Raw genomic sequence first — 114,705 nt, forward strand, 5'->3', positions numbered from 1 at the left:
GCTGTGACCGCGGGTGTGGCGTTGCGGTTGGCGGCGGTGGCGGGGACGGCGTTGATGGTGTTCATGTGGATCGCGGAGTGGCCGCCGGCGAAGCATCTGTCGGACGGTGCGGCGAGTATGTCGACGAATCCGTTCGCCGACTACCACGTGATCTACGCGGTGGCTCTGATCGCTGTCGCGGTGGCGGGTGCGGGTGTCACCTGGGGTCTGGGCAGGGTCTGGGCGCGGCTCCCCGTGGTCCGCGACCACACCTGGCTGCGATGACCGTACGGGCAGCCACGGGCAGCCACGGGCAGCCACGGGCAGCCACGGGCACCGGGGCGCCGCCGCACATCTGCGGCGGCGCCCCGCTGTGGTGGGACCGTCGGAGCGGGGCGCTGTCGGCCGTGCGGGGGCTGTCAACCGTGCGGGACGACGGTGACCGGCGCCTTGGCGTGGTGCAGGACCGCATGGGTCACGGGGCCGATCCGCGGACCCCGTGACGAGCGTCGGCCGCGACCTACGACGACCAGCTCCGCGTCGCGGGACGCGTCCACGAGAGGGGAGCCCGCCCTTCCGAGCACGGCCTGCGGACGCACGCGCACACCGGGGAACTTCTCCCGCCACGGCATGAGGATCTCGGCCAGCAGGCTCTGTTTTTCGATGGCGAGTTCGGCGGTCCTGCCGGGCCCGACGGCCGCGCCCCGCAGGTAGTGCGGTGGCAGGCTCCAACCGTGTACGACCCGAAGGTTCGCGGCCCGGCGCGCGGCGGCGGTGAAGGCGTACTCGATCACAGGGTCCGCCGGTACGCGCAGGTCGAGGCCGAGGACGACATCGCGCCCCGCCGGCCCGGCCGGTACGAGCACCACCGGCCGCTCGGCGCGGGCCAGTACACCGAAGGCCACGGACCCGATGAGCAACCCGCCGAGTCCGCCCAGCCCCGGGGAGCCGAGAACCAGGGGATCCGCGTCGCGTGCCGCCTCCAGCAGAGCCGCGACCGGCCTCTCGTCCACTTGGTCGACGGTGATCCGCAGACCCGGGTGGCGTCGCGTCAGGTCCTCCCGGGCCTCGCGGGGCATGCGCACCGCCCACTCGTGGCGGTGCCACAGCGCGGAGTCGGGCGGCGGTTCGTGGACCCCGGACAACGGTGAGTAGAGGTAGGGCTGCCAGGGCCAGGCGTGTACGAGCCGCAGGGGCAGCTCGCGGAGCAGCGCCTCGTGGGCCGCCCACTTTGCGGCGGCCAGGCTCTGGGGTGTGCCGTCGAGGCCGACGGTGACGGTACGGGGCATGGCGTACCTCCTGGGAGTGCCAGCTGGAACTTCACGGGCGGTCCCTGCCCGAGCGAGAGGCCGTACGGCTGGGGAAACGGGCGATCCGCACCCGCCGGGCCGGCACGGGCGACCCGGCACGTCGGTCATGACGATCCGCCGCTGCCGCTGCCGCTGCCGCTGCCGCTGCCGCTGCCGCTGCCGCTGCCGCCGGGGCCGTACAGGTCGAGCAGTCGGGTACGGGCCGCGTGCAGCCGGTGGGCGAGCACCCGGCCGACCCAGACCGCGATCTCGCGGCCGAACTCCGGGTCCCGCGCGCACAGTTCGCGAACCGCCACCGCGTCGAACTCCCAGGCTCGCACCGGGTGCGTGGCCTCGGCGCCCAAGTGCCACACGTACGGAGGGAAGTGCCAGGACCAGCCGACCAGTTCGCCGTGTCCGAGCGACTCGATGACGGCCGCCCGGCGACCGGGCACGTGCAGATCGAGAGCGACGACGCCGGTCCGCACGATCCAGAACCGGTCGGCCCGCCCGCCCTCCTCGAAGAGACGGGTGCCCGTCCCGAAGGACGCCTCACGGGCGATCTCGATGAGCCGCTCGCGGTGTTCGGCGGGCAGAGCGGCGGTCATCGTCGGGGCAGAGTTCACGGTGGTGTCTCCCCTCGTTGCTGTCCAGGACGGCGGTCGAGAGACTGCCTGGCACAGGTGCCCTCCGGAAGCCGAGGGCCGTTGTCGCCAGCGTGGGCGTGCGACAGGCGGTGTCGCCACAGGCCGCCCGGACCCCCGTCGGGGTCGTTCGGCCCCATCGCCCCGGCCCGTCAGCCCGCTGTCGGAGCACCCGGCGGAGACGGCGGCGGAGGCGCAGGAACAGCTGGGGGAACTGCCCGGAGATCATCGTCTCGCGTACCTACGCGCGCAGACGTGGCAGACGGTCCTGACATGCGGGCTTCACGAGGAGCGCGGGTCAGTCGCCGTCGGGGTGGGTGGTGGAGGAATAGGCGTCGTGCCAGGCCGCTTTGGCCCCGGAGTCGCCGATCCGGTGGACCTGCACACCGGCGCCCACGCCGACGACGAGGGACAGCACCGCTCACGGTGCCGCCGCTGGATGCCCCTGTCCCGGAACCGAGGTGGGACGCACGGCGGTAGAACCATCACACCGCCGCCGACACCATGAAGAGAGCGACGACCCAGGGCAGCAGCCCGTCGCCGAGTTCGGCGTGCCTGCGCACCAGAGGGCCGCTGCCGACGTGCCGCTCCAGCAGTTCTCCGGCTTCCGTCGTCAGCGGCACGCTGATCGGCGTCATCGACATCATCAGGCTGAGGGACGGAAAGTACAGTGACGCCCCTACCCGCTGGTGGTGCCTTCCTGCGGGAAGTCGGTCGAGCGGGCGAGGTCTTCCCAGGTGTTCAGGTCATGGTCGACGGCGTCGCGTCCTGCGCGGATCAGGCGCAGGGCGTCGGAGCCGAGGACGAGGTGGGCGGGCGGGTTCGGTGTGCCGAGGATGTGCAGGACGGCGGCGGCTGCCCTGGCCGGGTCGCCGAGCTGCCGGCCGCTGGCTTGCTGACGGGCGGCGCGGATGGGCTCGAACAGGGTGTCGTAGTCGGGGATGGTGCGCGGTGCGCGGATCATGGAGCGTCCCGCCCAGTCCGTGCGGAAGGAGCCGGGTTCGACGGCGGTGACGTGGATGTTGAAGGGGGCGACTTCCTTGCCGACGGCTTCGAGGATGCCTTCGAGGGCGTACTTGCTGCCGCAATAGGCGGAGACGCCGGGGAAGCCGGCCAGGCCGCCCATGGAGGTGACAGCCAGGATGTGCCCGCGGCGGCGTGCGCGCATGTGGGGCAGGACGGCCTGGACGACGGCGGCGGCGCCGAAGACGTTGACGTCGAACTGGGCTCGCAGGTCGGCCAGGGGCGTTTCCTCGAAGGTGCCTTCCAGGCCGTAGCCGGCGTTCGCGATCAGCACGTCGATCGGGCCCACGGATCGCTCCACCTCGCCCACCACCGCGAGGACCGCCGCGTCGTCGGTGACGTCGAGGAGGCGGGCGTAGGCGCGCTCGGGGTGCAGGGCGGTGAAGCCGGTCGCGTCGGTGTCCTTGCGGACGGTGCCGACAACAGTGTGGCCGGCGTTCAGGGCGGCGGTGGCGAAGGCGCGGCCCAGGCCGCTGCTGACGCCGGTGATCAGGAAGGTTCTGGCCGTGTCGGTCATGCCTGGTTCTCCTTGTACAGCACGAGATGCTCATGGAAGAGCACGCCGTCGCGGATGTCGCCGGTGGCGGTGAAGCCGGTGTCGTCGACGTAGTCGAGGTGATGGCCGGTGACCGTGTAGCGGCCGGTGTACGCGCTGCGGCGGGTGCCGCGGGCCTCGTCGTAACGGCCGTCCGCGCGCAGCTCCTGGCGGATGTGCCCGTCCGCGGTCACCCACATCCCGACCACGTCCACGTCACCCGTCCTTCGCCCAGGGACTGCCTTCGACGGGCTCGGTTGGTTCGTCACCATGCGTTCCTTCTTGTTCGTGGGTGTTGATGACCAGCCTGGGCGAGCCGGGGAAAGAGAGCCAGGACGAGTCGTGCCTGGGTAGGGCGCACCCAGGCACGCGAGGCGGGGGCGGCCTAGCCTGAAGGGGTGACCAGCAACGACCTCGGAGATTTCCTGCGCGCCCATCGCGCCCGCCTGCCCCCGACGACGTCGGGCTCGCCTCCTACGGCGCCCGGCGGGTGGCGGGGCTGCGGCGCGAGGAGGTGGCCGTCCTGGCGGGCATGAACAGTGACTACTACGCCCGCCTGGAGCAGGGACGTGAGCGCAGCCCTTCCCCGCAGATCCTCGAAGCCATCAGCAGCGCGCTGCTGATGGACGACGCGGCCAGGGAGCACATGTTCCGCCTGGCGGGCACCGCGCCGGAGGGTGAACGGCCGCAGCCGAGGGAGGCGGTGAGTACCGCGCTGCGGCAGCTGCTGGACGGATACGCGAACGCCGCGGCGTTCGTCCTGAACCCGGCCAACGACTTCCTGGCCTCCAACGCACTGGCCGACGCCTTGTTCTCACCGTTCAGGACCAGGGACAACATGGCCCGCATGACCTTCCTCGACCCCGCCGCCCGGACCTTCTTCACCCAGTGGGAGCGGGCAGCGCAGGCGGTCGTCGCCGGACTGCGCCACGCCACGGGTCTCGACCCGCACTACGCGCGCCTGCACGACCTCGTCGAATCCCTGACCGAGGAGAGCGAGGAGTTCGCCGCCCTGTGGTCCTCCCACACCGTCCACGGGAAGTCCCGCGACGGCAAGGAACTTCTCCACCCCGATGTCGGACACCTCGATCTCACCTACCAGACCTTCGACGTCCGCGGCGCGCCGGGCCAGCAGCTGGTGATCTACCACGCCGCGCCGGAAAGCCCCAGCGCCCAGGCGCTCGCGCTGCTCGGCAGTCTCCACGCCACTCATCACCTGGGGAGCGCCCCGGAGCAGTAGTCCCGGGGATCGTGCCGAAGCCCTCCCCGGTCAGGGCGCCGGCCAGTAGCGGGCCCAGGCCGGCACCGATGAACATGCTGCACGCGTAGAGGGCGACGGCCGCGCCGCACGCATGCGGCGCGGTGGCGTTGACGGTCTCGCCGACGGCGGGCGCCGCGGCCGCGACGGCGACCGCGGCCGGGCCCAGCGCGAGTACCAGCCGCCGAGGTGCGGCGAGCCGTGACAGGACGGGCGCGAGCAGCGGGACGGCGATGTCGGCGCTCTGGCGGGGGCGCACTCTGGCCGGGGGTAAGGGTGGCGCCGGCGTGCGGTGCGGTGAAGTCGGCGGCGGCGGGCAGGACAAGGGTGCCCGCGCAGTTGATGACGATCATGTTGTCGTCGCCGGCCGCGGTCAGCAGACCGGGGCCGATGCCCACGATCACGGTGCCGCCGGTCAGCAGCAGCGGCCGGCCCTGCGGGTGTTGAGGACGTACTCGCGGGAGGCATGGACCTCGGTGCGCAGGGCGGGCAGGTCGACGTCGAGGACCTGGCCGTTCCACTTGCGGGGTTGGCCGTTGATGAGGACGGCGCTGATGTTGCGGGCGTCGGAGCCGAGCACGATGGTGCCGACGGCGTCGTTGAGCGGCATGTTGTTGAGGTCCTCGGCCTGGATGACCAGCAGGTCGGTTTTCTTGCCCGGGGTGAGCGAGCCGGTGACGTCGGCCAGGCCGTTGGTGCGGGCGCCCTGGAGGGTGGCGAAGTCCAGGACGTCGTGGGTGGTGATCCGGTCCGGCTGCTGGTCGGTGCCGTGGACGGCGTTGACCGCGCGCATCCGCTGGATGGCGTGCAGGGCCCGCATCTGCGTGAACATGTCGCTGACCAGCGCCACCTCCACGTCGATGCTCAACCCGGGCCGCACCCCGACCGAGAGGGCCTCGTCGATGGCGGGGATCGCGGTCTCCAGCCCGATCTGGGCGTCCGAGGTCGGGGCCAGGGCGATGGTCGTGCCGCTCTGGCCGATCGCCCTCCACGCGGCCCGGGTCAGGCCGGTGGCGTGGACGAGGGTGAGGTCGGGGCCGAGGAGTCCGTCCTTCGCCCAGTTCAGGATGGCCGTGGAGGAGGAGGCGCCGAAGACGGCATCGACGCTCACCCCGATGCCCAGCTCCTTCGCCGTGCGGGCGAGTTCGGGTCCGTAGGCGAGGGCGGGTCCGGCGATCTCGTCGGTGGACAGAGCGGCCAGGCGCAGGGTCAGCAGTTGGTCGTCGCCGGTGAAGTAGGTGTCCTTGAGGCGGGCCAGGTCACCGGGCCACTGCTTGTCCCAGTTCCCGAAGTGCGGCCCCATGGAGGCGTGCACCCCGCGGATGCCGGTGTCGATGAGAGCCTGGACGGCGGCGTCGGAGTGCTCGGGGGTGCGGGAGTTGTGGGAGAAGTCGAGCATGGTCGTGATGCCGCTGTCGATCGCCGTCAGCGCGGCCAGCTCGGTGCCGACGTACATGTCGTGGGGCCGGTAGACGGTGGCGTAGCCGGCGAGGGTCGACATCACGTAGGCGCCGAGGTCGTCGACGTCCGGCATGATCCGGCGCAGCTGGGTCTCCCAGGCGTGCCGGTGCGTGTCGACGAAGCCCGGAGCGAGGATCGTGCCGGTCGCGTCGACGACCACCGCACCGTCCCGGCTCAGGTCAGGGCCGATCGCGGTGATGGTGTCGCCCTCGATGAGCAGATCGGCGTTGTGCACGACACCGAGACCGGTGTCCATGGTGACGATGGTCGCCCCGGTGAACAGGATGCGCCGCTTCGGGTCGGCGGACCGGCGCTGAAGCTGTTCGAGCACGGCAGGGCTGGTGGTGTCGGAGGAGATCAAGGGGAGGTCCTGTTCATCAGGCCGGAGCGGAGGGTCCGTGCCGGGCGGGTGATGACATCAGCCTCGGCCCATCCGGCAGCGGCAACCAGGCCGCCGTCTGCCCAGGTACGGCGCACCCGGGCTCACATCGCCCTGCGGCACCACGACGCGCAGGAACCGATCGCTGCCGTCGCACGACACCTCGGCGGCCTCGTCGAGGGCACGGCGGATTCTGGTGGTGGGCCGGTCGCGGATGTCGAAGGAGAAGACGGTGCCCATGACGTGTTCGGTGTGGCGCAGCCCGGCCGCGGCGTCAGGCACGGGCCTGGTCCAGGGCGCTCTGGAGGGACTCGCGGTAGCCCTGGCTGGTGTAGCTGGCTCCGGAGACGGCGTCGATCCGGGCGCTCTGGGCGCCGATCGCCTCCTGGGTGAGCCGGGGCAGGGCGTAGGAGGCGATCTGCCGGTCGCGCCCGTTCCGGTCAGGGGCGCGCAGGACTTCGACGCGGGTGATCCTTCCTCGCGAGAGGGTGGCCGCCACCTGCACGGTTCCGTACCGGGTGTCGACGGGATCCCCGGTGAACGTGCCCGTCCCGGTGAGTGGTCCCGATGAGGTGCCGGCGGGAGCGTGCGAGGAGGTGGACGGCACGGGTCCTTCGGCGGGGGAGGGGAGTTGATGGGGCTTGAGAGCGAGCAGGGTGACGACGAGGGCACTGATCCCGGTGGTGGCGAGGACGGCTCGGCGCATGACGGTTCCCCTTCGGATTCAGAACGTGAACGACTCGTGGTGGATGCGCCGCGCCGGGACCCCGGCATCCCGCAGGGCCCGGACAGCGGCCTGCGCCATGCCGGGAGGGCCGCAGAGATAGACGTCGTGCGCGGCCAGATCCGGCACCAGAGCGCTCAGACCCCGGGCGGTGAGAGGTGAGGAGTACCCCGCGGGTTCGTCGACGAGGTAGTGCACGGTGGCCCGTCGGCGGGCGGCTATCGCGTCGATCTCACCGCGCAGCGCGAGGTCGGCGGCGCGGCGGGCGCGATGAACGAGGGTCACCTCGCCCGGCAGGGTCTCGAAGAGGGTACGCAGGGGGGTGATGCCGACGCCGCCGGCCAGCAGCAGCACCTTGGGGGCGGTGCGGCGTTTCGCGGTGAAGGCGCCGTAGGGGCCCTCGGCCCATACACGGGTACCGGGCGCCAGTCCGGCCAGCGCCGCGCTGTGTCCGCCCGCGGCCTTGACCGTGATGCGCAGGTGGTCGGGGCACGCGGGAGCGGAGAGGGAGTAGGGGTTCGCGGTCCACCACAGACCGCAGGCCAGGAACCGCCAACGCAGGAACTGCCCGGGCTCGCCCCCCAGTTCGTCGAGGTGCCTGCCGGTGAGGTGGACGGAGACCACACCCGGTGCCTCGGGCCGGACTGCCGCCACGCGCAGGCGGTGACGCAGCCCGCGTCGCAGGGGGACGACGAACCGGTACCGGGCGACCAGTACCGCGACACCGAGGTACAGGGCGTACCAGGCCACCTGGGCGAGGCGGTTGCCGACGAAGTCGGCTCCGTCGGACAGCTGATGGCCGAAACTGAGGAACACGGCCAGGTAGGTGGCGAAGTGGAGGTAGTGCCAGGTCTCGTAACTCATCCTGCGGCGGGCCGCGCGGGCCGAGAGGACCCCCGTCACCAGGAACAGCAGGAATCCGGCCGTTCCTTTGAGGAGATCGGGGTAGTTCAGGACGAGGGTGGAGGTCTGGCTCACCACGTCGGTGTGGGAGGTCAGCGAATAGCCCCAGATGATCAGCAGGGTGTGGGCGAGGGCGAGGGACACCGTGCAGCGGCCTCCCAGGGCGTGCCAGCGGGCGAGCCGGTCGCTGCCGATGGTGTGGTCGAGGAGCGGCATACGGGCCATCAGCGCGAGGAGGACCGCGCAGGCGTAACCGGCCAGGAGCCCGGTGATGCGGCCCGCGCCGGTCAGACAGTCCGCCGGGCCGACCACCGCGGTCGTGTCGTGCCACCACAGGGCCAGCACTCCGGCGGCTCCCGTCCAGATCAGCAGCGGAGCGAGGAGCGGCACGGCACTGCGGCGCGGGTGCCGGTGCCGCGCGCCAGGACTCGCGTACGTGGTCGTGGTGAACGCGGACGTGGACGTGGTGGACGTGGTGGGCATGGGGCTCCTCCGGGCGGGACCCGTTCCGGTGACGGGGGCCAGCCTCACAGCGCAAGTTCTGTGTACCTTCTGAAGAAGCCCCGTCCGCCGCTCCCGGCGCCGATTCGGACGGAACTCAGACGGAACTCAGAGGGACCGCTCGCGCTGTGACGGGCCGCGGCGGGGGATGCTGAGGAATCATGGAAGAGCAGCGCGCCGCCTCGACTCCGCACCGCCTCGACGGGGAACCCGTGCGGGTCCTCGTCGTGGACGACGAGCCCGACGTCATCGACGTCCTGGCCGCGGTCATGACCGGCGAGGGCTGGCAGGTGCGCACCGCGGCGGACGGTGCGACCGCGCTCGCGACGGCCCGTGACTTCCACCCGGACGCGGTGGTCCTGGACTGGATGCTGCCCGATCTGAATGGCCTGCAGGTCCTGCGCGCGCTCAGACGCGAGGCACCCACCGTGTGCGTGTTGTTCCTGACCGCTCGTGACGCGGTCGAGGACCGCATCACCGGGATCACCGCGGGCGGCGACGACTACGTCACCAAGCCCTACAGCATCGAGGAAGTACTGGCCAGGCTGCGCGGGCTGCTCCGGAGAGCGGGCATGACCGCCGAATCGGGCACGAACCGGCTCACCGTCGGAGACCTCACCATGGACGAGGAAGCCCGAGAGGTGCGACGGGGCGGAGCCGTCGTCGAGCTGTCCCGGACCGAATTCGAGCTCCTGCGCTTCTTGATGCGCAACCCACGTCGGGTACTGGCCAAGGGCCAGATCCTCGAACGTGTGTGGGCCTACGACTTCGGCGGACGCGCCCACATCGTCGAGCTCTACATCAGCTACCTGCGCAAGAAGATCGACGCCGGACGCACCCCGATGATCCACACGGTGCGCGGCGTCGGCTACGTCCTCAAGCCGGGATCCCGATGAGGCGCCCGCCCCCACGCACCCTGCGCGGACAGCTCACCGCCGGACTCCTGGTGCTGCTGGGTCTCGCCTGCCTCGCCGTCGGCGTCACCACGGCCCTGGCCCTGCGCGGTTTTCTGATGGGACGCCTGGACGAACAGCTCACGGCGTCCGGCGGTCGGTTCGCGGCCAGTCTGGAACACGAGGCGGAACCCGATGCCGACAACGGCCCCGACACCCGCGGCCAGGCCGAGAACACCTTCGGGGCCCGTCTCCTCGACGGCAAGGTCACTCAGGCGGCCGTCGTCGACGACGCCACCGACCGTGCTCTCCGGCTCACCGCCGAAGACCGCCGCACCCTGGCGAGCGTCCCCGTGGACGACGGCAGGGGGCACAGCGTCCGCCTCTCCGCCTCCGAGGGCAGGTACCGGGTCACGGCTGTGCGGGGCGACGACCAGGACGTCCTGGTCACCGGCCTGCCCCTGCACACGGTCGAGGAGACCGTGCACCGCCTCGAAGCCGTCGAGGCGGCGCTGTTCGGCGCCGCGCTCGTGGGCACGGGCCTCGCCGCGGCCCTGTGGGTACGCATCTCCCTGCGGCCCCTCCAGAAGGTCACCGCCCGCGCGGCGGAGGTCGCGGGACTGCCGCTCGCCGGCGGGGAGATCACCATGCCGGGGCCCCTCCCCGACGCCGACCCGCGCACCGAGGTCGGCCAGGTCGGCGGCGCCCTCAACCACATGCTCGGCCACGTCGAGGACGCGCTCGTACGCCGCCAGGCCGTCGAGGAACGCCTGCGGCACTTCGCCGCGGACGCCAGCCACGAACTGCGCACCCCCGTCGCCAACATCCGCGGTCACGCCGAACTCGCCCTGCGCCACCGCGGCCCCGTACCCGCCGAGGTACGCCATGCTCTGGAGCGCATCGGCAGTGAATCGCGGCGCATGACCCGTCTCGTCCACGACCTGCTCCTGCTCGCCCGGCTGGACGCGGGGCGTCCTCTCGCGCACGACCCGGTCGACCTGACCCTGCTGATCCTGAACGCGACGGACGACGCGCGTGCCGCGGGCCCCGGTCACCACTGGTTCCTGGACCTCCCCGAGGAGCCTGTCACGGTCACCGGTGACGCCCACCGCGTCGAACAGGCCATCGGCAACGTCCTCGCCAACGCGCGTACCCACACCCCGCCCGGCACCGAGGTGACCGTCACACCCGTCACCGACCGCACCGGCGTCCGCGTCGAGGTGAGCGACAACGGTCCGGGCATCCCCGAGGAGGTCCAGCCCGAGGTCTTCGGCCGTTTCGTCCGGGTCGACCACGCCCGCTCCCGGAGCACGGGAAGCACCGGTCTGGGACTCGCCATCGTCCGGGCCGTCATCACCGCGCACGGCGGAACCGCCGACGTCATCAGCGAGCCGGGGCACACCACTTTCCGTCTCCGGCTCCCCGACTGACGTCGACCGGTCCCGGTGACCGGCACTCCGGCGTGTCCGGACAACGCCTCTCCTCTCCGTCTCCCCGTGTCACGTCCTGCCGTCCCGACCCGTTCGAGGGGTAGCCCGTGTAGGGGCCGTAGGGGTCTTGGCGGTCGCGGGGGCCGCGGGGGTCGTGGCGAGTGCCCCGGGCCGGGTGGCTTCGGGGCCGGTCCTTGCCCGCTGTCTGCCGGAGGCGAGCGCCAGGCTCGCGGCCGACAGCAGCGGGACCACGCAGATCAGGGCGAAGCCGCGGTCGCCGAGGGCGTGGTAGACGGGCAGCCAGACCGGCGCCGCGGCCGCGCCGCCGAAGAACTGGGCGGACAGGGCCAGGGACGCCGCGCCACCTCGGTTGTCGGGGACGCTGGTGACGGCCAGGGTGTTGGTCACGGAGCGCAGACCGGTGACGGCGGCACCGACCAGGACGAGGCCGGCGATCACCACGGCGATATGGGTGCCCAGGGACGCGCACAGCAGCCCCACGGCCATGGCCACGTTGCTCGCGCAGCCGGTGCGCAGCGGTCCCTGGACGCGAAGGAGATGCCCGACCCACGGCGCGGCGGCCATCCCTGCCACCCCGAACGCGGAAGTGGCCAGCCCGATCGCGACGGGCCCGAGACCGAAGCGGTCGTTCAGGCGCAGGACGGCCAGCACGGTGAGGCCGACCGCCGCGAGATAGGCGAGGAAGGAGACCGCGCAGGCGAGCGCGAGCCGGCGGTCCGCCAGGGAGCGCCAGGACGCGTGCGCGGTGGTCGCCCGCCGGGTGGCCGAACGGGACGGCGGGAAACACACCAGCAGCAGACCGCACACACCCGGCACCAGGAAGGCCAGTCGCCAGTCCACGGCCGCGCCGACACCGCTGAACAGCGGACTCATCCCCTGCCCCGCGGCCTGCGCGGCGGCGAACCAGCTCAACGCCTTGGCCAGCCGCTCGCCGCCGACCAGATCGGAGATCGCCGCCACCAGCAGCGGCGTGATGAAGGCGTTGGTGGCGCCCTGGAAGGCGCGGGCCGTCAGGAAGAGTTCCATGGTCGGTGCCAGCGCGCAGAGCGCGGTCGCCACGACGAACGCCGCGAGCGCGGTACGCAGCACCCGGCGCCGTCCCCAGCGTTCGGCGAGGGTTCCGCTGACGAGCATGCAGGCGGCGAAGGGCAGCATGTAGACCGTGACGGCCGTGGCCGCGGTGGACGGGGTGCTGTGCAGACCGGCGGCGACCTCGTGCACCATCGGCGTCACCATCGTGCTGCCGTAAGGACCGAGGAACCCGCCGACGTACAGGGGCCACACCCGGTGCCCCGGCGGACCTTCGGGGCGGTGGTCGCGCACAGCGGGTCTCCCGGGTTCGTGGAACGCCTCAGCGATGGAAGGATGCGGACTGCCCGTGGGGCGTACGGCGATATCGGCGCCGTACGCCCCACGGAGCATGGTGATGCGTGCCGGAACGGTCAGGCCGCGAACGGTCAGGCCGGCAGCAGGTTGTCGACGAGGGAGTTGTACGTCGAACCGTCCTCCTTGATCAGGTTCCAGCCGCGCATCCAGTCGAAGGTGCGCTGGAACTGGTCCTGCGGGTACGGCGCGGGGTCGACGAACCGCAGCCGCCAGCGGGCGAAGTCCTCGGGCTTGAGCGTGGGGTCTATCTCCGCGGGCACCTCGCCGATGAGGTGGTGGAGGTAGGGGTAGGGGTCCTCCTGGAGCTTGCGGACTGCCTTGACGACCGCGCGGTTGAGGGCGTCGTAGGTGTCCGCGTCGATCTCCGGCGAGGCGATCTCGGAACCGACGTAGAAGGCCTCGGTGAGCAGCTGGTACCCCTGCTTCTGCGCGACCGTGATCCACGGTTCCATCAGCGCGGCGGCCGGCACGACACCGTCCCGCAGCGCCTCGAAGCGCTGCTGCGGGCCGCCGACGTGCACCACCTTGATCTCCTCGCGGGGCAGGAAGCCCTCCAGGGCCTGCAACGCGAGATAGTGCGAGCCGTGGTGGAAGTTGACCGCGACCGGCTGTCCCGCCAGGTCCTGCGGGTGGACGGCCGGTGAGCCGGGCGCCACCAGGATGGCCTGGCTGCCGACCGCGGCGCGCTTGCCCACGACCCGCCCGCCGACCTCGGTGTCGTGGGAGCGCCGGATCTGGCCCCACTCGCACGCCCGGTACAAGGAGGCGTCGCCGCTCTCGAAGTTGGAGCGGACGCTGCCGAAGGAGCTGACCAGCTCGTGGTCGTCGAGGTAGGAGACGTTGGCCTCGTACCCCTTGGGCACGAAGTCGACGTCCAGTCCCTCTTCCTCGTAGTAGCCCTCGTCCTTGGCGACGAGCTGGGGCAGGGAGAAGACCAGGGAGAGTGTCTCCATGGTGATTTTCTTCCGGGTTGCCATCTCAGTGCGTTCCTTTCGGTGGGGCTTTCGCCGGGTGTGCCGGTCCGGCGGGTGCCGGAGCGCGCGGTGTGCTCCGCGCGGGTACGGGGTGGGTACGGGGTGGGGGTACAGGGGTACGGGGTGTGCGGGCGGGTCAGCCCAGAGCGGCGAGGATGTCGTTGTGGCGGTCGAAGATCCGCGGGTCCTCCGGGGTACGGGGCCGGGGCAGATCGAGTGTGAACTCGGCGCGCACCCGGGCGGGCCGGCCGTCGAGGACGATCACGCGGTCGGCGAGGAAGGCCGCCTCCAGGGGGTTGTGGGTGACCAGCAACCCCGTGCGCGGGCGCGCCGTCCACAGCTCCTGGAGCAGCAACCGCAGGCGCCGGGCCGTCAGTTGGTCCAGGGCGCTGAACGGCTCGTCCAGCAGCACCAGTTCGGGCTGGACCGCGAAGGCGCGGGCGATGGCGATGCGCTGGCGCTGGCCGCCGGAGAGCACCGAGGGGTAGCGGTCGGCGTACTCGGCGAGGCCCACGTCGGCGAGTGCCCGCGAGGCGCCGGCCGGGTCGAGGCCCGCGCTGGTCAGGGCGAGTTCGACGTTGCGACGCACCGACACCCAGTCGAGCAGGCGTGGCTGCTGGAAGACCACGCCGAGCCGGTGCCGGGCGTCGTCCGCACGGTCGGGCGCTCGGGACGCCCGAGGCGTCGGCGAGGGTGCGGGGAGTATGTCGTCGCTGAGCCTGATCGTTCCCGAGTCGGGGCGTTCCAGACCCGCCACGAGATGCAGCAGGGTGGTCTTGCCGGTGCCGGAGGCTCCGACGACGGCGACGAGTTCACCGTGGTGCACGGTGAGGCTGAAGTCGTCGAAGACGGTCTCGCGCGCGCCGGTCCGCGCGCTGGTGAACTCCTTGCTCACACCGTCGAGCACGACGTACGGCCGCTGCCGGACGCTCTCGCCCGCCGCGGAGCCGTGGTCGGGGCCGGGACCGGGGCCGTGTCCGGAGTCGGTGCCCGTGCCCGTGCCCGTGTGCGTGTGCGTGTGGTTCATACGGTGGCCGCCTTCCGCCAGCGTCCGAGGTGTCGTTCCAGCCCTTGCAGGACGCCGTACTCCAGGACCGCCATGACGACGGCGAACAGCAGGGTCCAGCTGAGGACTCCGGCCACGTTCTGGGCGGCGAACTGGTTGTTGAGTTCGTAGCCGACCCCGCTGGACATGCCGAACATCTCCACCAGCACGATCACCTTCCAGGACAGCGAAAGACCGAGACGGGCGCCGGAGAGCAGCGCGGGCAGCAGCGAAGGCAGCCACAGGTAGCGCAGCTTGGTGGCGAAGGAGAAGCGGTAGATGTACGCCATCTCGCGCAGCTCGGAGTCCATGGCGCGCGTGCCCTGGTAGATGCTGAGGGTCAGCGCCGGCGCGGCGGACAGGGCCACGGCCACCACCGGGTTGACCAGGGACACCCCGAACCAGATGACACACAGCAGCGCCCACACCAGACCGGGCACGGTCAGGCCGATCAGCACGGCCGGTTCGAAGAAGCGCCGTACGAACGGGACCTGGCCCATGGCGATGCCGACGACGACCGCCGTCACGAAGGCCAGCGCGAATCCCAGGGCCACGCGCAGCAGGGTGGCCCCGAGGGAGTCGTAGAACATCGGCTGGGTGACGGTGTCCGTCAACGAGGACCAGATGGCCGGCACGGTCGGCATCAGAATGCTGTCACTGCGGACGGCCACGATCTGCCAGCCGCCGACGAGGACGGCGAAGAAGGCGGCGACCGGCAGCACACTGCGGGCGACGGCCCGGCCGCGGGCGGCCGGTTTCGTGCGGCGGGCGAGGGAGAGGCCGGGGGAGCGGTCGGGGCCGGCCGGAGCGGCGGGAGCGGACGGTGTGTCCGGCGGGCGCGGGGCGGCGGTCGGTTCGGTGTCGGCCGGCGCCGTGGTGTGTCGGGTCATGGCTTCCTACCCCAGATCCCGGTAGACGGTCTTGTCGGGCACGGCCTTGATCAACCCGACTCCGGCGGCGACCTTGAGCTGGTCGCGCATGCTGGTGAACGACGCGTGGCCCCACTCGGTGGGATAGATGCCCGCCAGCCGCTCGGGCAGCAGGGCGATGGCCTTCTTCTCCGACGCGGGAATGCCGTAGGACTCGTGCAGTTCGGCCAGTACCTGCGGCCGGTCGTGGATGTACTGGTGCGACCTGAGCCGCAGGTCGGCCAGGGCGGCCGCGGTCCGCCGGTTCTTCTCCACCCAACTGCGCTTGGCACCCTGCCCGTTGAGGAACAGGTCGGCGTCGCTGCCGGTGCCCTGCTGCCACAGCTGCGTGACCGTGGCGAGCTGACGCGCGCCCTTGGCGACGAGCCGGGTGGCGTTGGGCTCGATGGTGACGATGGCGTCCACGTCACCGCGCTCGAAGAGGGAGAGCCCCGCGAGCACCGCACCGGGATGGACCTTGTACTCCTCCTCGAAGTCGATGTCGCCGACCGCGCAGGAGAGTTGGGTGGAGCGGTAGGCGTCGCTGTTCTTCGGCGGGGTGGCGACCTTCTTCCCGCGCAGGTCCTTGATGCTGCGGTACGGGCTGTTCTCCGGCACCAGCCACCGCACGTGGTTGGAGAGGCTGGTGGAGAAGATGAGGACGTCGGCACCGGCGGCGAGCGAGACGGCGGCCCCGATCGGTCCCATGCTGGCCATGTCGAGAGCCCCGGACAGCAGCTTGTTCTGTACGTCGCCCGGTCCCGAACCCGCGACATAGGTGAGCTTCAAGTCCCCGACCAGCTTGTGCTGTTCGCTGATCGGCCGGATGACCGCGCCCGCCGTGCCCGCCTGGGTGTCCTCGACCCGTGCCGACTTCCCGCCGCTCGCGCCGTCGTCCCCGGACTCCCCGCACGCCGCGAGCAGCGGAGCGAGTCCGGCCGCGGCCAGCAGCCCGCCGCCCGAGCGCAGCAGGGCCCGGCGGCCGAGCGCGCCCCCGACAGGGGGAGTGGCCCGGGAGTCTGACCGGAGGAAGGGATGACTGTTCATCACGCGGTCTCCTGGGCGGTAGTGCGAGGCGATGCGGTGGTCACGGAGAACTCCTTGGCGCGGGGCGCGGCGAGGGAAGGAAGAGGAAGGAGAAAGAGAGGGAGGGAAGGGGAGAGCAGGCAGAGCGAGGGTGGGGCAGGCCAGGGCGGAGCAGGAGAGGGGGCGGGAAGCCGGCGGGGGTGCCGCCCGGCACAGGGCGCGGCGGGGCGGCGGCACGAGGTGCTGGTCGACGTGGTTCGGGCGAGGGGGACACGGCCTGCACAGCCGACTCCAACCGCCTCTCCCCGAAGCCCGTACGTCCGTCGGCCGTGACGTGATCGTCCGGTACGGGCGCGGGTACGGCTGAGACTGTGGCTGCGTCCGGTGGAGTGGAGGGCGCGTCCGCTCAGCGCAGGGCGGAACCGCCGTGCACCGCGTCGGTACACAGGCCGCCGGCGATGACACCGAGGTCGAGGTGGTAGCGGCGGGTGAGGAGCACCGGATGCCGCAGTTCGAGGATCATGAGGAGGTCCCCGATGTCTGCCGCAGGGCGAGCAGCGTGTCGTAGCCGCTGCGCCCGTCGGTCAGCTGCCAGGAGGCCATCCACGCGTAGCTCTCGGTGAAGCGCTCGCGGGTGTAGGGGGTGGTGTGCGTGAAGCGGTGGTACTGCGACTGCAGCCGCTCCGGCGCGAGGCGGCCGGCGACCTCGCTCACGATGTGGTCGGCCCAGGCCCCACGGTCGGCGTTGATGATGTCGACGGCCGCGTCGATCACCGATATGTAGAGGGCGAGGCGCTCGGCGGGCAGATGCGGCGCCACCACCTGCGCACCACGGTAGAAGTACGAGCCCAGCACATGCGCCCCGGACTCCAGAGCCAGGCTCAGATAGGGCTCCATGAGCATGACGCCCGGTATCTCACCGGCGGCGGCCGCCGCCAGCCGGGCGGACGGCGGGCCCATGTGTTCCAGGACGATCCGCTCGCGCGGGACGGTGCCTTCGAGGAGGTGGAGAGCCGTGTAGTGCGAGCCGGTGTACTCGTTGACACCCACCGGTATGCCGCTCAGGTCGTGCGGCTCGTTCAACGCGGGATCGAAGCTGACGAGGGCCTGTGCGACGACGGCCGGCCGCAGATAGCCGATGTAGCCACCGCGCTTGTTGCGCTCCAGCCGGTCGATGCCGCCCCACTCGCAGAGGTTGAACAGATCGGCGCGTTCGGACTCGAAGAGGGCCTCTTTGCGGCGGGCGATCGGATCGCGGGACTCGCGCTCCTGTGCCGGGGTGTTCTGCGCGAGGCGTACGTCGAGGCCGGCTCGGGCGAAGAGACCGTGCTCTATGGCGACGATCTCGGGGAGGTCGAAGACGGGGTGGTTGCGGGATATGACGATCTCGTCGGCGCGTGCCTTCGCTGTCATGACAACCCCCCTTCTTCTCTGCCGCCTTGCCGTCCGCACGGTGTGGCTGGTGTCCGTGGGCCGCGGCCGACTTTAGGCCAGCACCACGGACCCGTCAATGAGGTCTTCCCGTCATACGCGAACGACTTCCACTTCGTGGGAAAGGCCATCTGCCCGGAGATCTGGGCATGTTGGGGCAGTCCGTCGAGGGGATGCGGCTGTGGGACGCAACATGATTGACACACTCGGGCCGTCACAGGACACGCGCCGGCCCTCAAGCGGGGAGCGGGGCGCTGGTGGCAGGCCCTGTCGGAGAGGTCGGAGAGGTCGGAGAGGTCGGAGAGGTCAGAGAGGTCGGAGAGGTCAGAGCTGTCCCAGCGACAGGGCGACCGGCAGACCGCGCAGGCTCTCCGCCGCGGCCACCACGCGTGCCCCCAGTGCGGGCAGGCGGTCGTCGGTCATACGTCCTGCCGGGCCCTGGATGTCCACGGCGAGCTGGATGTACGGCGACCCGCTGTCCACAGGCGCCGCCAGTCCCCGCAGACCACTGCCTTCGACGCCGTCGACCACGGCGTAGCCCCGGAACTGGGCCGCCAGCAGCTGCACGCGCCGCGCCCACTCCGCGGAGGTCTCGGTTTCCGTGGAATCCCGTGCGGAATCCCGCTGTTCGGCCTCCGCGGGGTCGTGTCCCCCGGTTCCGCCGGTGGACCGCTCAAGGGGGGCCGGCGTCGTGGCCCCGCCTCGCGACAGCACCCCGCCCAGCCGTGACGCGGTGTCGAAGGCCAGCAGGGCGACCCCCATCGCTGTCTCCGTCAACGGCACGGACGCCCCGGGCTCGCCCAGGTACCGCAGTGGCTGTTCGGACTGGACGGAGACCAGTACCAGCACCCTGTCACCGCGCCGCATACCGATGCTCGCGGTCTCCCCGGTCGCGTCGGCCAACTCCTTGAGGACCGCCGTCACCTCCGGCAGTCCGCTGGCCGTGAGCGACCTGCGCCCGAGCCGCAACAGCACCGGTCCGGGCAGGAACCGGTCGCCCTCCTGGGAACGGCACAGCAACCCCTCCGCGCTGAGCGTGCCGAGCAGCCGGTGCACCGTGCTCACGTTCAATCCGGTGATCTTGGAGAGCTCGGTCAGGGTGGCGCCGCCCGGGGGGCTGTCCACGACGGCCCCCAGCAGCGCGGCGGCCCGTGCCACCGACTGCACACCGGAGGTACGCGTCGCGGGGTTCCCGGTGCCGACGGAGGAGACAGTCACGTCGGGGACGGTACACCAGCACCGTCAGGGCCTCCGAGGGGTTTCCCCGAAGGCCGTGGGGACGGCGCGCGGCCCATCCGCACACGGTGGAACAGGCCGGGGCCCGTACGTCTGGCTGGATCCGCACCTCACCAACGTCCGGTATTTCGTGTGTGGTTCGAAGTTTCGGTGCCGAAACTAGGGCCGCGCCCGGAGCCCGTCAATACCTTCGCCGTGAAGCCGCGCCTGAATCTGTCACTCCGCAATCGCGCGCCTCCGGTGCGTTACGCAAACGTGACGTCCTCCTGCTGTCGGCCCCCTTGACCGGCATGAATTGTTAGCGCTCACAATGACCTCCGCAATCACGGGCCGACTTTCGGGGAGGCCCCGGGTGACGGTCCACGCACGGCTCAGGAGTCTTCCGGTTCACGACCGCCAAGGAGGTGCGGCATGGCACAATCCCAGCTTCGGCCGCCCACCATGGCCGATGTCGCGCGACTGGCAGGCGTGTCCCACCAGACCGTCTCCCGTGTGCTGGGGGATCACCCCAACGTGCGGGACGAGACCCGGGCCAGGGTGCTGCACGCGATCGAGGAGATGGGCTACCGCCGAAACTTCTCCGCACGGGCCCTGGTCACCCGGCGCACCCGGACCCTGGGTGTCGTGGCCTCGGACACCACCCTCTACGGTCCGGCCAGCACCCTCTTCGCACTGGAGGAGGCGGCGCGTGCCGAGGGCTATCTCGTCTCCACGGTCAGTCTGCGCAAGCTGACGGTGGAGAAGCTGTCCGAGGCGCTGGACCACCTCAGTGAGGGCGGGGTGGAGGGAGTCGTCGCCATCGCCCCGCAGCGGTCGGCGGTCGAGGCCCTCGCCGAACTCCGCCATCCGTTCCCGGTGGTGACCGTGGGCAGCGGCCCCTCCGTGGGGATCCCCGGCGTCACCGTGGACCAACGCCTGGGCGCGTGCCTGGCCACCGGTCATCTGCTGGCCGCAGGCCATCGCAGGGTCTGGCACCTCGCCGGGCCCGAGGACTGGCAGGAGGCCGCCGACCGCGCCGCGGGCTGGCGGATCACCCTCGAAACGGCGGGTCTGGAACCGCCGTCGACGCTGCGCGGGGACTGGAGTCCGCTGTCGGGCTACCGGGCCGGCCAGGAACTGGCCGGCTGGGTGGGCCGGGGGCTGACCGCGGTCTTCGTCGCCAACGACCAGATGGCGCTGGGGGTGTTACGGGCCCTGCGGGAGGCGGGGGTGCGAACTCCCCAGGACGTGGCGGTGGTCGGCTTCGACGACATCCCGGAGTCGGAGTTCTTCGCACCGCCGCTCACCACCGTCCGGCAGGACTTCGCGGCGGTCGGCAAGCGGAGCATCGCCCTGCTCCTCGACCTGATCGAGGGCAGGGAGCCGTCCGGGGCGCTCAGCATCGCCATCGAACCCCAACTCGTCGTCCGCGCCAGCACGTTCCCGTACACCTCGGATCAGGGTGCCCCGCCCGTCTGACCTCTCACCGTCACCGACCATCACCGACGCCCCCCCCGACGACCGTTTCCCACCCGCCCCGGTATGTCCGATATCTCGAACAATGATCGACAGGCTGGACGTACGCGGCCTGTCCCGGCGAGCAGCACGTGCACCAGCAGGCCCTACCGGGCCCGCTCTTCAAAGGAGAAGAACATGCTCAACAGAAGGAACTTCCTCACCGCGGCGGTCGGCGTGGCGGCCGCGGGCGGCCTGGCGGCCTGTGCCAAGGAGGACGAGGGTTCCTCCGGCTCCGACTCGGGCAGCGGCAGCGGCGGCGGTGGCAAGAAGATCACCCTCGGCTTCGCGCAGGTCGGGTCGGAGAGCGGCTGGCGCACGGCGAACACCAAGTCGGTCAAGGAAGCGGCCAAGGACGCCGGTTACACCCTCAAGTTCTCCGACGCCCAGCAGAAGCAGGAGAACCAGATCTCGGCGATCCGCAGCTACATCGCGCAGAAGGTGGACGTCATAGCCTTCTCGCCGGTGGTCGTCACCGGCTGGGACGCGGTGCTCAAGGAGGCCAAGACCGCGAAGATCCCGGTCATCCTCACCGACCGCTCCATCGAGACCGCCGACGACTCCCTGTACGTCTCCTTCATCGGCTCCGACTTCATCGACGAGGGCCGGCGCGCGGCCAGGATGCTGGAGAAGATCCTCGCGAAGGCCGGCCACAAGGGCGCGGTGAAGATCGCACAGCTGGAGGGCACCACCGGTGCCGCCCCCGCGATCGAGCGCGCCAAGGGCTTCAAGGAGATCATGGACGCCGAGCACAAGGACGACTGGAAGATCGTCGTCAGCCAGACCGGTGACTTCACCAGGGCCGGCGGCAAGCAGGTCATGGCGGCCTTCCTGCAGTCCAACCCGGACGTCAACGTGCTCTACGCGCACAACGACGACATGGCCCTCGGCGCCATCCAGTCCATCGAGGCGGCCGGCAAGAAGCCCGGCAAGGACATTCTGATCCTCTCGGTCGACGGCGTGAAGGACGGCTTCGTCGCGATGTCCGAGGGCAAGATCAACGGCATCGTCGAGTGCAACCCGCTGCTCGGCCCCCAGCTGATGGACCTCGTGAAGAAGGTCGACGACGGCGAGACGGTCGAGCGCCGGATCAAGACCAAGGAGGGCGACTTCCTCCAGGACCAGGCCAAGGACGCCCTCCCGACCCGCAAGTACTGACCCGCCGGCCGCCACCCGCACCGGCTGACCGACCGCACCCACCCCCAGGGAGCCTCCGTCCGGCCGAACACCTCGGTTCAAGGGGGCTCCCCGGGGGCTCGAACGCACTTCCGGTCTCCGGGCCCGTACGAACACCAGGGCCTGACCGAACATCCAGTCAAGAGGAGCGCTGCCATGGCAGAGCCGCTGCCCGTCCTGGAGATGACGGGCATAGTCAAAGAGTTTCCGGGGGTACGGGCTCTGTCGGGTGTCGACTTCCGGCTCTTCCCCGGCGAGATCCACGCCCTGCTCGGCGAGAACGGCGCCGGCAAGTCCACCCTCATCAAGGTGCTGACCGGGGTCTACTCCCTGGACGGCGGCACCGTCACCCTCGACGGCTCGTCCGTCCGCTTCACCAGCCCGTCGGCGGCCCAGCAGGCCGGGATCAGCACGGTCTACCAGGAGGTCAACCTCTGCCCCAACCTGTCGGTGGCGGAGAACATCTTCATCGGCCGTGAACCCACCCGCTTCGGCCGCATCCAGTGGAAACGGCTGCGCCGGGAGGCCGCGGAACTCGTCGACCGGCTCGGCCTCGACATCGACGTCACCGCGCCGCTGTCCTCGTACCCGCTCGCCGTGCAGCAACTGGTCGCGATCGTACGGGCGGTGGGGACCGGGGACAGCGACGGCTCGGGATCGGGCACCAAGGTGCTGATCCTCGACGAGCCGACCTCCAGCCTCGACCGCGACGAGGTCCTCGAACTCTTCGCCCTGATGCGGCGGTTGAAGGGGCAGGGCGTCGCGATCCTGTTCGTCTCGCACTTCCTCGACCAGATCTACGAGGTCTGCGACCGGATGACCGTGCTGCGCAACGGCGCCCTCGTCGGCGAGCACATGGTCCGCGACCTCGATCAGGTCGGCCTGGTCCAGCTGATGATCGGCAAGGCCCTGGACCAGCTGGAGGAGCTCCACGACCACCAACTCCACTCCGACGTGGGGGAGTCGCTGCTCACGGCGGACGGCGTCGGCAGGACCGGCGGGATCGCCCCCTTCGACCTGGAGATCAAGAAGGGCGAGGTCGTCGGACTCGCCGGACTGCTCGGCTCGGGCCGTACGGAACTGGCCCGGCTGCTCTTCGGCGCCGACCAGCCGGACAGCGGCAAGGTGAGTATCGGCGGCAAGCAGGTCTCGATGAGCGCGCCGAACGACGCCATCGCCGCGGGGGTCGCGTTCTGCTCGGAGAACCGCAGGACCGAAGGGCTCGTACCGGACCTGACGGTGCGGGAGAACATCATCCTCGCCCTGCAGGCCGCGCGCGGCTGGATCCGGCCCGTCCCGGCCGCCCAGCGCGACGAGCTCGTGGCGAAGTACATCAAGGCCCTGGACATCCGGCCGGCCAACCCCGAGGCCAGGGTCGGACAGCTCAGCGGCGGCAACCAGCAGAAGGTCCTGCTCGCCCGCTGGCTGATCACCCGGCCGAAACTGCTGATCCTCGACGAGCCGACGCGCGGCATCGACATCGGCGCCAAGGCCGAGATCCAGAAACTGGTGGTCTCGCTCTCCGAGGACGGCATGGCCGTGCTGTACATCGCGGCCGAACTGGAGGAGGTCCTGCGGCTGAGCCACACCATCGGCGTGCTGCGCGACCGCAGGCTCGTGGCCCGGCTGGCCAACGGGCCCGAGATCACCCCCACCCGGATCCTGGAGACCATCGCGAGCGGAGAGCACCAGTGACCACCACTCCCCGATGGCGAGAGCTGACACGCCACCACCTGTTCTGGCCGGTCGCCGTGCTGGTCGTCCTGCTGCTCGTCAACGTCCCCTTCACGCCCGACTTCTTCTCGATCAGGATGACGGACGGGCACCTCTACGGCAGCCTCGTCTCGATCGTGCTCTTCGGCTCGCCCCTCATCCTGGTCGCCGTCGGGATGACCCTGGTCATCGCCACCGGCGGCATCGACCTGTCCGTCGGCGCCGTCGTCGCGATCACCGGGGCACTGTCCTGTTCGTACCTCAGTGACCAGGCGGACCAGGCGGCCCTGTCCGGGGTGCTCCTCGCGATGGGCCTCGGCCTGCTCGCCGCCGTCGCCTGCGGTCTCTGGAACGGCTTCCTGGTCGCCAGGATGGGCATCCAGCCGATCATCGCCACGCTGATCATCATGGTCGCCGGGCGCGGTGTCGCCCAGCTGATCACCGACGGGCAGATCATCACCGTCAACAGCGGGCCGTACAAACTGATCGGCGGCGGTTACTGGCTGACGCTGCCCTTCTCCATCTTCGTGGTGGCCGTCGTGGTCGCCGTCACCGTGGCACTGACCCGCCGCACGGCGCTCGGCCTGCTCGTCGAGTCGGTCGGCGGCAACGCGGAGGCCAGCCGCCTGGTCGGCATCAGGTCACGGCGCATCAAGATCATGGTGTACGTGTTCTGCGCGCTGTGCGCCGGGATCGCGGGCCTGATGATCAGCTCCAACACCTCGGCCGCGGACGGCAACAACGCGGGGCTGTGGATCGAGCTCGACGCCATCCTCGCCGTGGTCATCGGCGGTACGTCGCTGCTCGGCGGCCGGTTCTCCATCGGCGGCACGGTGGTCGGCGCCCTCGTCATCCAGACCCTCACCACCACGATCTACACCATCGGCGTGCCCACCCAGACCAACCTGGTCTTCAAGGCCGCCGTCGTCATCATCGTCTGCCTGATGCAGTCCCCGAAGTTCCGCGCCAAGGTGTTCGGCACCGGCGGCTTCGGAGGGAAGCGGGGCGCCGAGCGGGCCGAGGCGCCGGCGGACGCCGCCGCGACCCCCGAGACCGTACGCACGATGGAGGTCTCCTGATGACCACGACCACCCGACAGCCCAAGGCGCCCGACAGCCGTACGCCGAGCCGGGCGACGCGCGTCCTCGGCGACCGCCGCCTGCCCGTCCTGGTGACGGCCGGGCTCTTCCTCGTGATGTACGCCGTCGGTCTGAGCCGGTACCAGAACTACGGGTTCGCCGAGACGCAGGTGTTCCTCAACCTGTTCATCGACAACAGCTACCTGCTGGTCGCCGCGGTCGGGGCCACCTTCGTCATCCTCTCCGGCGGCATCGACCTCTCCGTGGGCTCCGTCATCGGCTTCACGACGATGTTCACGGCATGGCTGGTGGAGCGCCAGGGCCTGCCGATCGTGGTCGTCATCCCCATGGCGCTGGCCGTGGGAGCCTTCGGCGGCTACCTGATGGGCTATGTGATCCAGAACTTCGAGATCCAGCCCTTCATCGTGACGCTCGCCGGCCTGTTCCTCTTCCGGGGCCTGTGCCTGGTCATCAGCAAGGAGTCGATCTCCATCGGCGACTCCTCGGTGAGCAGCATGGCCCAGGCGCAGCTGTCCCTGGGAGGGGCGTTCCTCTCCGTCGGGGCGATCGTGGCACTGGTGGTGCTGGCCGCGGCGTTCTACGTCCTGCACTACACACGCTTCGGCCGCCGGGTGTACGCCATCGGCGGCAACGACCAGTCGGCCCTGCTGATGGGGCTTCCGCAGGGCGGGACGAAGATCGCGGTGTACACGATGAGCGGGTTCTGCTCGGCGCTGGCGGGGCTGCTCTTCACGCTCTACATCCAGTCCGGGGACCCGTTGCACGCGACGGGTCTCGAACTGGACGCGATAGCGGCGGTGGTGATCGGCGGCACGCTGCTGACGGGCGGGTCGGGGTACGTGGTGGGCACGCTGTTCGGTGTCCTGGTCCTCGGCCTGATCAAGAGCCTGATCCAGTTCGAGGGGACGCTCAGCTCGTGGTGGACGAAGATCGCGACGGGTGTGCTGTTGTGTGCGTTCATCCTGATCCAGCGGACGATGACGTCCCGTCGGGAGGCGTGAAGGGGTTTTCGCCCCCGCCCCCGAACCCCCGTTGCGCCGTTCCCCGCGCCCCTGGGCATGCCCCCTCAGGGGCGCGGGGAACTGCGCAGACTTTCACTGGGGCTACGCCCCCAGACCCCCGCATACGGTATTTCGAACGATCTGACGTGATCGAGAGGAAGACAGTGAGACGCACGATCGCAAGGGTGATCACAGCGCTCCTCGTCACCCTGACCGCCCTCGCCTCCGGCACCGCCGAGGCCGCCGCACCCACCTCGCCCGCCGTCACCTACACCAACCCCGTCGCAGCACAGCGCGCCGACCCGCACATCTACAAACACACCGACGGCTACTACTACTTCACCGCCACCGTGCCCGCGTACGACCGCATCGTCATGCGCAGGTCCACCACCCTCCAGGGCCTGTCCACGGCCGCCGAGACGACCATCTGGACCAAGCACGCCAGTGGTGACATGGGCGCGCACATCTGGGCACCGGAGATCCACTTCATCGACGGCAAGTGGTACGTCCACTTCGCCGCCGGGGCCTCCGGGGACGTCTGGAAGATCCGCCCGTACGTCCTGGAGACCGCCGCGGCCAACCCGTTGACCGGGACCTGGACCGAGAAGGGCCGCATCGCCCTGCCCCTGGACACCTTCTCGCTCGACGCGACCACCTTCACCGTCGGCGGCACCCGCTATCTGAGCTGGGCGCAGAACGACCCGGCGGTCGGCGACGGCACCAACATCTACCTGGCGAGGATGTCCAACCCCTGGACGATCAGCGGCAGTCCGGTCATGATCTCCCGGCCCACCAACGCCTGGGAGACGGTCGGCCACACCGTCAACGAGGGCCCGGCGGTCATCCAGCGCGGCGGCAAGGTCTTCATGACCTTCTCGGCGAGCGCCACCGACAGCAACTACTGCCTCGGCCTGCTGACCGCGTCCGCCTCCGCCGACCTGATGAAGGCGGCCTCCTGGGCCAAGACCCCCACCCCGGTCTTCACCAGCAACACCGCGACCGGCCAGTACGGCCCGGGGCACAACACCTTCACCACGTCCGAGGACGGCAGGTCCGACGTCCTCGTCTACCACGACCGCGACTACAAGGACATCAGCGGCGACCCGCTCAACGACCCCAACCGGCGCACCCGTTACCAGAAGCTGTACTGGAACGCCGACGGCACGCCCAACTTCGGCATCCCGGTGGCCGACGGGGTCACCCCGGTCCGCTTCTCCTCGTACAACTTCCCCGACCGGTACATCCGGCACTGGGAGTACCGGGCGAAGATCGAGCCGAACGTCACCAACCTCGCGGACTCCCAGTTCCGGGTGGTGACGGGGCTGGCCGGCACCGGAACGGTCTCCCTGGAATCGGCGAACTTCCCCGGCCACTACCTGCGCCACCGCGCCAACGGCGAGGTCTGGGTGGACAGGAGCGACGGGAGTACGGCCTTCAAGGGCGACGCGAGCTTCTACCGGCGGGCCGGTCTGGCCGACACCTCCGCGGGTGTCTCCTTCGAGGCGTACAACGTCGCGGGCAGCTACCTCCGGCACTACGACTACCTGCTCGTCACGCAGCCCGCCGACACGACGACGGCGAGGGCGGACGCGACGTTCTACGCCGAGTAGCCGAGCGGTGGGTCACGTCTCAACGACGGGCCGCGAGAATGCTGAGCGCGTTCGCGGCTACGACGGCACCGACTGCGGCCCACTCCACCGGCCCCAGGTGCTGGCCGAGCACCACCCAGCCGACCAGGCCGGCCAGCACCGGGTTGACGCTCATGAAGAGACCGAAGGCCGGGGCGGACACCCGGCGCAGGGTGAACATGTCGGCGAGATAGGGCACCGCGGAGGCGAGCACGCCGGCGGTGACCGCGTACGCGAGAGCCGTGGGGGTCGGCGGGTTCCGGAGCGCGAGGACGATGCCGACCGGCAGGAACATCAGGGCGGAGACGCCCGCCGCGACGGCGGAGCCCTGCGCTCCGGGTATGCGCCGGCCCACGGTGCGGTTGAGCAGGATGTAGGCCGCCCAGCACACGGCGGCGAGCAGGCCCAGCCCCATCCCGAGGTAGTCGGCCGACGGCTGCGGACGCATCAGGGTGACCACGCCGGCCGCGGCCACCAGCGCGCAGCAGGCGTCCACCCGGCGGCGGGCGGCGGACAGCGCGATGGCGAGCGGGCCGAGGAACTCCAGGGTCACCGCGAGACCGAGGCCGATGCGGTCGATGGCGGTGTAGAGGGACAGGTTCATCGTCCCGAACACCAGGGCCAGCAGCAGGACCGGCCACCACTGGTGCCTGGTGAACGAGCGCGGCCGGGGCCTGGCGACCGCGAACAGGACGAGCGCGGCCACGTACTGGCGTACCGCGACGACACCGAGGGGGCCGAGGACGGGAAAGGCCAGCGAGCCGATCGCGGCCCCGGTCTGGTTGGACAGCCCGCTGCCGACGAGGGTCACCAGCCCGGCCGCCCGCCGGCGGTCGGGCGAGGGGACTGTCGGTGTCGGTGTCGGTGTCGGGGGAGTGTGCTGCGCGGACGCCGTGGAGGGCGCGGAGGCTGCGTGCATGCCTCGATGCTGCGCCTGCCACGGTCATGCGCAAAATGCATCATCCGGTCCATCTATACGCTTGAGTCATGGATACGACGGAGGCGACGGGCACAGCTGACACAGCGGGCGTGGCGGCTGGGGCGGACGTGGAACTGAGGCAGTTGCGCTGTCTCGTCGCGATCGTCGACGAGGGCGGCTTCACCGACGCCGCCGGCGCCCTCGGCGTCTCCCAGGCGGCGGTGTCCCGCACCCTGGCCTCGCTCGAACGGGCCCTCGGCGTCCGGCTGTTGAGGCGTACCTCACGAGAGGTGACCCCGACGGCGACCGGGCTGCGGGTGGTGGCGCACGCCCGGCGGGTGCTCGGCGAGGTGGAGGGCCTGGTCCGGGAGGCCGCCTCGGGTCACGCCCGTCTGCGGATCGGTTACGCCTGGTCGGCCCTCGGCCGTCACACCCTGGCCTTCCAGCGGGGCTGGGCCGAGGCGCGCCCCGAGACGGAGCTGGAACTCGTCCGCGCCAACTCCGCCACCGCGGGACTGGCGGAGGGCACGTGCGAACTGGGCGTCGTCCGGCGGCCGTTGGACGAGCGCCGCTTCGACTCCGTCATCGTGGGCCTGGAGCGGCGGCTGTGCGCCATGGCGTCCGACGATCCGCTGGCCCGGCGCCGCTCGGTGCGGCTCGCCGACCTCGCCGGACGCATGCTGCTGGTCGACCGGCGGACCGGGACCACCACGACGGAGCTGTGGCCGCCGGACGCGCGTCCGGCGGTCAGGGACACCCACGACATCGACGACTGGCTGACCGCGATCTCCACGGGCAGCTGTGTGGGGATGACGGCGGAGGCGACCGCGCACCAGTACCCGCGGCCGGGAGTCGTCTACAGACCGGTACGGGACGCCGAGCCGATCGCGGTCCGGCTCGCCTGGTGGCGGGACGATCCGCATCCGGCGGCGCCGAGGGTGATCGAACTCCTCACGGCGCTCTACCGGCAGGAGTGACGAGGCTGTGCCCCTCACGGGGCGGCGGGTGCCGGCGGGATCGTCATCGTGAACGTGGTCGTGCCCGGAGTGCTGGTCAGTTCTATGGTGCCGCCGTGGGCCCGGATCAGGGAGCGGGCGACCGCCAGGCCCAGGCCGCTGCCGCCGCGGTCCCGGCTGCGGGCCTTGTCGATGCGGAAGAAGCGGTCGAAGACGTGCTCCTGGTCGGCGGCCGGGATGCCGGGGCCGGAGTCGGTGACCCGCACGACGGCCTCGCCCGACGCGGTCGGGCCGGTCGCGGTGGACACCTCCACGCGGACGTCGGTGCCGGCCGGGGTGTGCACGGCGGCGTTGGTGAGGAGGTTGTCGAGGACCTGCCGGATGCGCAGGACGTCGAGCCGCAGTCCCACCGGGCCGGCGCCCGCAGGCAGGGACACGGACAGCGGATGGTCGGGGTGGCTCGCGCGGAACGCGTCCGCCGCCTGCCGCACCAGTTCGGCCAGGTCCGCGTCCTCCAGCCGCAGCGGTGTGTCCACCTCGGCGGCGTCCAGGCGGGCGAGCAGGAGCAGATCGTCGAGGAGGACCCCCATGCGGGCCGCCTCGGCGCGCAGCCTGGCCAGGTGCTTCTCCCGCTCCTCGGGCTCGTTGGCCGCCGCGTACTGGAAGAGGTCCGCGTAACCGCGTACCGACATCAGGGGGGTGCGCAGCTCGTGCGAGGCGTCCGCGACGAAGCGGCGCAGCCGCTGTTCGGCTTCCGTGCGGACGGCCAGGGAGTCGTCGATGTGCTCCAGCATGGTGTTGAACGCGGTGCGCAGTTCCTCGACCTCCGGACCGCCGTTGCCGCGGTCGGCGCGGACCGGCAGGCGGGCCGAGTCGGTGAAGTCGTGCGAGGTGATGCCGCGGGCCGTGTGTGCCATGTCGCTGAGCGGTTTCAGCCCCCGGCGCAGCACCGCGCGCCCGAACACCACCAGGCCCAGGAGCGCGAGGGCGAACGCCACGACCTGGACCGTGACCAGCTGGTCCATGGTCTTCTCGATGTCCTCCAGGGGAGCCGCGGTGACCAGGACCACGCCGGTGCCGATCTTGCAGGCCCGCAGCCGGTAGGAGCCCTCGTCCTCGATCCGCGTGGTGTGGGACATCTCCGTCGAGCCCGCACGGGCCAGCGACTCGGCGACGGCGGTGAGCTGGACGGTGTCCTTCGGGACGTCGCTGGGTCTGCGCAGGACGGCCGAGTCGCCCGAGACGTCGTACACGGCGGTGTACCAGCCGTAGTACGGCCTGCGTTCCACGGTGCCGTGTGCCTGGGCGTCCTTGGCCTGGGTGACCTGGACCAGCTTCATCTGATTGTTGAGCTGATGCTCCAGGTAGTCCCGCATGTACGTCGACAGTGCGGTGCCGACCGCGGCGAAGACGACCAGGGCGAGCACGCCGATGCCCAGCGCGAGCCGGGTGCCGAGGCGGAGTCTGCGGTACGTGTCGCGGAGGCTGCGGATCACCCGGCGGCCTGCCGTGTCCCGGACGGGCGGAGCCGGTCGGGGGCGGTGCGGCCGTCGAAACCCGGCGGCATCGGGTCGAGGACCACGAGGGGCGGGGCGGGCGGGGCGTCGTGCGCCACGAGGAGTTGTACCTTTTCCACGTGTCCATAGTGCTCGACGTGGCCGGTCGCGCCATAGCCATGGGGGTGGCGCGACCGGATCGACAGGCACTTGAAAGCCTGCCGACAGGAAAACGCCAGGTTGCCGGGCAGGCCCGGCGCCCCGCTCGGGACGGGGCGCGCGGGAAGGTCAGCAGGGCGTGTTCAGCACGGGCCGGGTGCGGCGGTGATGTTCTCGATCCAGCGGGCCGCGACCCAGCCGCTCTTGTCCTTCAGGAGGTACCAGCGGGGATTGCCGTCGACGACCTCACCGTTGGCCTTGCACTTCAGCTCGACGACGGTGCCGTACGGGATGGAGCGGACAGGCGGCCTGCTGGTGTTGGGGTTCTGGCGCACGTTGACGGCCGGCCTGGCGATGACCCGGCCCTTGTATACGAACGCCGCAGCCGGCCCGGCCGGCGTGGTGACGGACGCCGGGCCCGGGTCCGACCGGTGGCCCGTGGCGGCGGCGGGTGAGGCCAGGGCCGTCCCCGCGAGCAGAACCCCGGCGAGTACGGAGACGATCCGGTGCCCGGTGTGCGGTGCGCTCATGACGGTTTCCTCCTGTTGTCCATGAACTCCGGCTTGTGTTTGCCCGGTTGGACACCTTCATGGCACAGGAACAGCCCGCTGAGGCCCCGTTCCCGCTCAAGAAACGCCCGTTCCACCCGGATGGCGCCACCGGCAGGCCGGGTTGACGGGCCGGCGGGCAGGCGGGCCGGCGGGGTCGATCAGGTGGAGCGCCTCGGCGGCTTTCGGCCTCCGCGTCACCCGGCGACCTGTCGCACCACGTATCCGACGCCTCGTACGGTGTGGATCAGCTGCGGCCCGTCCTTCTCGCCGGTCGCATCACCGGTGCCCGTGCCGCTGTCGTTGTCGCCGTCGAGTTTGCGGCGCAGGCGGCTGATGACCAGTTCCACCACGTTCGAACGGCCGCCGAAGCCGTACTCCCAGACGTGGTCGAGGATCTGGGCCTTGGTGAGCACGGTCGGCGACTTGCGCATGAGGTAGCGCAGGACCTCGTACTCGGTCGGGGTGAGCGTCAGCAGGCGCTCGCCCCGGCGCACCTCGCGGGTGTCCTCGTCCATCGTCAGGTCCGCGACCGCGAGCACGGACCGCTGGAAGGCGGGGCCCGCGCTGCGGCGCAGCACGGTCCGCAGCCGGGCCATCAGCTCCTCCACCGCGAACGGCTTCACCAGATAGTCGTCGCCGCCCCTGGTCAGGCCCGCGACCCGGTCCGCCACCCCGTCCCGCGCGGTCAGGAACACCACGGGCACCATCGTCCCGGACAGGCGCAGCCGGTCGAGGACGGCGAAGCCGTCGAGCCCCGGCAGCATCAGGTCGAGCACCACGATGTCCGGGTGGAACTCGGCGGCCCGCCGCAGGGCCTCCTCGCCGGAGTTGGCGGTGACCGCCTCCCAGCCCTCGTAGCGGGCGACCGTCGCGACCAGGTCGGCGATGGGCGGATCGTCGTCCACGACGAGAAGTCGTACTTTTTCCACGTGCCCATAGTGCTTCACGTGGCCGTCCGCGCCATAGCCGAGGGGACGCGGAACCGAGATCGATAAACACTTGAAAGTTCATCGACAGGAAAACGACAGCTCCGGGGAGGCAGGCTCGAAGTCCAGGACCCGAATCGAGGATCCGAGGGCCGGACCAGGCCCTCGGAACCCGATGACGGCCTCAGGACCCGAATCGAGGAGTTGCCGTCCGTGACGACTGTCCAGACGACCGTGCCGCCGCCGACCGCGGCAGTGCGCCCCAAGGTGGTGGCCCGCACCGGCCTGTACGGCGTGCTGGCCCTGAACGTGGTCGTGGTGACCGTGTTCTTCATCCAGGCCGGGTTCGCCTCGAACACCCTCATCGTGCTGGGCCGGCTGGCCGGACTGTACGGCGCGCTCCTGATGGCCTTCCAGCTGCTGCTGGTCGCCAGGCTGCCCTGGTTCGACCGCCGCATCGGCATGGACCGGCTGACCTCCTGGCACCGCTGGGTCGGCTTCGGACTGCTGTTCACGCTGCTGGGGCACGCCGTGTTCATCACCTTCGGCTACGCCCGGTCGTCGTCGCTGGATCCGGTGAACCAACTCGTGGACCTGGGCGAGACCGTCGAGGGAGTGTTCCGCTCGATCGTCGCGCTGGGGCTGATCCTCGTGATCGGCGCGGTCTCGGCCCGCTACGCCCGCCGCAGGCTGGCGTACGAGACATGGCACTTCATCCACCTGTACACGTACGTCGCGGTGGTCCTGGCGTTCACGCACCAGGTCGCGGCGGGTACGACCTTCACCTCGTCGTCCGCGGCGACGACGTACTGGTACACGCTGTGGGGCGTCGCGCTCGGCGCGGTACTGCTCGGCCGGGTGGTGCTCCCGCTGTGGCGGAACCTGCGGCACCGGCTGCGGGTCTCGGCCGTGGTACCCGAGTCCGACAACGTCGTCTCGGTCTACATCACGGGGCGCGACCTGGACCGGCTGCCGGCCCGCGCGGGTCAGTTCTTCCTGTGGCGGTTCCTCACCAGGGACCGGTGGTGGCAGGCCAACCCGTTCTCGCTGTCGGCCGCCCCGGACGGCCGGAGCCTGCGGCTCACCGCCAAGACGGCCGGTGACGGCACCGCCGCCCTGCGGCACCTCAAGGTGGGCACGCGGGTCTTCGCCGAGGGGCCCTACGGCGCCTTCACCGCGATGCACCGCACCCGGCCCGGGGCCGTGCTCATCGCCGGCGGCGTGGGCGTCACCCCGATCCGGGCCCTGCTGGAAGAGGTGCAGGGCCGTGCCGTGGTCATCTACCGGGTGGCCACCGACCAGGACGCGGTCCTGTACGAGGAGCTGCGGGAGCTCGCCCGTGCCAAGGGAGCCGAGCTGCACCTCGTGTCCGGGCCGGTCAGCCCCGACAAGCTGGCACCGGGCGAGCTGGCGCGGCTCGTGCCGGACATCGGCGAGCGGGACGTCTTCCTGTGCGGGCCGCCCCCGATGATGAACGCGGTGCTGGGCAGCCTGCGCGAGCTGGGCGTGCCCAAGCCGCAGATCCATTTCGAGCGCTTCAGCCTGGCGGGATGAGAGAGACATCGTGAAGCGAGCAATACCTGTTCTGGTCCTGACCGTCGCGGGCCTGATCCCGGTGTGGCGCTACGCGCCCTCGGACGGCTCGACGACGACCACCGAGGTCGCGGCGCCCGCCGTGCCGTCGCCCGCGCCGACGTCCTCCGGGGACGCCTCGGGTTCTGCGGGAGGCGGCTCGTCCCAGGTGGTCACGGGTTCGACGGTGAACACCGAGAAGGGCACCGTGCAGGTGGAGGTGACCTTCGACGGCGACAAGATCGCCGCCGTGAAGCTGCTCCAGCAGCCGAACCACCCGCAGACCGAGGCCGCCGTACCGAAGCTCGTCGCGGAGACGCTCCAGGCGCAGAGCGCCGACATCGACGCGGTGTCGGGCGCGACGATCACGAGCAAGGGATACGTCGAGTCGCTCCAGGCGGCCATCGACGCGAAGGGGTGACGGCGGTGTCCACGACCGAAGCGACCGCGGGAAGCGGCAGGGCCGGGGTGTCAGCGGCCGATGCCGTGCGGCGCGTCGAGCACATCATGGGGCTGCCGATCTCCCTGCGGATCGACGGCGCCGACCGCGTGGGCGACACGGCCGTCGGCACGGCGGACGCGGCGCACGCGGCGGACGAGGTGTTCGCATGGCTGCGTGAGGTCGACGCGCGGTTCAGTCCCTTCCTGCCCGGCAGTGAGGTGTCCCGGCTGGACCGGGGCGAGCTGGCGGCCGACCGGCTCAGCCCGGACCTGGTCGAGGTTCTCGACCTGTGCGAGCGGTACCGGGTGGAGAGCGGTGGCGCGTTCCAGGTGCGGCTGCCCGGCCGCGGCCTGGACCCCTGTGCCATGGTCAAGGGCTGGGCGGTCCAGCGTGCCGCGGAGCTGCTGCGGGCGCGGGGCGTGACGGCGTTCTGCCTCAACGCGGGCGGCGACGTGGTCGCGGGCGGCCGGCCCTGGCGGGTCGGTGTACGGCACCCCGAGCGGGCCGACCGGGTGTGCGTGGTCCTGGAGATCACCGACGGGGCGGTGGCGACCTCCGGGCGGTACGAGCGGGGCGACCACATTCTCGACGGGCGCACCGGCCGTCCGGCGACCGGGCTGCTCAGCCTGACCGTCGTGGCCGCGTCGCTCACCGAAGCGGACGCGACGGCGACCGCGGCGTTCGCGATGGGGCTGGAGGGGGTCGAGTGGGCGGCCTCACGCGTGGGCTGTGAGGTCTTCGCGGTGGACGCGGAGCGGCGCGTGATCCGTAGCAACGGGCTTCCCGTGGCCCGCGGTTGACGGCCGCCGAGCGGGGCGTGGGTCCGCGGAGCCCCGCCCCGCCCGCGAGGGGCGCGGGGAACTGCGCGACCGGCCCCCACCGGCCCGCAGAGTACGAACACCTGATCAGCGGTTGAAGGGCCCCGGAACCGGGGCCCTTTTTCTGTGCGGTGGCTGGGGAGCGGCGGTATGACGAACAAAATTGTTGACAATCTTGTTCGTCTAGATTTAGGTTCGACAGGCACTCACTCAGGGAGGGCACACATGCCGAAGGAAGCCCGTCCGAGCACAGGAGAGCAGGCCAAACAGCATGCGCTCACCCAGCTGCGGCAGGCGATCCTGCGTGGCGAGATGGCCCCGGCCCAGCGGCTGGTGGAGAACGAACTCGCCGAGCAGTTCGCCGTCACCCGGGCCAGTGTCCGGGCGGCCCTGATCGAGCTGGAGTCGGAAGGGCTGGTCGAGCGGATCCGCAACCGCGGCTCACGGGTGCGGGTGGTGACCGTGGAGGAAGCGGTCGCCATCACCGAGTGCCGCATGGCCCTCGAAGGGCTGTGCGCGGGCAAGGCGGCCGTCGAGGCCAGTGACGAGCAGCTGGACCAGCTGGTCGTCCTGGGCGAGGCGATGTCCAAGGCCGTCGCCGACGGCGACCCGGTGACCTACTCCGACCTCAACCACGAACTGCACGCCCACATCAGGCAGTTCTCCGGCCAGCAGGTGGCCGTGGGGTTGCTGGAGCGGCTCAACGCGCAACTGGTGCGCCATCGTTTCCAGCTCGCGCTGCGGCCGGGGCGGCCCCAGAAATCCCTGAGTGAGCATCTGGCCATGATCGACGCGATCAGGGCCCGGGACCCGCGGGCGGCCGAAGAGGCCGTCCGCACCCACCTCGCGGGTGTGATCGACGCACTGCGTGAATGAGCGCCGGGCGCGCGACGCGTCGCGCGCCTGACGTCGCGGGGTGGGCCAACCGGCCTGTCCAGCAAGGAGATTGCAGGAATGACCCACGGCAACGCGCCCAACAGCCCACCGTTGACGCTCGTCACCACGCGGTCGACGCTCGTCGTCACCGCCCACGCCGGGGACTTCGTCTGGCGGGCGGGCGGCGCCATCGCCCTCGCCGCAGCCCGGGGTGAGAAGGTCACCGTCGCCTGCCTGACCTACGGCGAACGCGGAGAGTCCGCCAAGGCGTGGCGCGAGGGGAAGTCACTGGAGGAGATCAAGGAGCTGCGCCGCGGTGAGGCAGAGGCGGCCGCCGGCGCCCTCGGCGCGCGGATCGTCTTCTTCGACGCGGGCGACTACCCCCTGAGCGTCACGCCCGAGCTGACCGACCGTCTGGTGGGTGTCTACCGCGAGGTCCAGCCGGACGTCGTGCTCACCCACCCGCTCGACGACCCCTACAACGGCGACCACCCGGCGGCCGCGCGCATGGCCCTGGACGCGCGTGTCCTCGCGCAGGCCGTCGGCTACCCGGCCGAGGGGGAGGTCATCGGGGCACCGCCGGTGTTCTTCTTCGAGCCGCACCAGCCCGAGATGTGCGGCTTCAAGCCCCAGGTGCTCCTCGACATCTCCGAGGTCTGGGAGACCAAGCGCAAGGCGATGGAGTGCCTGGCCGCCCAACGGCACCTGTGGGACTACTACACGGACCTCGCCGTCCGCCGCGGTGTCCAGCTCAAGCGCAACGCCGGCCCGAACCTGGGTCTGGCCCACACCACCATGGCCGAGGCATACATGCGGCCCTACCCGCAGGTCACAGGAGAACTGGCATGAGCGGCGTGATCGTCACCAACCCGCCGAAGGCGGAAGCCAAGGACGTCGAGGCGCTCGCCGCCTACGGGGTCGCCACCGTGCACGAGGCGATGGGCCGCACCGGTCTGCTCGGCACCCGTCTGCGCCCCGTCCAGCAGGACACCCGGGTCGCGGGCACCGCGGTCACGGTGCTCTCCTGGCCCGGCGACAACCTCATGATCCACGCGGCCGTCGAGCAGTGCGGCGAGGGCGACATCCTGGTCGTCACGACCACCTCGCCGTCCACCGACGGCATGTTCGGCGAACTGTTCGCCACCGCGCTGCAACGGCGCGGAGTGCGCGGCCTGATCATCGACGCGGGCATCCGGGACACCGTCGAACTGCGCGAGATGGGCTTCGCCGCCTGGTCCGCGGCGGTCAGCCCGCAGGGCACGGTCAAGGCGACCGGCGGTTCGGTCAACGTGCCGGTGGTCATCGGCGGCCAGGTGATCCGGCCCGGTGACGTGATCGTCGCCGACGACGACGGTGTGGTGTGCGTGCCCCGTGAGCGCGCCCGGCGGACGGCCGAGGCGTCCGAGGCCCGTGAGGTCAAGGAGGCCAAGGCCCGCGCCGCCTTCCAGGAAGGCCAACTCGGCCTGGACCGCTACGGCCTGCGCGAGACCCTCGAACGCCTGGGCGTCTCCTACCGGTCGTACGACGAGTACGAGCGCGAGCAGCGGGACGGAGCGGGGTCGTGACCGGCCCGGAGCGGGCGCGCTCGGAGCCGGCGCGTTTCGAGCCGGCGCGTTTCGAGGAGGTGCGGTGCATGCTCATGCGCGGCGGCACCTCCAAGGGCGCCTACTTCCTCGCCGGGGACCTGCCCGCCGAACCGGCCCCGCGCGACGCCCTGTTGCTGCGGATCATGGGCAGCCCCGACCCGCGTCAGATCGACGGCCTGGGCGGGGCGCATCCCCTCACCAGCAAGGTGGCGGTGGTCTCCGTGTCCGCCGACCCCGAGGCGGACGTCGACTATCTGTTCCTCCAAGTCGGCGTCGACAAGCCGGAGGTGAGCGACCGTCAGAACTGCGGGAACCTGCTGGCGGGTGTGGGCCCCTTCGCCGTCGAGCGCGGTCTTGTCGTGCCGGACGGCGACCGTGCCTCCGTGCGGATCCGCATGCTCAACACCGGGGACCTCGCCGTCGCGGACTTCCCCGCTCCGGGCGGACGTGTCGACTACTCCGGCTTCGCCGAGATCTCCGGTGTGCCCGGGTCCGCCGCCCCCGTGGTCATCGAGTTCCCGCAGGGGAGCAACCCGCTGCTGCCGACCGGACGGGCCCGTGACATCGTCGCGGACACGCCCGTGACCTGCGTGGACAACGGGATGCCGACCGTGCTGATCGCCGCGTCCTCGCTCGGCGTCACCGGCTACGAGACCCCCGCCGACCTGGAGGCGGACCAGGAACTCACCGAGCGGCTGCGGGCGATCCGGCTGGCGGCCGGGAAACTGATGGGTCTCGGCGACGTGGAGCACACCACCGTGCCCAAACTCACCCTGCTCGCCCCGGCGTCGGAGGGCGGCGCGGTCATGACCCGCACCTTCATCCCGGTGCGCTGTCACACCTCGATCGGGGTCCTGGGCGCCGCGAGTGTCGCCGCCGGGCTGCGGATCGAGGGCGGCGTGGGCGAGGGGGTGGCCCGGCTGCCGGAGCACGGGGACCGGACGCGCATCGAGCACCCCACCGGATTCCTCGACATCGAGACGGACCTCGCCCACGAGGACACGGCTCCCGCGCCCGACGGGTCGGCCCTCGCGTCCGGCACCCCGGGCGCTCTCCCCGGCACACGCACCGGCACCCCGGTCGCCCGCCGCACCGCCGTCGTCCGTACCGCACGCAAGATCTTCGACGGCACGGTCTTCCCCCGGCCGGCCTGAGCCCTGGCCGCCCCCACCCGTGCCGTCCACCACCCCTGAGGAGGCCCCATGGCCCCGCCGCTCGGCGACATCGCCCACCTCGGGCACGTCGAACTGCTCACCCCCGACCTGGACGCCAGCGTCCGGTTCTTCACCGACTACCTCGGCCTGACCGAGAACGGCCGCTCGGGCGACGGGAACTCCGTCTACCTGCGGACCTGGGACGACTACGAGCACCACAGCCTCGTCCTGACCGCGCACGAGACCTCCGGTATCCGCCGCACCGCCCTGCGCGCCTCCGGTGAGGAAGCGCTCCGGCGCCGGGTCGAGGCGGCCGAGGGCGCCGGCCGCACCGGCCGCTGGGTCGAGGACGAGCCGGGCATCGGCCCGCTGTACCTCACCACCGACCCCGACGGCCACGAGATCGCCCTCTACTGGGAGAGCGAGTGGTACCGGGCACCGGACGCGCTGCAGCCCGGCCTGAAGAACCAGCCGCAGGCCAAGCCGGGGCACGGAGTGGGCGTACGCCGCCTCGACCACGTCAACTTCCTCGCCGCCGACGTCGCGCCGAACGGCGGTTTCGTCCACGAGGTGCTCGGTGCCAGGCCGACCGAGCAGATCCAGCTGGACGACGGCAGGATCGCCGCCCAGTGGCTGACCTTCAGCAGCAAGTCGTACGACGTCGTCTACACCGAGGACTGGACCGGCTCCCAAGGGCGCCTGCACCACATCGCGTTCGCCACGGACACCCGCGAGGACATCCTGCGGGCCGCCGATCTCGCCCTGGACACCGGTGTGTTCATCGAGACAGGGCCGCACAAGCACGCCATCCAGCAGACGTTCTTCCTCTACGTCTACGAGCCCGGCGGCAACCGGATCGAGCTGTGCAACCCGCTCACCCGGCTGGTGCTGGCCCCGGACTGGCCGCTGATCACCTGGACCGAGAACGAGCGGAAGAAGGGGCAGGCCTGGGGTCTGAAGACCATCGAGTCCTTCCACACGCACGGCACGCCACCGGTCCAGAACCACGGCGCGTGACCCGTTCCTGTGATTGTTGACAAAAACGTTGACACTCGCAGGGCGGATTCCTAGCGTCAGGGGCATCACGGGGTCGCCCGCACGGGCCGCGCGCGACCCCCCTCCCGAATCCCCTCCAGGGACCCGCCTCCTGGACGAGAGGAAACAACGATGTCCTCCTCCTTCGCCCTGTCCGCACGCGGCAGCAGAATGGCCGTACTGGTCCTGGCGCTGTGCTGGCTGGCCGTCCTCTTCGACGGCCTCGACATGTTCATCTACGGCTCCGTGCTGCCGCACATGCTGGCCGAGAAGTCCCTCGGCCTCACCCCGGACCGGGCGGGCGACCTCGGCAGCTACGCCACGTTCGGCATGCTCGTCGGCGCGCTGACCGCGGGGACGATCGCCGACCGGGTGGGCCGCAAGAAGCTGATGGTCGCCTGTGTCACGCTCTTCTCGCTGGCCTCCGCCCTGTGCGCCGTGTCGGGCGGCGTGGCGGTCTTCGGCCTCGGGCGGACCCTCGCCGGCGTCGGTCTCGGCGGCCTGCTGCCCACCGCGATCAGCATGGTCTCCGACTATGCCCCGCGCGGCCGCGCCGCCCTCACCATCGGCATGCTGATGACCGCCCACCACGCGGGCGGCATCCTCTCCGCCTACGTGGCCCTGTGGATCGTGGAACCCCTCGGCTGGCGCGCCGCGTTCTGGGTCTGTGTGGTCCCGCTGCTCTTCGTCCCGCTGCTCGCCAGGTTCATGCCCGAGTCGCTGAGCTTCCTCGTCGCCAAGGGCCGCACCGAGGAGGCCCGTGCCCTGGCCGCCCGCTTCGAGGCCGAACTGCCCGCCGCGGCGGAGAAGAAGGCCGCGGGCGACCGCTGGAACGCCCTCCTCGGGCTGTTCCGCCGCGGCGAGTGGAGCCAGACCCTGCTGTACTGGCTGGCGTCCTTCGGCGGGCTGCTGCTCGTCTACGGCGTCGCCACCTGGCTGCCCACGCTGATGCGCGGCGAGGGGTACGAACTGGGCTCGGCCCTGACGTTCGTCGTTCTGTTCAACCTCGGCGGCATCGTGGGCATGCTGGTCGCCGGACGGGCCGCGGACCGGTTCGGCGCCCCGCGCATCTCGTCGCTCTGGTTCGCGCTGACCGCCGCCGGGGTCTTCCTGCTCAGCGTCCACATGCCGCTGGCGGTGACCTTCACGGTCGTCTTCCTCACCGGTGTGTTCCTCAACAGCGCCCAGGTCATGATCTACGCGACGGTCTCGATCCGCTCCACCCCCGACAACCGCGCCACCGCCGTCGGCTGGACCTCCGGCATGGGCCGCTTCGGCGCGGTGTTCGGTCCGTGGCTGGGCGGCCAGTTGCTCGCCGCCGGAAACGGCGACTGGGGCTTCACCGCGTTCGCGATCGCGGGCCTGTCGTCCATGGTCTTCATCGGCGTCGCCGCGCTGCGCAGCGCGAAGCGGGCGTCCGGGAGCGACACGCCGCAAGGGCTGCTCGCCGCGCACTGAGCGGCCCCGCGCGGCACGCAGGGGGAGAGCGGGGCGCTCCGGCCCGGACCGCCCCGCTCTCCCTTGTCCTCAGCGGACTTCAGGTGCCTTGCGCGGACTTCGGATGCCTTACGGGACCGACAGGGACCCGTCGCGCTGCGGCGGTATCGCCACGCCGTTCTGCTGGAGGGCGACGGTGCGCGCCGGGGACGGGATGCGGATGCCCTCGACGTGGTACCGCTTGTGCAGCCGCTTGATGAACTCGTGCTTGATCCGGTACTGGTCGCTGAACTCGCCGACCCCCAGGATCACGGTGAAGCTGATCCGCGAGTCCCCGAACGTGTGGAAGCGGATGGCGGGTTCGTGCTCGGGCATCGCCCCGTCGATCTCCGTCATGACCTCGGTCACCACCTCGGAGGTGACGCGTTCCACGTGCTCCAGGTCGCTGTCGTAGCCGACGCCGACCTGCACCAGCAGGGTCATCTCCTGTTCCGGGCGGCTGTAGTTGGTCATGTTGGTGCTGGAGAGCTGGGCGTTCGGGATGATGACGAGGTTGTTGGAGAGGTTGCGCACCACCGTGTTGCGCCAGTTGATGTCGACGACGTACCCCTCCTCCCCGCTGGTGAGCCGGATGTAGTCGCCCGGCTGGATCGTCTTCGAGGCGAGGATGTGGATGCCCGCGAAGAGGTTGGCGAGGGTGTCCTGGAGGGCCAGCGCGACCGCGAGACCGCCGACACCCAGGGCGGTGAGCAGCGGCGCTATCGAGATGCCCAGCGTCTGCAGGACGACCAGGCAGCCGATGGCCAGGACGACGACCCGGGTGATGTTGACGAAGATCGAGGCCGATCCGGCGACACCGGAACGGGACTGGGTGACGCCCCGGACCATACCGGCGATCACGCGCGCCGCGGTGATGGTGGCGGCGAGCATGATCAGGACCGTCAGGACCTGGTTGACGGTGTGGTTGACCTTGCCGGACAGCGGCAGCGCCGCCGCCGCGGCGGCCACCCCGCCGGTGATCGCCGCGACCGGCACCAGCGCGCGCAGGCCGTCGACGAGGACGTCGTCGCCGTTCCACCGGGTACGGGTCGCGTGCCGGCCGAGCCAGCGCAGAAGAAGGAGGATGAGGACGGTCGCCACCACCCCGGCGACCAGCCAGCCGCCCGCCACGACCCAGTCGTGCACGGTGAGGTCTCGGTTCACCAACTGCCTCCCGTCGTACCCGGAAGAGGGCATACGCCCGCCATGTGAAGTGTCGTCACCTTGTTGCCACCTGCTGCTCGTTTCCGGGATGTGCCGCCCGCCCGGCCGCGACGCGTGTCGTCGACCGGCGGGACTGGCTCATCTTGCTACATGCGCGGGGGTGCTTCGTGGCGGAGCCGCTCGGGTCAGGCCAACTCCCACCGACCACGCCCCCAACTCGGTATGTCTCTGGGCTTGTTGACGCCCTGTCCGATCGGTACGGGAACCGGGCCAGCCTCGTTGTGGGCCTCGGAGGGGTGCCTGAGGGACGGGGCAGGGTGTCGGCGGGGCTCTGCGGCCCGTGCGCCAAGTTGGCCGGGATCGGCCGGGACGCGTCGGCACGTGTACCTCGCGAGGCACACGTACCGCATGGGGCTCAGGAGTCGCTGAACGATCCATGGCGCCCGGCTCCCGCGGAGAACCGCGCCGCCCCCTCCAGGCTCTCCGCCAGCACGCCCATCCCGTGGCGCAGCTCGCCGCGCATGGCGGCCCGCTCGGTCAGGCCCTCCTGGTCGAGGACCGAACCCCGGTCGCCGCGCAGACAGGCCTGCGGGAACCGGGCGATCGAGGCGGCCAGCGCCTCCGCCTCCGCGCGGGCCCGGCCCGCCGGCACGACCCGGTTCGCCAGACCCGTCTCGTACGCCTCGGCAGCCGCCACCGGACGGCCGGTGAGGATCATGTCCATCGCGCGGCCGGTGCCGATGAGACGGGGGAGCCGTACCGTTCCGCCGTCGATGAGCGGCACACCCCAGCGGCGGCAGAAGACCCCGAAGACCGCGTCCTCCTCGGCGACCCGCAGATCGCACCAGAGCGCCAGTTCGAGACCGCCCGCCACGGCGTGACCGGCGACCGCGGCGATCACCGGCTTCGACAGCCGCATCCGAGTGGGCCCCATCGGCCCGTCGCCGCCCTCGGAGACGTGGTTGGCGCGTTCGGTGCCGAGGGCCTTGAGGTCGGCCCCCGCGCAGAAGGTGCCGCCCTCGCCCCACAGCACCGCCACCCGGGCCGACTCGTCGGCGTCGAACGCTCGGAAGGCGTCGGCGAGTTCGTCCGCCGTGGGGCCGTCGACCGCGTTACGGGCCTCGGGACGGCTGAGGACGACCGTGGTGACGTACTCCTGGCGTTCGATCCTGACCGGCATCGCGCGGACCCCTTCGTGAGGCGACGCCAGCAGGTTACTCCCGAGTCACCCGGGCGCGGACACGAAATCGGTCGGGGTCGGGGGCGGGTCGAGGCCGGGCCCGCCGGGCTCAGATCACCTTCAGCCGTACGAGCGCGCCCAGCGTCAGCGCGCCCGGCAGCAGCGGCAGCCACACCGTGATGATGCGGTAGGCGAGCACCACAGCCGTCGCGAGCGCGACCGGGCCGCCCGCCGCGACCAGTGCCACGATCAGCGCGGCCTCCACCGAGCCGATCCCGCCCGGCGTCGGCACCAGCGCGACGGCGACCGTGGCCGCCAGGTAGGCGACCGCGATGTGCAGCGGGGCCACCGGGAGGCCCAGGGCCTGGCCCACCGCGGCCAGCCCGGCCGCCTGGAAGAGGGGGAAGGAGAACGAGCCGCCCCACAGCGCCAGCGCGCGAGCCGGCCGCGTGTGCACCGACCGCGCCTCGCCCAGCGCGGTCCGCAGGAAGCCGAACACGGCGGTACGCACCCGCCGTACGAGCAGCAGGGCCGCCACCGCGACGAGCGCCACCCCGCCGATCGCGAGCAGCAGCGGGCCCAGCGCGCCGGCCGGCAGGAGCACGCCGATCCGCAGCGCGTCGGGGAAGGCGATGAGCAGGGCCAGCAGCAGCCCGACCCGCGCGACGGACTCCGCAAGGAGATAGAGCGCGAGAGCCGACGACGAACGGGCCAGCGGAACCCCGCACACCGTCATGAACCGCAGGTTGACGGCGCTCGCGCCCAGCCCCGTCGGCAGGAGGTGGTTGGCCGCACCGGCCGCGAACTGCGTCGCGAGCAGCCGGCGCCGGGGGAGCCGCTGGACGAGGGCGCCCTGCCGGGTGACGGCGGCCGCCACCCAGGTCAGACAGGTGGCGGCGGCCGCCGCCAGCAGCCAGGGCCACTTCGCCGAGGCGAGGTGGCCGAAGCCGTCCGCGAGCACGGACCGGTGCCGCACCGCGACCACGGCCACGAGGGCGAGCGGGAGCAGGCAGAGGACCTGCCGGACCGGCAGGCGCCCGGGGAGGCGCTGGGGAAGCTGTTCGACCGTCACACCCGGAGAGGCTTTCCACGCCGCACCAACGGGGGGTTGCGGACACGGGGACGGCGGCTGACACCCTGCGCACGGCATCGAGTCGGCCGGCCCGCCGGAAGGCGTCAGAGGGAGGGGCGGAGAGACGGTCAGCGGGAGGGACTTCTGTTCGGTGAGAGTCATCTGTTCGGTGAGTGTCATCGGGCTCCCTTGACCTCAAGATTGCTTGAGGTTCTACGGTCGGTCCCATGAGTATGGAGACGACAGCCTGGACGCAGCTGTACAGCGTCATGAACGCCCAACGGGAGCGCCGGCCCTTCGCCCGCGCCACCCTCCGACGTATCGCCGGATTCGCCCGCCCGCACCGGCGCCGGATCGCGCAGTTCGTGGTGCTCAGCGTGGCCACGGCGCTGCTCGCCGTGGCCACGCCGGTCCTCGCCGGACGCGTGGTGGACGCGATCGTGGCCCACGGGGACGAGGGCACGGTCCTGCGGCTCGCCCTGCTCATCGCGGCGATCGCGCTCGCCGAGGCGGCGCTCGGCCTGGTGAGCCGCTGGTTCTCCGCGACGCTGGGCGAGGGCCTCATCGTCGATCTGCGGACAGCTGTGTTCGATCATGTGCAGCGCATGCCGGTCGCGTTCTTCACACGTACTCGTACGGGAGCGCTCGTCAGTCGTCTCAACAACGACGTGATCGGCGCCCAGCGCGCCTTCAGCAACACCCTGTCCGGAGTGGTGAGCAACGTCGTGACCCTGCTGCTCACGCTCGCCGTGATGCTCACCCTGTCCTGGCAGATCACCCTGCTCGCGCTCGTCCTGCTGCCGGTCTTCGTGGTGCCCGCCCGCCGGGTGGGCCGGCGGATGGCGAAGCTCCAGCGCGAGGCCGCCGACCTCAACGCCGCGATGGGCACACGGATGACCGAACGGTTCTCCGCGCCCGGCGCCACCCTGATCAAGCTGTTCGGCCGACCGGACGACGAGTCCGCGGAGTTCGCGGCACGGGCCAGCCGCGTACGGGACATCGGGGTGCGCACCGCGATGGCGCAGACCGCGTTCATCACGGCCCTCACGCTCGTCTCCGCCCTGGCGCTCGCGCTGGTCTACGGGCTCGGCGGCTGGTTCGCCCTGCGCGGCAGCCTGGAGCCGGGCGCCGTCGTCTCGCTGGCGCTGCTGCTGACCCGTCTCTACGCGCCGCTCACCTCACTGGCGGGGGCGCGCGTCGAGGTCATGAGCGCCCTGGTCAGCTTCGAGCGCGTCTTCGAGGTGCTCGACCTGAAGCCGCTGATCGCGGAGAAGCCGGACGCCCGCGCGGTGCCCGAGGGCCCGGTCGCCGTCGAGTTCACCGACGTCCGCTTCGGCTACCCGGCAGCCGACAAGGTCTCCCTCGCCTCGCTGGAGGAGGTCGCCGCGCTCGACACCCGGGCCGGCACCGAGGTCCTGCACGGCATCTCCTTCCGCGCCGAACCCGGCCGGACCGTCGCCCTCGTCGGCTCGTCCGGCGCCGGCAAGTCCACCGTGGCCGCACTGCTGCCACGGCTGTACGACACCGACGAGGGCTCCGTACGCATCGGCGGCGTCGACGTCCGCGATCTGAGTGCCGAGTCGATGCGGGCCACCCTCGGCATGGTCACCCAGGACGGTCACCTGTTCCACGAGTCGGTGCGCGCCAACCTGCTGCTCGCCCGGCCCGACGCCGACGAGGACGCCCTGTGGGACGTGCTGCGCCGGGCCCGCCTCGAAGACCTCGTACGGTCCCTGCCCGACGGCCTCGACACGGTGGTGGGGGAGCGCGGCTACCGGCTCTCCGGCGGCGAACGCCAGCGCATGACCATCGCCCGCCTGCTCCTGGCCCGCCAGCGCGTGGTCGTCCTCGACGAGGCCACCGCCCACCTGGACAACACCTCGGAGGCGGCCGTCCAGGAGGCGCTCGCGGAAGCCCTGGAGGGCCGGACGGCGATCGTCATCGCCCACCGCCTCTCGACGGTACGGGCCGCCGACCTGATCCTGGTGGTCGAGGCGGGCCACATCGTCGAACGGGGCACGCACGACGCCCTGTTGGCGACGGGCGGCCGGTACGCCGAGCTGTACCGCACCCAGTTCGCCAGGCCGAAACACGACGGCCAGGTGCTCGCCGTCCCGGGCCCGGCCCACAGCTGAACTCCCTGACCACCACTCCTGACCACCACTCCTGGATCACCGAACCTGGATCACCTGTCCTGGATCACCGCTCCGGACAGGTGGTTCACGCCTCGCGCCCCTGCAGTTGCCTCAAAAGCACCTTCACGAGCACATGCGCGTGTCGGTACGTTCGGCATCTGTAGGGGTGTACTGCGCAAGGCGGGGACGTGGCCAGGGAACAGGGCAGGGGTGCGCCGGGCTCCGGAGGTCTGCCTGTCGGACACGGACCAGAGGTGACCGGCGGGTCGGCGATGCTCGGCGTCGAGCGCCAGATGCTGACCATCTCGGTCCTGCTCCGCGTGCTGAGCGCCCTGGTGGGTGGCTCGGTGGCGCTGATCGGCCTGGCGGAGCCCGCGGACCCGGCGTGGGTCCTGCCCGCGGTGGCCGCCCTGCTGGCCTGGACCGCGCTGTTCAGCCATCAGCTGCTGCGCCGAGGGCCGCGCCGATGGCTGATCCTGGCGGACCTCGCGGCGATCGCCGTGCTCTGCCTGCTGCACGAGCGGCTGGTGCCGGCCGAGGTACTGACGGCGAGCGCGGGCACGGGCTGGGTCGATCCGGTGGTCGGCAGTGCCCTCGTCGTCGTCCAGTTGGTCACCCGGCAGCCGTTCGGGCTGCTGGCGATCCTCTTCGTCGCCTCGATGTACACGCTGGGTACCCCCGGGTCCCGTGAGGCACCCGTGGTGCTGGTGCTGCAAGGGCTGGTCGCGGCAGCGCTGCTCGCACTGCTGCACCGGGCGGCCGGCTCGGCGGACGCCGCACTGGCCAGGCAGGCGTCGGTCCAGGCGGACGAGCGGGCCAGGTCGGCGGCCCGTACCGACGAACTCGACCAGCAGCGCCGTCTGCACGACACCGTGCTCGCGACCCTCACGATGGTCAGCACCGGAGGCGTCAGTCATGAGTCCGCCTCACTGCGGCGGCGCGCGCTGGCAGACCTGCGGGTCGTCGAGGGCCTGGGGGCGCACCCGGGCGAGGGCGAGGCACAGGACAAGCCGGAAGGCACGGACGGCAGGGATGACGACGGCACAGACGGCAAGGGCGGCAAGGACGGCACGGTGCGACTGGATCTCGTACTGCGCACCGTGGTGCTGACACCGAGACCCGGACTGCCCACGGTGGCCGTCGAGTTCGACGTGCCGCCCCTGCAACTGCCCCGCGGTGTGGTGTCGGAGATCTCGCAGAGCGTCGCGGAGGCGCTCTCCAACGTGGCCCGGCACGCGGGCACCGACACCGCGCGGCTGGTCGCCGAATCCGCCGGCGCGGGGGTCGACGTCGAAGTGCGCGACCTGGGGCGGGGGTTCGGCCTCGACACGGTCCCGGCGTACCGCAGAGGGGTACGGGAGTCGATCGTGGGCCGGATGACGGCCGTGGGCGGAAGCGCGGAGATCGTGTCGAGCCCGGGAGCGGGCACCCGGGTGCTGCTGCGATGGCGCCCATGACCAAGGGCCGCTCGCACGACCGGGCGGGTGAACTGGTGGCGGTCCGGTACGCCTGGGCGATCAGTGTCACGGTCGTGGTCATCGTCGCCCTGATGCACCTCGTCTACGACGTGCTGATCCTGCGGCGCGGCTGGCCGCGGTACGAACCGCAGTGGGCCGCCCTGAGCGCGTGGCTGGCGCTCACCGTGATCGAGGTGATCGGTTCGGTACTGCTTCTGCGGTCGGCCCTGGGAACGCGGCCGGCCAGGGCGCTGGCCGCCGCGGCGGTGGCGGCCGGTGCCGTCGCCACCGCCACCTATCCGGCCGGTGAGGCGATCAGCGACATCAGCTGGGCGTGGAACACGGTGGGCTGGTTCGGGGTGCTGCTGCTGTTGCGGCGCCCGCTGGGCGAACTGGTCGCGCTGGCGTGCGTCAACACCTCGGTCACCGTGATCGCCCTGGCCGTGGACGGCGCTCTGGACGACCGGGTGACCTGGGCGCGGTTGATCACCGTCACCTACGCCACGGCCGGCGTTCAGCTGATCTTCGCCTTCATGGGCCGCAAGCTGCACCTGGCGGCTCAGGTCGCCACGCGCCGGGCCGAGGTCCAGGCCGAGATCCTGACCCGCGCGGTCTCCGACGAGACCGTGCACGCCGAGCGGCAGCGGCGCTACGACTATCTGCGGGACCGCGTCGAACCGCTCCTGCTCGGGCTCGCCGAGGGCCGGCTCGATCCGGCCGACGACGCGGTGCGCCGTTCGACCGCGATCGAGGCGGCCCGGCTGCGCCGGCTGTTCGCCGAGACGGACGACACGACGCATCCGCTGCTGCACGAGCTGAGGGCCTGCGCCGACATCGCCGAGCGGCGCGACGTCGACGTCACCCTGATCAGTTACGGCGTCCTGCCGCCGGTCCCCGTCCCCGTCCGCAGGGCGCTGACCGAGGTGCCCCTGGTGGTGCTGGCGTCGGCGAAGGCGCGGGCCAGGCTGACCGTGGTGGCGCACCCGGCCGAGATCGTGGTGAGTGTCGTCGCCGACGCCCAGCCGGGGACCCGACTCGACGCGCCGAGCCCGCTCACCACATCCGTGTTGTTCGACGAGGAAGAGAATCAGTTGTGGGTGGAGACCCGGTGGAGCATCCAATGAACCCCCTCAGGGTCGGTGTCGTCGACGACCATCCGGTGGTGATCGAGGGCATCCAGACCTGGCTGGCCGAGGAGCCGCGGATCGAGCTCGTCCACACCGGCGACACCACGGAGGGGCTGATGCCCGGTGCCGCGGATGTACTGATCATGGATCTCAACCTGCACGGCCGGCTGATCCTCGACGACATCGGCGAGCTGGCCGCCGCCGGTCAACGGGTCGTCGTCTTCTCCCAGTTCATCGAGGAGGCGGTGGTCATGGGGGTGCTGAACGTGGGTGCCTGCGAGTTCGTCGCGAAGAACGAGGGCCGGCTCCATCTGCTGCACACGGTGCGCGCGGCGGCCGCCGACCGTCCGTACGTCACCCCGACCGTGGCCGGGGCCCTGGCCGGCGACCGCAGCCCGCAGCGTCCCAAGCTCTCCGAGCAGGAGCGCACCGCGCTGCTGTGGTGGTTCCAGTCCATGTCGAAGGCCTCGGTCGCCCGCCGGATGGACGTTTCCGTGCACACCGTGGACATGTACATCAAGCGGGCCCGGGTGAAGTACGCCCATGTCGGCAGAGCGGCACCGACCAAGGCGGACATGCTCGCGCGGGCCATCGAGGACGGCCTGATCAAGCCCGACGAGATCACCGGCTACCGCTCCGCGGCGGTACCGGACGCGTGACACGCGGCTTGGACCGCTGTCCGAAAAGCTTCCGGGCAACGGCTGCCTGTCGTGGTCCAGGATGTTCACGGCGCTCTCTTCGACGACTCATCAACGGTACGGCGACGAGAGGCGACCGGTGCAGAAGCCGCTCTGCGTCGATCGCCTGCTCGCCTTTGTTCCCCCGTTTCCCCCGTCCCCCGGATTCCCCCGTTCCCCTGAATCTCATCCGGTTGCCCTGCAAGAAGAACGCTACGGAACCGCCGCCGCGAACGCATGACACCCGTTCAGGGAACACGCGGGGTGGGGCGCCGACAGAGGGCCCCGGCGATCTCGCTGGGACAGCGGCGACTCCTGGCAGTCTCAGGCCGCCGCGCTCGTATACGCGGACGAACACCTCGGTCGCCTGATCGACGGACTCACCGGCAGAAGGAGATGGCTGATCATTATGTGCGCCGACCACGACCGTGGCATTGCCCACCCGGCCGTGCTCGACATGCCGTTCGCGGCCTGGCTGTCGGAGTAGGCGGCTACGCTCCCGGGCCATGACCGACACATCCCAGCAGGGGGCGATGCGTGACGCCTCCGTCATCGTGGCCCGGGACGCGGACGGCATGGTCGCCGTCCTGACCGCCGGATTCCCTAGGCATGGCGGCGAGTACATGTTCCTGCCCGGGGGGCGACGGGAGGACGGCGAGACACCGGAAGAGTGTGCGAGGCGCGAGTTGCGTGAGGAAGCCGGCGTCACCGCCCAGACCTGGCGGCCCCTCGGCTCGTATGCCCTCTCCCTGAACTCCACTGCTCGCGTCCACCTTCTCCTGGCCGAAGACCTCACCTGCGGTCCGCAGCAGCTCACGCCCGGCGAAGCGGACTTCAAGCTCATGTGGTGGTCGATTCCTGACGCGATCCGGGCCGCCATCGAGGGACGTTTCCTGCTTCAGGGGGGTCCGCTCGCGCTGCTGCTGGCCCAGCAGGTCACTCCGGCCTGACGGAAGCCAACTCCCGGTGCCGTCCCTGGACCCCTCAACGGCGTTGGGTGCCGGACTGACCGGAAGGTGCGTCCAGCCGCTCGCCGCCCTCGTCGATCTCCGCCCAGACCGTCTTGCCGGAAGGCGGGCGAGGCTCCGTGCCCCAGCGGTCGGCCAGCGTGTCGACCAGGAGCAGGCCGCGGCCCGACTCGTCGTCGGGACCCCGCTCCGGGCGGATCGCCGGGCGGTACTCGCCTCGCGTGTCGCTCACCGCGATGCGCAGGGTGCCGACCGCCTCGTCCAGCGTCAGGGCCAGCAGGAAGTCGCGGCCCTGGGTGCGGCCGTGCTGTGCCGCGTTGGCCGCCAGCTCCGCGATGACGTGCTCCGCTCGCTCGATGACTCCGGGTGACAGCTCCCAAGCTGTCAGCCGTTCCACGGCGAGGAGCCGGGCGAGGCGGGCGCCGCGGCGGGTGGAGGAGAGGTGCTGCGCGAACGTGCGTACGGTAGCGCAGGATTGGGGCGTGGGGGCGTTCATGGGGCAACCGTGGCAGGCGTGCGGGGGCGTGTTCCAGTGGTGAGATCCGTACGCTGCGTCAGCGTACGGACACTTTCTGTAGACGGTACGTGGATCTTTACGTCACTCTGGGTGCGTCGATCGCGGGGATACCGCAGAGGGCGTACGCACGTGGAGGTGGCCGCGTATGACGGGCAGCAGTGAAGTGACGACTTGCGACTTGGAGCGCGAGCCCGACACCTCCGACAGCCTGCGGACGTTCGGAGCCGTCGTCCAGGCCCTGCGCGAACATGCCGGGCTCAGCAGGGCGGACTTCGGGGCGCGGGTCCGGTTCTCCAAGCACACCGTGGAGTCGGTGGAGTTGGGACGCCGGATGCCCGACGAGTCGTTCGTCGAGCGGGCGGAGGAGGTACTGGGCAACACGGGGGCGTTACGGAAGGCGGCCAGGCATCTGACGCGGGGGGAGGCGGGGCTCGCGGCCTGGTTCCGGCGGTGGGCCCGGCTGGAGAAGGTCGCGGTGAGCCTGTGCACGTATGAGTGCCGCCTGGTGCCGGGTTTGTTGCAGTCGGAGGGGTACATGCGGGCCCTCTGTGAAGAGGACATCCCACCCATGGCGGACGACGCCCTTGAGGCCACGGTCCGGGCCCGTAAGGAACGCCAACTGCTTCTGAAGGAGCGCCCGAATACGACCTTCGACTTCGTCGTTGACGAGGCGGTGTTCATGCGGCCTCTGGGAGGAGCGGCCGTGGCTCGTGATCTGCTCGACCACGTCCTTGACGCGAGCGCCCCTAGAAATGTCACGTTGCAGATCATGCCGACGAACTCCGAGCACCACGCGTGCATGGCGGGGCCCATCCAGTTGCTGGAAACTCCGGAGGGGAATTGGCGCGGTTACTCCGAGGGGCAGGAGAGCGGTCTCTTGATCGCTGACCCGAAACAGGTCAGCCGGCTCTACATGCGCTATGCGAGACTGCGCTCGCAGGCTCTCTCGCCGAGGGACTCCGTGGGCCTGCTGGAGCGGATTCGAGGAGCGCTATGAGCACGTCCGAACTCAAGTGGTTCAAGTCCAGCTACAGCAGCGCACAGGGAGACAGCTGTGTTGAGGTTGCCATCACCCAACAGGCCATCTGCATAAGGGACTCCAAAGACGTTACCCGCCCCCACTTCGCCGTCGGGCGCACCCAGTGGACGCGGTTCGTGACGTTCGCGGCGGCGGGCCGAGCGGCCGCCTGACCCTCACAACGGCTACCACATCCGCGCCAGCGCCGTCGGTGTGAGCACCTCGTCAGGGGCTCCCCACCCGACGAGGCGCCCCTCGCGGAGCAGCCCGCACGTGTCCGCCGTGCGTGCTGCCTCCAGGTCGTGCGTGGCCTGGATCACCGTCACGCCGTCCGCGACCAGTGACGTCAGCAGCGCCCCGATCCGTTCCCTGGCCTCGGGGTCCAGGCCCGTGGTCGGCTCGTCCAGGAGCAGCAGGTCCGACTCCTGCGCCAACCCCTGCGCGATCAGGGCGCGTTGACGCTGGCCGCCTGACAGTTCCCCGAGTTGGCGGGCCGTCAGGTCGCCGATGCCCAGTCGGTCGAGTGCGGCCTCCACGGTCGCGTGGTCCCGGCGGGTCAGTCGTCGCCAGGGGCCCCGCTCGGCCCAGCGTCCCATCTCCACGGTCTGCCGGACGGTGAGCGGCAAGGTGTCGCCGACGGCTCCGTGCTGCGGTACGAACGCGGGCGGCAGTCCTCCGTCGTGGTGCACCTCACCGGATGTCGGGCGGATCACACCTGCCAGTACGCCGAGCAGGGTGGACTTCCCGCTGCCGTTCGGGCCGACCAGTGCCGTCGTGGCCAACCTCGGTATGTCCGCGCCGAGTTGGTGGAGGACGGGGCGGCCCGGATAGCCGGCGCACAGGGCGGTGAAGCGTACGCGGGCTGTCTGCTCCGGTGGGTCGGCGGGCGAAAGGGGCGGTGTATTGAACATGGTTTTCATTGTACTGTCCTCGTCATGGAGTGGTTGACGGTCCCCTTCGAGGCGACCTTCGTGCAGCGCGCCCTGTGGGGCGGAATCCTGGTGTCCGCGATCTGCGCGCTGGCCGGGACCTGGGTCGTGCTCAGAGGCATGGCCTTCCTCGGCGACGCGATGTCCCACGGACTGCTGCCGGGGGTCGCGCTGGCCGCGCTGTTCGGCGGCAACCTGCTCGTGGGCGCGGTGGTGAGCGCGACCGTGATGACGGCGGGGGTCACCGTGCTCGGCCGCAGCCCCAGGCTGTCCCAGGACACCGGGATCGGGCTGCTGTTCGTCGGCATGCTCTCGCTCGGCGTGATCATCGTGTCGCGTTCGCAGTCCTTCGCGGTGGACCTGACCGGGTTCCTGTTCGGAGACGTCCTCGCCGTGCGGGAGCACGACCTGTACCTGCTCGCCGGGGCGCTGCTCGCGGCGCTGGTCGTCTCGTTCCTCGGACACCGGGCCTTCCTCGCCCTCACCTTCGACTCCCGCAAGGCCCGGACCCTCGGGCTGCGTCCGCGCCTCGCCCATGCCGTGCTGCTCGGACTGCTGGGCCTCGCGATCGTCGCCTCGTTCCACATCGTGGGGACCCTGCTGGTCCTCGGCCTGCTCATCGCGCCGCCCGCGGCTGCCCTGCCCTGGGCACGCGGTGTCCACGGGGTCATGGCGCTCGCGGCACTCCTCGGTGTCGTCGCCACGTTCGGCGGGCTGTTGCTGTCCTGGCATCTGGGGACCGCCGCCGGGGCCACCGTCTCGGCCCTCGCGGTGAGTCTGTTCTTCCTCTCCCACCTGGCGTCCGGCCTGCGCCACCGCCGCACCCACCCGGCCGTCCCTGTTCCCCTCGCCGCCGGTGCCGCCGCCGATGCCGACACCACAGGCATCCCCGCAATCCCCCTGCCCCTGCCCCTGACACCGACCGAAGGAAAACAGAGGCGATCGTCTTGACCGTCCGCAGAAACGTCACGCCATGGGCCTCTACCGGGCCGGCCTGCGCGCTGGCGCTCACCGCGCTGCTCGCCGTCACCAGTTGCGCGAGCGGTGAGCGCGACGACTCCCGGCCGGCGGCCGGTTCCTCGTCCGCCACCCCGCACGGGTACGTGGAGGGGGCACAGGAAGCCGCCGAGCAGCAGTCCCGACTGCTCCTCAACGACCCAGGGAGCGGGACCACCCGCGCCCTCGATCTCACCACCGGAAAGGTGGACGAGCTGGCACCGGTGAAGGGCGCCGCCCGGCTGGCCACGGACGGGCGGTTCGGGTACCTCCACGCCGCCGGCACCACGCACGTGCTCGACAGCGGTTCCTGGACGGTGGACCACGGGGACCACGTCCACTACTACCGCGCGGCGATACGCGACGTCGGCGAACTCCCCGTGGGCGGCGCGGCGCAGGCGCGCGCCGACGTCGCGGTGACCGCGGTGACCGCCGAGGACGGCCGGGCCGTCCTGTACGACCGCGGCAAGCTGGAGCGGGGCGAGATCGCGCGCTCCCGGACGCTGCCGGGCTCGTACCAGGGTGCCGTCGTCCCGTACGCGGAGCGGCTGTTGGGCTTCACCGGGCGGGGCGGCACGTCGAAGCTCGCCGTGCTCGACCGGAAGGGCGGGCGGGTCGCCTCACCGGACACGGAGTGCGAGGACCCGCGCGGTGACGTCGTCACCCGTCGCGGCGTGGTGTTCGGCTGCGCCGACGGCGCCCTGCTCGTGCGGGAGAAGGACGGTGCCTTCACCGCCGAGAAGATCTCCTACGACGAGGACGTGCCCGCCGCGGAACGGGCCACCGCCTTCCGGCAGCGACCGGGCAGCGACACGGTGACCGCACCCGCCGGGGACGACGCCGTCTGGGTCCTGGACGTCACCGGGCGGACCTGGACACGGGTGGAGACCGGGCCCGTGGTCGCCGCCAACACCGCGGGGGAGGGCTCCCCGCTGCTCGTCCTGGAGACCGACGGGGCGCTGCACGGCTACGACATCGCCAGCGGTGAGGAGACGGCCCACACCGAGCGGCTCCTCACCGGCGAACACCCGGCGGGCACCGCCGACGGCGCACCCGTGATCGAGGTGGACCGCAGCCGCGCCTACGTCAACGATCCCGGCGGCAAGAAGGTGTACGAGATCGACTACAACGACGACCTGCGTATCGCGCGCTCCTTCGACCTGGACATCGAGCCGGTCCTGATGGCGGAGACCGGACGATGAGGGGAACGAGAGGGACGAGAGGGACGAAGCGTGCTCGGATACGGGTCGCTCGGATCCGGAGCCTCCTGATCGGGCTGCTCACCCTCGTCGCGGTGGCCGGTGTCGGCGCCTGCGCCGGCGGGGGCGAGCAACCCCGCATCGTGGTCACGACCAACATCCTCGGGGACATCACCCGGGAGGTCGTCGGTGACGAGGCCGAGGTCACCGTCCTGATGAAGCCCAACGCCGACCCGCACTCCTTCGGTCTGTCGGCGGTGCAGGCCGCCGAACTGGAGCGCGCCGACCTCGTCCTCTACAACGGTCTGGGCCTGGAGGAGAACGTACTGCGGCATGTGGACGCCGCTCGTGAGTCCGGCGTCGCCACCTTCGAAGTGGGCAGGGCGGTGGACCCGCTCACCTTCCGGACGAGCGAGGACGGCGGTCCCGAGGACGGGGCGGGACAGGCCGACCCGCACTTCTGGACCGACCCGGACCGGGTCCGCAAGGCCGTCGGTCTGATCGCGGACCAGGTGGCCGAGCACGTCGGCGGCGTCGACGGCACCGCGGTCCACGCCAACGCCGACCGCTACGACGGGCAACTCGCCGACCTCACCGCCTTCATGGAGAAGTCCTTCGACCGCGTCCCCGACGACCGGCGCTCCCTGGTGACCAACCACCACGTCTTCGGCTACCTCGCCGACCGGTTCGGCTTCCGCGTGATCGGCGCGGTCATCCCCAGCGGCACCACGCTGGCCTCGCCCAGCTCCTCCGACCTGCGCTCGCTCACCCGGGCCATGGAGGAGGCAGGTGTGCCCACGGTGTTCGCCGACTCCTCCCAGCCCAAGCGGCTGGCCGAGGTCCTGCGGACGGAACTGGACGGCCGGGTCGACGTCGTCGAGCTGTACTCCGAGTCGCTGACCGCGCCGGGCGAGGGCGCCGACACCTACCTCCGCATGATGCGGGCCAACACCACCGCCATGGCAGAGGGCCTGAGCGGCGGCCCGAGCGGCGACTGACCTCCCCCCCCACCCCACTCACTCACAGGTTCCGCCCGGCCGGGCGGAACCAGCACACAACCCGTGCCGCCACCGTGCGGCCAGGAGAGGAACACAACGGTGAACCCGTCGATACGCAGCAGAGCCCTCACGGGCACGGCACTCGCCCTCGCGGTGTCCACGGTCCTGACCGCCTGCGGAGGGGACGACTCCTCCTCCAGCAGCAAGGCCGAGGGCACGGCGAGCGGCACACCCGCCGCGAAGGTCGACAACCCCCTGGTCGTCAGCTTCGACGGCGGCCTCCACATCCTCGACGGCGAGAGCCTCGAGGTCGCCGGGACCATCGAGCTGCCCGGCTTCAACCGGGTCAACCCGGCGGGCGACAAGGACCATGTCGTCGTCTCCACCGACAGCGGCTTCCGGGTCCTGAACGCCACCGGGCAGACGTTCACCGACGTCGAGTACAAGGGCGCCAAGCCAGGACACGTCGTACGTCACGCGGGCCGGACCGTGCTCTTCACCGACGGCACCGGCGAGGTCAACGTCTTCGACCCCACCGACCTGAGCGGTGGCGACAAGCCCGAGACACGCACGTACACCTCCGCCGAGCCGCACCACGGCGTGGCCATCGAGCTGGAGAACGGTGAACTCCTCAGCACGCTGGGTACGGAGGAGAAGCGCACGGGCGCGCTGGTGATGGACGCCGACAACAAGGAGATCGCGCGCGACGAGAAGTGCCCCGGCGTCCATGGTGAGGCGGCGGCGCAGCACGAGACCGTCGGCTTCGGCTGCGAGAACGGCGTCCTGATCTACAAGGACGGCGAGTTCACCAAGGCCGAGGCCCCCGACGCCTACGGCCGCATCGGCAACCAGGCCGGCAGCGACGTCTCCCCGGTCCTCCTCGGCGACTACAAGACCGATGCCGAGGCGGAGTTGGAGCGCCCGACCCGGATCTCGCTCATCGACACCGACAAGGCCGAGCTGCGCCTGGTCGACCTGGGCACCAGCTACTCGTTCCGCTCGCTGGGCCGCGGACCCGAGGGCGAGGCGCTCGTGCTGGGCACCGACGGCGCCCTCCATGTGATCGACCCGGTCGGCGGCAAGGTGGAGAAGAAGATCCCCGCGGTGGGCAAGTGGCAGGAGCCGCTGGACTGGCAGCAGCCCCGGCCCACCCTGTTCGTCCGCGGTGGCACCGCCTATGTCTCCGAGCCCGGGAAGAAGGCCCTGCACGCCATCGACCTCGGCACCGGCAAGAAGACCGCCTCCGTCACCCTGCCGGAGAGCACCAACGAGCTGTCGGGTGTCGTCGCGGGACACTGAGCCGGTCCGGGAGTGAACTCCGCGTCCCCGCCGGTGGCGTGCGGCCAGGCAACTCGACTTCCCTCCCACGAGATGTCCGCTGCCGCCACCGGTCCCGGAGTGGTTCACCGGCCACAGGGCGAGTGTTTTTCGTCAAGGAGTTCTCAAGTCTCAGAAGTTGACCACAAGTTGCACACATCCCCTCTACATACTGGTCCCGATGGTCTAGATTGACCGTGCTTCAGCTGTTCGGGCATGAGCCGACCAGTAATGATCCGATGGTCCGGCGCTGCGGACAGCCTGCAATCGCGTCCGCGGTGCCAGAGGTAACGGCGCACAGTTCCTGGAGCCCGGGAGGGGCCCTTGGGTGCAGGGGGCACCCGAGGCTTGGACGGGTTCCACGTTCCTCGTAAGCCTGGCGCGACATGTGAGTCCACCGCGGCCGGGGTGAGTTGTTCGAGCAGCGCTGTCACAGCGCCGATGAGTCATGCGCGGAGGCGGGGGCCTCCCGTGCGGAGTACGGAACAGCGCGACGCGGGGGGCGGTGCCTCCCGAGGGGTGGAAGCGTGCGGGAGGCGGGGGCCTCCCGGGGGGAGGGGCAGTGTCGGGCGCACATGTCGAACCACCGGTGACCTGGGGGGATTCTGTGCAGCGGGGGGATTTAGTCAACCCTTTTCCGTCGGCGCGAGGGCGTCTGGCGGACGGGGCGGTCAGCCGGCCCACGATCGAATGGGAGCAGCGGTACCGCCGTACCGTGATCATCAGTGACACGGTGGCCACCGCCTTCGTGGCGGCGGCGATCGGCAACTTCTTCGGGGCCAGGGACGCGGCCAACTGGCATGAGAAATGGGTGATTCTCGCCTTCGGTACCGAGCTGCTGGTGCTGGGCGCGCTCGCGGTGAACCGGTCGTGGGCTCCGGCCGTGCTCGGCCAGGGCGCCGAGGAATTCCGCCGGCTCGGACGCTCCCTGTTCACGGCGGCCGTCGTCCTGGCGCTCGGCGGGATCGCCCTCACCTCGCGCAACATCAAACTCTGGATCTTCGTCGCGATCCCCGCGATCGCGCTCGTCACCATGACCGGGCGCTATCTGCTGCGGATCCGGCTGCACAGACAGCGCAACGAGAACCGCTGCCTCAGACCCGTGCTCGCGGCCGGGAGCCCGGACACCGTACGCGACCTGATCGCCAGGACCCGTAAGTTCCCGCACCTCGGCTGGCGGGTGGACGCGGTGTGCGTGACGGACGGTCTCGGGCTCGACGGTGGCCACCTGGACGGAGTACCGGTCGTCGGCCGGCTGGCGGACGTCGCGGGCCACGTACGCCGCGACGGCTACCGCGTCGTCGCCGTCACACCGGATCCGCACTGGTCCCCCGACCGGCTGCAGCGCCTCGCCTGGAACCTCGAAGGCAGCGACGCCGAGATGATTGTGGCCCCGGTGCTGATGGAGGTGGCAGGACCGCGGCTGCACGTCGACGCGGTGCTCGGGATCCCGCTGCTGCGGGTCAGCATGCCGACCTTCACCGGGGGCCGCCGGGCCGTCAAGGGGGTCGTCGACCGGCTGGGCGCGGCGATCCTGCTGATGCTGTTCGCGCCGCTGATGGTGCTGGTCGGGCTGCTCGTGCTCATGGACAGCAGGGGCGGGGTGCTCTACCGCCAGCGCAGGGTCGGCAAGGACGGCCGCGAGTTCACCATCTTCAAGTTCCGCACCATGGTCGCGGGCGCCGACGGGGCACGCGCCTCGCTGGCCGACCGCAACGAGGGCGCAGGCCTGCTGTTCAAGCTCCGCCGGGACCCGCGGGTGACCCGGGTGGGAGCGGTACTGCGCCGGTACTCGATCGACGAACTCCCGCAGCTGTTCAACGTACTCACCGGATCGATGTCGCTCGTCGGGCCGCGGCCCCCGCTGCCGGAGGAGTCCGCCGCGTACGGCCCGGACATCCGGCGGCGGCTGCTGGTCAAGCCCGGCCTCACCGGGCTGTGGCAGATCAGCGGACGCAGCGACCTGCCGTGGGAGGAGGCGGTCCGGCTGGACCTGCGGTACGTGGAGGACTGGTCGCTCGCGCTGGACACAGTGATCTTGTGGAAGACGCTGCGTGCGGTGCTCTACGGACAGGGGGCCTACTGATGCGCGGAGGGCATCGACCGACAAGTGGCGGGACCGTGGGCCGAGGGGGCCTGACCGGGGGGAGGAACGGGTCATGAGAGTCAGTGTCTTCGGGCTCGGTTACGTGGGCTGTGTGTCGGCCGCGTGCCTGGCCAGCATGGGCCACGAGGTCATCGGGGTGGACGTGAACCAGGCGAAGGTCGACCTGGTCAACGACGGCAGGGCCCCGGTCGTCGAGGAACGGATCGGCGAGCTCATCGCCGAGGTCGTACGGACCGGAGCGCTGCGCGCCACCGGCGACGTCCGTGCGGCGATCAGGGACAGCGAGATCTCGCTGGTCTGCGTGGGCACGCCGTCGGAGCCCAACGGCAGCCTGTGCACCACCTACTTGGAGCGGGTCACCGAGGAGATCGGCGCCGCGCTGGCCGAGCGGGGCGGCCGGCAGACCGTCGTGTTCCGCAGCACCATGCTCCCCGGTACGTGTCTGAACCTGCTGGTGCCGATCCTGGAGAAGCACGTCGGCGGCACCGCCGGGGCGGACCTGGGCGTCGCGGTCAACCCCGAGTTCCTGCGCGAGGGCACCAGCGTGCGGGACTTCTTCGACCCGCCCAAGACCGTCGTCGGCGAACTCGACACGGCGAGCGGCGACGCGGTGGCCGCCCTGTACGACGGCCTGCCCGGCGAGGTGTTCCGGGTGCCGATCCCGACGGCCGAGGCGATCAAGTACGCGGACAACGCGTTCCACGGCCTCAAGATCGGCTTCGCCAACGAACTGGGCGCGGTGTACCAGGCCCTGGGCGTGGACTCGCACCAGGTGATGGACGTGTTCCTGGCCGACCGCAAGCTGAACATCAGCCCCGCCTATCTGCGGCCCGGCTTCGCCTTCGGCGGCTCCTGCCTGCCCAAGGACCTGCGCAGCCTGGTCCACGCGGCGCAGCGGGCCGACGTCTCGGTGCCCATCCTGTCCCATGTGCTGCCCTCCAACTCCGCACATCTGCAACGCGCGGTGGAACTCGTGGAGCGCACCGGCAAACGCCGGGTGGGGATGTTCGGGCTGTCCTTCAAACCCGGCACCGACGACCTCCGCGAGAGCCCGCTCGTCGAACTGGCGGAGACGCTCTTCGGCAAGGGGTACGACCTGCGGATCCACGACGCCAACGTCAGCCTGTCCCGGCTGATCGGCGCCAACCGCGAGTACATCGAGACCCGGCTGCCGCACCTCGCCCAACTGCTCGCGGACTCGGTGGACGAGGTGCTCGAACACGCCGAGGTGTGCCTGGTCGGAACCAGGGACCCCGCCGTGCTCTCGGCGCTGCCGCACGGCGGCAGCCCGCTGATCGTCGACCTCATCCACCTCCCCGACGCCGAGACGCGCCGGGCCGAACCGGGGTACGTGGGCCTTGCCTGGTGACACATCGTTCGAAGACACGTCGTCCGGCGGCGCATCGGCCGGCGGCGAGGGGGCGGGCCGGCGCGCGCTGATCCTGGTGGAGAACCTGTCGGTGCCGTTCGACCGGCGGGTGTGGCAGGAGTGCACGACCCTGCGCGACGCCGGCTGGGAGGTGCACGTCATCTGCCCCCGGGGAAGCAGACGGGACACGGAGCCGGAGGCCGAGATCGACGGGGTGCGGATCCACCGCTACCCGTTGCGCGCGGCCACCGGAGGCCCGGCCGGCTACCTGCGGGAGTACGGCACGGCGCTGTGGCACACGGCCCGGCTCGCCCGCAAGGTCGGCCCGGTCGACGTGGTCCACGCCTGCAACCCGCCCGACCTGCTGTTCCTGCCGGCACTGTGGCTGAAGCGGCGCGGCGCGCGGTTCGTCTTCGACCAGCACGACCTCGTACCCGAGCTGTACCTCTCCCGGTTCGACCGCGGCGAGGACCTGCTCTACCGCGCCGTGCGCGCCCTGGAGCGGCTGACCTACCGCGCCGCGGACGTCGTGCTCGCCACGAACGAGAGCTACCGGGACGTCGCGACGGGCCGTGGCGGACAGCGGCCCCAGGACGTCTTCGTGGTGCGCAGCGCGCCCCAGGTCGACCGGTTCCGACCGGTGCCGCCCGAGCCGGAGTTGAAGCGCGGCAAGCCCCATCTGCTGTGCTATCTCGGGGTCATGGGCCCGCAGGACGGCGTCGACTACGCCCTGCGGTCCCTGGCGAAGCTGCGCGACGACCTCGGCAGGACCGACTGGCACGCGGTGTTCGTCGGCTCGGGCGACGCGTTCGACGCGATGGTGGAGCTGTCCCGGCGGCTCGGGCTCTCCGACCAGGTGCAGTTCACCGGACGCATCCCGGACGCCGACCTGGTGCGCTACCTGTCCACCGCGGACGTGTGCCTTTCCCCCGACCCGCACAATCCGCTCAACGACGTGTCGACCATGAACAAGGTCCTGGAGTACATGGCGATGGGACGGGCGATCGTCTCGTTCGACCTCCGGGAGGCGCGGGTCTCCGCGGGCGACGCCGCCCTCTACGCGCCCGCCAACGACGAGGCCGACTACGCCAAGCTCATCGCGCTGCTCCTCGACGACCCGAAGAAGCGGGCCCTGATGGGCCAGATCGGCCAGGAGCGGATCAGCGGACAGCTCTCCTGGCGAAACTCACAGGCGTCGCTCCTCGCCGCCTACGCCGCCGCCTGCCGTGACCGCACCGCGGTGCCGACGGGCGGCCCGTCCAGCACAGGGAAGAGGCCGCGCCGTTGAGCGACGACACCATACGCCTGGTCACCGTCGGGCGGATCCTCCGCCGGCGCCGGCGGCTGCTCGCCCTGCTCGTCGTGGTGGGCGCGCTCGCCGGCTACGGCGCCTCGGTGGTGTTCCCGCCGCGCTACACGGCGTCGGCGTCGGTACTGCTGCCGGGCCAGTGGGAGGAGCGCGAACTGCTCACCCAGACGGAGATCGCGACCAGTTCGGTGGTGGTCGACCGCGTGGCCGCCGCGCTGGCCTGGAAGGGTGTCACCGGCGGTGAGCTGCGCGACCGGGTGAGCGCCGAGGTCGCCGACGGGAACATCGTCAAGATCTCGGGTACCGCCGAGAGCCCGGAGCGCGCACAGCAGCTCTCCGACCGGCTGGCCCAGCAGTTCGTCGCCTTCGCCGCGCGGGTCGCGGGCGACAGCACCGACCCCGACGGGGCCACCGGGCCCGAGGCGCTGCGGCAGAAGGTGGAGGAGACCAACCGCCGCATCACCGACCTGGCCGAAGCGGCCGATCCGGGACGGACCGTGGAGAGCGTGCAGGCCCGCACCACGCTCGCGGACCTGCACACCGCGCTGGAAGAGGCCATGGAGAAACTGGACCAGGCCGACTCGGCGACCAACAAGGCCGGCATGGTCGTCATGGGCCCGGCGGCCCGGCCGACCGGCGAGGCGCCGCCGACGCGGACGCAACTCGTCGCCGGCGGGGCACTGCTGGCCTTCCTGCTCACCGTCGTCGGGCATCTCGCCGCCGCCCGGATGAACCGCCGGCTGCGCACCGAACCGGAGATCGCCGCGGCGCTGGGCTCGACCCTCCTCGGCACCGTCGACGTGCCCGGTGAACCGCCCGCGCGGCGGCCGGCGGGCCGTGGCCCGTGGGCCCGCGTCCGCCGGCTGCTCGGCGTCGACGTCCGATGGGACGTATCGGCTCCGCAGGCGTCCGGCGACGAGGCGGGCAGACGGATCCGCTACCGACGGGTGTGCGCTCGCCTGCGGGACCAACTTCCGTCTACCAGACGGCTGTTGGTGGTCGTACCGGCGGGTGACGAGATCGCCCGCCGGGCCGCGGGGCAGCTCGTCGCCGAGGCCGAGGGCGACCCTGCCACGAGCTCTTCGATCAGGGGGTACCCCCTGTTGCGGGTGGTGGAGGTCCCGGTGTCCCAGCCGATGGTGCCGGACCGCGACACGGAGTCCGGCGCCCTGGTCGTGCTCAGCGCGGGCAGCTGGACCGCGGGGGAGCTCACCGGTGTCGCCGAGGCCTGCGCGGACGCCGGACACGAGGTCGTCGGCGTCGTCGTCGCCGGCCAGGTACTGGCCCGTCCGCCGCGACCGGCGGACCGCCCCGCGGCCCCGGACGACACCACCGCGGCGCTCGCGGGGCGCGGCCACGCGACGGGGGGTTCGGTGTGACGACGAGCACGACAGACACCACAGGCGCGACGAGTGCCACCTCCCAGTCCTCGGAAGCTCTTCCGCTGCTCGACCTGCACGCGCTGGTGGTGGCGGTGCGCAGACGCCGCCGCCTCTGGTCCTCGGCGGCGCTCCTCGGGCTGCTGATCGGCGTGGCGGTGGCGGTCCTGCTGCCGCCCCCGCCGACCGCGGTGACCAAGGTGCTGGTCGTGCACCAGGAGGACCAGCCGAACGACACCGGAACCCTGATCCGCACCGACGCCGCGCTGCTGAGCACCACCCGGATCGCCGGCCAGGCCCTGCGGGCCCTCAAGTCCCCGGAGAAACCGGAGGACTTCATGAAGGACTACCGGGGGACCGGCCTGACCAACAACCTGCTGCAGATCGAGGTCACGGCCGACAGCGACGCGGCCGCGGTGGCCCGCGCCGAGGCGCTGGCCGAGGCGTTCGTCGCGGACCACGTGCGCCGGATGCGGGAAGCGGCGCAGGCCGAGGCGAAGGCCCTGCTCGACCAGCGGGACCGGATGCGCGACGAACTCGCCGAGGTCAACGAGGCGATCGGGGGCCGCTCCCCGGAGAACGACTCCAGCGCGTCGGCGAGCATCGAGTCGCTCTTCGCCCGCCGGGCCCTGCTCAACTCACGGATCGCCGACTTCGACCAGCGCGCCGCGGACGCGCGCACCGGCACCCCCAAACTCGTCGCCGGCACCCAGATCGTGGACGCCCCGCGCGCGGTGCCGTACTCGCTGCCCAAGGCCGCCGTCACCGACGCCGTGATCGGTCTCGTCCTCGGTCTCGTCCTCGGGCTCGCACTGGCCGCCGTCGGCACCGTGGTGGCGGACCGCCCCGTGCTGCGCCGGGAGATCGCCGCGAACCTGGGTGCCTCGGTCATCGCGGAACTGCGCCGCCCGCCGCACCGCTCGGCCGGGCTGTGGCGGCGCGGACGGACCAAGGCGGCACGGAGCCGGCTCACCGCGACCCTGGCCCGTACCGTGCGCGACTCCGCGGAACCGGTGTCGCTGCTGGAGCTGGGCTGTGCGCGCGGCACGGGCGTGATCGCCCTGAACGTGGCCGGGGCCCTGGCGGCGGACGCCCCGGTGTTCGTCATCGACGGTCTGCCGGGATCGCGGCTCACCGAAGCCCGCGAGCGGCCAGGAGACCTGACCGTGGTCGGCGGCGAGCAGGCCGCGGACGTGCCGCGCCAGGCGCGCCGGCTCGGCGTCGGCTCGGTCGCGCCCGGCACGGCCTGGACCGACCTCCAGTACCTCGGCACCCGGACCGTGCTCGTCGTACGCGCCGGGCACGGCAGCGCCGCCTGGCTGCACACCGTGGCACGGCAGCTCGCGGACCAGCGCATCGCGGTGATCGGGGTCGTGCTGATCGACCCCGACCCGCGCGACCGGACCGACGGCACGCTGTGGGAAGGGCCGCACACCGGCCTGCGCGGCTACTACGAGCGGCTGGCCCGGCAGAACGGGACGGGCCAGCCGCGCACGGAGCGTACGGAGCGGCCGTCGAGGCCGGCGGTACGGGTCCCGGACAGCGACCAGGAGGCGCGCTAGACCATGTGTGGCATCGCAGGCACGTACCGATGGCCGGACGGCAAGGCCGTGACCGACCGGCTCACCGATGTCCTCGCCCACCGCGGCCCCGACGGAGCCGGCCGGTACGGGCACCCCGTCGCCGACGGCGAAGTGCAGCTGGGACACCGGCGGCTGGCCATCATCGACCTGTCCGAGACCGGCGCCCAGCCGATGCTCTCGGACGGCCTCGCCCTCACGTACAACGGCGAGCTGTACAACGCGCCCGAACTCCGTGCCGAGCTGGCGGCCGCCGGGGTGCGCTTCCGCGGCACCTCCGACACCGAGGTGCTCCTGGAGGCCTGGCGGCGGTGGGGCACCGACTGCCTGCCCCGGCTGCGCGGCATGTTCGCGTTCGCGGTCTTCGACGAGCGCACCGGCGAACTGGTGCTCGCCCGCGACCAGCTCGGCGTCAAACCGCTGTTCCTGCTCCGGCGCGGTACGGGCCTGATGTTCTCCTCCGAACTCAAGGCGCTCGCCGACGTGACCGGCGGGACGCTGGAGGTGGACCACGCGGCCCTGGTGGCCTCGCTGCTCTACTACTGGGTGCCGGACTCGCGCTGCGCGTTCCGCGAGGCGGAGAAGCTGCCGCCGGGGAGCTGGCTGCGCTGCCGGCCCGACGGCCGGGTGGAGCGCGGCCGGTACTGGAACCTCCGGGACGTCGCCGCCGAGGGCCAGGAGCGGGCCCGCAGCGGCGAACTGCCGGACGTCGCCGCCGTCGTCGAGGAGTCGACCCGGCGCCACCTGCTCTCCGACGTACCCGTGGCGACCTTCCTCTCCGGCGGCCTCGACTCCAGCTGGCTGACCGCGCTGGCCGCCCGCGAACGGCCCGGGATCTCCGCCTACACGATCGGATTCCGCGCCGAGGACGCCAGGTTCGAGGCGATGCCGGACGACCTGCGCTACGCCCGGCAGGTGGCCGAGCGGTTCGGCGTCGACCTGCACGAGATCGAGATCGCTCCGGACGTGCTGGACCTGCTGCCGCGGATGACCCACCACCTGGACGAGCCGATCGGCGACCCCGCCGCGATCAACACCTTCCTGATCTGCGAGGCCGCCCGGGAGGCCGGGGTCAAGGTGATGCTCTCGGGGATGGGCGCCGACGAACTGTTCGCCGGGTACCGCAAACACCTCGCCAACCTGCTCGCGCTGCGCTACCAGCGCGTCCCGCGCCTCCTGCGCAGCGGCCTGTCCAGGGCCGTGGACCGGCTGCCGGTCGCCACGGCCCGCCGGGGGTACCGGTCGGTGCGCTTCGCCAAGCGGTTCCTCTCCTTCGCCGACCTGCCGGAGGAGACCGCGTTCCGGCGCAGCTACACCATGTACGACCGGGCCGAGCTGCTCGCCCTGGTCAACCCGGACCTGGCCGGGACGGTCGACGACGTGCTGACCGAGCACGCGGACATCTACCAGGACAACGACCTCGACGACTTCGTCAACCGCATGTGCCTGGGCGACGCCCGGATGTTCCTGCCGGGCCTCAACCTCGCCTACACGGACCGCTCCAGCATGGCCGCGTCGACCGAGGTACGGGTGCCGTACGTGGACGTCGAGGTGGTGAAGGCGGCGTTCGCGGTGCCCGGCGACCGCAAGATCGTCGGACGGCAGGGCAAGGCCGTCCTCAAGGAGGCGGCCACCTCGATCCTGCCCCGGGAGATCGTGTACCGGCCCAAGGGCCTGTTCAGCGCCCCGCTACGGGCTTGGATGAGCCGGGATCTGGCACCGCTGGTGCGCGAGGTGGTGCACGACGGAGTGCTGGTCGGTTCCGGGTTGCTGCGCCGCGACGCGCTGGCGCGCATGGTCGCCGAGGATGCCGCCGGGCAGCGGGACTTCTCCAAGCACCTGTGGCATGTGCTGACGCTCGAGTACTGGTACCGCGGCGCGATCTCCGGCTCGGGCTCGGGCTCCGGTTCCGGCCCGAGCCGCGCGGCTTGACGACGTACGACTTCACGGCTCGACCGCTCGACGGCTTGACGGCGTAGATGAATGAGGAGCTCGGGTGAAACAGGTTGTGCAGAACTACAGGAGCGGCGAACTGGCGCTGCTCGACGTGCCGGTGCCGGGGTGCAAGCCGGACGGCGTGCTGGTGCGCAGCGCCTACTCGCTGATCTCCACCGGGACCGAGCTCATGAAGGTGTCCGAGGCCGGCATGTCGATGCTGGGCAAGGCACGCTCCCGGCCGGACCAGGTGGCCAAGGTCATGCAGAGCGTGGCCACCAACGGGGTGCCCGCCACCTACCGCAAGGTGATGGGCAAGCTGGACTCGTACACCCCGCTGGGTTACTCGCTGTGCGGGGTGGTCGAGCAGGTCGGCGCCGGGATCGACGATGTGAAGGCCGGCGACCTGGTGGCCTGCGCGGGCAACGAGCACGCGTTGCACGCCGAGCTGAACTGGGTGCCGAAGAACCTGTACACCCCCGTGCCGGACGGCCTCGCGCCGCGCCACGCGGCCTTCGGCACCGTCGGGTCGATCGCGCTGCAGGGCGTGCGCCGCGGTGAGCCGCAGCTCGGCGAGGTGGCGCTGGTCATCGGCCTCGGGCTGGTCGGGCAGCTGGTGGTGCAGCTCCTCGCCGCCTCCGGGGTCCTCGTCGTCGGGGCCGACCCCGACCCGGTGCGCTGCGAGCTGGCCGAGCGCCTGGGAGCTTCGGCCTGCGGCGATCCTGGGTCCGCGGCCGTGGAGGCGGCCGTCGCCGAGCTGACCGGCGGGCACGGCGTGGACCAGGTGTATCTGGCCGCCGGCGGCGGCAGCAACCAGCCCGTCGAGCTGGCCGCCCGGCTGAGCCGGGACCGCGGCCGGGTCGTCGACATCGGCAAGTGCCGTCTGGACCTGCCGTGGAACGCGTACTACGAGAAGGAGCTCGACGTCCGGTTCTCCCGCTCCTACGGCCCCGGGCGCTACGACCCGGCGTACGAGCTGGAGGGACGCGACTATCCGATCGGCTACGTGCGCTGGACCGAGCGCCGCAACCTGGCGTGCTTCCTCGACCTCCTCGCCCGCGGCCGCGTCGACGTGGAGCCGCTGGTCTCCCACATCGCCGACTTCGACGACGCCGTCGAGACGTACCGGCGGCTGAAGGACGGCGAACTGAAGGCCGTGGCCGTGCTGTTCCGCTACCCCGAACACGCCGGGGACGCGAGGGACGCCGCGGCAGCGGAGGCCCCGGCGGCGCCCGCGGTGACCGTGCCCGCGGTGCAAAGGACCGGCGGCGCGGCGGCGACCCCGGTCCGGTCCGCCAAGGCGCCGGTGCGGGTGGCGTTCGCCGGCGCGGGCAACTACGCGACGTCGATGCTGCTTCCGCATCTGGCGAACCGCGACGGCGTCGAGCTGTCCACGGTCGTCACCACGACGGCGCTGTCCGCGGCCAACGCGAAGCGGAAGTTCGGCTTCGCCGAGGCGACCACCGACCTCGACGCCGTGCTCGGCGACCCGTCCGTCGACGCGGTGTTCGTGGTCACCCGGCACAGCTCGCACGCCGAACTGACCCAACGGGCGCTGAGGGCCGGCAAAGCGGTGTTCGTGGAGAAGCCCCTGGCCCTCACCGGGGACGAACTGGCCGGTGTGCTCGCGGCGGTGGAGGAGTCGGGCAACGACCGGCTGCAAGTCGGCTTCAACCGCAGGTTCGCCCCCTTGCTCCAGGAGGCCAAGCGGCGGTTCGGCGCCCGGACCGGACCGGCGAGCGTCCGCTACCTGGTCAACGCGGGCCGCCTGGACCACGGCAGCTGGTACCTGCGACAGGGCACCGAGGGCTCGCGGTTCGCGGGCGAGGGCGGGCACTTCATCGACACGGTGAGCTGGCTGCTCGACGCCGACCCGGTCTCCGTGTACGCCGTCGCCCCCGCCGGCAACGAGGACCTCCAGGTCGTCCTGCGCTACCCGGACGGGTCCACCGCCACCATCAGTTACGTCACCACCGGCTCGCCCGGCTTCCCCAAGGAGACGCTGGACCTCATCGCGGACGGCAAGGTGCTGAGGCTCGACGACTTCGTCCGTGCCTCGGTGTTCGCGGACGGGGGAGCCGGCCGCAAGAGGTGGGTCAGTTCGCGGCTGCCCAAGGCCAGGGACAAGGGCCAGGCCGCCGAACTGGCCGCGTTCGTCAAGGCCGTGCGGAGCGGCGGGCCGATGCCGGTGCCGCTGGAGTCGCTGGTCGCCACCACGGCCGCCACCCTCGCCGTACCGGCCGGCCTGGCCGGCGGCGCGCCGGTGACGCTGGAGAGGGCGCGATGACGCTGAGCGCGGGCTGGTACCTGCGGCGCCTGTCCCGGATGGGACCGCGGGAGATCGGCGGCCGGGCGGCCGACGCGGTACGCAGACGCCGGTGGCGGTCGGCGCCGCCACCGGACTGCCCGAGCGACGGCGTGATCGCGGCCGGTGCCCGGTTCACCGCGGTCCTGCCCGCCGGGACCTTCGCCGCGACACCGCCGGACGCCGCGAAACGTCTGGTCGCCGAGGCGGACCGCCTGATGGACGGGCACGCCGCGTACTTCGGGGTGGACCGCGACGACCTGGCCGACCCGGACTGGTTCCGCGACCCGAAGACCGGGCGCCGGGCGCCGGGGGGCTACGCCTTCGACGTGCCGTACCGCGACGAGGACGCGGTCGGCGACATCAAGCAGATCTGGGAGCCGTCCCGGCACCAGCACCTCACCGTGCTCGCCGCCGCCTACGCGATCACCGGCGACGAGCGGTACGCCGAGCGCGTGGCCGCACACCTGCGGTCCTGGTGGGCGGCCAACCCACCGCTGCGCGGAGTGCACTGGATCAGCGGCATCGAGCTGGGCATCCGCCTGCTGTCCTGGGTGTGGGTCCGCCGGCTCCTCGACGGCTGGCCCGGCGCGGCCGGTCTCTTCGAGGGCGACCCGGTGGCGCTGCGCCAGATCTGGCACCACCAGCGCTGGCTGGCGGCCTTCCCCAGCCGTGGCTCCTCGGCGAACAACCACGTCGTCGCCGAGGCCGCCGGACAGTTCGCGGCGGCCTGCGCGTTCGGGTGGTTCCCCTCCTCGGCGCGCTGGCGCACCGACGCGCTGCGGTCCCTCGACCGGCACCTGCGGAGCAACACCTTCGGCTCCGGCCTCAACCGCGAACTGGCCACCGAGTACCACGGACTCGTCCTCGAACTCGGCCTGGCCGCCCTCGCCGAGGCGGACGCCGCCGACGTGCCGGTCCCCGCGTCGGTCCGGCTGGTGCTGCTGCGGATGACCGACGCGCTCGCGGCCGTCGTGGACGACCGGCTGCGGCCGCCGCGCCAGGGGGACGCCGACGACGGACACGGGCTGGTCGTGGACGGCGCGGGCACCGACCGCTGGGCCTCGCTGCTGTCCACCGGGGACGCGGTGTTCGGCCGCCGGGACTGGTGGCCGAAGGTGACCGGCACCGATGTGCGCACACCGCTCCTCGCCGCGCTCATCCGGCCGTACGCGCAGGACGGGAACGCGGCGGCCGTGGCCCGCCCGACGAGCCGGCCGGACCACTTCGCCGACGCGGGGCTCACCGTCCTGCGCGGACCGGCCGGACCCAAGGGACCGGAGGCGGAGATCTGGTGCCGCTGCGACGCCGGTCCGCACGGCTTCCTGTCCATCGCCGCGCACGCCCACGCGGACGCGCTGTCCGTGGAGGTCCGGCACGACGGGGTCGACGTGCTCGCCGACCCGGGGACGTACTGCTACCACGGGCAGCCCGAGTGGCGGCGGTACTTCCGCTCCACCCTCGGCCACAACACCCTGCAACTGGACGGCGCCGACCAGTCCGTCTCCGGCGGCCCGTTCCTGTGGACCCGGCACGCCCGCAGCCGCGTCCTCGTCGCGGAACCCTCCGCCGAGGGCGTGGCCCGCTGGAGCGCCGAACACGACGGCTACCGGCGCTCCGTGCACCGCCGCCGGGTGGAACTGACCTCCACCGAAAGGGAGTTGCGCGTGGTGGACGAGGTGGCCGGACCGCGCGGGACCGCGCGCCTGGCCTTCCACCTGGGGCCGGCGATCACCGCGGACCTGGTGGCCGACCGGGCCGTGCTCACCTGGACCCGGGACGGCCAGGACCGCTCCGCGGTACTCGACCTGCCCGAGCAACTGAGCTGGCGGGCGCACCGCGGCGAGAGCGACCCGCCGCTGGGCTGGTACTCCGCCGGCTTCGGCCGCAAGGAACCCGCCACGACGCTGATCGGCACCGGCACGACCGGCAACGCGTCCGAACTCACCGACGGCGCCCAGGAGTTCACCACCGTACTCAGGTTCCGCGGCTAGGAGAGGAAGAGGAAGGAGGGAGGACGCGTGCGGATCAAGTGGCGGGACTGGGTGTCGCCGATGGCGGCGACGGCGGCACTGGCGCTGCTGGCGACCGGCTGTGTGGACACGCCGGGCGCCCCGGTGGAGCCGACCGGTGCGCCCTCCACGTCCGGTGCCCGCTCCGTGGCCCGGGTGTGCGCCGACCCGGCGGCCGGGCCCGCGAAGGCGCCGGCGGGCGCGGTCACGGTCGACCCGGCGGTGGTCGGCGACCTGAGCGCGAAGACCAAGAGCAGCCCCCCGGGCACCACGTTCTGGCTCCGGCCGGGCAAGCACCGGCTTGCGGCGGACCGCTACGCCCAGGTCATCCCCAAGAAGGGGAACCACTACCTCGGGGCGCCGGGCGCGGTGCTCGACGGCCGGAAGACCAACCAGTACGCGTTCGGCGGTGCCGCCCGCGACGTCACCGTCCGCTACCTGACCGTGCAGGGTTTCGTCGCGCCGCACGACGAGGGCGTGGTCAACCACGACTCGGCCGACGGATGGGTGATCGAGCACGCGACGATCCAGCACAACTCCGGCGCGGGGCTGATGGCCGGCGCCCGCCAGCAGGTCCGCGCCAGCTGCCTGCGCGCCAACGGCCAGTACGGCATGAACGCCTACAAGTCGGGCAAGGTCGGCGACCTGGTCGTCGAGGGCAACGAGATCGTGGGCAACAACACGGGTGACTGGGAGCGGCGGCGGCCGGGCTGCGGCTGCACCGGAGGCGTCAAGTTCTGGGCCGTCGACGGCGCCGACATCCGCGGCAACTGGGTGCACGACAACCGTGGGGCCGGGCTGTGGGCGGACACCAACAACAACGACTTCCGCATCGAGAACAACGTGATCGAGGACAACGACAGCGCCGCGCTGATGTACGAGACCAGCTACAACGCGGTCATCCGGAAGAACACGATCCGGCGGAACAACTGGGTCGAGGGCCGGAAGTACGCCGAGCGCGGCGACAGCTTCCCGTTCGCGACCGTCTACCTGTCCGAGTCGGGCGGCGAACCACGGGTGCGGGCCCGCACGGACAAGATCGAGGTCTACGGGAACGTACTGGAGAACAACTGGTCCGGGATCACCCTGTGGGAGAACGCCGACCGGTTCTGCAACAGCCCCGCCAACACCTCGTCCGGTGACTGCACGCTGCTGGTGCGGGACACCGACCGCTGTGCGAAGCCGGCGATCACCCGTGCGCCGCTGTACGCCGACTGCCGGTGGAGGACCCAGCGGGTGGACATCCACGACAACCGCTTCGTGCTCGACAAGTCCGTCGTCAAGTGCACGGTGAAGTGCGACCGCATGGCGGTGCTGGCCAACTACGGCACCTACCCGAACTGGTCGCCGTACAAGGGCGACGGGGTGGCCGAGGCGATCACCGACAAGCAGCACAACCGCTGGCACGACAACGTCTACCGCGGGCCGTGGCAGTTCGTCGCCCACGACCCGAGCCGGGTGCTCGACTTCGGGCAGTGGCAGGCCGCGCCCTACCAGCAGGACACGGGCAGCACCCTCGACCCGGGGACCGGTGGTTGAGATGACAGCCCAGGACCTGCGGCCCGGCGCCGGACAGCGCCCCGCCACCGCCACCCCCAGGACCGTCGGGATCATCTGGGGACTGCTGGTCCTCAACACCCTCGGCTCCGCCGGGGCGAAGACCATCGTCCCGCTGCCCCGCTCCCTCATCCAGCTGGTCACCATGGGCGCGCTGGTCGCCGCGTTCACGCTGGCGCTCGCGGTCAACCTCCGGCTGCGCATCCGGGCCAGCGCCTACGTGCTCCTGCTCACCCTGCTGCTGGTGCCGTCCCTGATCTCCAGCCTGCAACTGGAATCCGGGTTCGGAGCGCTGTTCCGCTGCGGCCGGCTGGCTCTCTTCGTCGGCACGCTGTGGCTGCTCAGCCGCTGGTGGGACGGCGGCCTGACGTTCGTACGGCACCACATCCGGATGTACTTCGCGGTGCTCGGGTCGGTCGCCGTCGGCGCGGTCGTCTCACCCGGCGCGGCCATGCCCGACCTCTACGGCGGACGCCTGGTCGGCGCGCTGTGGCCGCTCACCCCGCCGCAGATCGGCCAGTACGCGGCGGTGATCATCGGGCTCACCGTGCTGCTCGTACTGGGCCGCAGGACCGACCGGGCGAGCGCGGCGGTGATCATCGTGCCGTCGGTCGTGCTGCTCCTGCTGACCCACACCCGGACCGCCACGCTCGGGCTGCTCATCGGGCTGACGCTGGCGATCGGCTCGCTCGTCCTCACCAGTGCCGCCGCCCGCCGGTTCTTCACCTGGACGGTGCTGTGCGCCGCGGTGGCCGCGGTCGGCTTCGCCTCCGCGCTACGCGCGTGGTTCCTGCGCGGCCAGAGCCAGGAGAACCTCACCAGCCTCACCGGCCGGGCCAAGGTCTGGGACGCGCTGCTGGCGGCGCCCCGGTCGACCTCGGAGAAGCTGTTCGGCGTGGGCCTGGGCGACAAGTCGTTCGGCGGGCTCCCGATCGACAACAGCTGGCTGGCCGTCTACCACGAGCAGGGCTGGGCCGGTGTCTCCCTGGTGGCGGCGATCATCCTCGTGCTGGGCGGCGTCGCGCTGCTGCGGCCACCGTCGCTGGCGAGGGCCTGCGCGATCTTCCTGATCAGCTACTGCGCGATCGCCTCGTACACCGAGGCCGGTCTCGGTGACGCCTCGCCGTATCTGCTGCACCTGGCCGTGGCCGCCTCGCTGCTGGCGGCACCGGCCACGGCCGCCCCTCTCGCGAAGCCCCACCGCCTGACGGCTCTCGCCACGCCTCTCGCGCTGCCCGCACCCCCTCGACGACGAGTCCCGCGCTGGGCCAGGGACTAGGAGATGACTTCGACCATGCACGTCCTCGTGGTGCACAACCGCTACTCCTCGGCGCAGCCGAGCGGGGAGAACAAGGTCGTCGACCAGGAAATGGGGCTGCTGCGCGCGGCCGGCCACCGGGTCGAGGTGTTCGAGCGGCGCAGCGACGACATCGCCGCCAAGTCCCTGCCGGGCAAGGCCGCGGTGCCGCTCCTCGTGCCGTGGAACCCGGCGGTCCGCTCGGAGCTCGCCGGCCGGCTCCGTACCGAGCGGCCGGACGTCGTGCACGTCCACAACGTCTTCCCGCTCCTGTCGCCCGCGGTCCTGGCCGCCTGTGCCGACGCCGGTGTGCCGACCGTGGCCACGCTGCACAACTACACGCAGGTCTGCCCGCCCGGCACGCTGCAGCGGGACGGCCGGCCGTGCACCGAGTGCGTCGGGTCGACGCCGCTGCCCGCCGTCCGGCACGGCTGCTACCGGAACTCCCGGCTGGCGACCGTGCCGCTCGCCGTGAGCCTGGCCGTCAACCGGCGGCGGTGGTGGTCCGGCGTGGACCGGTTCTTCTGCATCTCCGCGGCGCAGCGCGACGTGCTGGTGGGCTCGGGCATGCCGGCCGGGCGGCTGCTGGTGAAGCACAACTTCGTGCCCGACCCGGACGTCCGCAGAACGGGCGCAGGCGAGCACGTGCTCTTCCTCGGCAGGCTCGCGGAGGCCAAGGGCGTACGGCTGCTCATGGCCGCGTGGGACGAACTCGCGGCGAGCGGCGGGGTGGGCGTACCGCTGGTGATCGCCGGCACGGGGCCGCTGGAACCGGAGGTGACCGCCTGGGCGGCGGGCCGGGACGACGTGCGGTACGTCGGCCTGTACGACCCGGAGCGCTGCCGGCAGGTCATCGCGCGGTCGGTCGCCGTGGTGGCCCCCTCGACCTGGCTGGAGGCGTTCGGCCTGGTGGTCGTGGAGGCGATGGCGGCCGGGGTGCCGACCGTCGCCGCCGGTCACGGCGCCTTCACCGAACTCGTCGAGGACGGGGTGACCGGGCTGCTGCACCGGCCGGGCGAGACCGCCTCGCTCGCGTCCCGCATACGCCGGATCACGGCTGAACCGGCCGTCAACCGGGAGATGGGCCAGGCGGCCCGGCGCCGTTACGAGCGGGGCTTCAGCCCGGCCGTCGGTCTTGAGCGCCTGGTGGAGGGGTACCGCACCGCGATCGCGGCGCGGTCCGGCGGCGGGGACGGCCCGCCGCCGACAGGGGACACACGAGCCGGCTCGCGGTGGGGCACCCGGGCGGGCAGGGATGGGGGAAGCAGATGACACGATGCCGACTCTGCGGTTCGGCGACGCTGGTGAGCGTCGTCGACCTGGGGGCGACCCCGCCGTGCGAGAGTTTCCTCGCCGCGGAGCAACTCGACCAGCCGGAGCCGGCGTACCCGCTGCACCTGCGGGTCTGCACCGACTGCTGGCTCGCACAGATCCCTCCGCTGATCACACCGGAGGACACGTTCAGCGAGTACGCGTACTTCTCGTCCTTCTCGACCTCCTGGGTGGAGCACGCGCGTACGTTCGTCGCCGACTCCGTACGGAAGCTGGGGCTCGACTCCGAGGGCTCCGAGGGCTCCGGGGGGTCCGGGGGGTCCGAGGAGAAGGACGCCTTCGTCGTCGAGGTCGCGAGCAACGACGGCTACCTGCTGCGGCACCTGGTGGACCGGGGGATCCGCTGCCTGGGGATCGAGCCGTCGGTGAACGTCGGCGCCGCCGCGCGGGAGGCGGACGTGCCCACGCTCACGGCGTTCCTGGACCCGGCCACCGGCGCGGCCGTCCGCGCCGAGCACGGCCCGGCGGACCTGGTCGTCGCCAACAACGTGTACGCGCACATCCCCGACGTCGTCGGGTTCACCCAGGGGCTGCGCGCCCTGGTCGCCGACGACGGCTGGGTCTCCATCGAGGTGCAGCACCTGCTGACCCTGATCGAGGAGAACCAGTACGACACGATCTACCACGAGCACTTCCAGTACTACACGGTCGCGTCCGCCATCCGGGCGCTGGAGAGCGGCGGACTCGCCCTCGTGGACGTCGAGTTGCTGCCCACGCACGGCGGCTCCGTCCGGCTGTGGGCCCGGCCCGCCGAGGCGGCGGGCGAGCCGACCCGCAGGGTGGCCGACGTCCTCGACCGGGAGAAGGCCGCGGGGCTGCGGGAGCTGTCCGGGTACGCGGAGTTCTCCGCCCGGGTGGCCAAGGTGCGCCGGGACCTGCTGCGGTTCCTCATCGAGGCGGCCGAGCGCGGCGAGACGGTCGTCGGCTACGGGGCTCCGGGCAAGGGCAACACCCTGCTCAACCACTGCGGCATCCGGCCCGACCTGCTCCCGTACACGGTCGACCGCAACCCCTACAAGCACGGCAGGTTCACCCCGGGCACCCGCATCCCGATCCTGCCGCCCGAGCAGATCAGCGCCGACCGGCCCGACTACGTCCTCGTGCTGCCCTGGAACCTGCGGACCGAGCTGACCGAGCAGTTGTCCTTCGTGCACGACTGGGGCGGCCGGCTGGTCTTTCCCATCCCGGAACTCAGCATTGTCGAGGTCAAGCGATGAAGGTCGTCCTGTTCTGCGGCGGTTACGGGCTGCGGATGCGCAACGGAGCCTCCGACGACTCGCCCAAGCCGATGGCGATGGTCGGCCCCAGACCGCTGATCTGGCATGTCATGCGCTACTACGCGTACTTCGGGCACACGGAGTTCATCCTGTGCCTCGGGTACGGGGCCCACCACATCAAGAACTTCTTCCTCAACTACGAGGAGACGACGTCCAACGACTTCGTCCTGCGGGGCGGGCGGACCGAGTTGCTGTCCACCGACATCGCCGACTGGACGATCACGTTCGCGCAGACCGGCATCGAGTCGCCGATCGGGGAGCGGCTGCGCCGGGTGCGGCACCACCTGGACGGCGACGAGATGTTCCTCGCCAACTACGCCGACGTGCTCACCGACGCGCCGCTGCCAGAGATGATCGACCGGTTCGCCGCACGTGACGCCGGCGCGTCCATGATGGTCGTGCCGCCGCAGTCCTCCTTCCACTGCGTGGACCTGGGCGAGGACGGCCTGGTGGGCGGTATCACCGCGGTGAGCGACATGCCGCTGTGGGAGAACGGCGGCTACTTCGTGCTCCGCCAGGAGATCTTCGACCACCTCCCCGAGGGCGGTGACCTGGTCGCCGACGGATGTTCCCAACTGGCCAAGCGGGGACGGCTGGTGGCGCACCAGCACCGCGGTTTCTGGAAGCCGACCGACACCGTGAAGGAGCGGGCCGCCCTCGACGACGCGTACGCCCGGGGCGACCGCCCGTGGGCTGTCTGGGAACGGGGCGGCGCGGCGGCGGGCGCGGCCGGCCGCAGAGACGGCGCCGGAGCGAGAGCGTGATCGGGCTCGGGGCCGGACGCCTGGACCGGCTCGTCGCGGTGGGCGCGCACTGCGACGACATCGCCATCGGCGCCGGCGGCACCCTCCTGACGATGTGCCTCGCCCGGCCCGGGATCCGCGTCGACGCCCTCGTGCTCACCGGCGGCGGCAGCGAGCGCGAACAGGAGGAGCGGGCCGCCCTGGCCGCCTTCTGCCCGGGTGCCGACCTGCGGCTGACCGTGCTCAAGCTGCCGGACGGCCGGCTGCCGGCGCGGTGGGAGGAGGCCAAGGCCGCCGTCGAGGAACTGCGCGAGCGGACCGATCCGGACCTCGTGCTCGCCCCGCGCACCGAGGACGCGCACCAGGACCACCGCGGCCTGGCGCGACTGATACCCACCGCGTTCCGCGACCACCTCGTACTCGGCTACGAGATCGTCAAGTGGGACGCCGATCTCGGCCGCCCCACGGCGTACCAGCCGCTGTCGCCCGAGACCGCCGAACACAAGGTGCGGCTGCTGCAGGAGCACTACCCCTCGCAGCGGCACCGGCCCTGGTACGACCGGGAGGCCTTCCTCGGCCTCGCGCGGATCCGCGGCATCGAATGCCACGCCCGCTACGCCGAGGCGTTCGCCGCCACCAAACTCACGCTGAATCTCGGCACCGCCGATCTTGGCACTCTCACCTTGGGGGAATGAACCTTGCGCGTACTGCTGACCGGACACCAGGGCTACCTGGGCACCGTGATGGCCCCGGTCCTCACGGCCGCCGGACACGAGGTCGTCGGCCTCGACGCGGGCCTGTTCGCCGACTGCGTGCTCGGGCCGCCGCCCGCCGACCCGCCGGGACGACGGGTGGACCTGCGCGACGTCACGGCCGACGACGTGGCCGGGGTGGACGCCGTGATCCACCTGGCCGCGCTCTCCAACGACCCGCTGGGATCACTGGCGCCCGACCTCACCTACGACATCAACCACCACGCGTCCGTACGGCTGGCCCGGCTCGCCCGCGAAGCCGGGGTACGGCGCTTCCTGTACGCGTCCACCTGCTCGGTCTACGGCGCCGCCGGCGGGGACGACCTGGTCACCGAGGACGCCCCGCTGCGCCCGGTGACCCCGTACGCGGAGTCCAAGGTGCGGGTGGAGGACGACCTGCACACGCTCTCCGACGGCGACTTCAGCCCGGTGTTCATGCGCAACGCCACCGCCTTCGGGTTCTCGCCCCGGCTGCGCGCCGACATCGTGCTGAACAACCTGGTGGGCCACGCCCTGCTGTCCGGCGAGGTCCTTGTGCTCTCCGACGGCACCCCCTGGCGCCCGCTGGTGCACGCCGCCGACATCGCACGGGCCTTCACGGCCGCGCTGACCGCGCCGCGGGAAGCCGTGCACGACCGGGCGTTCAACATCGGCAGCGAGGTCAACAACGTCACGGTCGCCGAGATAGCCGAGCAGGTCGCCGAGGCGGTGACCGGCTCACGCGTGGTGATCACGGGGGAGACCGGCGCCGATCCGCGGTCCTACCGGGTGGACTTCTCCCGGTTCCGTGCCGCGATACCCGGCTTCGACTGCGAGTGGACGGTGAAGCGGGGCGCGCTCGAACTCGCCGACGCCTACCGGGAACACAAGCTGACCCGGGAGGACTTCGAGCAGCGCTTCACCCGCCTCGCCGTACTGCGCGCGGCGTCCGAGGCCGGCGCCGTCGACGACACCCTGCGGTGGCGCCGATGACCACGGCGGGCGAGCGGACGGCGGCCGGGGCGGGCGAGCGGATGCACGAACTGGTGGAGCGGCTGTACCCGCTGTGCCGGAGCATCACCGGCGACGGGGTGCGCGCCACCCTGGACATCGTCGGCGAGTACGTCCCGCTGCGGGTGCACGAGGTGCCGACCGGGACGCAGGTGCTCGACTGGACGGTGCCGCAGGAGTGGAACATCCGCGACGCGTACATCGCCGACGGCGCGGGCAACCGGGTCGTCGACTTCGCCGCGTCCAGCCTGCACGTGCTCGGCTACAGCGTGCCGGTGTCGACGACCATGCCGCTGGCCGAACTGCGCGAGCATCTGCACACCCTGCCGGACCATCCGACCTGGGTGCCGTACCGGACCAGCTACTACCAGCCGCAGTGGGGGTTCTGCCTGGCCCAGGAGACCCTGGACGCGCTGCCGGACGGCGACTACGAGGTGCGCGTCGACTCCACGCTCGCCGACGGCCACCTCACCTACGCCGAGCACGTGATCCCCGGGCAGGTCCCCGACGAGGTGATCGTCTCCTGCCACGTCTGCCACCCGTCGCTGGCCAACGACAACCTGGCCGGCATCGCGGTGGCGACGTTCCTGGCCCAGGAGCTGGCGGGGACGACGCCGTACTACACCTACCGGTTCGTCTACGCGCCCGGCACCATCGGGGCGATCACCTGGCTGGCCCGCAACGCGGAGCGGATCGAGCAGGTCAAGCACGGGCTGGTGCTGGCCTGCGCGGGCGACCCGGGCCGGCTCACGTACAAGCAGAGCCGGCGCGGCGACGCGGAGATCGACCGGGTGCTGCGGCATGTGCTGGCCACCTCCGAACGCCCGCACCGCATCGACGAGTTCACCCCGTACGGCTACGACGAGCGGCAGTACTGCTCACCCGGGTTCAACCTCGGCGTGGGCTCGCTCAGCCGGACCCCGTACGCCGGCTACCCCGAGTACCACACCTCGGCGGACAACCCGGACTTCGTCTCCGCCGAGGCGCTGGCGGACACCCTCTCCGTCTGCCGCGAGGCCTTCGCCGTCCTGGACCGCAACCGGCACTACCTCAACCTCAGCCCCTACGGCGAACCACAGCTGGGGCGGCGCGGACTGTACGAGTCGCTCGGTGGCCGCAGCGACGCGCAGCAGGCCCAGATGGCCATGCTGTGGGTGCTCAACCTGTCTGACGGCGAGCACAGTCTGCTGGACGTCGCCCAGCGGTCCGGGCTGGCGTTCGACACCGTCGCCGACGCGGCCGACGCCCTGCTCGGCGCCGGGCTGATCAAGGCGTGACGCCGATGACCACCGAGGGGGAGAAGACACCGGCACCGGCGGACCGCGCCACGGACGCCCGCCGCACCGCCCGGCGGGCCGTCGTCGGCCGGCTGTCCTGGGGCCTGGCCGACCAGGCGGCCTCCAGCATGACCAACTTCGCGGTGGGCATCTACGTGGCACGCTCGCTGGGACTGACCGCGTTCGGTGTGTTCAGCCTGGCCTGGCTGACCTACGGCGTGGTGCTCAACGTCGCCCGCGGGCTGGCCACCGACCCGCTCGTGGTGCGTTTCAGCGGCGTGCCGGACGCGTCCTGGCGCACGGCGGCGGCCCGGTCGTCGGGCGCCGCGCTCGGTGTCGGCGTCGTCCTCGGCACGGTGTGCCTGCTGGTCGGGCTCGGCCTCGGCGGCCGGGTGGGGCCCGCGTTCCTGTGCCTCGGTCTCGTACTGCCGGGGCTGCTGCTGCAGGACGCCTGGCGGTTCGCGTTCTTCGCCGCGGGCGCCGGGCGCAAGGCGTTCGTCAACGACCTGGTGTGGGGCGTCGCGCTCGTCCCGGCCATGGTGGTGGCGGCCCGCGTGGGCAGCGTGGCGGCCTTCGTGCTCGCCTGGGGCGTGTCCGCCGCGGTGGCCGCGGGCTACGGCTGTCTCCAGTCCGGCATCCGGCCCCGGCCGGCCCTGGCGCGCGGGTGGCTGCGCGAGCAACGCGACCTCGGATACCGCTACCTGGTCGAGAACGTCAGCCTCAGCGGCGCGAGCCAGCTGCGGGCCTACGGGCTCGGCGCGATCGTCGGAGTCGGCGCGGTGGGCGCGGTCCGGGGCGCGGAACTCCTGCTCGGCCCGTTCCTCGCCATCCTGATGGGCCTCTCCTTGGTCACCGTCGCGGAGGCGGCACGCGTGCTGCGGCGGGCCCCGCGTCAACTGGGCCGGTTCTGCCTCCTCCTCGGCGGCGGGCAGGGGGCCGCCGCACTGCTCTGGGGCGCGGCCCTGCTGCTGATGCCCGACCGGGCCGGCGAACTCGTCCTCGGCGACGTCTGGCACTCCGCCGCACAGCTCATCGTGCCGGCCGCGCTCGGCGTCGCGGGCGCGGGACTCGGCAGCGGCGCCGCTGCCGGACTGCGCGCGCTCGCCGCCGCCCGGCGCAGCCTGCGCTGCCAGCTCTTCGCCTCCGTCTGCTACGTCGGCGGCGGGCTCGGCGGCGCCGCCGTGGCCGGCACGGTCGGCTCGGCCTGGGGCGTCGCCGCCGCGACCGCCTGCGGCTCGGCCGTGTGGTGGCTGCAACTGCGCTCGGCCCTGCGCGAACGCGACCGGAAACCCATCCCCGAAGTGAGGACTTCATGACCGCCCAACCCCGGCTGAGCATCGGCCTGCCCGTCTACAACGGCGAGGAGTACCTCGCCGAGGCGTTCGACGCCCTGCTCGGCCAGACCTACGAGGACTTCGAACTGGTCGTCTCCGACAACGCCTCGACCGACGGGACCCAGGAGATCTGCCGCACGTACGCCGCGCGGGATCCGCGCATCCGGTACATCCGCCTGCCCCGGAACATCGGCGCCGCGCCGAACCACAACTACGTGTTCACCGAGTGCCGCGGCGAACTGTTCAAGTGGGCCTCGCACGACGACCTGTACGCCCGCGACCTGCTGCGGAGTTGCGTGGAGGCACTGGACGAGCGGCCGGACGTGGTCCTGGCGCACAGCGGTCAGGCCGTCATCGACGGCGACAGCGAGGTGAAGGTCCCGTACGAGTACGGACTCGCCACCGACTCACCGGACGCGCCCGAGCGCTTCCGCAGCCTGCTGTTCGAGCCCGGCGGCGACGACTTCTACGGGGTGATGCGGGCCGACGTGCTGCGCCGGGTGAAGCCGCACGACAGCTACCACCACGCGGACCGCACGTTCGTCGCCGAGATCACCCTGCACGGCCCCTTCCACCAGGTGCCGGAGCTGCTGTACTTCCGCCGCGACCACCCCACCCGCGCCGAGCGGGCGAACCCCTCCAAGCGCTCCCGGTGCGTCAACCTGGACCCGCGCCGGGCGGGGGTGCTGCATCCGACGCCCCGGCTGCTCGCCGAGTACGTCTGGGGCTTCGCCTCGGCGATCCGGCGGGCGCCGCTGTCCCCGGCCGACCGGCGCGCGTGCCACCGCCATCTGGCCTCGTGGATGACCAGCCGGGTCCGGCCGGGTGCAGGTGAGCGGGTCGAGGACCGCGCCCCGGTGGACCCGGCCCTGCTCACGGTCTCCGTCGACGCCCTCGTCGCCGGCCAAGAGGACCGTGCGGGTCGCGGAAGTCGTGCGGGCCGAGACAGTCGTGAGGGGAGGCACGCATGACGTCCCCGCGTGAAACCCCGGTGCGCGTCGGGGTGTTCGGCCTGCTCGGCTCCGGCAACCTCGGCAACGACGGGTCGCTGGAGGCCGTGCTCGGATACCTCCGCGCCGAGCACCCGGAGGCGGCCGTGGACGCGCTGTGCGGCGGCCCCGAGGTCGTCGCGGCCCGGTACGGGATCCCCGCGACGCGGCTGCACTGGTACCGCGGGGAGTACCGGACCGCGTCGCGGGCGGGCGCGGTCGCGGGGAAGGGCCTGGGCAAACTCGTCGACGTCTTCCGCACCGCCGCCTGGGTGCGCCGGCACGACGTGGTGATCGTGCCGGGCATGGGCGTCCTGGAGGCCACGCTGCCGCTGCGGCCGTGGGGCTTCCCGTACGCGCTGTTCCTGCTCTGCGCGACCGGGCGGCTGTTCGGCACCCGGGTCGCGCTGGTCGGTGTGGGTGCCGCCGCGATCGGCGACCGGCCGACCCGGGCCCTGGTGCGCTGGTCGGCGCGGCTGGCCACGTACCGGTCGTACCGGGACACCCAGTCCCGCGACGCGCTGCGGGCGATGGGCGTGGACACCGCGCACGACGAGGTCTACCCGGACCTCGCGTTCGCCCTGCCGACGCCGACGCCGACGCCGACGGGCACGGTGGAGGCGGGCGAGCCTCATGACCCGGCGGGCCCGGTCTGTGTCGGCGTCATGGACTTCCACGGCGGCAACGACGACCGCGCCCGCGCCGAGGAGATCCACCGGCGCTACCTCGACGGGACGACCCGGTTCGTCCGCGCGCTGGTCGAGGACGGCAGGCCGGTGAGGCTGCTCACCGGCGACGAGTGCGACGCGCCGGTGGTCGCCGCGATCCTCGACGCGGTGGACTCGCCGCTGGTCACCGCCGCCGGGGCGGCGTCCCTTGCCGACCTGATGAAGGAGACGGCGGCGGCCGACACCGTGGTGGCGACCAGGTACCACAACCTGGTCTGCGCGCTGAAGGCCGGCACTCCGACGCTCGCCCTCAGCTACGCGGCGAAGAGCGACGCGCTCATGGCACGGATGGGGCTCGCCGCGTACTGCCACCCGGCCCGGGAGGTCGACGCCGGCCGGCTGTACGAGCAGTTCCGGGCGCTGGAGCGGCAGTCGGCGGAGCTGCGGCGCACCCTCGCCGAACGGAACCGGGCCGCCGCCCGGCGCCTGGACGCCCAGTTCGCCGCCTTGACCACGGCCCTGTTCCCGGCGGCCGACGACACCCATGCCCACGCCCTGCGGGAGGCTCCATGAAGGCGACCGAAGTCCCTGCGATCAAGGGCGCGTACCTGTTCGAGCCGACGCCGTACGCCGACGAGCGCGGCTTCTTCTGCCGTACCTTCGACGCCGACGTGGTCCGCTCGGTGGGCCTCGACCCGGACAGCTTCATCCAGGACAGCCTGTCCCGCTCGGCCCGGGGCGTGCTGCGCGGCCTGCACCTGCGTTCCGGCGCGGGGGAGGCCAAGCTGGTGCGGTGCTCGTATGGGAGGATCTTCGACGTCGTCGTGGACCTGCGGAGAAACTCGCCGACCTACCGCAACCGGGCCACCTTCCAGCTGTCCGACGAGACACAGGTGACCCTGTACATCCCGGCGGGGTGCGCGCACGGCTTCCAGGCGCTGACCGAGACCGCCGACACCTCCTACCGGATCGACCGCCCGCACGATCCGGCCGAGGACGTGACGATCGCCTTCGACGACCCGGAACTCGCCGTTCCGTGGCCGCTGCCGGTCACCTCCATGTCCCAACGGGACCGGGAGGCGCCGACCCTGGCCGAGGTCCTGAAGCAGGAGGAGAAGCAGGAGAACGCGGAGAACGAGGTGAGGCCGGCGTGAGCACCGAAGGCACCGGGAGCGCCGAGGAGTCCGCCCTGCCCAGGTCGCGGCTGGCGAACGAGCGGCTGCACGCGATGATCCCTGGTGGCGCGCACACCTACGCCAAGGGCGACGACCAGTACCCCGAGGACCTGGCCCCGGTCATCAGCCATGGCCGCGGCGCCCATGTGTGGGACGTCGACGGCAACCGCTACATCGAGTACGGCTCCGGTCTGCGGTCGGTCAGCCTCGGCCATGTCCACCCGCGTGTGACCGAGGCGGTACGGCGGGAGCTCGACCGCGGCAGCAACTTCGTGCGGCCGTCCGTCGTCGAGGTCGAGGCCGCCGAGCGCTTCCTGGCCACCGTGCCGACCGCCGAGATGGTGAAGTTCGCGAAGAACGGCTCCGACGTCACCACCGCGGCGGTGCGCCTCGCCCGCGCCGTCACCGGGCGCCCGCGGGTGGCGATCTGCGGTGACCAGCCGTTCTTCTCCGTCGACGACTGGTTCATCGGCACCACACCGATGTCCGCGGGCATCCCCGCCGAGACCACCGCCCTCACCGTGGCGTTCCCGTACGGGGACCTGGCCGCCACGGAGGAGCTGCTGACCCGGTACCAGGACGAGATCGCCTGCCTGATCCTCGAACCGGCCGGCCACACCGAGCCCCCCGAGGGGTACCTGGCGGGACTGCGCGAGCTGGCCGACCGGCACGGCTGCGTACTGGTCTTCGACGAGATGATCAGCGGCCTGCGCTGGTCCGAGGCGGGCGCCCAGGGCCTGTACGGCGTCGTGCCCGACCTGTCCACGTTCGGCAAGGCGCTGGGCAACGGGTTCGCCGTCTCCGCGCTGGCCGGGCGCCGCGAGCTGATGGAACGGGGCGGACTGCGGCACTCCGGTGACCGGGTGTTCCTGCTGTCCACCACACACGGCGCGGAGACGCACGCACTGGCCGCCGCGTCGGCCGTGCAGACCACCTACGCCGAGGAGGGCATAACCGCGCAACTGCACGCCCTCGGTGAGCGGTTGGCCGCGGGTGTGCGCGCCGCCGCGGCCGGCCTGGGCGTCGGGGACCACGTCCTGGTCCGGGGCCGGGCCAGCAACCTGGTCTTCGCCACCCTCGACGAGCACGGGCAGCCGTCGCAGGGGTACCGCACCCTGTTCCTGCGCCAACTCCTCACGGGCGGGGTGCTGGCCCCGTCGTTCGTGGTGAGCAGCGCGCTCAGCCACGCCGACATCGACCGCACCGTCGACGTGGTGGCCCAGGCCTGTGCGGTGTACCGGAAGGCACTGGACGCCGCCGACCCCACACCCTGGCTGGCCGGCCGGCCGGTGAAACCGGTGTTCCGCCGCATGGCGTGACGTAGCGTCAGCGACCTTCAGGCCGAAGGGCGTTGGCGCGCAGCTCGGTCGGTCCGGTCGGCCCGGTCGGCGATGCGGTCGATCAGCCGACCGGTCGCCGGTACCACCGCCAGCGCCACGCACCAGCCGCCGAGGACGTCGGTCGGGTAGTGCGCGCCCAGGGCGACCTGCGCCCAGCCCATGGCGGCGCCGGCGACCAGTGCCGCGCCGAGCACGACCGACGTGCCGGCGGTCCGGCCGAGACCGAGCCGGCCGGTCGCGAGCAGCGCCACCGCGAGGGCGAGCGCGGTGGCGAAGGCGGTGTGCCCGCTCGGATAGGACAGGTTCTCGCCGTGGATGGTGCGTCCCACCAGGGACTTGGCCAGCGTCGTCGTCACCACGGCGAGACCGGCGCCGGCCACGACGAGCACCGCGGCGCGAGGCCGCCGAAGGAGCAGACAGGCCGCCACGGCCCCCACGACCAGCGCCGCCGATCCGGCGGGCTCGCCCAGGAAGTCCGTGGCCAGCGCGACGCGTCGCCACGGCGGACCCACGCTGTCCGCCGTCGGTTCGACGAGCCACCGGTCCACCCTGCCGGGCTCGCTGTGACCGGCGTACAGGACCCCGAGCGCGACGGCCACCAGTGCGGCGAGGACCGCGACCAGCCCGAGCGACGTACGCAGCGAAGGGGGCAGCGCCGCGGGCGCCGGGCGGGCGGTCGCGCGCCCGGCGGGTCCGGCGGGTGCGGCCGGCCCCGGGGAGGGGTGCGGATGTACCCCTTCGTCCGGCCGATGGGCAGCCATGAACCAGCGCCTTCCTGTGTTCTGGTGACGCTCCCCGGTGACCCGGGCCCACCGCCGGAATCAGACTCTGCCCTGCCACCCTAGCCAACCACCGCCTGCGGCAAACGGCTGTCGGGGGCCGGTTGCCGGCCTTACCGCGGTGGTCTCCGAGGGCCCCTGTACGGGCCGCCCTCGGGCAAGCGGCTCGTTGTACAGTGGAGATACCGCACTTGACCTGCATAAACGCAGGCAGGGAGCCTAGATCCAGGAGTACTTCGATGCTGCGCACCATGTTCAAGTCCAAGATCCATCGGGCCACGGTGACCCAGGCCGACCTGCACTACGTCGGCTCGGTGACCATCGACGCCGACCTTCTCGACGCGGCGGATCTGCTGCCCGGCGAGCTGGTCCACATCGTCGACATCACGAACGGCGCCCGCCTGGAGACCTACGTCATCGAGGGCGAGCGCGGGTCGGGTGTGCTCGGCATCAACGGCGCCGCGGCCCACCTCGTGCACCCGGGAGACCTGGTGATCATCATCAGTTACGCTCAGGTCTCCGACGCCGAGGCCCGTGCGCTGCGGCCCCGGGTCGTGCACGTGGACGGCGACAACCGGATCGTGGCGCTCGGCACGGACCCGTCCGAACCGGTACCCGGCTCGGACCAGGAGCGCAGTCCGCGGGCCGTCCCGGCCTGACCCCTCACCCACGAGGAGAGCCCATGACCGACATCACGATCCGTGACGACCGGGCGGCCGGCCGCCTGGAGGCGTACGCCGGTGACGAACTGACGGGCCGCATCGAGTACTTCGTCCTCGAAGGGCCCGGCGGCCCCGGCGGCGCGCTCGTACCGGTGCACACCGTCGTCGAGCCCGCCCACGAGGGCAAGGGCATCGCGGGCTCCCTCGCCCGTGAGCTGTACGCGATCGCCGCGCGCGAGTCGGTGGCGGTCGTGCCGCTCTGCCCGTACGTCGCGCGGTGGGCCGAGCGGCACCCCGACGAGGCGCCTGCGGCGGGCCCGGAACTGGTGAGCGCGGCGAAGGACTGGCTCGTGGCGCACCCCGGCCGCTTCTGACCGGCCCTGAGCGCGCCGTTCGCGTGCGCGGGCCCCGGGTGTGGGGGTGGCCGCGGTCGTGTGTCGTGGTCCTCGGGGGGGGGCGGGTGTACGGCCAGCTGGCCGCGTTTGTCCCGCGGCGGGGTGAGTGGGTGCTCGGGGGGTGGGTACGCGTGGGAGAAGTCCAGAGCCGACGTTCCCTCTGGCTGGAGGACATGATGACGTATCCGTTTCCCGATCCTGTGAAACCGGGCCCCACACCGGGGCCGGGCGGACCCGACCAGCCGCAGCCCTTCCCGGAGCCCAAGCCGCGCCCGGTCCCCGGTCCGCCTCCGACTCCGCAGCCCCCGCAGCCGACCCCGGCTCCTGAACCACAGCCGGGCCCGCTCGGCTAGGACGTCCCGGAGAACGGAAGAGAGCCCGGCGGCGAGGCGAGAATGCCTCACCGCCGGGCTCTTTCAGGTCAGTCCGGAACCGGCGGCACGCGACACACGTCAGCCGGTGACCTCGGAGCGGTCGCCTCCCCACAGCGTGTGGAACGAGCCCTCCCGGTCGGTCCGGCGATACGTGTGCGCCCCGAAGAAGTCCCGCTGCCCCTGCGTGAGCGCCGCAGGCAACCGCTCCGCACGCAGCGCGTCGTAGTACGCCAGCGCCGCGGCGAACCCGGGCGTCGGCACCCCCTGCCGCACGGCCGCGACGAGCACCGCGCGCCAGTCGTCCTGCGCCGCCCCGATCTCCTGCGCGAACGTGTCGTCGGAGAGCAGGCTCGGCAGATCCGCGCGCGCGTCGTACGCCGCCCGGATCCGGTCGAGGAACGCCGCCCGGATGATGCAGCCCCCGCGCCAGATCGACGCGACCGCGCCCAGGTCGATGTTCCAGTCGTACTCGGCGCTGCCGGCCGAGATCTCGTGGAAGCCCTGCGTGTACGACACGATCTTCGACGCGTACAGCGCCTGCTCCACCTGCACCGCGAACGCCGCCGACTCGGACTCGCTCAGCGCCGACGCCGTCGGCCCGGCGAGACCGCGCGACGCCTCGCGCAGCGCGCTGTGCCCCGACAGCGACCGTGCGAAGACCGCCTCCGCGATGCCCGACACCGGCACACCGAGGTCCAGCGCGATCTGCACGGTCCAGCGGCCCGTGCCCTTCTGCTCCGCCTGGTCCTGGACCACGTCCACGAACGGCTTGCCCGTCGCCGCGTCCACGTGCGACAGGACCTCGGCGGTGATCTCGATCAGGTACGAGTCGAGCCGCCCGGTGTTCCAGGTGCGGAAGATGTCGGCGATCTGCGCGGGCGAGTAGCCGGCGACGTCGCGCAGCAGCTGGTACGCCTCGCCGATCAGCTGCATGTCCGCGTACTCGATGCCGTTGTGCACCATCTTCACGAAGTGCCCGGCACCGTCGGGGCCGACGTGCGTGACACACGGCGCGCCGTCGGCGGCCTTCGCGGAGATCTTCTCCAGCATCGGACCGAGCGAGTCGTACGACTCGACCGGGCCGCCCGGCATGATGCTCGGGCCGTGCAGCGCGCCCTCCTCACCGCCGGAGATCCCCGCGCCGACGAAGTGGATGCCCTGCTCACGGAGGTCGTGCTCGCGGCGCCGGGTGTCCGCGAAGTGCGCGTTGCCGCCGTCGATGATCATGTCGCCCGGCTCCAGGAGCGGGGCGAACTCCTGGATCACCGCGTCGGTCGGCTCACCGGCCTTCACCATGATCACCAGCCGGCGGGGCCGCTCCAGCGCGGCCACGAACTCCTTGGCCGTCTCCGTGGCGATGAAGTCGCCCTCGCTGCCGAACTCCTCCACCAGCGCGTGCGTGCGCGCCGCCGTCCGGTTGTGGAGGGCGACGGCGTATCCGTTCCGCGCGAAATTACGGGCGAGATTGCGCCCCATCACCGCGAGTCCCGTGACGCCGATCTGCGCTGAGTTGCTCATACGGTTTGGCTCCTAAGATCCTGAATCGGTGGTGCCGGTCCTGCCCGTCAGTATTGCCCCACTGACCATCCTGACTTGCCGGTTCTCCGACCGCACATCCTGCCTTGCCGATGGTGTGTACGCAGAAGAGGCGTCCCAGCCTCAGCGACTCGGCCGACTTCATCGACGTATCCGCCCGTCGCGTCGACATCAACAGCGGCCAAGGAGGGTGCATTCCTGGTCACTTGGCGGAATCAGGCGCCTACTGCCCTCTTGTCACGGCCTGTTAGCAGCGTTTACTTTTGCGGCTCCTGACGCATGTCGAGGGGGCACCTTCATGGCCGTACGCGGCCGGCACCGCCGGTATCAGCCGAACAGGATCAATCGCGCGTCCCTCACCGTCACGGTGGGCGGTGCCGGAATGGCGATACCGCTCATCGGTACCGGCGTCGCGCACGCGGCCGACGTGGACACCTGGAACAAGGTCGCCGCCTGCGAGTCCACCGGCAACTGGGACATCAACTCCGGCAACGGCTACTACGGCGGGCTCCAGTTCACCCAGTCCACCTGGGAGGCCTACGGCGGCAGGGCCTACGCGGCACGCGCCGACCTCGCCACCAAGGACCAGCAGATCGCCGTCGCCGAGAAGGTCCTCAAGGGGCAGGGCGCCGGCGCCTGGCCCGTCTGCTCACAGCGGGCGGGGCTCACCCGTGGCGGCGACAGCCCCGACATCACCCCCTCGGGCACCTCCACCCGGACCACCGAACGCAAGGTGGACGTACAGCCGCAGACCACACCCCAGTCCCGGGCCGGCACCGCCGAGATGTACACGGTCGTCCACGGCGACACGCTCTCCGACATCGCGGGAACCCGTGACGTACCGGGCGGCTGGCGGCAGTTGTACGACGCCAACCGCAGGACCGTCGGCTCGGATCCGGATCTGATCCTGCCCGGCCAGCGGCTGAGCCTGCGGGCGAAGGCCGCACCCGGTTCGAGCGGCACCTCCACCTCCTCGCCCGACAAGGCCGAGAAGGCCGAGAAGCAGGCGGCGAAGAAGCCCGCGAAACCCGCGAAGCCGGCGAAGAAGAAGGAAGCGAAGGCCGAGGCGAAGTCGGAGACGAGGACCCGGCCGGCCACGCACACCCTCACCGCCCCGGTGAGCGCGGGCACCGGAACGCCGTACCACGCGGCGGGGTCCTCGTGGTCGAAGGGCTACCACACGGGCGTCGACTTCCCGGTGCCGACCGGCACCTCCGTCAAGTCGGTCGGAGCCGGCAGTGTGGTGACCTCCGGCTGGGGCGGGTCCTTCGGCTACCAGGTGGTGATCCGGCACGGTGACGGCCGCTACACGCAGTACGCCCACCTGTCCGCGATCTCGGTGAAGGCGGGCCAGAGCGTGGCGGCCGGGCAGCGCATCGGCCGCTCCGGGTCCACGGGAAACAGCTCGGGCCCGCATCTGCACTTCGAGGTGCGGACGGGGCCCGGTTTCGGCAGTGACGTCGATCCGGTCGCCTACCTGCGCGCAGGCGGCGTCAGGATTTGACGCGGGAGCCCATCACCATGGGCGCGGGCAGCAGCAGCGGCAGACACGGAAGGCCGTAGGAGAAGGCGCTGAGTCGGCCCGCCCCGTCCTCCGGGCCGTCCGGCGCGTCGTCGGACGGCGGCGGCGGACCGTTCGAGCCGGGCGGCGACACGGCACTCTCCGTCCGCCCGGAGACGGCCGTCACGCCCGGCGCCGCTTCCCGTGTCCCGTCCCGCGCCCCGGCGAGCACCGCTTCCCGCACGCCGCCGTCGGCGCCGGACGCGACCGGCGCCTCGGCGGCGACGGCCTCGCGGGTGACGAGGTCACGTACGGCGGCGGTGGGCACGCGCGAATCGGCTCGCACCGCGGCGGCGGCCGTGAACGTTTCTTCTCGCGCGCCGGCCGGCGCGAGCGCCGAATCCCGCACCCCGGACGGAATCCGGCGCTCCGCGGAGACGGCCTGTCCGGGGAGCGCGCCGGCCTGCTCGAAAGGGCTCGGCACGCCGTCCACGGGTGTGTTCGGGGATGTGGTCCCGGGGGTGCTGTCCACGGCTTCCACGGCCAGGGGTGCCGCTGAGGCCGCCGACGCGACCGGCCGCGTACGCTCCGAGCCGCTGATCCGCTCCGTGGTGAGCAGGATCAGACCGCCCGCGGCGACGACTCCGCAGCCCAGGGCGAGCATCGTGCCCGTCTCGCCGTACCGGAACGTCTCACCGAACATCGTGAGGCCCACCGCCGCGGCCACGATCGGGTTCACGACGGTCAGCGTGGCCAGCGGGGCCGCGAGTCCGGCGCCCCGGTAGGAGGCCTGCGACAGCAGCATTCCGGCGGTCGCCAGGACGCCGATCACGGCGAGGCTCGGCAGGTCGGCGAGCGCGACGCCGCCCGTCCAGTCCACCGCGACGGTCTTCGTGAACACCGAGGACATCCCGAAGGCGACACCCGCCGCGACCGCCAGGAGCACACTGCGCACGGCCGGGTGCCGGTGCACCGCGCGGGCCGCCGTCATCAGGGCCACCACCGCGCCGCCGGTGACCAGGGCCACCACGACACGCTGGGTGCTGTTCAGGGACTGCGAGTCGGCCGTGCCGACCAGGGCCAGCAGACCCGCCAGACCGACCGTCGCCATGATCGCGCCGCGCCAGGCGGCCGCGCCGGCCGTCCGGCGGACGAAGACGGCCGCCATGGGCAGTGCGAACACGATGGTCAGCGCGCCCAGCGGCTGCACCAGGCTGAGCGGCCCGTACGCCAGAGCCACGACGTGCAGCAGCCCGCCGAGGGCGTTGAGGCCGACCGCGGCCCACCAGACGGGCTGGCGCATGGCGGCGTACGTACGGTCGGAGGTGGACGCCGCGACGCGTTCCTGCACGATGGCCCCGCCGGCGTAGGCGACGGCGGAGACGAGGGAGAGCACCACGGACAGCACGAGTGCACTCATGTGGCGCTCCTCTGCGTGGGGCGGACGCGCTCCGGCGGGTGTGGCGTCCGGTGCGGCGAACGGTCGGCTTCCATGGTTAATACGATCCCTTGTGAAAGGTCCCGTGTCGTCGTCCCTGAGCAGTCATTGGGTCCTACTGCCGATGGAGTACGTCTTGGTCCCCGTCCTCCCCAAGTCTGGTGACACGCTCCCCAGGTCTGGTGACCCCCATGCGGTGGCACGGAGTACAACCCGCCAGGTGGCGCCGTTATGCCCCCTTGGTGTACTTGGTCTACGTGAACCTTGAATCGCTCGGAGAGCTCGGAGGGTTCTTCACCCTGCGCACGGGACGTACCGCTCTGCCGACGCTCGCGGAGATCTACTCGGCACGGAACGTCACCGACGGAACCGATCCGCTCACTTTCCGTGTCCGCAAGGTCGCCGGGCTGCTGGCCGCACCCGAGATGCGGATCGGGGCCTCCGTGGCCCAGCAGGGACTCGCCGCCCGGCTCTGGTCGGTGGCCCTGGGCGCGGCCGTGCTCCACGGGCGGGTGCCGGACCTCGACCCCCGGCTGCTGCACTGGGACGCCGACGGCAGCGCCCCCGACGAGCTGTGGCTCCCCGAGGTGCGCGCGCTGCCCGGCGACGCCCCGACGATCCTGCGGGTCGTGCACCACGACCACCTCGAACCCCTCTCGGCGGCGCTGCGGGCCCGCCACCCGGTGGCCGCGGGACTGCTGCGGGGCAACGCGGCCTCCGCCCTCGCGGGCGCCGCTCGCCAGCTCGACCGGTGGGCCGCCGAGCACGGCCGCCCCGACCTCGGTACCCGCGCCCGCACCCTGGCCGCCGAACTGCTCGACCAGCCCGGCCTCCGGGACACCGGCACCCTGGACGGAACGGCCTTCCGCCGGCGCAGCTGCTGCCTCTACTACCGGATCCCCGGCGGCGGAGTCTGCGGCGACTGCTGTTTCACCCGGGCCCCGCGGTCTTCCCCCACCGCCGGATCTGGGTGACCATGAGGGAAACCAGCCGCCGAGACAAGGGGGTTCCGGGTGCGAGTGGGACTGCTCACCCGCGAGTATCCGCCGGACGTGTACGGCGGGGCGGGGGTCCATGTGGAGTTCCTCGCCCGGGAGTTGAGGCCCCTCACGGACCTGGACGTGCACTGCTGGGGCGAGGGCGCCGGCGGCGGGGTCGTCCGGCACCGGCCCTGGCCCGCGCTCGACGGCGCCAACGACGCGCTGCGCACCTTCTCGGTGGACCTCTCCATGGCCGCCGCCCTCGAAGGCCGCGAACTCGTCCACTCCCACACCTGGTACGCCAACCTCGCCGGCCACTTCGCGAAGCTGCTGCACGGCGTCCCGCACGTCATGACCGCTCACTCGCTTGAGCCGCTGCGCCCCTGGAAGGCCGAGCAGCTGGGCGGCGGTTACGCCCTCTCCGGCTGGGCCGAGCGCACCGCGATCGAGGCCGCCGACGGCGTGATCGCCGTCTCCGGGGCCATGCGCGAGGACATCCTCGGCTGCTATCCGGCCCTGGACCCGGCGAAGGTGCACATCGTGCACAACGGCATCGACACCAGCCTCTACCGGCCCGACCACGGCACGGACGTCCTGGAGCGGATCGGCCTCGACCTGTCCCGGCCGTACGTGCTGTTCGTGGGCCGCATCACCCGCCAGAAGGGGGTACCGCATCTGCTGCGCGCGGTGCGGGACATCGACCCGGCCGCGCAGGTCGTGCTGTGCGCGGGTGCGCCCGACACCCCGGAGATCGACCAGGAGTTCCGGGTCCTCTTCGAGGAGCTGAGCCGGGTCCGCGGCGGAGTGCACTGGATCCCGCAGATGCTGCCCCGCCCCGAGGTGATCCAACTCCTCACGCACGCGGCCGTGTTCGTCTGCCCCTCGGTCTACGAGCCCCTCGGCATCGTCAACCTGGAGGCGATGGCCTGCGGCACTCCGGTGGTCGCCTCCCGAACAGGCGGTATCCCGGAGGTTGTTGAGGACGGCGAGACGGGGGTACTCGTGCCGGTGGACGAGGACTTCGAGGGAGGGCTCGCACAGGCGCTGGACGCGGTCCTCGGGGACACCGGGGCCGCCCGGCGGATGGGCGAGGCCGGACGGGCGCGCGCGGTGGGGGAGTTCGGCTGGGACGCCGTCGCCCGCCGCACGGTCCGGCTCTACGAGGAGATCCTCAAACAGGCGTAGTCCGGCCTGCGCGAGGGCAGGCATGGCTCAACCAGGGTGAGGGGAGCGGCCATGCGTCGTGGTGGACCTTCGGTGCTCGGGATCGTGCTGGCGGGCGGGGAGGGCAAACGCCTGATGCCCCTCACCGCGGACCGGGCCAAACCAGCGGTCACGTTCGGTGGCACCTACCGGCTCGTCGACTTCGTTCTGTCCAACCTCGTCAACGCCGACATCCTGCGCATCTGCGTCCTGACGCAGTACAAGTCGCACTCGCTCGACCGGCACGTCACCACGACCTGGCGGATGTCCAGCCTCCTCGGCAACTACGTGACGCCGGTCCCGGCCCAGCAGCGGCTCGGCCCGCGCTGGTACCTGGGAAGCGCCGACGCGATCCTGCAGTCCCTGAACCTGGTGTACGACGAACAGCCCGAGTACGTCGCGGTGTTCGGCGCCGACCACGTCTACCGCATGGACCCGCGCCAGATGCTGACCCAGCACATCGACAGCGGCGCGGGCGTGACCGTGGCTGGCATCCGTGTCCCGCGATCCGAGTCCTCGGCCTTCGGGGTGATCACGCCGGGCACGGACGGGCAGACGGTGGAGCGGTTCCTGGAGAAGCCCGCGGACCCGCCCGGTCTGCACGACGACCCCGAGCGCGTCTTCGCCTCGATGGGCAACTACATCTTCACCACGAAGGCCCTGATAGAGGCGCTCCAGCGGGACGCCGAGGACACGAACTCGGTGCACGACATGGGCGGTTCGATCCTCCCGCAGCTCACCGACCGCGGCGAGGCCCGGCTCTACGACTTCAGCGACAACCACGTGCCGGGCGAGACCACCCGCGACCAGGGCTACTGGCGTGACGTGGGCAGCCTCGACGCGTACTACGACGCCCACATGGACCTGATCGCCGAGCGGCCGGCCTTCAACCTCTTCAACCGCAGCTGGCCGATCTACACCAGCTCCGGACAGCTGTCGCCCGCCCGGTTCAACGCGGGCGGCATCGCCAGCGAGTCGATCATCAGCGCGGGCTCCCTCATCCGGGGCCAGGTCACGCGCTCGGTCCTCTCCCCGGGTGTCGTCGTCGACCCGGGAGCCGTCGTCCAGGGGTCGATCCTCCACGACAACGTGCACATCGGCCGGGGCGCGGTCGTGCGCGGCGCGGTCCTCGACAAGAACGTGCAGGTGCCGCCGGGGGCGACCATCGGCGTCAACCCGGACCGGGACCAGGAGCTCTACACGGTCTCCAAGGGCGGCGTGATCGCCCTCGGGAAGGGCCAGCAGGTGCCGTGACGGCTCGGGGCGGACCCGGTCCGCCGTGACGTGCCCGCCGAGACCGACGTGATGTCGCCCACTTGCCGCCCGCTGCGGGGCGGTCCGTGGGCCACGTCGGCCCCACTCGTCCCGCTCCTTTCGCCGGGAGCGGGGACTTAATCTGCTGTTAACTGAGCGTAGCTTGATCGTACTTGACCGTAATCGACCGACAGGGATTGACTGCTGGCTCACCCGTCGTCGACGCGAGAGCCAAGCCATTGACAGCGGAGACTTCCGACTCTGACCTTCTCGCACCACTCGACCTGGCGTTCTGGAACATCGAGTCCCGTGAGCACCCCATGCACCTCGGCGCGCTGGGGATCTTCGCGGCCACCTCGCCCGCCGCCGCCCGGCACGCGGCCGATCTGCTCGCCGCCCGCGCGGCCGGAGTACCCGGGCTGCGTATGCGGATCCGCGACATCTGGCAGCCCTTCGGCCTGCGGCAGCCGTTCAGCCTCCGGCGGGTGCCGGTCCTCGACCTGCGCCGGCCGCTCACCATCGGCGGCGCCGCCCGTGCGGCCGCCACCGACTTCGAGCCGCTCGACCACGTCCGCCTGCACGCCCCCGCCGCCGACTTCCACGCCGTCGCCGGCCCGATCATGCAGCGACCCCTGGAGCGCGGCAGACCGCCGTGGGAGGCCCACGTCGTACCCGGCCCGGACGGCACCTCCTTCGCCGTGCTCTTCAAGTTCCACCACGCGCTGGCCGACGGGCTGCGGGCCCTGACGCTCGCGGCGGCCGTCCTCGACCCCCTCGACGTGCCGGCGCCCCGGCCACGCCCCGAGGCGCCCGCGCGCGGCCTCCTCCCCGATGTGACGAAGCTGCCGCGACTCGTCCGCGGCACACTCGGTGACGCGGGCAGGGCCCTGGACATCGGAGCCGGTGTCGCCCGCGCCGCCTGGCGCGTACGGTCCTCCCCGGCGCTGGTCTCGAAACCCACCGGCACCCGCCGCGTCGCGGGGGTCGCCGTCGAACTCGACGAGATCCACACGATCCGCAAGAGCGTGGGCGGCACCGTCAACGACGTCCTCATCGCCGTCGTCGCGGGCGCCCTGCGCCGCTGGCTCGACGAGCGCGGCGACGGCAGCGAAGGTGTCGCGCCCCGGGCCCTGATCCCCGTCTCGCGGCGCCGCCCGCGCACCGCGCACCCGCAGGGCAACCGGCTCTCCGGGTACCTGATACGGCTTCCCGTCGGCGACGCGGATCCGCTCGCCCGGCTCGCCGCCGTGCGCCTGGCCATGAACCGCAACAAGGACGCGGGACCCAACCGGGGTGCCGGCGCCGTCGCCCTGCTCGCCGACCACGTGCCGGCCGTCGGCCACCGGATCGGCATGCCCGTCGTCGGCCGGGCCGCCCGGCTGCTCTTCGACATCCTGGTCACCAGCGTGCCGCTGCCCGGCCTCGGCATGAGACTCGGTGGCTGCCCGCTGACCGAGGTGTACCCGCTCGCCCCGCTGGCCCGCGGCCAGGCCCTCGCGGTCGCGGTGTCGACGTTCCGTGGTCGGGTCCACTACGGGCTGGTCGCCGACGCGGAGGCCGTCCCGGACCTCGACGCGCTGGCCAAGTCGCTGACCGCGGAGGTGGCGGAACTCACGGCGGCGTGCGCGCCCTGAGCCGCCGTGCGCGGTTGCCCGTGCCCTCAAGCCCGGCGTGCTGCGGTGAGTCGCCGGGCACGGGTTGCCGAGCCCCGCGTGCGTGTCATGGGGTCACCACCTACGGGGTGAGCCGCCGCTCGCGTGTACTGAGCCGCCGCTTCCGGGTCGTCCACCGGGCGCCCGGTGGACGACCGACGCGGCCCGACGGGTTCGGCGTCGGCCCGAGGGGAGTCCTGGAGGACGCCCGCTGGGCGCGACGGTGGCGGGCGGGCGTCCCGGAGGAGGCTCGGCGGGCGCCCGGAGTGCCGCGTTCCACCGGGTCCACGGACCGCCGCGGGAGACCGGTGATCATCGCGGGTTTGGTGCCTTGCCTCGCGCTCCGTAAAATTCCGCCTGCGAAAGCGAGCGCGGTTCGAGCGCCGCGCGAGAACCCGAGGAACGGCAACGGCGATGACGGTGACAGAGGACAGCCAGGCGGCCCCCGCCGTGGACACGGCACAGGCCCCGGACGGCTCGTACGGTCCCGGCATCGACCCGGAGCGGCTGGCCGTCTGCCTCGCCGTGCTCGACGAACTGGAGAAGGTCGACGTCGACCACCCCGACGCGATCGCCGTGCGCCGCGCCACCGCCGGGATCTACCGCTCGGTCAAGCAGCGCCGCAGGCAGGAGCGCAGGGCCGCCAAGACCGCCCACGACAAGGCGGTCACCGAGGCCACGGCCACCGGCTCCGCCCAGCGCATCGACGACGAGACCGAGGGCGTCCTGCCGTCGTCCGTCACCGAGGCCGGCGCCATCGCGGGGATACTCCAGCGGCCCCGCTCCTGCTACACCTGCAAGACCCGCTACACCGAGGTCGACTTCTTCTACCACCAGCTCTGCCAGAAGTGCGCCGCCGAGAACCGCGCCCGCCGGGACGCCCGCACCGACCTCACCGGCAAGCGCGCGCTGCTCACCGGCGGCCGCGCCAAGATCGGTATGTACATCGCGCTCAGGCTGCTGCGCGACGGTGCCCACACCACGATCACCACCCGCTTCCCGAACGACGCCATCCGCCGTTTCAAGGCCATGCCCGACAGCGACGAGTGGATCGGCCGGCTGAAGATCGTCGGCATCGACCTGCGTGACCCCGCCCAGGTGGTCGCGCTCGCCGACTCGGTCGCCGCCGAGGGGCCGCTCGACATCCTGATCAACAACGCCGCCCAGACCGTACGCCGCTCCCCGGGCGCCTACAGCGAGCTGCTCGCCGCCGAGTCGGGCCCGCTGCCCACCGGTGAACTGCCGCCCGCCGAGGTCCTCGGCACCTTCGGCTCCGGTGCCGTGTCCGCGCTCCCCGTGGCCGGGGGCGGCGCGCTGACCGCGCAGGACGTGACCGGTCTCGCGCTGCTGTCCGGCTCCGCCTCCCTGGAGCGGATCGCCGCCGGTACCGCGATCGACGCGGGCGGGCTGGTGCCCGACCTGCACGACACCAACAGCTGGATCCAGGCCGTCGAGGAGGTCACGCCGGTCGAGCTCCTGGAGGTCCAGCTCTGCAACTCCACCGCGCCGTTCATCCTCATCAGCCGGCTCCGCGCGGCGATGGCCGCCGCCGACGCGCACCGCACGTACATCGTGAACGTCTCCGCGATGGAGGGCGTCTTCAACCGCGGCTACAAGGGAGCGGGCCACCCGCACACCAACATGGCCAAGGCCGCGCTCAACATGCTCACGCGCACCAGCGCCCAGGAGATGTTCGAGAAGGACGGCATCCTGATGACGGCCGTCGACACCGGCTGGATCACCGACGAGCGGCCGCACCCGGACAAGATGCGGCTGGCCGACGCGGGGTTCCACGCGCCGCTCGATCTGGTCGACGGGGCGGCGCGCGTGTACGACCCGATCGTGCGGGGCGAACAGGGCGAGGACGTGTTCGGGGTGTTCTTGAAGGACTACGCGCCCGGCAAGTGGTAGTCCCTGCGCGGGACTTCGGCGGGGTCGACGGGGTCGGCGCGTTCGGGCGCCGTGAGCGACCGCGCGTCGGTGGGGGCCGGGCGGTCAGTCGACGGCGCCGAGCCGTGCGTGCCGGGCCGAGACCAGCTCCAGCACCGTGCGCCAGTCCTCCAGCACCCCGGCGTCCAGGCCCGCGGTCCTGGCGGACTCGTCGGCCTGGCTCAGGAGCAGCACGTCGTCCATGACCGGGTCGGCCAGGGCCGACTCGCGCACCCGGGCCTCCTCGGGGAGGTCCTGGAGGCGTATGAGGCGGGCGACCCGCTCGCCGAGCAACGGCCGGACCGCACGCGCCGCGTGGTCGGCGTGCCGGGCGGGGTCGCCCGGCCGCAACAGCTGCCCGGCGACATGCACCAGCCCCGCCACCTGGAGTTCCTTGTCCGCAGGGCGACTTCGGCGCAGCAGCGCGGCGCTCTGCAGCGCGTGCTCGTGCAGATCGAGCGGGGCGCCGCGGAGGCAGGCGGTGCCCCGGGCCCCTCGGCAGGCGTGCAGCAGATCCATCAGCTCTTCGACTCTGCGCAGCTCCATGCGCCAGTCCTCCCTGCGGGCGAGAAAGGCCGTCGTCTCGCGCCAGCAGATCATGACCAGATTTCGATCGGACCAACAGGAACTGAACTGCGCACCGTGGCATGCCCGGCCCCGGGGCGGTCCCGGTCCCGGGACCCGGCATGCCCGTCTCGTCTCAGTGCCCCCGGTCGATCCACTCCTGGAGGTTCGGGGCCTCGGCGCCGACCGTCGTCGAGTCGCCGTGGCCCGTGCGGACCACCGTCTCGGCGGGCAGGCCGAGGAGCCGGCTGCTGATCGACTCGACCATCGTCGGGAAGTGGGAGAACGACCGGCCCGTCGCGCCCGGCCCGCCCTGGAAGAGGGTGTCGCCGGTGAAGACGGTGGCCAGCTCCGGGGCGTACAGGCACACGGCCCCCGGCGCGTGACCGGGAGTGTGCAGGACGGTCAGCTCCACGCCCGCCACCGTGAGCCGCTCGCCGTCGGACAGTTCACCGTCCGGCAGCCGGTCCGGATGCGTCTGCTTCCAGAGCGGGAGATCGTCCGGGTGGAGCAGGATCGGTGCGCCGGTGCGCGCCGCCAGCTCCGGGGCCGCGTCGATGTGGTCGTTGTGCGCGTGGGTGCAGACGATGGCGCGCAGCGTGCGGTCGCCGATCGCCTCGGCGATGGCGTCGGCGTCGTGCGCCGCGTCGATCACCACGGCCTCGGTGTCGTCGCCCACGATCCATACGTTGTTGTCGACGTCCCAGGTCCCGCCGTCCAGGCTGAACGTGCCCGACGTGACCAGGTGCTCGATCCGGGCGGCGGTCACAGCTCCACCACCGAACGCAGCACGTCACCCTCGTGCATACGGTCGAAGGCCTGCTCCACCTCGTCGAGCGCGATGGTCTCCGTCACGAACGCCGCCAGGTCCAGCCGGCCCTGCTGGTGGAGGTCGATCAGCATGGGGAAGTCGCGTGAGGGCAGGCAGTCGCCGTACCACGACGACTTGAGGCTGCCGCCGCGGCCGAAGACGTCGAGGAGGGGCAGTTCGAGCTTCATCTCCGGGGTGGGGACGCCCACCAGGACCACCGTGCCCGCCAGGTCGCGGGCGTAGAAGGCCTGCTTGTACGTCTCCGGGCGGCCGACCGCCTCGATGACGACGTCGGCTCCGAAGCCGCCGGTCAGCTCGCGGATGGCCTCGACCGGGTCCGTCTCCTTGGAGTTGACGGTGTGGGTGGCGCCCATCGTGCGGGCCTTCTCCAGCTTCCGGTCGTCGATGTCGACCGCGATGATCTTCGCCGCGCCCGCGAGGCTCGCCCCGGCGACCGCCGCGTCGCCCACGCCGCCGCAGCCGATGACGGCCACCGAGTCGCCGCGGCCCACGCCACCGGTGTTGATGGCGGCGCCGATGCCGGCCATCACGCCGCAGCCGAGCAGGCCCGCGACCGCCGGGGACACGGACGGGTCGACCTTGGTGCACTGGCCGGCCGCGACGAGGGTCTTCTCGGCGAAGGCGCCGATGCCCAGGGCGGGGGAGAGCTCGGTGCCGTCCTCCAGGGTCATCTTCTGCTTCGCGTTGTGCGTGTCGAAGCAGTACCAGGGGCGGCCGCGCAGACAGGCCCGGCACTGGCCGCACACCGCGCGCCAGTTCAGCACGACGAAGTCGCCGGGGGCCACGTCGGTGACGCCCTCACCGACCGACTCGACGACGCCCGCGGCCTCGTGGCCGAGCAGGAACGGGTAGTCGTCGCTGATGCCGCCCTGCTTGTAGTGCAGGTCGGTGTGGCAGACCCCGCAGGCCTGCACCTTCACCACGGCTTCGCCGGGCCCCGGGTCCGGGATGAGGATGGTCCGGATCTGCACCGGCTCGTTCTTGCCGGGGGCGATGACACCGCGTACCTGCTGGGTGGCCATGGCGGGCTCCTTCACGTGGAAAGTCGGGCTTCGATCATGTTGGCACAGGGCCGGACGGGTGGATCCCCGCCTGTGGACAACCGAGTCAAACACGCCGAAGGGGCGGCCGAACGGACACCGGACGACTTCAGATGGTTACACCGTGTTTTCGGCCCCATCGAGCGGCGGCCCGCTCATTTGGGTACCCTGTACGCGACGGACAGCTCATCGGGTTCCACCCACACCCATGGTCCGTCCCGGGACAAGCCAGTCACCACGGCCTGCTCTCCTGTGAGTTGACCGGCGCCACCGCGTCCGTAGTGCCTTTACCCAGACCCGAGCGGACGTCGAGCGGCCACCGACAGAGTGGTCCGGTACGTCCCGAGGGTGATCCGACACATAAGGAGTGCGCGGTGACACCGGAGAAGACGAATCTCGAGCAGGCCCCCGAGGAACGTACGGAGCATACGGACCGGGCGGAGAAGCTCGGCAGCCTCGACGTGTGGGCCAGGTCGGCCCCCATCCGCCTGGCGGGCTACGAGGACGACCTCGCCGAACCCCACATCCTGCCCAGCGTGGACTGACCGCCGGGTCCATCGGGGAACCCGAGGTATCTGAAGTACCTGAAGTACCTGAGGAACCCGCCCGGCCTTCGCCGGACCCCTTGCGTGATCCGCTGACCGGCATGGACGTGCCAGACTTCTGTTCATGTCCATGTCGATCAGAGAAGCCGTGGCCGACGACTGGTCACGGATCTGGCCTTTCTGGCACCGCGTCGTCGCTGCGGCCGAGACCTACACCTGGGACCCGGACACCTCCGAGGAGGACGCCCGCGCCCTCTGGACGGCACCGGGAAAGCGTGTGTTCGTCGCCGAGGACACCCCGGGTGCCGTCGTCGGCTCCGCCTACCTCACCGCCAATTACGGCGGCCCGGCGGCCGGTGTCGCCAACGCCGGGTTCATGGTCGACCCGGACCGCACGGGCCGGGGCGTCGGCAGGGCCCTCGCCGAGCACGTCCTGCGAGCGGCCGTGGCCGACGGCTACCGGGCGATGGTCTTCAACGCGGTCGTGGAGACCAACCCCGCCGTGAAGCTGTGGACATCGCTCGGCTTCACGATCGTGGGCACCATCCCCGACGCGTTCGACCACCCGGCCCACGGCAGAGTCGGCCTGCACGTCATGCACCGCGCGCTCTGACCGGCCGGGTCCCCTGAAGGCGGCCGCGTCTTTCGGGGGCGACGGGAACCGCGCGACCGGCCCACCGCTTGGACATTCACTGCGCTCCTCTTGGACTTTTGGCGCCAGGTCCGTCCGGCTGTGGGCGCGGAGCGGCAGGTCATCCGACCACTGCCTCAACTCGACCCACTCCGCACCCCATTGACATGCCCTGAAGCCCGCTCGATCATCACACCTCCGATGAATAGGAGGTGCCCGTGAGTACGGACGTCAAGAGTGCGCATCCCGGACGGTCCCGGCTGGTCGGTGCCGTGACGGCGCTCCTGCTGCTCGCGGCTCCTGTCCCGCTCGCAGGCGCGGCCGAGCCGACCGGGCCCGCCGGAGCGGCCGCGGCGGCCGAACCGGCGCCCCCTGTCACCGTTCCCGCCCTGACCGACTGGACGCCGGAGACCGGCGAGTACACGTACGGGCGCGGCACCCGCATCGTCGCGGACAGCACGGCGGAGCGCCGCGTCGCGGCCACCCTCGCCGACGACCTCCGCGCGGCGGGACACGGCACCGTTCCGGTCGTGGGCGGGGGAGCGCGCACGGGAGACATCGTTGTCGGCATCGAGCCGTCCGGCACCGCGCAGGGGCGGCAACTGACGAGGCGACTCGGGAAGAAGCTGGGCGAGGAGGGGTACGAACTCCGCGCGGGCAAGCGCCTGTCGGTGACGGGTGCCACCGAGACGGGCGCCTTCCACGGCACCCGGACCGTCCTCCAACTCCTGGCGCAGGGCGACCGCCTGCCCGCGGGACGCACCGTCGACGTGCCCCGGTACGAGGAACGCGGCGTCGGCGTCTGCGCCTGCTACGTCCACATCACCACGGCCTGGCTGGAGAACCTCGTACGCGACATGGCGTACCACAAGCTCAACCAGCTGCTGCTCGAACTGAAGGTGCGGAGCGACGAGCACCCCGAGGCCAACACGTGGGGCTACTACACGAAGGACGAGATACGCCGCCTCGTCGCACTCGGCGAGAAGTACCACGTCACGATCGTCCCGGAGATCAACTCCCCCGGACACATGGACCCCTGGATCGAGAACCGGCCGGATCTCCAGCTCACCGACTCCGACGGCGACAAGCAGCCCTCCCGGCTCGACATCACACGCCCCGAGGCCCTCGCCTACTACACGGGCCTGATGGACGAGTACGCGCAGGTGTTCACGGCCGACTCCTGGCACATGGGTGCCGACGAGTACATGCTCGGCTCCGACTTCGCCAAGTACCCGCAGGTCCTGGAGTACGCCAGGGCGAAGTACGGCGCGGACGCCACCCCGCAGGACGCGTTCATCGACTTCGTCAACCGCGTCGACGCCCACGCGGCGGGCATCGGCAAGAAGCTGCGGATCTGGAACGACGGTCTCACCGGCGCCAACACCGTGCCCGTCACGGCCGGGACCACGGTCGAGCACTGGCTGAACGTGGCGACGAAGCCGAGCGAACTCCGCGCTCAGGGCTATCCGTTGATGAACGCGGCCTACTCCCTCTACCTCGTGCGCGGCGGCTTCCACTCGGACACCGCGAGTCTGTACGACCAGAGTTGGGACCCGCGCAGTTTCGAGGGCGAGAAGCTGGCCTCGCGCGAGGGGATCACCGGAGCGAAGATCAGCCTCTGGCCCGACAACGGCCGCGGTGAGACCGAGAACGAGGTCGCCGAGGACACCGGCCCGGCCCTGCGCCACCTCGCCCAGGCCACCTGGGGCAGTCCTCACCCGGACGCCACGTACGCCCGGTTCACCGCTCGCGCGGCGGCCGTGGGCCACGCGCCCGGCCGGCGGGACCTCACCCGCGTACCGGTCGCGAACGGCACGTACACCTTCCGCGCGGGGGCCAGGGCGGTCACGGCCGAGGTCGAGCGGACCCCGGACGGCTACGCGACCCTGCGGACCGCGGACGGCTGCCTCGACGTACGCGGCGGCAAGCTCACCCTCAACGTGCCGCTCCAGCCCGGCATCGAGGTGTCCGAGCAGACCTGCGACGCCGCGAACACCTTGCAGCGCTGGCAGTTGCTGCCCGCACCGGGCGGCTACCGGCTCGTCAACGCGATCACACAGATGGCCGTACACGTGACCGACGACGGACGGCTCGCGCAGTACCCGCCGGACCAGCGGCGCCCGACGGCCTGGCAGGTGACCACCCCGTGACCGGAAGCCCCGTCGATCAGCAGAGCCACCCCCGCCCCTGACTTGAGGAGTCCGACCCGTATGGCAGTCTCCCGACGTCTCTTCGTCACGGCCGCCGCCGCTGTCGCGGCGTCCGGCGGTACGTCCCTCGCCCTCACGTCCGCAGCGCCCGCCCGCGCCGCCACCGGCGCCGCTCGCGCCGCCGACGACGCGTGGTACCGGATTCCCGTCAGCCCCGACGACACCGCGGACGAGCTGGTCCGCAAGGCCTCCCGAGTCCGGCCCACCGAGCGGCAGATCGCCTGGCAGGCCCTCGAACGGACCGCCTTCCTGCACTTCGGCGTGAACACCTTCACCGGCCTCGAATGGGGCACGGGGGACGAGGACCCCGATGTCTTCCAGCCGGTCGGACTCGACACCGACCAGTGGGCCCGCGCCCTGCGCGACGGCGGCTTCAAGCTGGCCATCCTCACCGTCAAGCACCATGACGGCTTCGTGCTCTACCCGTCCCGCTACACCGACCACTCGGTGAGGTCGAGCAGTTGGCAGGGCGGCCGGGGCGACGTCCTGCGCTCGTTCGCCGACTCGATGCGTAGTCACGGACTCAAGGTGGGTGTCTACATCTCACCGGCCGACGAGAACCAGTACCTGCACGGCGTGTACGCCAACGGCAGCGCCCGCTCCCAGCGGACCGTCCCCACCCCGGTCCCGGGGGACGACCGCCCGGAAGGGCCCACCTTCACCCTCCCGGCCACCGACTACGGCACCCATATGCTCGACCAGCTCTACGAGGTCCTCACCGAGTACGGGCCCGTGGACGAGGTCTGGTTCGACGGCGCGCAGGGCCGCATCCCGCCGGACAAGGTCGAGACGTACGACTGGGACAGCTGGTACACGCTGATCCGGACCCTCGCGCCGGACGCCACGGTCGCCGTGTCGGGACCCGATGTGCGCTGGGTCGGCAACGAGGGCGGCCTGGCCAGGGAGAACGAGTGGAGCGTCGTCCCCGTCCAGGAGAAGGACAACGGGCGCACGGACTTCGCGCTCTCCTACGACGCGCCCGACATGGGCGGCCGGGACGCCCTGGTCGCCGCGCGGCCGGTGGCCGACTTCCTCCAGTGGTGGCCGGCCGAGGCCGACGTGTCGATCCGCGACGGCTGGTTCCACCACGCCGACCAACAGCCGAAGTCGGTCCAGCAGTTGACCGACATCTACTTCGGCTCGGTGGGCCGCAACGCGGTCCTGCTCCTGAACGTGCCGCCGGACGACCAGGGCCTCCTCGCGGCCGCCGACGTCACCCGCCTGCGGGAGTTCCGCGAACGGATCGACCGGGAGCTGCCGGGGGACCTGGCACGCGGGGCACGCGTGACGACCGCGCCGGGAACGGTCACCGTGGACCTCGGCCGCCCCCACGAGGTGGACCGCGTCCGGCTGGCCGAGGACATCCGGCACGGCCAGCAGGTCGAGAGCGCCGTGGTCGAGGCCCACGTCGACGGAGCCTGGAAGCGCGTCACCGAGGCGGGCACACTGGGCGCGAGCCGCATCCTGCTGCTCCCGACACCCGTACGGGCAAGGCACTGGCGGGTACGGGTGACGAGCACCCGCCGACCACCCCACCTGTCCAAGTTCGAACTGCACCGCTCCCACCCCTGACGGGGCGAGGGGCGCGCCCTTGAGGGGCGCGGGGAACGGCGCGCCCAGCCCCCACACACCCGCAGCCACCGCACCACGCACGCCCCGCAGGGGCCGCCCGCACCCCACCGGCACCCCCCACCCCCTCCCGGCCCAAGCCCCGCAGGGCCCCGCCCCGCAGGGCCCCGTGCTCTCTCGCTCGATCAGCCGAGGCACAGGCACCTCCACCGCCCGCGCCGCCCCACCGTCCAGCAGTGACGTCAGCTCCTGCGCCGCCGTGCGCCCGAACTCCACCGTGTCGCGGGACAGCGCCGACAGCCACGGTTTGACCATGCGGCACAGCGCCGAGTCCTCCCAGGCGACGACCGACACGTCGCCCGGCACCGAGAAGCCCAGCTCCGTCGCGGCGGCGACTCCGGCGACGGCCATCACGTCGTTGTCGTAGACCAGCGCGGTCGGCGGCGCACCGCCGTCCAGCACACCGCCCTCCAGGACATGGCGGGTGACCGCCGCGCCCTGGGCGTCGGAGTAGTCCGTGGTCACCGAGCGCACCTCCGCGAGCCCGCGCCGGCCGGCCTCGGCGCGCAGCGTACGGATCCGCCGCTCGGTGTGCGCGAGGCCGGGCAGTCCCGCGATGTGCACGATCCGCCGGTGGCCCAGCTCGTGCAGCCGCCCCACGACGGACGCCATCGCGCCCGCGTCGTCCGCCCAGACCGTGGAAAGACCGGGGTGCCGGGCGTCCGGTGCCCCGCCGATGACCACCGCGGGCAGCCCCAGTTCGTCGAGCAGGCCGGGGCGCGGGTCGTCGGTGCGGGGGTCGACGGCCAGTACCCCGTCCACGCGGTGCTCCGCCCACCAGCGCCGGTACACCGCGCACTCGTCGTCGACGTCCTCGACCACCTGGAAGAGCAGACCGAGATGACGCTCCGCCAGAACCTCCTGGATGCCCGAGACGAGCTGCAGGAAGAACGAGTCCACACCGAGCGTGTCCGCGGGCCTGGCCAGGACGAGACCGACCGTCGCCGTGCCCTCGCCGGACAGCTGGCGCGCCGCCGTGCTGGGCCGCCAGCCCAACTGCTCGGCCACCCGGCGCACCCGGTCCCGGGTGATCTCGGAGACCCCGGGCCGGTCGTTGAGCGCGAACGAGACCGCGCTCTCGGAGACCCCGGCACGCTGCGCGATGTCCTTCATCGTCGGCCGGCGTGCGGGAGACCGCTTGGCTGGCACCCTTGCTCCCCTTTTCCTTGCCCGGACGATTAGCCTCAGCTGATCCACCGCTGAGGCGATGCGTACTAATGCGCTTGAGTTGAACCACCCTAAAGCGCATTAGTGATCCGTCGCAAGAGATGATCCATGCCGCTCTGAACTGGGATGATGGCGAACTAATGAATTTAGCTACGCGGAATCCATTGACTTCGCGGACGCGTTGGATGCAAGGTCTGCCCGTCACCCCTGGTCCACCCTGTCGCAAAGGAGCCCGGTCACCGTGCGCATGCCTCGCAGAGCACTCGCCGCCGCTGTCGTCGCCCTGGTACTGCCGCTCAGCGCCTGCGGCTCCGGGGGTGACGACAGCGGTTCCACGGACGCCTCCGGCAAGGTCGAGGGAGACATCACCTTCCAGACCTGGAACCTGAGGGCGAACTTCAAGCCGTACTTCGAGGGCCTGGTCGCCGACTTCGAGAAGAAGTACCCCGGCACCCGGGTGAAGTGGATCGACCAGCCCGCCGAGGGCTACGCCGACAAGATCAGCGCGGACGCGGCCGGCGGCACCCTGCCCGACGTCGTGAACGTCTCGCCCGACCTCGTCGCCCCGCTCGCCAAGGCGGGCCTCGCGCTGGACCTCGACAAGGCCGCCGGGAAGTACGAGAAGGAGTACCTGCCGGACGCGTGGGCCGGCCATCAGATACCGGGCATGGACGGCACGTACGCCTTCCCCTGGTATCTGAACACCGGCCCGCTGTTCTACAACAAGTCGCTGTTCGAGGACGCGGGCCTGGACGCCTCGAAGCCGCCGAAGACGTACGACGAACTCTTCGCCGACGCCCTGGAGCTGGCGGACAAGAGCGACGGCAAGGTCGCGACCCTGGCCAACGTGCCCACCATCGAGGACTTCGGCCGCTACGGCGTCGAGCTGATGAACAAGGAAGGCACCGCCTTCGCCTTCAACGACGCCAAGGGCGTACAACTCCTCACCAAGTACAAGGAGTTGTACGACGCCAAGGCCCTCGACCCGCAGGCGCTCACCGCGACCCCGGAGTCCTCCGGCAAGAAGTTCCTCACCGGGGCCGTCGCCATGAACCCGGGCAGCGCCCTGGACCTCGGCAACTTCAAGAAGCAGGCGCCGAACCTCTACAAGAACATCGGCATCACCGACCAGATCACCAGCACCGGCAAGGTCAACATGTACGTCATGGGCGTGATGGTGAACGCCCAGACCAAGAAGAAGCCCGCCGCGGTCGCCTTCGCGCACTTCGTCACCGACGCGCAGAACCAGATGTCGTTCGCCAAGAAGGTCGCGATCTTCCCGAGCACCGCCGGTTCGCTCGACGACCCGTACTTCACCGAGGAGGACGGCACAGACGAGACCCGGGTACGGGTCGCCGCCGCCAAGTCCCTGAAGAACGCCGCCAACTACACTCCGGTGCTGTTCAGCGAGCAGATGAAGACCGAGCTGCGCAACTCCGTCGCCAAGGCGCTGCAGGGCAAGGTGAGCCCCGAGGAAGCGCTCGACAACGCCGTCAAGGCGTGCGACCGCCTGCTCCAGCAGCAGGGCTGACCGGCATGGCCAGTGGTTCCTCCAGCGTTTCCAGTGCTTCCGGAGTCTCCAGCGCTTCCGTGCGGGTGCGGCGCCAACTGCCCGCCAGTCCGTGGCTGTTCGCGGCCCCCGGACTGCTGGTCGTCGGCGTCTTCATCCTCTACCCGTTCGTCTCGACCGTGGTCAACTCCTTCACCGACCGCCGGACCCTGATCCCCGGCGAGTTCGTGGGACTGGCCAACTTCCGGGAGCTGCTGCACGACGAGATGTTCTGGATCGGCCTGCGCAACAGCACGCTGTACGTCCTCGGGGTGGTCCCCGCGCTCGTCCTGCTGCCCCTGCTGCTGGCGCTCCTGGTCCAGAAGAACATCCCCGGCATCGCCTTCTTCCGGTCGGCCTTCTACACCCCGGTCGTCGCCTCCATCGTGGTGGTGGGCCTCATCTGGGTGTGGCTGCTCGACGAACGCGGCCTGGTGAACGCGCTGCTGGAGGCGGTCGGGGTCGGCAGGGTCGGCTTCCTGAGCGACCAATGGCTGCTCCTGCTGAGCGCCATGGCCGTCACGGTCTGGAAGGGCCTCGGCTACTACATGATCATTTACCTGGCCGCGCTCGCCAACGTGCCGCGCGAGCTGCACGAGGCCGCGGCGGTGGACGGCGCGGGCGCGATCCGCCGCTTCCTCACGGTCACCGTGCCGGCCGTCCGCTCCACGATGGTGCTCGTCGGCGCACTCTCCTCGGTCGCCGCGTTCAAGGTGTTCTCCGAGGTGTATCTGATGGCGGGGCCGAACGGCGGCCCCGCCGGCGAGGACACCACCCTCGTGATGCTCGTCCAGCGCACCGGCACCGGGCTGACCGGCCGGGTCGGCTACGCCTCCGCCATCTCCGTCGTCGTCTTCGTCGTCACCGTCGCGCTGATGCTGCTCGTGCTGCGCGCCGACCGTAAGGAGGACGCGTGAGTGTCACCGAGAAGGCCCCCGAGGCGCCGCCCGCCGCGCCGGTACGCCGTCGTGGCAGGCGGGTCACCGACGAACACGGGCGGCACATCCGGGTCTGGGAACTCGCCCTGCGCTACCTGCTGTTGCTGGCCGTCCTGGCGCTGACCGTCGGACCGTTCCTGTGGCAGCTCTCGACGTCCCTGAAGGGTCCGACCGAGGACATCTTCAGCTCACCGCCGAAGTTCCTGCCGGGCGATCCGACCCTGCACAACTACGACCGCGTGGCCCAGACCATCCCTGTGTGGGACTACGCCCTCAACTCGCTGAAGGTCGCCACCACCAACGTCGTGACCAACTGCGTCGGCGCGGCCCTCGCGGGCTACGCGCTCGCCCGGCTGCGCTACCGCGGCCGCAAGGTGGCCACGCTCGTGTTCATCCTCGCGATGCTCGTGCCCGTGGAGGGCATCATCATCGCCCAGTTCACGACGATGCGTGAGCTGGGCCTGAACAACACCCTCGTCGGGGTGGTCCTGCCCGGCTGCATCAGCGCGCTGAACGTCCTGCTGATGCGCAACGCGTTCCTCAACCTCCCGTACGAGATCGAGGAGGCGGCCTTCGTCGACGGCGCGAACACCTGGCAGCGGTTCCTGCGGATCGCGCTGCCGTCGGTGAAGGGCACGCTCGCGGTGGTCGCGATCTTCGCCTTCATGGGGGCCTGGGACGACTTCCTGTGGCCGCTCATCGTGCTGAGCGACCCCGACAAATTCACCCTGACCATCGGCCTCAACTATCTGCACGGCACCTTCGCCAACGACGAACGGCTCGTCGCCGCGGGCACGATCATCGCGGTGGCTCCGCTGATCGCGCTCTTCGCCTGCCTCCAGCGGTACTTCTTCCGCGGGGTCGGCGAGGGCGCGGTGAAGGGGTGAGGCGCGCGGTCATCGGGCGCGCGCCTCGTGAACCACGTGTGGTGCCCGGGCGTCCGCCGGTCGTCGGGTGCGGGCCGGCGGGGGCTGGTCGCGCAGTTCGCGCGCCCCTGGCGGCGGTCGTAGTGGTTCGTGCATCCCCCCACACATACGCAGCACAGAAACAGGACTAGGACTCCCGGATGACCTCTGCCGTCCGCTTCGGCGTCAACTACACCCCGAGTGAAGGGTGGTTCCATCACTGGCTCGACTTCGACCTCGACTCGGTGCGCGCCGATCTCGACTCGATCGCCGCGCTCGGACTCGACCACATCAGGGTCTTCCCGATCTGGCCCTACTTCCAGCCGAACCGCTCACTGGTCCGCCCCCGTGCCGTGGAGCAGCTCGTCTCCCTCGTCGACGCCGCCGCCGAGCGGGGTCTCGACGTCAACGTGGACGGCCTGCAAGGGCACTTGTCGAGCTTCGACTTCCTTCCCGCCTGGACGCAGACCTGGCACCGGCGGAACCTCTTCACCGACCCCGAGGTGGTCGAGGGGCAGGCCCGGTACCTGCGGACCCTCGCGGCCGCTCTCGCGGAGCGGCCCAACTTCCTCGGCATGACCGTGGGCAACGAGGTCAACCAGTTCTCGGCCGGCCCCCACCCGGACCCCGACCGGGCGGCACCCGCGCTCGTCGACGCCTGGCTGGAGCGGATGCTCACGGCCTGCGAGCAGGGCGCGCCCGGCAAGCTGCACCTGCACGCGGAGTACGACGCGGCCTGGTACCAGGACGACATGCCGTTCACCCCGGCCCAGGCCGCCCGGCGCGGCGCCGTCACCGCCGTGCACTCCTGGGTCTTCAACGGCACGGCCCAGCGGCACGGCCGGACCGGTGTCGCGACCGAACACCACGCCGCCTATCTGATCGAGCTCAGCAAGGCGTGGGCCGACGACCCCGGGCGCCCGGTCTGGCTCCAGGAGGTCGGGGCCCCCGCGCCGCTGGTCCCCGCCGAGCACGCCGCCGCCTTCACCGAGGCGACCGTCGCGAACGCCCTGGACTGCACGGATCTCTGGGGCATCACCTGGTGGTGCTCCCACGACGTGTCCCGCGACCTCGCCGATTTCCCCGAACTCGAATACGGACTGGGCCTGTTGACCAACGGTCGCCGCCCCAAGGACAGCGCGCGGGCGCTGGCCCGCGCGGCCCGCGAGCACACGTACACGCCCAAGACCCGCAGCACGGCGCTCGTCGTGCCCGACGACCCCGCAGGGCGTTCGGTCTGCGCGCCGGGCGGCCCGGTGTTCGAGGCGTTCTTCCGGCTCACCGCCGACGGTGCCCGCCCGGCCACCGTCCTCGCCTCCCGCGCCGGCGACGCGGCGCATCTCACCGCACGGGGCATCACCGAGGTCGTCACTCCGGAGCAGGTCCCGTGAGCCTCGTGAGCCCGCCGCCGGAACCGCTCAGCAGGTCTTCTTCGTTGGAGGACTGACACCGGAAGGAGGCGAGGAGGCGGCACGGTTCGAACCGCGGGCGGTGGGGGAGCTTTACACCGCGTCGCGGTTCGCGACCCTCACCCGCACGTGGTGACCGCCGAGCACCGGTGACCACCGGCACAAGCAACGACCCGCACAACTGAGTTACGGAGCCACCCACATGCATGACGACCGCGGCCTGGTCGAAGCCCGCCTCAAGCGCGTGCTCGACGAGCGCATCCGACCCGCCGTGTACCCCGAGTCCGTACCGCTGGAAGTGACGGTGTGGAACGCGCCGGGCGAGCCGGTGCCCGTCGCCGAGGGCCTGGCGGCCACGACCACTCCGGTGGCGGTCGGCGACAGGTGGGGCGCTCCCTGGGGCACCAGCTGGTTCCGCGTCACGGGAACCGTGCCCGAGGAGTGGGCCGGGAAGACCGTCGAGGCACTCCTGGACCTCGGCTTCGACGAGAACATGCCCGGCTTCCAGTGCGAGGGCCTCGTCTACCGCCCCGACGGGACCCCGGTGAAGGGCCTCAACCCGCGCAACCAGTGGGTGCGGATCGGCGCGCCCGTCGAGGGCGGCGAGGAGGTGCGCCTGCACATCGAGGCCGCCTCGAACCCCGTCATCCTGGACTACCACCCCTTCCTGCCGACGCGGCTGGGCGACAAGGAGACGGCCGGCGGCGAACCGCAGTACACACTGGCGCGGATGGACCTGGCCGTCCTCGACGAGACGGTGTGGCAGCTCGTCATCGACCTGGAGGTGCTCGGCGAGCTGATGGCCGAGCTGCCGGTGGAGTCCGCGCGCCGCTGGGACATCCTGCGCGCCGTGGAGAAGGCCCTGGACGCCGTCGACCTCCAGGACGTGGGCGCGACGGCCGGTGCGGCCCGCTCCTGTCTGGAGGCGGTGCTGTCGGCCCCCGCCGTCCCCTCCGCCCACCGCATCAGCGCCGTCGG

Annotated in this window: 99 protein-coding genes and 3 pseudogenes (1 of these 102 only partly in view); 69 read left to right on the plus strand and 33 right to left on the minus strand. The window is 71.6% G+C overall.

Features of this window, described 5'->3' with window-relative positions; translation table 11 throughout:
- A pseudogene (locus ACLVWQ_RS02840) lies at positions 1–264 on the plus strand (hypothetical protein); the annotation flags it as partial.
- Between the two features lie 134 nt (positions 265–398).
- On the opposite strand, the gene ACLVWQ_RS02845 reads toward ACLVWQ_RS02840, so the two are convergent.
- The 5 genes from ACLVWQ_RS02845 to ACLVWQ_RS02865 form a co-directional block, all read right to left on the minus strand.
- Positions 399–1,268, minus strand: coding sequence for a universal stress protein (locus tag ACLVWQ_RS02845; RefSeq protein WP_414106501.1), 870 nt, complete (start codon positions 1,266–1,268; stop codon positions 399–401).
- Positions 1,269–1,393: 125 nt separating this feature from the next.
- Positions 1,394–1,894: a Crp/Fnr family transcriptional regulator gene (locus ACLVWQ_RS02850; protein ID WP_414106502.1), complete on the minus strand. Its 501-nt coding sequence runs from the start codon at positions 1,892–1,894 to the stop codon at positions 1,394–1,396.
- Positions 1,895–2,397: 503 nt separating this feature from the next.
- On the minus strand, positions 2,398–2,550 hold the full coding sequence (locus tag ACLVWQ_RS02855) for a hypothetical protein (RefSeq protein ID WP_414106503.1): 153 nt from the start codon (positions 2,548–2,550) through the stop codon (positions 2,398–2,400).
- A gap of 41 nt (positions 2,551–2,591) precedes the next feature.
- Positions 2,592–3,452 carry an oxidoreductase gene (locus ACLVWQ_RS02860; protein ID WP_414106504.1) on the minus strand — a complete coding sequence of 287 codons (861 nt, stop codon included), beginning with the start codon at positions 3,450–3,452 and terminating at the stop codon, positions 2,592–2,594.
- Complete coding sequence (locus ACLVWQ_RS02865) at positions 3,449–3,742, minus strand: Atu4866 domain-containing protein (protein ID WP_414106505.1); 294 nt, start codon at positions 3,740–3,742, stop codon at positions 3,449–3,451. Before ACLVWQ_RS02865 ends, ACLVWQ_RS02860 begins: the two co-directional genes overlap by 4 nt.
- 126 nt (positions 3,743–3,868) lie before the next feature.
- Here ACLVWQ_RS02865 and ACLVWQ_RS02870 point away from each other — a divergent pair.
- A pseudogene (locus ACLVWQ_RS02870) lies at positions 3,869–4,710 on the plus strand (helix-turn-helix transcriptional regulator).
- A 433-nt stretch (positions 4,711–5,143) separates the two neighbouring features.
- Here the strand turns inward: ACLVWQ_RS02870 and ACLVWQ_RS02875 are convergent.
- The 4 genes from ACLVWQ_RS02875 to ACLVWQ_RS02890 are packed head-to-tail and all read right to left on the minus strand — an operon-like array spanning position 5,144 to position 8,678.
- Positions 5,144–6,550, minus strand: a complete 1,407-nt coding sequence (locus tag ACLVWQ_RS02875; RefSeq protein WP_414106506.1) for an amidohydrolase family protein — start codon at positions 6,548–6,550, stop codon at positions 5,144–5,146.
- A 57-nt stretch (positions 6,551–6,607) separates the two neighbouring features.
- Positions 6,608–6,850, minus strand: coding sequence for a hypothetical protein (locus tag ACLVWQ_RS02880; protein ID WP_414106507.1), 243 nt, complete (start codon positions 6,848–6,850; stop codon positions 6,608–6,610).
- Entirely contained in the window at positions 6,843–7,274 is a 432-nt protein-coding gene (locus ACLVWQ_RS02885; RefSeq protein WP_414106508.1) for an FMN-binding protein, read from the minus strand. The genes ACLVWQ_RS02880 and ACLVWQ_RS02885 overlap by 8 nt, the downstream gene beginning before the upstream one ends.
- 18 nt (positions 7,275–7,292) lie before the next feature.
- The gene (locus tag ACLVWQ_RS02890; RefSeq protein ID WP_414106509.1) at positions 7,293–8,678 is read right to left on the minus strand and encodes a ferric reductase-like transmembrane domain-containing protein; all 1,386 of its coding nucleotides are present in this window, start codon (positions 8,676–8,678) and stop codon (positions 7,293–7,295) included.
- 179 nt (positions 8,679–8,857) lie between these two features.
- On the opposite strand from ACLVWQ_RS02890, the gene ACLVWQ_RS02895 reads away from it, so the two are divergent.
- Both ACLVWQ_RS02895 and ACLVWQ_RS02900 read left to right on the plus strand, forming a co-directional pair.
- Positions 8,858–9,592, plus strand: a complete 735-nt coding sequence (locus tag ACLVWQ_RS02895; RefSeq protein WP_414106510.1) for a response regulator transcription factor — start codon at positions 8,858–8,860, stop codon at positions 9,590–9,592.
- Positions 9,589–11,019, plus strand: a complete 1,431-nt coding sequence (locus ACLVWQ_RS02900; protein WP_414106511.1) for an ATP-binding protein — start codon at positions 9,589–9,591, stop codon at positions 11,017–11,019. The genes ACLVWQ_RS02895 and ACLVWQ_RS02900 overlap by 4 nt, the downstream gene beginning before the upstream one ends.
- Before the next feature lie 69 nt (positions 11,020–11,088).
- Here ACLVWQ_RS02900 and ACLVWQ_RS02905 read toward each other — a convergent pair whose 3' ends face one another.
- The 7 genes from ACLVWQ_RS02905 to ACLVWQ_RS02935 form a co-directional block, all read right to left on the minus strand.
- Entirely contained in the window at positions 11,089–12,363 is a 1,275-nt protein-coding gene (locus ACLVWQ_RS02905) for an MFS transporter (RefSeq protein WP_414106512.1), read from the minus strand.
- A 134-nt stretch (positions 12,364–12,497) separates the two neighbouring features.
- Positions 12,498–13,403, minus strand: coding sequence for an ABC transporter substrate-binding protein (locus tag ACLVWQ_RS02910; protein ID WP_414106513.1), 906 nt, complete (start codon positions 13,401–13,403; stop codon positions 12,498–12,500).
- A gap of 133 nt (positions 13,404–13,536) precedes the next feature.
- Positions 13,537–14,427 (minus strand): ABC transporter ATP-binding protein, encoded by an 891-nt coding sequence (locus ACLVWQ_RS02915; protein WP_414106514.1) that lies wholly within the window; start codon positions 14,425–14,427, stop codon positions 13,537–13,539.
- On the minus strand, positions 14,424–15,335 hold the full coding sequence (locus tag ACLVWQ_RS02920; protein ID WP_414106515.1) for an ABC transporter permease: 912 nt from the start codon (positions 15,333–15,335) through the stop codon (positions 14,424–14,426). The genes ACLVWQ_RS02915 and ACLVWQ_RS02920 overlap by 4 nt, the downstream gene beginning before the upstream one ends.
- A 6-nt stretch (positions 15,336–15,341) precedes the next feature.
- Entirely contained in the window at positions 15,342–16,400 is a 1,059-nt protein-coding gene (locus ACLVWQ_RS02925) for an ABC transporter substrate-binding protein (RefSeq protein WP_414106516.1), read from the minus strand.
- Positions 16,401–16,898: 498 nt separating this feature from the next.
- Entirely contained in the window at positions 16,899–17,792 is an 894-nt protein-coding gene (locus ACLVWQ_RS02930) for a nitrate ABC transporter substrate-binding protein (RefSeq protein WP_414106517.1), read from the minus strand.
- 342 nt (positions 17,793–18,134) lie between these two features.
- Positions 18,135–19,028, minus strand: coding sequence for an IclR family transcriptional regulator (locus tag ACLVWQ_RS02935; RefSeq protein WP_414106518.1), 894 nt, complete (start codon positions 19,026–19,028; stop codon positions 18,135–18,137).
- 429 nt (positions 19,029–19,457) lie between these two features.
- On the opposite strand from ACLVWQ_RS02935, the gene ACLVWQ_RS02940 reads away from it, so the two are divergent.
- The 6 genes from ACLVWQ_RS02940 (at position 19,458) to ACLVWQ_RS02965 (ending at position 27,140) form a co-directional block, all read left to right on the plus strand.
- A complete protein-coding gene (locus ACLVWQ_RS02940; RefSeq protein ID WP_414106519.1) occupies positions 19,458–20,504 on the plus strand; it encodes a LacI family DNA-binding transcriptional regulator in 1,047 nt (348 codons plus the stop codon).
- 174 nt (positions 20,505–20,678) lie between these two features.
- Positions 20,679–21,698: an ABC transporter substrate-binding protein gene (locus tag ACLVWQ_RS02945; RefSeq protein ID WP_414106520.1), complete on the plus strand. Its 1,020-nt coding sequence runs from the start codon at positions 20,679–20,681 to the stop codon at positions 21,696–21,698.
- Between the two features lie 174 nt (positions 21,699–21,872).
- Positions 21,873–23,411, plus strand: a complete 1,539-nt coding sequence (locus ACLVWQ_RS02950; protein WP_414106522.1) for a sugar ABC transporter ATP-binding protein — start codon at positions 21,873–21,875, stop codon at positions 23,409–23,411.
- A complete protein-coding gene (locus ACLVWQ_RS02955) occupies positions 23,408–24,508 on the plus strand; it encodes an ABC transporter permease (protein WP_414106523.1) in 1,101 nt (366 codons plus the stop codon). Before ACLVWQ_RS02950 ends, ACLVWQ_RS02955 begins: the two co-directional genes overlap by 4 nt.
- A complete protein-coding gene (gene yjfF, locus ACLVWQ_RS02960; protein WP_414106524.1) occupies positions 24,508–25,530 on the plus strand; it encodes a galactofuranose ABC transporter, permease protein YjfF in 1,023 nt (340 codons plus the stop codon). The genes ACLVWQ_RS02955 and yjfF overlap by 1 nt, the downstream gene beginning before the upstream one ends.
- A gap of 185 nt (positions 25,531–25,715) precedes the next feature.
- A complete protein-coding gene (locus tag ACLVWQ_RS02965; protein ID WP_414106526.1) occupies positions 25,716–27,140 on the plus strand; it encodes a family 43 glycosylhydrolase in 1,425 nt (474 codons plus the stop codon).
- A gap of 19 nt (positions 27,141–27,159) precedes the next feature.
- Here the strand turns inward: ACLVWQ_RS02965 and ACLVWQ_RS02970 are convergent, their stop codons facing one another.
- Complete coding sequence (locus tag ACLVWQ_RS02970; protein WP_414106527.1) at positions 27,160–28,077, minus strand: EamA family transporter; 918 nt, start codon at positions 28,075–28,077, stop codon at positions 27,160–27,162.
- Between the two features lie 68 nt (positions 28,078–28,145).
- On the opposite strand from ACLVWQ_RS02970, the gene ACLVWQ_RS02975 reads away from it, so the two are divergent.
- Complete coding sequence (locus ACLVWQ_RS02975) at positions 28,146–29,054, plus strand: LysR family transcriptional regulator (protein ID WP_414106528.1); 909 nt, start codon at positions 28,146–28,148, stop codon at positions 29,052–29,054.
- 14 nt (positions 29,055–29,068) lie between these two features.
- Here the strand turns inward: ACLVWQ_RS02975 and ACLVWQ_RS02980 are convergent, their stop codons facing one another.
- From ACLVWQ_RS02980 to ACLVWQ_RS02995, 4 genes are all read right to left on the minus strand, one after another.
- Entirely contained in the window at positions 29,069–30,529 is a 1,461-nt protein-coding gene (locus tag ACLVWQ_RS02980; protein WP_414106529.1) for a sensor histidine kinase, read from the minus strand.
- A complete protein-coding gene (locus ACLVWQ_RS02985) occupies positions 30,526–30,669 on the minus strand; it encodes a hypothetical protein (protein ID WP_414106530.1) in 144 nt (47 codons plus the stop codon). Before ACLVWQ_RS02985 ends, ACLVWQ_RS02980 begins: the two co-directional genes overlap by 4 nt.
- Positions 30,670–30,831: 162 nt before the next feature.
- Positions 30,832–31,218 carry an SH3 domain-containing protein gene (locus ACLVWQ_RS02990; RefSeq protein ID WP_414106531.1) on the minus strand — a complete coding sequence of 129 codons (387 nt, stop codon included), beginning with the start codon at positions 31,216–31,218 and terminating at the stop codon, positions 30,832–30,834.
- Between the two features lie 215 nt (positions 31,219–31,433).
- Positions 31,434–32,168, minus strand: a complete 735-nt coding sequence (locus ACLVWQ_RS02995) for a response regulator transcription factor (RefSeq protein ID WP_414106532.1) — start codon at positions 32,166–32,168, stop codon at positions 31,434–31,436.
- A 210-nt stretch (positions 32,169–32,378) separates the two neighbouring features.
- Here ACLVWQ_RS02995 and ACLVWQ_RS03000 point away from each other — a divergent pair, with 210 nt between their 5' ends.
- From ACLVWQ_RS03000 to ACLVWQ_RS03040, 9 genes are all read left to right on the plus strand, one after another.
- Positions 32,379–33,719, plus strand: coding sequence for a ferric reductase-like transmembrane domain-containing protein (locus ACLVWQ_RS03000; RefSeq protein WP_414106533.1), 1,341 nt, complete (start codon positions 32,379–32,381; stop codon positions 33,717–33,719).
- A 10-nt stretch (positions 33,720–33,729) separates the two neighbouring features.
- The gene (locus ACLVWQ_RS03005; protein WP_414106534.1) at positions 33,730–34,158 is read left to right on the plus strand and encodes an FMN-binding protein; all 429 of its coding nucleotides are present in this window, start codon (positions 33,730–33,732) and stop codon (positions 34,156–34,158) included.
- Between the two features lie 65 nt (positions 34,159–34,223).
- A complete protein-coding gene (locus tag ACLVWQ_RS03010; RefSeq protein WP_414107368.1) occupies positions 34,224–34,979 on the plus strand; it encodes an FAD:protein FMN transferase in 756 nt (251 codons plus the stop codon).
- 243 nt (positions 34,980–35,222) lie between these two features.
- On the plus strand, positions 35,223–35,873 hold the full coding sequence (locus tag ACLVWQ_RS03015) for a GntR family transcriptional regulator (RefSeq protein WP_414106536.1): 651 nt from the start codon (positions 35,223–35,225) through the stop codon (positions 35,871–35,873).
- 78 nt (positions 35,874–35,951) lie between these two features.
- Positions 35,952–36,722: a PIG-L deacetylase family protein gene (locus ACLVWQ_RS03020; protein WP_414106537.1), complete on the plus strand. Its 771-nt coding sequence runs from the start codon at positions 35,952–35,954 to the stop codon at positions 36,720–36,722.
- On the plus strand, positions 36,719–37,438 hold the full coding sequence (locus ACLVWQ_RS03025) for a 4-carboxy-4-hydroxy-2-oxoadipate aldolase/oxaloacetate decarboxylase (protein ID WP_414106538.1): 720 nt from the start codon (positions 36,719–36,721) through the stop codon (positions 37,436–37,438). Before ACLVWQ_RS03020 ends, ACLVWQ_RS03025 begins: the two co-directional genes overlap by 4 nt.
- Before the next feature lie 68 nt (positions 37,439–37,506).
- Complete coding sequence (locus ACLVWQ_RS03030; protein WP_414107369.1) at positions 37,507–38,613, plus strand: 4-oxalomesaconate tautomerase; 1,107 nt, start codon at positions 37,507–37,509, stop codon at positions 38,611–38,613.
- A 48-nt stretch (positions 38,614–38,661) separates the two neighbouring features.
- The gene (locus tag ACLVWQ_RS03035) at positions 38,662–39,630 is read left to right on the plus strand and encodes a catechol 2,3-dioxygenase (RefSeq protein WP_414106539.1); all 969 of its coding nucleotides are present in this window, start codon (positions 38,662–38,664) and stop codon (positions 39,628–39,630) included.
- Positions 39,631–39,780: 150 nt separating this feature from the next.
- Positions 39,781–41,106 (plus strand): MFS transporter, encoded by a 1,326-nt coding sequence (locus ACLVWQ_RS03040; protein ID WP_414106540.1) that lies wholly within the window; start codon positions 39,781–39,783, stop codon positions 41,104–41,106.
- Between the two features lie 108 nt (positions 41,107–41,214).
- On the opposite strand, the gene ACLVWQ_RS03045 is transcribed toward ACLVWQ_RS03040, so the two are convergent.
- From ACLVWQ_RS03045 to ACLVWQ_RS03055, 3 genes are all read right to left on the minus strand, one after another.
- Complete coding sequence (locus ACLVWQ_RS03045; protein WP_414106541.1) at positions 41,215–42,288, minus strand: mechanosensitive ion channel family protein; 1,074 nt, start codon at positions 42,286–42,288, stop codon at positions 41,215–41,217.
- A gap of 415 nt (positions 42,289–42,703) precedes the next feature.
- Positions 42,704–43,468 (minus strand): crotonase/enoyl-CoA hydratase family protein, encoded by a 765-nt coding sequence (locus tag ACLVWQ_RS03050; RefSeq protein WP_414106542.1) that lies wholly within the window; start codon positions 43,466–43,468, stop codon positions 42,704–42,706.
- Positions 43,469–43,577: 109 nt separating this feature from the next.
- A complete protein-coding gene (locus ACLVWQ_RS03055) occupies positions 43,578–44,540 on the minus strand; it encodes a lysylphosphatidylglycerol synthase transmembrane domain-containing protein (protein ID WP_414106544.1) in 963 nt (320 codons plus the stop codon).
- A gap of 233 nt (positions 44,541–44,773) precedes the next feature.
- On the opposite strand from ACLVWQ_RS03055, the gene ACLVWQ_RS03060 reads away from it, so the two are divergent.
- The 5 genes from ACLVWQ_RS03060 to ACLVWQ_RS03080 all read left to right on the plus strand — a co-directional run bounded on the left by ACLVWQ_RS03060 (position 44,774) and on the right by ACLVWQ_RS03080 (position 50,886).
- On the plus strand, positions 44,774–46,675 hold the full coding sequence (locus ACLVWQ_RS03060) for an ABC transporter ATP-binding protein (RefSeq protein WP_414107370.1): 1,902 nt from the start codon (positions 44,774–44,776) through the stop codon (positions 46,673–46,675).
- Positions 46,676–46,929: 254 nt separating this feature from the next.
- Entirely contained in the window at positions 46,930–48,132 is a 1,203-nt protein-coding gene (locus ACLVWQ_RS03065; RefSeq protein ID WP_414106546.1) for a sensor histidine kinase, read from the plus strand.
- Complete coding sequence (locus ACLVWQ_RS03070) at positions 48,129–49,256, plus strand: hypothetical protein (RefSeq protein WP_414106547.1); 1,128 nt, start codon at positions 48,129–48,131, stop codon at positions 49,254–49,256. The genes ACLVWQ_RS03065 and ACLVWQ_RS03070 overlap by 4 nt, the downstream gene beginning before the upstream one ends.
- Positions 49,253–49,918 carry a response regulator gene (locus tag ACLVWQ_RS03075; protein ID WP_414106548.1) on the plus strand — a complete coding sequence of 222 codons (666 nt, stop codon included), beginning with the start codon at positions 49,253–49,255 and terminating at the stop codon, positions 49,916–49,918. Before ACLVWQ_RS03070 ends, ACLVWQ_RS03075 begins: the two co-directional genes overlap by 4 nt.
- 524 nt (positions 49,919–50,442) lie before the next feature.
- Positions 50,443–50,886, plus strand: a complete 444-nt coding sequence (locus tag ACLVWQ_RS03080) for an NUDIX hydrolase (protein WP_414106549.1) — start codon at positions 50,443–50,445, stop codon at positions 50,884–50,886.
- 34 nt (positions 50,887–50,920) lie between these two features.
- Here the strand turns inward: ACLVWQ_RS03080 and ACLVWQ_RS03085 are convergent, their stop codons facing one another.
- Positions 50,921–51,400 carry an ATP-binding protein gene (locus tag ACLVWQ_RS03085; RefSeq protein WP_414106550.1) on the minus strand — a complete coding sequence of 160 codons (480 nt, stop codon included), beginning with the start codon at positions 51,398–51,400 and terminating at the stop codon, positions 50,921–50,923.
- Between the two features lie 166 nt (positions 51,401–51,566).
- Between ACLVWQ_RS03085 and ACLVWQ_RS03090 the strand changes: the two genes are divergently transcribed.
- Together ACLVWQ_RS03090 and ACLVWQ_RS03095 are read left to right on the plus strand one after the other, a co-directional pair.
- A complete protein-coding gene (locus tag ACLVWQ_RS03090) occupies positions 51,567–52,418 on the plus strand; it encodes a helix-turn-helix domain-containing protein (RefSeq protein WP_414106551.1) in 852 nt (283 codons plus the stop codon).
- On the plus strand, positions 52,415–52,612 hold the full coding sequence (locus ACLVWQ_RS03095; protein ID WP_414106552.1) for a DUF397 domain-containing protein: 198 nt from the start codon (positions 52,415–52,417) through the stop codon (positions 52,610–52,612). The genes ACLVWQ_RS03090 and ACLVWQ_RS03095 overlap by 4 nt, the downstream gene beginning before the upstream one ends.
- 12 nt (positions 52,613–52,624) lie before the next feature.
- Here the strand turns inward: ACLVWQ_RS03095 and aztA are convergent, their stop codons facing one another.
- A complete protein-coding gene (aztA, locus tag ACLVWQ_RS03100) occupies positions 52,625–53,359 on the minus strand; it encodes a zinc ABC transporter ATP-binding protein AztA (protein WP_414106553.1) in 735 nt (244 codons plus the stop codon).
- A 15-nt stretch (positions 53,360–53,374) separates the two neighbouring features.
- Here aztA and aztB point away from each other — a divergent pair, with 15 nt between their 5' ends.
- The 25 genes from aztB (at position 53,375) to ACLVWQ_RS03225 (ending at position 86,584) form a co-directional block, all read left to right on the plus strand.
- Positions 53,375–54,319 carry a zinc ABC transporter permease AztB gene (gene aztB, locus ACLVWQ_RS03105; protein ID WP_414106554.1) on the plus strand — a complete coding sequence of 315 codons (945 nt, stop codon included), beginning with the start codon at positions 53,375–53,377 and terminating at the stop codon, positions 54,317–54,319.
- Positions 54,316–55,566 carry a hypothetical protein gene (locus tag ACLVWQ_RS03110; RefSeq protein WP_414106555.1) on the plus strand — a complete coding sequence of 417 codons (1,251 nt, stop codon included), beginning with the start codon at positions 54,316–54,318 and terminating at the stop codon, positions 55,564–55,566. The genes aztB and ACLVWQ_RS03110 overlap by 4 nt, the downstream gene beginning before the upstream one ends.
- Positions 55,563–56,561 (plus strand): zinc ABC transporter substrate-binding protein AztC, encoded by a 999-nt coding sequence (aztC, locus tag ACLVWQ_RS03115; RefSeq protein ID WP_414106557.1) that lies wholly within the window; start codon positions 55,563–55,565, stop codon positions 56,559–56,561. The genes ACLVWQ_RS03110 and aztC overlap by 4 nt, the downstream gene beginning before the upstream one ends.
- A gap of 99 nt (positions 56,562–56,660) precedes the next feature.
- A complete protein-coding gene (gene aztD / locus ACLVWQ_RS03120; RefSeq protein ID WP_414106558.1) occupies positions 56,661–57,860 on the plus strand; it encodes a zinc metallochaperone AztD in 1,200 nt (399 codons plus the stop codon).
- Positions 57,861–58,485: 625 nt separating this feature from the next.
- A complete protein-coding gene (locus ACLVWQ_RS03125; RefSeq protein WP_414106559.1) occupies positions 58,486–59,964 on the plus strand; it encodes a sugar transferase in 1,479 nt (492 codons plus the stop codon).
- 73 nt (positions 59,965–60,037) lie between these two features.
- Positions 60,038–61,354 (plus strand): nucleotide sugar dehydrogenase, encoded by a 1,317-nt coding sequence (locus tag ACLVWQ_RS03130; protein ID WP_414106560.1) that lies wholly within the window; start codon positions 60,038–60,040, stop codon positions 61,352–61,354.
- Positions 61,344–62,642: a glycosyltransferase family 4 protein gene (locus ACLVWQ_RS03135; RefSeq protein ID WP_414106561.1), complete on the plus strand. Its 1,299-nt coding sequence runs from the start codon at positions 61,344–61,346 to the stop codon at positions 62,640–62,642. Before ACLVWQ_RS03130 ends, ACLVWQ_RS03135 begins: the two co-directional genes overlap by 11 nt.
- On the plus strand, positions 62,639–64,042 hold the full coding sequence (locus ACLVWQ_RS03140) for a Wzz/FepE/Etk N-terminal domain-containing protein (RefSeq protein WP_414106562.1): 1,404 nt from the start codon (positions 62,639–62,641) through the stop codon (positions 64,040–64,042). Before ACLVWQ_RS03135 ends, ACLVWQ_RS03140 begins: the two co-directional genes overlap by 4 nt.
- Positions 64,039–65,604 (plus strand): Wzz/FepE/Etk N-terminal domain-containing protein, encoded by a 1,566-nt coding sequence (locus ACLVWQ_RS03145; protein WP_414106563.1) that lies wholly within the window; start codon positions 64,039–64,041, stop codon positions 65,602–65,604. The genes ACLVWQ_RS03140 and ACLVWQ_RS03145 overlap by 4 nt, the downstream gene beginning before the upstream one ends.
- 3 nt (positions 65,605–65,607) lie before the next feature.
- Complete coding sequence (gene asnB / locus ACLVWQ_RS03150; protein WP_414106564.1) at positions 65,608–67,554, plus strand: asparagine synthase (glutamine-hydrolyzing); 1,947 nt, start codon at positions 65,608–65,610, stop codon at positions 67,552–67,554.
- A gap of 64 nt (positions 67,555–67,618) precedes the next feature.
- The gene (locus ACLVWQ_RS03155) at positions 67,619–69,844 is read left to right on the plus strand and encodes a bi-domain-containing oxidoreductase (protein WP_414106566.1); all 2,226 of its coding nucleotides are present in this window, start codon (positions 67,619–67,621) and stop codon (positions 69,842–69,844) included.
- Positions 69,841–71,856 carry an alginate lyase family protein gene (locus ACLVWQ_RS03160; protein ID WP_414106567.1) on the plus strand — a complete coding sequence of 672 codons (2,016 nt, stop codon included), beginning with the start codon at positions 69,841–69,843 and terminating at the stop codon, positions 71,854–71,856. The genes ACLVWQ_RS03155 and ACLVWQ_RS03160 overlap by 4 nt, the downstream gene beginning before the upstream one ends.
- A 60-nt stretch (positions 71,857–71,916) precedes the next feature.
- The gene (locus ACLVWQ_RS03165; RefSeq protein WP_414107371.1) at positions 71,917–73,413 is read left to right on the plus strand and encodes a right-handed parallel beta-helix repeat-containing protein; all 1,497 of its coding nucleotides are present in this window, start codon (positions 71,917–71,919) and stop codon (positions 73,411–73,413) included.
- 1 nt (position 73,414) lies between these two features.
- Positions 73,415–74,710: an O-antigen ligase domain-containing protein gene (locus tag ACLVWQ_RS03170; protein ID WP_414106568.1), complete on the plus strand. Its 1,296-nt coding sequence runs from the start codon at positions 73,415–73,417 to the stop codon at positions 74,708–74,710.
- A 15-nt stretch (positions 74,711–74,725) separates the two neighbouring features.
- Complete coding sequence (locus tag ACLVWQ_RS03175; RefSeq protein ID WP_414107372.1) at positions 74,726–76,000, plus strand: glycosyltransferase; 1,275 nt, start codon at positions 74,726–74,728, stop codon at positions 75,998–76,000.
- Positions 75,997–77,277: a class I SAM-dependent methyltransferase gene (locus ACLVWQ_RS03180; protein ID WP_414106569.1), complete on the plus strand. Its 1,281-nt coding sequence runs from the start codon at positions 75,997–75,999 to the stop codon at positions 77,275–77,277. Before ACLVWQ_RS03175 ends, ACLVWQ_RS03180 begins: the two co-directional genes overlap by 4 nt.
- Positions 77,274–78,101, plus strand: a complete 828-nt coding sequence (locus ACLVWQ_RS03185) for a glucose-1-phosphate cytidylyltransferase (RefSeq protein ID WP_414106570.1) — start codon at positions 77,274–77,276, stop codon at positions 78,099–78,101. The genes ACLVWQ_RS03180 and ACLVWQ_RS03185 overlap by 4 nt, the downstream gene beginning before the upstream one ends.
- The gene (locus ACLVWQ_RS03190) at positions 78,098–78,775 is read left to right on the plus strand and encodes a PIG-L deacetylase family protein (protein WP_414106571.1); all 678 of its coding nucleotides are present in this window, start codon (positions 78,098–78,100) and stop codon (positions 78,773–78,775) included. Before ACLVWQ_RS03185 ends, ACLVWQ_RS03190 begins: the two co-directional genes overlap by 4 nt.
- Before the next feature lie 3 nt (positions 78,776–78,778).
- Positions 78,779–79,804 carry an NAD-dependent epimerase/dehydratase family protein gene (locus ACLVWQ_RS03195; protein ID WP_414106572.1) on the plus strand — a complete coding sequence of 342 codons (1,026 nt, stop codon included), beginning with the start codon at positions 78,779–78,781 and terminating at the stop codon, positions 79,802–79,804.
- Positions 79,801–81,099, plus strand: a complete 1,299-nt coding sequence (locus ACLVWQ_RS03200; protein ID WP_414106573.1) for a DUF4910 domain-containing protein — start codon at positions 79,801–79,803, stop codon at positions 81,097–81,099. Before ACLVWQ_RS03195 ends, ACLVWQ_RS03200 begins: the two co-directional genes overlap by 4 nt.
- A gap of 5 nt (positions 81,100–81,104) precedes the next feature.
- On the plus strand, positions 81,105–82,415 hold the full coding sequence (locus ACLVWQ_RS03205) for a hypothetical protein (RefSeq protein ID WP_414106575.1): 1,311 nt from the start codon (positions 81,105–81,107) through the stop codon (positions 82,413–82,415).
- On the plus strand, positions 82,412–83,404 hold the full coding sequence (locus ACLVWQ_RS03210) for a glycosyltransferase family 2 protein (RefSeq protein ID WP_414106576.1): 993 nt from the start codon (positions 82,412–82,414) through the stop codon (positions 83,402–83,404). The genes ACLVWQ_RS03205 and ACLVWQ_RS03210 overlap by 4 nt, the downstream gene beginning before the upstream one ends.
- Positions 83,401–84,663 carry a polysaccharide pyruvyl transferase family protein gene (locus tag ACLVWQ_RS03215; RefSeq protein WP_414106577.1) on the plus strand — a complete coding sequence of 421 codons (1,263 nt, stop codon included), beginning with the start codon at positions 83,401–83,403 and terminating at the stop codon, positions 84,661–84,663. The genes ACLVWQ_RS03210 and ACLVWQ_RS03215 overlap by 4 nt, the downstream gene beginning before the upstream one ends.
- Positions 84,660–85,244 (plus strand): dTDP-4-dehydrorhamnose 3,5-epimerase, encoded by a 585-nt coding sequence (gene rfbC / locus ACLVWQ_RS03220; protein ID WP_414106578.1) that lies wholly within the window; start codon positions 84,660–84,662, stop codon positions 85,242–85,244. The genes ACLVWQ_RS03215 and rfbC overlap by 4 nt, the downstream gene beginning before the upstream one ends.
- Positions 85,241–86,584 carry a glutamate-1-semialdehyde 2,1-aminomutase gene (locus ACLVWQ_RS03225; RefSeq protein WP_414106579.1) on the plus strand — a complete coding sequence of 448 codons (1,344 nt, stop codon included), beginning with the start codon at positions 85,241–85,243 and terminating at the stop codon, positions 86,582–86,584. Before rfbC ends, ACLVWQ_RS03225 begins: the two co-directional genes overlap by 4 nt.
- A gap of 17 nt (positions 86,585–86,601) precedes the next feature.
- Here ACLVWQ_RS03225 and ACLVWQ_RS03230 read toward each other — a convergent pair whose 3' ends face one another.
- Complete coding sequence (locus tag ACLVWQ_RS03230) at positions 86,602–87,366, minus strand: phosphatase PAP2 family protein (protein ID WP_414106580.1); 765 nt, start codon at positions 87,364–87,366, stop codon at positions 86,602–86,604.
- 257 nt (positions 87,367–87,623) lie between these two features.
- On the opposite strand from ACLVWQ_RS03230, the gene panD reads away from it, so the two are divergent.
- Together panD and ACLVWQ_RS03240 are read left to right on the plus strand one after the other, a co-directional pair.
- Entirely contained in the window at positions 87,624–88,043 is a 420-nt protein-coding gene (panD, locus tag ACLVWQ_RS03235) for an aspartate 1-decarboxylase (protein ID WP_414106581.1), read from the plus strand.
- A 23-nt stretch (positions 88,044–88,066) separates the two neighbouring features.
- Entirely contained in the window at positions 88,067–88,420 is a 354-nt protein-coding gene (locus tag ACLVWQ_RS03240) for a GNAT family N-acetyltransferase (protein ID WP_414106582.1), read from the plus strand.
- 473 nt (positions 88,421–88,893) lie between these two features.
- On the opposite strand, the gene gndA is transcribed toward ACLVWQ_RS03240, so the two are convergent.
- Complete coding sequence (gene gndA, locus ACLVWQ_RS03245) at positions 88,894–90,333, minus strand: NADP-dependent phosphogluconate dehydrogenase (protein WP_414106583.1); 1,440 nt, start codon at positions 90,331–90,333, stop codon at positions 88,894–88,896.
- Between the two features lie 316 nt (positions 90,334–90,649).
- Here gndA and ACLVWQ_RS03250 point away from each other — a divergent pair, with 316 nt between their 5' ends.
- Positions 90,650–91,855, plus strand: a complete 1,206-nt coding sequence (locus ACLVWQ_RS03250; RefSeq protein ID WP_414106584.1) for a transglycosylase family protein — start codon at positions 90,650–90,652, stop codon at positions 91,853–91,855.
- Here ACLVWQ_RS03250 and ACLVWQ_RS03255 read toward each other — a convergent pair.
- The gene (locus tag ACLVWQ_RS03255) at positions 91,845–93,272 is read right to left on the minus strand and encodes a DMT family transporter (protein ID WP_414106585.1); all 1,428 of its coding nucleotides are present in this window, start codon (positions 93,270–93,272) and stop codon (positions 91,845–91,847) included. The two genes, ACLVWQ_RS03250 and ACLVWQ_RS03255, sit on opposite strands and share 11 nt — an antisense overlap.
- Positions 93,273–93,529: 257 nt before the next feature.
- On the opposite strand from ACLVWQ_RS03255, the gene ACLVWQ_RS03260 reads away from it, so the two are divergent.
- The 5 genes from ACLVWQ_RS03260 to ACLVWQ_RS03280 all read left to right on the plus strand — a co-directional run bounded on the left by ACLVWQ_RS03260 (position 93,530) and on the right by ACLVWQ_RS03280 (position 100,290).
- Positions 93,530–94,264, plus strand: coding sequence for a (2Fe-2S)-binding protein (locus tag ACLVWQ_RS03260; protein ID WP_414106586.1), 735 nt, complete (start codon positions 93,530–93,532; stop codon positions 94,262–94,264).
- Positions 94,265–94,303: 39 nt separating this feature from the next.
- Entirely contained in the window at positions 94,304–95,455 is a 1,152-nt protein-coding gene (gene glgA / locus ACLVWQ_RS03265; protein WP_414106587.1) for a glycogen synthase, read from the plus strand.
- Between the two features lie 51 nt (positions 95,456–95,506).
- Positions 95,507–96,727, plus strand: a complete 1,221-nt coding sequence (gene glgC, locus ACLVWQ_RS03270) for a glucose-1-phosphate adenylyltransferase (RefSeq protein WP_414106588.1) — start codon at positions 95,507–95,509, stop codon at positions 96,725–96,727.
- Positions 96,728–96,966: 239 nt separating this feature from the next.
- The gene (locus tag ACLVWQ_RS03275) at positions 96,967–98,361 is read left to right on the plus strand and encodes a wax ester/triacylglycerol synthase family O-acyltransferase (RefSeq protein ID WP_414106589.1); all 1,395 of its coding nucleotides are present in this window, start codon (positions 96,967–96,969) and stop codon (positions 98,359–98,361) included.
- Positions 98,362–98,793: 432 nt separating this feature from the next.
- Positions 98,794–100,290 (plus strand): SDR family NAD(P)-dependent oxidoreductase, encoded by a 1,497-nt coding sequence (locus tag ACLVWQ_RS03280; protein ID WP_414106590.1) that lies wholly within the window; start codon positions 98,794–98,796, stop codon positions 100,288–100,290.
- 84 nt (positions 100,291–100,374) lie between these two features.
- On the opposite strand, the gene ACLVWQ_RS03285 is transcribed toward ACLVWQ_RS03280, so the two are convergent.
- The 3 genes from ACLVWQ_RS03285 to ACLVWQ_RS03295 all read right to left on the minus strand — a co-directional run bounded on the left by ACLVWQ_RS03285 (position 100,375) and on the right by ACLVWQ_RS03295 (position 102,726).
- Entirely contained in the window at positions 100,375–100,854 is a 480-nt protein-coding gene (locus ACLVWQ_RS03285; protein ID WP_414107373.1) for a hypothetical protein, read from the minus strand.
- A gap of 154 nt (positions 100,855–101,008) precedes the next feature.
- The gene (locus ACLVWQ_RS03290; RefSeq protein WP_414106591.1) at positions 101,009–101,641 is read right to left on the minus strand and encodes an MBL fold metallo-hydrolase; all 633 of its coding nucleotides are present in this window, start codon (positions 101,639–101,641) and stop codon (positions 101,009–101,011) included.
- Entirely contained in the window at positions 101,638–102,726 is a 1,089-nt protein-coding gene (locus ACLVWQ_RS03295; protein ID WP_414106592.1) for an S-(hydroxymethyl)mycothiol dehydrogenase, read from the minus strand. The genes ACLVWQ_RS03290 and ACLVWQ_RS03295 overlap by 4 nt, the downstream gene beginning before the upstream one ends.
- A 392-nt stretch (positions 102,727–103,118) precedes the next feature.
- On the opposite strand from ACLVWQ_RS03295, the gene ACLVWQ_RS03300 reads away from it, so the two are divergent.
- The 4 genes from ACLVWQ_RS03300 (at position 103,119) to ACLVWQ_RS03315 (ending at position 107,702) form a co-directional block, all read left to right on the plus strand.
- Positions 103,119–103,289 carry a hypothetical protein gene (locus ACLVWQ_RS03300; protein WP_414106593.1) on the plus strand — a complete coding sequence of 57 codons (171 nt, stop codon included), beginning with the start codon at positions 103,119–103,121 and terminating at the stop codon, positions 103,287–103,289.
- A gap of 130 nt (positions 103,290–103,419) precedes the next feature.
- Positions 103,420–103,902: an N-acetyltransferase family protein gene (locus tag ACLVWQ_RS03305; RefSeq protein WP_414107374.1), complete on the plus strand. Its 483-nt coding sequence runs from the start codon at positions 103,420–103,422 to the stop codon at positions 103,900–103,902.
- A 236-nt stretch (positions 103,903–104,138) separates the two neighbouring features.
- Positions 104,139–106,070 (plus strand): family 20 glycosylhydrolase, encoded by a 1,932-nt coding sequence (locus ACLVWQ_RS03310; protein ID WP_414106594.1) that lies wholly within the window; start codon positions 104,139–104,141, stop codon positions 106,068–106,070.
- Between the two features lie 60 nt (positions 106,071–106,130).
- Positions 106,131–107,702 (plus strand): alpha-L-fucosidase, encoded by a 1,572-nt coding sequence (locus ACLVWQ_RS03315; protein WP_414106595.1) that lies wholly within the window; start codon positions 106,131–106,133, stop codon positions 107,700–107,702.
- Positions 107,703–107,864: 162 nt separating this feature from the next.
- Here ACLVWQ_RS03315 and ACLVWQ_RS03320 read toward each other — a convergent pair.
- Positions 107,865–108,908 (minus strand): annotated as a pseudogene (locus ACLVWQ_RS03320) (LacI family DNA-binding transcriptional regulator); the annotation flags it as partial.
- Between the two features lie 265 nt (positions 108,909–109,173).
- On the opposite strand from ACLVWQ_RS03320, the gene ACLVWQ_RS03325 reads away from it, so the two are divergent.
- From ACLVWQ_RS03325 to ACLVWQ_RS03345, 5 genes are all read left to right on the plus strand, one after another.
- Positions 109,174–110,457, plus strand: a complete 1,284-nt coding sequence (locus ACLVWQ_RS03325) for an ABC transporter substrate-binding protein (protein WP_414106596.1) — start codon at positions 109,174–109,176, stop codon at positions 110,455–110,457.
- A 5-nt stretch (positions 110,458–110,462) separates the two neighbouring features.
- Positions 110,463–111,392 (plus strand): carbohydrate ABC transporter permease, encoded by a 930-nt coding sequence (locus ACLVWQ_RS03330; protein ID WP_414106597.1) that lies wholly within the window; start codon positions 110,463–110,465, stop codon positions 111,390–111,392.
- Positions 111,389–112,300: a carbohydrate ABC transporter permease gene (locus tag ACLVWQ_RS03335; RefSeq protein ID WP_414106599.1), complete on the plus strand. Its 912-nt coding sequence runs from the start codon at positions 111,389–111,391 to the stop codon at positions 112,298–112,300. Before ACLVWQ_RS03330 ends, ACLVWQ_RS03335 begins: the two co-directional genes overlap by 4 nt.
- Positions 112,301–112,479: 179 nt before the next feature.
- Positions 112,480–113,709, plus strand: a complete 1,230-nt coding sequence (locus tag ACLVWQ_RS03340; protein WP_414106600.1) for a glycoside hydrolase 5 family protein — start codon at positions 112,480–112,482, stop codon at positions 113,707–113,709.
- Positions 113,710–113,929: 220 nt separating this feature from the next.
- Positions 113,930–114,705, plus strand: the start of a protein-coding gene (locus ACLVWQ_RS03345; protein WP_414106601.1) for an alpha-mannosidase. The gene runs 2,242 nt beyond the window's last position; only the first 776 of its 3,018 coding nucleotides appear in the window; its start codon is at positions 113,930–113,932; its stop codon lies off the right edge, out of view.

The organism is Streptomyces sp. CWNU-52B (assembly GCF_047444975.1).
Lineage (GTDB): Bacteria > Actinomycetota > Actinomycetes > Streptomycetales > Streptomycetaceae > Streptomyces.

What these genes read in the sequence shown, in the direction of transcription:
- ACLVWQ_RS03255 (WP_414106585.1), bottom strand. Translation starts at nt 93,272, where the DNA reads ATGAGTGCACTCGTGCTGTCCGTGGTGCTCTCCCTCGTCTCCGCCGTC.
- asnB (WP_414106564.1), top strand. Translation starts at nt 65,608, where the DNA reads ATGTGTGGCATCGCAGGCACGTACCGATGGCCGGACGGCAAGGCCGTG.
- ACLVWQ_RS02950 (WP_414106522.1), top strand. Translation starts at nt 21,873, where the DNA reads ATGGCAGAGCCGCTGCCCGTCCTGGAGATGACGGGCATAGTCAAAGAG.
- aztA (WP_414106553.1), bottom strand. Translation starts at nt 53,359, where the DNA reads ATGAAAACCATGTTCAATACACCGCCCCTTTCGCCCGCCGACCCACCG.
- ACLVWQ_RS03085 (WP_414106550.1), bottom strand. Translation starts at nt 51,400, where the DNA reads ATGAACGCCCCCACGCCCCAATCCTGCGCTACCGTACGCACGTTCGCG.
- ACLVWQ_RS02915 (WP_414106514.1), bottom strand. Translation starts at nt 14,427, where the DNA reads ATGAACCACACGCACACGCACACGGGCACGGGCACGGGCACCGACTCC.
- ACLVWQ_RS03165 (WP_414107371.1), top strand. Translation starts at nt 71,917, where the DNA reads ATGGCGGCGACGGCGGCACTGGCGCTGCTGGCGACCGGCTGTGTGGAC.
- ACLVWQ_RS03250 (WP_414106584.1), top strand. Translation starts at nt 90,650, where the DNA reads ATGGCCGTACGCGGCCGGCACCGCCGGTATCAGCCGAACAGGATCAAT.
- aztC (WP_414106557.1), top strand. Translation starts at nt 55,563, where the DNA reads ATGAGGGGAACGAGAGGGACGAGAGGGACGAAGCGTGCTCGGATACGG.
- ACLVWQ_RS02975 (WP_414106528.1), top strand. Translation starts at nt 28,146, where the DNA reads ATGGATACGACGGAGGCGACGGGCACAGCTGACACAGCGGGCGTGGCG.
- ACLVWQ_RS03025 (WP_414106538.1), top strand. Translation starts at nt 36,719, where the DNA reads ATGAGCGGCGTGATCGTCACCAACCCGCCGAAGGCGGAAGCCAAGGAC.
- panD (WP_414106581.1), top strand. Translation starts at nt 87,624, where the DNA reads ATGCTGCGCACCATGTTCAAGTCCAAGATCCATCGGGCCACGGTGACC.
- ACLVWQ_RS02885 (WP_414106508.1), bottom strand. Translation starts at nt 7,274, where the DNA reads ATGCGCCGAGCCGTCCTCGCCACCACCGGGATCAGTGCCCTCGTCGTC.
- ACLVWQ_RS03280 (WP_414106590.1), top strand. Translation starts at nt 98,794, where the DNA reads ATGACGGTGACAGAGGACAGCCAGGCGGCCCCCGCCGTGGACACGGCA.
- aztB (WP_414106554.1), top strand. Translation starts at nt 53,375, where the DNA reads ATGGAGTGGTTGACGGTCCCCTTCGAGGCGACCTTCGTGCAGCGCGCC.
- ACLVWQ_RS03305 (WP_414107374.1), top strand. Translation starts at nt 103,420, where the DNA reads ATGTCGATCAGAGAAGCCGTGGCCGACGACTGGTCACGGATCTGGCCT.
- ACLVWQ_RS03240 (WP_414106582.1), top strand. Translation starts at nt 88,067, where the DNA reads ATGACCGACATCACGATCCGTGACGACCGGGCGGCCGGCCGCCTGGAG.
- ACLVWQ_RS03205 (WP_414106575.1), top strand. Translation starts at nt 81,105, where the DNA reads ATGACCACCGAGGGGGAGAAGACACCGGCACCGGCGGACCGCGCCACG.
- ACLVWQ_RS03180 (WP_414106569.1), top strand. Translation starts at nt 75,997, where the DNA reads ATGACACGATGCCGACTCTGCGGTTCGGCGACGCTGGTGAGCGTCGTC.
- ACLVWQ_RS03175 (WP_414107372.1), top strand. Translation starts at nt 74,726, where the DNA reads ATGCACGTCCTCGTGGTGCACAACCGCTACTCCTCGGCGCAGCCGAGC.
- ACLVWQ_RS03070 (WP_414106547.1), top strand. Translation starts at nt 48,129, where the DNA reads ATGACCAAGGGCCGCTCGCACGACCGGGCGGGTGAACTGGTGGCGGTC.
- ACLVWQ_RS02865 (WP_414106505.1), bottom strand. Translation starts at nt 3,742, where the DNA reads ATGGTGACGAACCAACCGAGCCCGTCGAAGGCAGTCCCTGGGCGAAGG.
- ACLVWQ_RS02970 (WP_414106527.1), bottom strand. Translation starts at nt 28,077, where the DNA reads ATGCACGCAGCCTCCGCGCCCTCCACGGCGTCCGCGCAGCACACTCCC.
- ACLVWQ_RS02925 (WP_414106516.1), bottom strand. Translation starts at nt 16,400, where the DNA reads ATGAACAGTCATCCCTTCCTCCGGTCAGACTCCCGGGCCACTCCCCCT.
- ACLVWQ_RS03215 (WP_414106577.1), top strand. Translation starts at nt 83,401, where the DNA reads ATGACGTCCCCGCGTGAAACCCCGGTGCGCGTCGGGGTGTTCGGCCTG.
- ACLVWQ_RS03315 (WP_414106595.1), top strand. Translation starts at nt 106,131, where the DNA reads ATGGCAGTCTCCCGACGTCTCTTCGTCACGGCCGCCGCCGCTGTCGCG.
- ACLVWQ_RS02940 (WP_414106519.1), top strand. Translation starts at nt 19,458, where the DNA reads ATGGCACAATCCCAGCTTCGGCCGCCCACCATGGCCGATGTCGCGCGA.
- ACLVWQ_RS03080 (WP_414106549.1), top strand. Translation starts at nt 50,443, where the DNA reads ATGACCGACACATCCCAGCAGGGGGCGATGCGTGACGCCTCCGTCATC.
- ACLVWQ_RS03050 (WP_414106542.1), bottom strand. Translation starts at nt 43,468, where the DNA reads ATGCCGGTCAGGATCGAACGCCAGGAGTACGTCACCACGGTCGTCCTC.
- ACLVWQ_RS03020 (WP_414106537.1), top strand. Translation starts at nt 35,952, where the DNA reads ATGACCCACGGCAACGCGCCCAACAGCCCACCGTTGACGCTCGTCACC.
- ACLVWQ_RS03200 (WP_414106573.1), top strand. Translation starts at nt 79,801, where the DNA reads ATGACCACGGCGGGCGAGCGGACGGCGGCCGGGGCGGGCGAGCGGATG.
- ACLVWQ_RS02890 (WP_414106509.1), bottom strand. Translation starts at nt 8,678, where the DNA reads ATGCCCACCACGTCCACCACGTCCACGTCCGCGTTCACCACGACCACG.
- ACLVWQ_RS03075 (WP_414106548.1), top strand. Translation starts at nt 49,253, where the DNA reads ATGAACCCCCTCAGGGTCGGTGTCGTCGACGACCATCCGGTGGTGATC.
- ACLVWQ_RS02910 (WP_414106513.1), bottom strand. Translation starts at nt 13,403, where the DNA reads ATGGCAACCCGGAAGAAAATCACCATGGAGACACTCTCCCTGGTCTTC.
- ACLVWQ_RS03170 (WP_414106568.1), top strand. Translation starts at nt 73,415, where the DNA reads ATGACAGCCCAGGACCTGCGGCCCGGCGCCGGACAGCGCCCCGCCACC.
- ACLVWQ_RS03015 (WP_414106536.1), top strand. Translation starts at nt 35,223, where the DNA reads ATGCCGAAGGAAGCCCGTCCGAGCACAGGAGAGCAGGCCAAACAGCAT.
- ACLVWQ_RS02920 (WP_414106515.1), bottom strand. Translation starts at nt 15,335, where the DNA reads ATGACCCGACACACCACGGCGCCGGCCGACACCGAACCGACCGCCGCC.
- ACLVWQ_RS02895 (WP_414106510.1), top strand. Translation starts at nt 8,858, where the DNA reads ATGGAAGAGCAGCGCGCCGCCTCGACTCCGCACCGCCTCGACGGGGAA.
- ACLVWQ_RS02930 (WP_414106517.1), bottom strand. Translation starts at nt 17,792, where the DNA reads ATGACAGCGAAGGCACGCGCCGACGAGATCGTCATATCCCGCAACCAC.
- ACLVWQ_RS02845 (WP_414106501.1), bottom strand. Translation starts at nt 1,268, where the DNA reads ATGCCCCGTACCGTCACCGTCGGCCTCGACGGCACACCCCAGAGCCTG.
- glgC (WP_414106588.1), top strand. Translation starts at nt 95,507, where the DNA reads ATGCGTCGTGGTGGACCTTCGGTGCTCGGGATCGTGCTGGCGGGCGGG.
- ACLVWQ_RS03035 (WP_414106539.1), top strand. Translation starts at nt 38,662, where the DNA reads ATGGCCCCGCCGCTCGGCGACATCGCCCACCTCGGGCACGTCGAACTG.
- ACLVWQ_RS03330 (WP_414106597.1), top strand. Translation starts at nt 110,463, where the DNA reads ATGGCCAGTGGTTCCTCCAGCGTTTCCAGTGCTTCCGGAGTCTCCAGC.
- ACLVWQ_RS03340 (WP_414106600.1), top strand. Translation starts at nt 112,480, where the DNA reads ATGACCTCTGCCGTCCGCTTCGGCGTCAACTACACCCCGAGTGAAGGG.
- ACLVWQ_RS03030 (WP_414107369.1), top strand. Translation starts at nt 37,507, where the DNA reads ATGCTCATGCGCGGCGGCACCTCCAAGGGCGCCTACTTCCTCGCCGGG.
- ACLVWQ_RS03285 (WP_414107373.1), bottom strand. Translation starts at nt 100,854, where the DNA reads ATGGAGCTGCGCAGAGTCGAAGAGCTGATGGATCTGCTGCACGCCTGC.
- ACLVWQ_RS03040 (WP_414106540.1), top strand. Translation starts at nt 39,781, where the DNA reads ATGTCCTCCTCCTTCGCCCTGTCCGCACGCGGCAGCAGAATGGCCGTA.
- ACLVWQ_RS02855 (WP_414106503.1), bottom strand. Translation starts at nt 2,550, where the DNA reads ATGACGCCGATCAGCGTGCCGCTGACGACGGAAGCCGGAGAACTGCTG.
- gndA (WP_414106583.1), bottom strand. Translation starts at nt 90,333, where the DNA reads ATGAGCAACTCAGCGCAGATCGGCGTCACGGGACTCGCGGTGATGGGG.
- ACLVWQ_RS03185 (WP_414106570.1), top strand. Translation starts at nt 77,274, where the DNA reads ATGAAGGTCGTCCTGTTCTGCGGCGGTTACGGGCTGCGGATGCGCAAC.
- ACLVWQ_RS03060 (WP_414107370.1), top strand. Translation starts at nt 44,774, where the DNA reads ATGGAGACGACAGCCTGGACGCAGCTGTACAGCGTCATGAACGCCCAA.
- ACLVWQ_RS03210 (WP_414106576.1), top strand. Translation starts at nt 82,412, where the DNA reads ATGACCGCCCAACCCCGGCTGAGCATCGGCCTGCCCGTCTACAACGGC.
- ACLVWQ_RS03095 (WP_414106552.1), top strand. Translation starts at nt 52,415, where the DNA reads ATGAGCACGTCCGAACTCAAGTGGTTCAAGTCCAGCTACAGCAGCGCA.
- ACLVWQ_RS02990 (WP_414106531.1), bottom strand. Translation starts at nt 31,218, where the DNA reads ATGAGCGCACCGCACACCGGGCACCGGATCGTCTCCGTACTCGCCGGG.
- rfbC (WP_414106578.1), top strand. Translation starts at nt 84,660, where the DNA reads ATGAAGGCGACCGAAGTCCCTGCGATCAAGGGCGCGTACCTGTTCGAG.
- ACLVWQ_RS03160 (WP_414106567.1), top strand. Translation starts at nt 69,841, where the DNA reads ATGACGCTGAGCGCGGGCTGGTACCTGCGGCGCCTGTCCCGGATGGGA.
- ACLVWQ_RS03090 (WP_414106551.1), top strand. Translation starts at nt 51,567, where the DNA reads ATGACGGGCAGCAGTGAAGTGACGACTTGCGACTTGGAGCGCGAGCCC.
- ACLVWQ_RS03230 (WP_414106580.1), bottom strand. Translation starts at nt 87,366, where the DNA reads ATGGCTGCCCATCGGCCGGACGAAGGGGTACATCCGCACCCCTCCCCG.
- ACLVWQ_RS03325 (WP_414106596.1), top strand. Translation starts at nt 109,174, where the DNA reads ATGCCTCGCAGAGCACTCGCCGCCGCTGTCGTCGCCCTGGTACTGCCG.
- ACLVWQ_RS03295 (WP_414106592.1), bottom strand. Translation starts at nt 102,726, where the DNA reads ATGGCCACCCAGCAGGTACGCGGTGTCATCGCCCCCGGCAAGAACGAG.
- ACLVWQ_RS02945 (WP_414106520.1), top strand. Translation starts at nt 20,679, where the DNA reads ATGCTCAACAGAAGGAACTTCCTCACCGCGGCGGTCGGCGTGGCGGCC.
- ACLVWQ_RS02900 (WP_414106511.1), top strand. Translation starts at nt 9,589, where the DNA reads ATGAGGCGCCCGCCCCCACGCACCCTGCGCGGACAGCTCACCGCCGGA.
- yjfF (WP_414106524.1), top strand. Translation starts at nt 24,508, where the DNA reads ATGACCACGACCACCCGACAGCCCAAGGCGCCCGACAGCCGTACGCCG.
- ACLVWQ_RS03130 (WP_414106560.1), top strand. Translation starts at nt 60,038, where the DNA reads ATGAGAGTCAGTGTCTTCGGGCTCGGTTACGTGGGCTGTGTGTCGGCC.
- ACLVWQ_RS02860 (WP_414106504.1), bottom strand. Translation starts at nt 3,452, where the DNA reads ATGACCGACACGGCCAGAACCTTCCTGATCACCGGCGTCAGCAGCGGC.